The organism is Haemophilus sp. THUN1692 (genome assembly GCF_059704395.1).
In genome coordinates this window covers 1264037-1378502 of sequence record NZ_AP046579.1, presented here as the reverse complement: position 1 = coordinate 1378502, position 114466 = coordinate 1264037, and the positions used below count along the sequence as shown (strand labels likewise).

Genomic DNA, 114466 nt, shown 5'->3' with positions numbered 1-114466 from the left:
CAGTAGGCTTTTTCTACTATATCGTAATCTTTCCAGTCTTCTATGATTTCTTTGAATAAGTCGAACATAAATGCCTCCTGAATTTTTCGTATATTTAACATAGTGAGCAAAAAATGGCAAATAATTTAGTACTCGGTTTAGTTATTGGTGCCTCTTTAAAAGGTAGTTTTTCTGCTGCCTTTGGAAAGGCGAATAAAACCATTGAAAACCTTTCTAATAATTTGGGTAAAGCAACCCAGCAAAACGAAAAATTGGGTGCAAAAATGGCGAAATGGCAAGAACGTCAAGCCGCACTACATCAAAAAATGCAACTTGCCTATCTTTCAGGAGATCAGAATATTGGTAAGCTTACTCGCCGTTATGAACGAATGCAGGCAGTAATTGCTCGTACGGCAGAAAAGCAACAACATTTTACCCGTGCTATTCAATCTTCTGAAAAAGCTCAACGTTCCTTATCTAGTACTTTAGAAAAACAACAGGCACGCAAACAAAACCGTGATGAATTAAAAGGTAAGTTAGCTAAATCTACCGCAATAACAGCTAGCGTAGCGTTACCTACGTGGAATGCTGTGAAAACCTATATGCAACAGGAAGAAGCAGCAAATAATCTGAAAATTTCAATGATGAAGGCTGACGGCACATTCGGCAAATTTAAGGAAATCGGCAAAATAGCCGACCAACTTGGCACGGATTTACCAGGAACGCGTGAAGATTTCTACAAGCTCGCCAAAGCAATGAAAATGCAAGGTGTCTCTGATGACACTTTGATTAACGGTGGCTTAAAAACATCGGCAAAACTCAACGTTTTACTTGAAATGGATCAAGAGCAAGGAGGTGAGTTCTTTGCAAAGATGATGGAATCTCACGGTTTATCAGAAGCTGAACTTGGAGCATCAGCAGACGATTTACAACGAGCAATGTTTGCTGCAGGTATGAAAAAAGACGATATGTATGGGGCAATGACCTACTATGCGTCTAATGTTCGTTCGATGAAATTAACAGGGCGAGAAAACTCACAGAAAATTTTTGCGATTGAGGGGCTTGCTGCTCAACAAGGTTTAGAAGGCACATCATTCGGTACAAACTTTTCAACAATGCTTGACAGAATGAGTAAAGGTCCGCAAATGATTGCTGAAGCCAAAAAAGGGATGAAGGCAGAAGCTCGGGATATTCTCAAAAAAAGCGGTATGAAGTTTGACTTCTGGGATAAAAAAGGCAATTTCAAAGGTATTGACGGAATGGTCAAGGAGCTTGAGAAACTGCAAAAAATCCGAGCAAAATTTGGCGACCAAGCTGCACAAGATGTGGCTGATGCAATGTTTGGCACTGAGGGTAAGCGTGTCGCCTTGTTATTAGGTGAAAAAGGAACGACAGGCTTACAAGATTTCTTACAGAAAATGAAAGACCAAGCCAGTATTGAAGAACGCGTCGCCCAAAAAACGAAAACACTTGGTTCTGCCCTTGAGAGTTTAGGCGGTGCATGGGAAAGTGCGGTCGGGAATATAGGGTCTGTTTTTGCCGATGATATTAAATCGGGAGCGAAAGCACTACAAGGTTTTGTTGAAGATACATTGACACCTTTTGTCAGCGAGCATAAAACAGCGATTAAGTGGATCGCTGCTACTGTAGGCGGTTTTTCCTTACTAAGCACAGGCGTATTAGCAACAAAATTTGCGTTTAGTGGCATAGCATCCATTTTTTCAGCAGCATTTATGCCATTTAAAGTATTTAAGGCAATTAAAGCAGCCAAAGAACTTGAAACCTTAACGGGTACAGTTACCAAAACAGGTAGAGTAATGAAATGGCTTGGCTCAGCCTTTGGTGTTGCGAAAAAAGCTTTTATTGGATTAGGGAAAGCTTTGCTTACCAACCCTATCGGCTTAACCATTACCGCCATCGCTGTTGCCGCCTATCTCATCTATGACAATTGGGAACCTGTTTCAGCTTGGTTTTCCAACCTTTGGACGAAAGTCACAGGTTACTTCCAAAACTTCTGCAACTGGGTGCAAGGCATTTGGACAGGAGCAACTGAATGGGTTTCGAGTGCGTGGACAGGTGTGTCGGATTACTTCGGGCAACTTTGGAATAACATCACCAACTTCTTCAACTCAGGCATCGGCAACATCACAGCCACTATTCTCAACTGGTCGCCATTGGGTTTATTCCAGCAAGTATTTTCCACCGTGTTGTCGTGGTTTGGTATTGATATGCCAGCCAAGTTTACCGAATTTGGTTCGAATATTATCAGTGGATTAGTAAACGGTATCAAAAACACGTGGGAGACGGTAAAACAAAGTGTGCTAGATCTCGGTGGAAATATCACATCGTGGTTTAAAGAAAAACTCGGTATTCACTCGCCAAGTCGTGTGTTTAAGGGGTACGGTGTAAACGTGGTGGAAGGCTTAGCAATCGGGATGGATAACGCTCAACCACTCGCCACGGAAGCCAGCAAAAATCTCTCAAGTGCGGTGAAATTCGGGCCTGTTTTAAATGGCATTGAAACCGCCTTTAAACCGCTGTTAAACGAGAAAAAAGGCTTTTTCGGCACGCTGTGGGACGATATTAAGTTTGGGGCGAATTTTGTGGGGAATCTTTTGGGTATCAATCAGCCTGCGGATTACCGCACGCCTGATTTTAATCCAAACTCAAACAGTCAAAATCCGTCAATCTTTCACGATTATCAGCCTTTAAGCCGAAACGCGGTGACAAATAACGAAACTAACCAACACAACGGCATTGTGGTGAATTTTAATCCGACCATCAACGTGAGCGGCAATCAAACACAAGGCGTAATGGAGCAAGTGCAACAGGGGTTAAATATGAGCCTTGTGGAGTTTGAACGCTTACTCAATCGGGTGTTAGACCAACGACAACGGAGAGCATACTAATGTATTTTATGTTAGGCAATATCGCCTTTGAGCCTGTGAATCTGACTGATTTTTCTGAAACCCATTCTGCAGATTTTGCTGAACACGCGGTGCTCAAAGGCAAGCCAAAACTGCAAGCGATGGGCGAAAAACTGACAGATTTATCCTTTGCCATTCGCCTGCACCACAAAATTGGCGGCGTGGAAAGTCGTTATCAATCGCTACTTTCGGCAAAAGCCAAGCAAGACGCCCTTGCCTTGATGTGGGGTTCAAAATACAAAGGCAATTTTGTGATCACTGATATTTCATCGACCACACTATTTACCGACGGCAAAGGTAATGCCTTAGCGCGCGAGATGAATATCAGCTTGAAAGAGTTTGTCGGCAATGGGCAAGCGAGCTTGCTTGGTGCGGCATTGACTGTAGGCGGAAAATCTTTGCTCGGTTCAATCTTGCCGAAAGGTTTAACCAATACGCTTTCAACTGTGAAAAGTGCGGTTAGCCGTGGCGTGGAACTCTACAACCAAGGCAAACGTGCGGTGGACGAAGTCCGCAACACCGTTGCAGTAGTTCGCCAGTTGGCACACGACCCCGCGTCCGCATTGGCGTATTTGCCGAGTACGCTTGCTAATTTAGAAAACGCCTTGGGCGGTTTTGGTGAGTTGGTCGGGATGCAATCCGCCTTTGACAGCGTTCGCCAATACTTGCCTGCTGTGAGTGAATTTAGTCGTGATGTGGCAGCGGTGTATGACGATTTGCAAATAATGAAACAGAGTTTCAGTCGGGCATCTGCCGATAGCGAATGGAATAACTGGTTCACGCCTGCCGATAATGCTTTAACTGAAATCAATGAGCGGCTGGATAATTCTGCAAATTCAGTGGCCAAAATGACCGCTTGGATCGTGTTGCGTGAAGATGAAAATGTGGAGATTTTGAATGACCCAAACCGTACTTAAACATACCGTCAAACAAGGCGAACGCTGGGATAACCTTGCCTATTATTACTATGGCGATGCACTGGAATATGCTCGCATCATTAGAGCCAATCCACATATCAGTTTTTGTGAAGTGTTGCCTACTGGGGCGACTGTATTTATTCCTGTGCTAAATGTGAAGCCGACCCAAAACGAAAATTTACCGCCGTGGTTAAGAGGAAATAATGAGTAAAGTCCAAACACCAGATTTTTCGCTTTTTTATGAGAAAACCAACATTACCGCTGACATTGAGCCGTCTTTGCTGGAGCTCACTTACACCGACTATTTGGAAGGGCAATCGGACGAGCTGTCAGTTTCCTTTGAAGACATCAGCGGTAAGTGGATTCGCCAATGGTTCCCTACACAGGGCGACAAACTCAAGGCGGCGATTGGCTATCAGGGCGAGCCGTTAGTCGAAATTGGAGCATTTGAGATTGATGAGGTGGAATACAGCTATCACCTGTCTAGCATTACCTTGCGAGCCTTATCCACTGGCATTAGTAAAGCTAACCGCACGCTCAAGCCGAAAGCCTACGAGAACACCACTCTCGCCCAAGTAGTGGCAGCGGTGGCAAATCGCCTGAAGCTAAAAGTGGTGGGCAAAATTCGCCACATTCCCATTCAACGCATTACCCAATATCAAGAGCGTGATGTGGAATTTCTTGCCCGCCTTGCCCGTGAGTATCATCACAGCTTTAAAATTGTCGGCAATCAACTGGTGTTTACCGATAAAGATGAACTAGGGCAATCTAAACCGGTGGTAGTGCTTGATGAAAGCGAATGTATCAGCTTGCGACTGCGAGATCGGATTAAAGACACCGCAAAACAGGTGGAAATCAAAGGCTTTGACACAAGCGGTAAAAAAGTGGTGAAAAAAAGCAAAAAAGCGACCGCACTTCGCCCGAAAATGAAGCAAGCACAGGCAGCAAGTGGCGATACGCTCAAAATTACCACCCGAGGTGAAAGCCAAGAACAGATTGATGCACGAGGCGATGCCGCATTAAGCGAGCAAAACGAAGACCAAAGTGCAGGCGATATTACCCTGATTGGCAATCCGAAACTGGTGGCAGGTTCGACTATTTTGCTCAAAAATTTAGGCGTGTTTTCAGGTAAATACTTAATCAAGCAATCTCGCCACAGTATTTCACGCACGCAAGGTTACATCACCAATATCGAAGTGCGAATGTTGGAATTTATCCCTGATGATTTATTAACGCTAGGTATGGAGATAACGAATGCAAACACATAATTTTGGTGCAACCTATCAAGAGGGCATAGTGTCGGCAATCGACCCGAAAAACCACAAAGTGCGGTGTAAAATTCCTGCCCTTGAAGATTTAGAAACCGCGTGGCTTTCTTTCCTCACTCCCAACGCAGGCGGCAACCAGTTTTACTGCTTGCCTGATGAGGGGGAATTGGTCGCGATACTCCTCGATGCGCGAGGTGAAGGTGGTTGTGTGTTGGGCACGATTTATAACGAGCAAGACAAAACGCCAGTGCAAGATGGCAACATTTGGTTCAAAAAATTTAAAAACGGCACAACTATTGCCCACGACCGTAAATCAGGCGATTTAACCATTCACACCAGCGGTAAAGTTATCGTCAATAATTGCGAAGTAGAAGTGAACAACGGCAATGTCAAGGTGAACGGTGGCGATGTAATCGCAGATGGTATTTCGCTGAAAAATCATAAACACCTTGAACAAGGCGATGGTAAGCTCACTTCTCCGTCAAAATCTTAGAATTTTTGACCGCACTTTTCTTTAAATCAGTTTAAAAGCTCCACCCCAAATAGCCTTGTATCATCAAGGCTATGAATACAAATCCGATACACTCAACCCATTGGCAACTTGCACCGAACCTTAATGAACAGGCGGTGCAAGGCATTGATGATATTCATCAGTGTATTGCCAATATTCTCAACACACTCAAAGGCACGGATATTCTTCGCCCTGAATTTGGCTCGGATCATTTTCAATATATTGACCAGCCCGAAGATGTCGCTCTGCCGAATATAGTACGTGAAATCACGCTTGCCCTACAACGATGGGAAAACCGTATCGAAGTCGAAAGTGTGCAAATCATCGGACAAGCTCCGCATTTTGAGCTGCTGATTTATTGGTCGTTAGTTGATGATGTATATCGGGAACTTTATCAGACACAGGTGGTGCAATGAGAAAAGAAGAAGTCAAAATCGTCTCTGACGACATCAAGCAAATTTTAGCCGATACCATTGCCGACTACGAGCAACGCACAGGTAAAACATTGCAACCTGCCCATATTGAACGGTCGATTATTCAATCTTACGCCTACCGCGAAATGTTAGTGCGACAAGGCATTAACCACGCTTTTTTGCAAACCTTTCCGCAATTTGCCACAGGGCTTGCTTTAGATTTATGCGGTGAGCCGATGGGCTGTTATCGCTTATCTGACCAAGCTGCCGAAGTCACTTTGCGTTTTAGCGTGAGTGGTTCGCATTCTGCCATTGTTATTCCACAAGGTACGCTGGTTGGTGCAACCGACAGCCTATTATTCGCCACCCAAACCGAAGTGCGAATTAACCCCACCGAGCAATATGTGGATATAACGGCGATTTGCCAAACCACAGGCGAAAGTGGCAACGGCTGGCAAATCGGGCAAGTAAAAACGCTCAAAAGTGAACTGCCAGCCGATGTAACCGTCTCCAATATTGATGTGTCGGCAAATGGTATCGACACTGAAAATGATGATGACTACCGCAAGCGGATTTTGCTTGCGCCTGAAGCTTTTACCACTTGCGGTTCAGTTGCCGCTTACGAATATCACACTCGTAGCGTGTCGCAAGTGATTTCTGATGTGGCGATTTCCACCCCTCAAGGCGGCACGGTCAAAGTCACGGTATTGACCAAGCACGGACTGCCGTCTGAGATTTTGCAGGAAAAAATTCGCCATTACATCAGTGGCGAAAAACGCCGACCGCTGTGCGACACCGTGATTGTGGCTGCGCCTGAACGCAAAAGCTATCGTGTGGTTGCTAACTTAGATTTGCTCGCTACCGTCGCCGAAAATGAAGTGAAAGCCAAAGCCGAAACCGCTTTGCGAACCTATCTTTCATCACGCACGCAAAAATTGGGGCTGGACATCGTACCGCTCGATATTCAAAGCGTGCTGAAAGTCGCAGGCGTGTATAACGTGCATTTGGCAAGCCCACAACTTACCGAGCTCACGCCTGAACAATGGGCAGAATGCGAAAGCATCGCGATTAACATCAACGAGGAGCGCAAAGATGGCTAAGTTGCAATATCCGTCAATCATTGAAATATCGCCAAAACTGACCGCACTTGCCGACCTTGGCAAGCGGTTAAACCGACTGGATAAATCGCAAATTATGACCAGCTTTGTGGATTTAGTCCCAACCGAGTTTTTAGAACTGCTTGCCGAAAAATGGAGTGTCACCAGCTATGACGGCTGGTTGCTCGCCGAAAGTATTGACGCCAAACGTAAGCTGATTAAACGAGCCGTCGAGCTGCACCGCTACAAAGGCACACCGTGGGCAATGAGGGAAATTGTCCGCCAGCTTGGGTTTGGGGAAGTGGAGATTATTGAAGGTTTATTCGATAAACGTCACGACGGTTCATTTACCCGAGACGGTACATATTTTCACGGCGACCGTTCCAAATGGGCGCATTACCGCGTGATTCTGCAACAAACCATTACTAACGACCAAGCCGATTTACTGCGAAAAACCTTGCGTGTTTTCGCTCCTGCTCGCTGTGTGTTAGCGAGCTTAGACTACCGCCAAGCAGCACTTCGGCACAACGGTATGGCAATGCGTAACGGCAGATTTAATCGTGGCACAGCTTAACTCAAAAAGGAAACAAAATGGCAAATTTAACCTTAACCCGACAATGGGTGGAAAATATTTATCAACTGGAAACGTCCGACCCTGTAATGGGTGGACCAGACGGTATTGATAATCGCCAAGCCAAAGAACTGGGTGCGAGAACAAATTGGCTGAAAGACCAAGTGGACACCATCAACCAAGACCTCACAGGCTACGCCCCCAAAGCCAGCCCAGCGTTCACTGGCATTCCTACCGCACCAACGGCTGTGGCAGGGACGAATAATGCACAAATTGCGACCACTGCGTTTGTGAAAACGGCGATTGCAGCATTGGTCGGTTCAGCACCGGCAGCTCTTGATACACTGGAAGAACTCGCTCAGGCATTAGCAGGTGAAACTAACATTAAAGCAACTTTGTTAGCAGAAATTGGTAAAAAAGCAAATGCAAGTCATACGCATACAATCGCGCAGATTGACGGCTTATCCGATGCTATTAATGCTAGAGCTCCGTCTGCATCTCCGACATTTAGTGGCACGGTTCGCGCACCAACACCAGCTCAAACAGTCAATGATACTACTGTGGCTACAACCGCCTATGTTCGAGCTGCGATTGCGGCTTTAGTAGGAACAGCACCTGCGACGTTAGATACTTTATCCGAAATTGCGAATGCGCTTGCAGAGGATAAAAATGTTAAAGCGACACTGTTGGCAGAAATTGGTAAGAAAGCAAATTTTAGTCATACCCATACAGTGAGCCAGATTACGGATTTTAATCAAGCTACCTCTCAAATTATTAATACTGCAATTACCTATCAAAAAATCGGTAATGTTGAAATTAGAAAATATCCTGATGGGACTATGATTCAGACCGGTCTAGTTGTATTTACTCGAGAAGGTACTACTGTGCATACAGATCTAGTCCTACCTATTGCATATGTAGATAAAGAATATCGATGTTTTATCACGGAACGATACGAATCAAGAGCAAGCGGTAAGGGACAATATAACTGGGTATTCATGCAAGCCAAAACGAATACAACAGCGACAGTAACAAGCTGGTATTTAGGGACTGCAGACTGGATGACTATTGGGAGATGGAAATAATGACTATGTACTACAAAAATGGCTTTTTTGATGACACAGATGGTAGTTTTGTCCCAGAAGGTGCGGTGGAAATTAGCCAAGATAAATATATTGAGCTAATTAACGGACAATCTCAAGGCAAGCAAATTGTCAGCAACAAACAGGGCGAGCCAGTGTTGATTGAGCAGCAACCGAGCCCCGCACACGAATTAAATCTTGACACGCTCACATGGGATATTTCAGTCGAAAAACAAACTGCACTTTTAGCCGACGCTCAAACTCGACTTATCGCTAATATCGATGAGCACGCGGCAAAAATCTACAGCACTTGGACGAGATTTGAAAGCGAATATCGTGAACGCCAAGCAGCCGCGGAAGCATTTAAATCTGCAAATTATGAAGGCGAGTGCAGTCGATATATATCAGACTTTGCACAACGTGCGAGACTGGATAATAAGACCGCTGCAAACCTGATTTTGACACAGGCAGCAGGGCTCGAAAAACTACAAATGGAGCTTGCTAATCAACGTATGCGCAAGTATGAGCTCACAGTACCGGGTTTAACGCTTGAGCAAATGCAAGTAACTTATGACGACATTATCAAGCAAATGGATAACTTGATGGAGGCATATCAAAATGGCTAAGGTTTATTTGGCGATGTACAAACACAAGCGAGACTGGCGCAAAGAGCCAATCAAAGCGATAGCCGACCGCATTACTCGATTTTGCACAAAGGGCAAATACTCGCACTGCGAGATTGCCATTGAGCGTATTGAGTTTGGCAACGGGCATCATTATGAGCATCAAACGGTGTTCGATTGCTACTCATCCAGCGTGCAAGACGGTGGGGTGCGCTGCAAACAGATTGATGTGTCTGATAACACCAAATGGGATTTAATCCCCCTAACCGATGTCACCGAGGAGCAAATCAAAGCCTATTTTAACCGCACTTCAGGCAAGAAATATGACTGGTGGGGTGCTGTCGGGATTGTTCTTGGGATTAAACAAAAACGCTCAAAATACTTTTGTTCTGAATGGTGCTTTAATGCGATTCAGGGGGGCGAGAACGGCTGGCGGTTTAGCCCGAATCAACTAGTGGCTATATTTGGAGCGCATCATGCAAGATATTATCTTTAACTGGATTCGTGGTGATGATGAAGCGGAAACCTTAGTATTTACCGAAGAAAACGGCGAACCCTTAGATTTTACAGGCAGTCGGTTTGATTGCGATATTGTGCCTTTAGGCAGTGCAAGCGAGAAAATTCACCTATCGACCGACAACCAAGGCATTTTTATCAACGGGAATGAACTCAGCCTTCTCATCACCCATGAACAAACAGAAAATGTAACGTGGAAAGAGGCAAGATTTGACCTGCAACAAACCACGCCAGACGGCAAAATTAAAACGTGGTGTAACGGAAAAGTGCGGTTACAACACGATATTACGCGGAGAGTATGATGCAAACTATCCAAGTAAAACCTAAACAAACCGTGCAAATTAAGGTGAAGCCTTGTGTAAAACTGGCAAGCCTTGCACTGTTTGATACAGCACTTTTAAAGATTTATAACCAAGCTAAAGAGGACTACAAACATGGAAAAATTAGAAATTAACCAACAAGACCAAGGTTTTGCCTATCAAGTTGGCAAAGATATTGCTCAATTACAAGAGACGGTGGCAGCCTTACAAGCCGCGGCTACCACTCAACAGGGGACAAAAAACCAATGGGTGCAGAAACTGACATTAAAACCAGGCTCAACTGAATCTTGGGTTAATGTGAAAGTCAATCCTGAATTAGTGGGGAAAGTGGGTATGGCATTATTTGCCAACGGTACTGTGGAAAAAGCCTATTTCAAAGAAATTTACGAAATGCCTGTGGATGCATCATATTTTCCTACGTATCTCATTGCTTTTGTAGACCCTGAACAGGTAGATTTTGTGAGTGAGGTGGGGTGATATTGAATGTTTGAAAGCGTAAATAAAATGCAGATAATCTCGGTAAGCAAGCAAGCAAGCAAGCAAGCAAGCAAGCAAGCAAGCAAGCAAGCAAGCAAGCAAGCAAGCAAGCAAGCAAGCAAGCAAGCAAGCAAGCAAGCAAGCAAGCAAGCAAAGTATAGTACAATTTAAACAAGCCCCGCTACCTTTTGTGGGGCAAAAACGAATGTTTTTGAAACATTTTGAGACGATTCTCAACGAAAACATCAAAGACGATGGAGAGGGCTGGACGATTATTGATACCTTTGGCGGTAGTGGTTTATTGAGTCACGCTGCTAAACGTTTAAAACCGAAAGCCTGCGTAATCTACAATGATTTTGATGGATATGCGGAAAGGCTCGCTCATATTGACGACATCAACGCCTTGCGTTCACAACTTTTTACTATTGTTGGTAACGCTACGCCAAAAAACAAGCGAATGCCAAAGGAGTTAAAGGCAGAATGTGTCAAAATCATTCAAGCGTTTGATGGCTACAAAGATTTGAATTGCTTGGCGAGTTGGTTGCTGTTTAGCGGCCAGCAAGTAGCGACCATTGATGAGCTATTCCAAAATGATTTCTGGCATTGTATTCGCCAGTCAGATTATCCAAAGGCGGATGGTTATTTGGATGGCGTAGAAATTGTGCGGGAGTCATTCCACACGTTGCTACCGAAATTTGCGGATAATCCCAAAGCGTTGTTTGTATTAGACCCGCCTTATCTCTGCACCAGACAAGAAAGTTACAAGCAAGCTACGTATTTTGACTTGATTGACTTTTTGCGACTGGTCAATATCACCCGACCACCTTATATTTTCTTCAGTTCAACGAAGTCGGAGTTTGTGCGGTTTATTGAGTATATGCAGGAAGATAAGATTGATAATTGGGAAGCCTTTGATAATACGAAACGAATTGTAGTCAATGCGTCAGCAAGTTATTCAGGCAAGTATGAGGATAATATGGTTTACAAATTCTAAGAAACTGTAACATTATTGCACTATATGAAAAAGCGAGATGAATAATTTATCTCGCTTTTTTGTCGCGGTTATGTTGCGCGGGTTTACTAAGGCTTTACCTTTTAATTCAGGGATTAAGAAAATTGTCGCTAACATATCAATTACGTAGATAATCGCAAGTAGGGCGATGGCCGTTTGGAAAGAGTAGGCGAGTACAACAGCGCCCACAACCACAGGTCCAAATCCCCCTACGGCACGACCAATATTGAAAAGTACGTTTTGTGCCGTTGCTCGAGCTTCTGTTGGATAGGCTTCTGCCATTAATGCACCGTAACCACCCATCATTCCGTTCACAAACATACCTAAAAATGCCCCTGCAAGAAGCATAATGTCAGGATCGGTAAGTTGTGAGTAAACCACGATACTTATCACTGCGCCTAATTGGAAAAGTAAGAAACTTGGTTTGCGTCCGATGCGGTCAGCGAGTTGTCCGAAAATCCAAATGCCAGCCATCATGCCGCAGACGGTAACGACCGTCCAAAGTCCAGATTTAGTTAAGCTGAATCCAAGTTGTTTTGATAAGAAATTAGGTAACCAAATCATAATGCCATAATAACCGAAGTTTTGTACGGAGGTGAGTACGACGATACCAAGGCTAATTTTACTCGTTGCTTTGTCTTTAATCAGAAGCTGGAATGAACGTAATTTATCAGTAAAGCTGGATTGCGTTGAAAGTGCGGTTTGTTTTTGAGTGAAAATTTCGGGTTCATGCAGATGAGAACGTAAGAACCAAGTGACAAATGCAGGGAAGATACCCACCAAGAACATTCCACGCCAGCCAATATGCGGGAGTAATAATGGTGTAAGTAATGCTGCACCTAACACACCAGCTTGCCAACCCAATGCAACATAAGATGCTGCTTTAGCTCGGTGGCGTGCGGGCCATGCTTCTGCTGCTAGAGCCATCCCAATTCCAAATTCACCGCCTAAGCCAATGCCAGCAATTGTGTGATAAATCAGTAAATCCCAATAACCTTGCGCAATCGCACATAAACCAGTAAACACCGCAAAAAGAAGAATGGTCCAAGTAAGTACGCGTACACGACCGTATTTATCACTTAATGCGCCAAATAAAATGCCGCCAAAAACTGCGCCAATAAGTGTCCAAGTTACGAGAGAGCCACCTTGTGCGGGTGTTAGATTTAAGTCTGCAGAAATTGCGCTAAGCATGAAACCTAAAATGAGAAGATCGAAACCGTCCATTGCATAGCCGACGGCAGAGCCAATTAAGGCTTTCCAGCCATAACTGTTTACTTTGTTTGTCATGATGTGTCCTTTTGTTACTCGCGGGTAACATTTAAAGTGAAAAGAAAGGTGATTAAAAATCGGTGGCTAGTTTACTGCATTGATGAAAAAATTCAATGAGCGTAATAACAAAAATAATTAGAATAAAAAAACTGAATTTGAAGAAGAAAGAAAAGGGGATTGATTAGGGAATAAAATTAGGATGGCGGTGAGAAAGGGATTCGAACCCTTGATGCAGTTTCCCACATACACGCTTTCCAGGCGTGCTCCTTCAACCACTCGGACATCTCACCGTAAAAGGTGCGCAAACTATAAAGATTTGCTCCAGTTTAGTCAAGTTTTTTGCGCTAGAACATAAAAAACTTTTAAAAGTTTCGCTAGAATAACCACACTTTATTTATCGTTTGTAGTTTTTTTATGCATATTAAAGCGTTATTTTCTAAAAATGTTTTTTTAGCCGTAAAACCTTTTAGCGCGCTGAAAGATTCCTTTCGTTTAGGTTATTCAAAAAAATCGCTGATTCGCGACATTATTTCAGGTTTGACCGTGGGGGTGATTGCGATTCCGCTTTCCATGGCTTTGGCTATTGCGAGTGGTGTGCCTCCACAACATGGTCTTTATACGGCAATTATTGCGGGTATCGTTATCGCGCTGACAGGTGGTTCTCGCTTTAATATATCTGGGCCTACAGCAGCTTTTGTTGTGATTCTGTACCCTGTTACTCAACAATTTGGGCTAAGTGGCCTTTTGATGGCAACGTTGCTTTCTGGGCTCATTTTGGTTTTGATGGCGTTATTTCGTCTAGGGCGTTTAATTGAATATATCCCCTTGCCCGTAACCTTGGGTTTTACTTGCGGGATTGGTATTACTATTGGTACTTTGCAGGTTAAGGATTTTTTGGGGCTTTCCATAGAAAAAATGCCAGCACATTATCTCGAAAAAATCCAAACAATTTTTACCGCACTTCCTACGATAAATTGGGCGAATGCAGCAGTTGGTGTGGTAACACTATTAGTCCTGACCCAATGGCATAAATTGCGTTTGGCAGTGCCAGGGCATTTACCTGCCGTGATTATTGGGACGATTTTAGCTCTAGCATTACAGCATTTGGGTTTTGAGGTGGCGACGATTGGATCTGCATTCCAATATACTTTGCCTGATGGTTCCATTGGCCATGGGATTCCTAATGTATTGCCAGATTTTTCTCTGCCGTGGAATATTCCTGATGCACAAGGTGAATTAATTCATTGGGATTTTAACAGCTTGCAAGCTTTGTTACCTGCTGCTTTTTCAATGGCGGTATTGGGCGCAATCGAATCACTTCTTTGTGCAGTGATTTTAGATAATATGACGGATACTAAACATCACTCTAATAACGAGTTATTAGCGCAAGGCTTGGGAAATATCATTTCTCCGTTTTTTGGTGGGATTACGGCAACAGCTGCGATTGCTCGTTCTGCGGCTAATGTGAAATCAGGGGCGGTATCGCCAATATCGAGTGTCGTGCACGCAATACTTGTTTTATTCGCTTTACTTTTGTTTTCACAAGCCCTTTCTTATTTGCCTTTGTCATCTATGGCTGCTTTGTTGTTGGTGGTGGCGTGGAATATGGCAAGTGTGCACGATATTATTCACCTTGCTCGCCGTTCAGGCAAAAATGAAATGGCAGTGTTGCTGACTTGTCTTATTTTGACTGTATTATTTGATATGGTGATTGCGATTAGTGTTGGGGTGTTGCTTGCGAGTCTATTGTTTATTCGAACCATTGCCGAGATGACAAAAGCCATTGAACACAATGCACCTGAAGATTTAGATGATGTTTTGGTTTACCGAATTAGCGGTCCGCTTTTCTTTGCTGCTGCGGATAAATTATTTGCGGATTTGCATGATAGAACGGTTCATACCGATCATGAAATCCGACATATTGTGCTGCAATGTGATGCAGTGACCGTGCTTGATGCTGGTGGAATACATGCGCTTATTCGATTTGTTCAGCACATGTTGCCACATCAACAACTTTACTTGTGTAATATGCAATTCCAGCCGTTGAGAATGTTAGTTAAATCTAATTCTTCGCCAGATATTCAAAAAATTAATTTTGCGACAGATTTAAACGAAACTTTCCATAAAATTCGTGACTTTGAAAAAACTACCCAATAATGAAAACTAAAGCGTGCTAGAATAGTGCGCTTTTTTATTACATCGTTCGAAACCATATCAAGGAATAACTATGCGTCCAAATAATCGAGAAAATAATCAACCCCGCCCAATTAAAATCACTCGTAACTATACCAAGCATGCTGAAGGTTCTGTACTTGTTGAATTTGGTGATACCAAAGTGCTTTGTACTGCAACCGTGGAAGATGCTGTTCCGCGTTTCTTAAAAGGACAAGGGCAAGGCTGGGTCACGGCTGAATATGGAATGTTGCCACGTTCAACACATAGTCGTATGCAACGCGAAGCGGCTAAAGGTAAACAAGGTGGACGCACAATGGAAATTCAACGTTTAATTGCCCGCTCTTTGCGCGCGATGGTGGATCTCAAAGCACTTGGTGAACGTGCGATTACTTTAGATTGTGATGTTATTCAAGCAGATGGTGGCACGCGTACTGCATCCATTACTGGTGCTGCTGTCGCATTATGTGATGCGATCAATGGTTTAATTGAGAATGGCACGTTAAAAACTAACCCAATTAAAGGTTTAGTTTCAGCGATTTCTGTAGGGATTGTTGATGGTCAAGCTGTTTGTGATTTGGAATATGTGGAGGACTCTGCCGCGGAAACCGATATGAATGTTGTGATGATGGAAGATGGTCGCATGATTGAGGTACAAGGCACCGCAGAAGGCGAGCCATTTAGCCATGAAGAATTATTAACATTATTAGATTTAGCGAAACAAGGCTGTAATCAAATTTTCATCACTCAACGCGAGGCGCTAGGCTTATAGACACAGTTTATAGGGATTAAAAAATGGAACAATATAAACGCGATTTTATCGAATTTGCTTTAAGCAGAAATGTATTGAAATTCGGAGAATTTACTTTGAAATCGGGGCGTAAAAGTCCGTATTTTTTCAATGCGGGTTTATTCAATACGGGGGCAGATTTAGCGCGTTTAGGTGAGTTCTATGCTGCGGCAATTCAGGCAAGTGCGGTAGATTTTGATGTTGTTTTTGGCCCGGCTTACAAAGGTATTCCAATTGGCACTTCAGTTTCGGTGGCGTTATTTAATCGTTATGGTATTGATAAACCCGTGTGTTTTAATCGCAAAGAAGTTAAAGATCACGGAGAGGGCGGCAATTTAATTGGTAGCCCATTGCAAGGAAAAATTTTGCTTGTGGATGACGTGATTACGGCTGGTACTGCGATCCGTGAATCTATGGAATTAATTAGTGCAAATGAGGCAGAGCTTGCGGCAGTATTGATCGCCTTAAACCGTAAAGAACGAGGAAAAGGCGAGCTTTCTGCAATTCAAGAAGTTGAACGTGATTATCAATGCCAAGTGCTATCAATTATTGATTTAGATGATTTGATGCAATTTATCGAACAAGATCCTCGATACAGTAGCCATTTGCCAGAAATGCGTGCTTATCGTGCCGAATTTGGCGTATAAAACTTGAGAAATAAATTTTTGTCATCATTATAAATAACATTATAAAAATAACCGCACTTTGACTTAACAGGGGAAAGAATGGGATTTATTGGAAAAATTATAGGTGTATTTTTAGGTTGGAAAGTTGGTGGATTTTTTGGTGCGATTGCTGGGCTCATTTTAGGTTCTATTGCAGATAAAAAATTGTATGAGCTTGGTTCGGTAAGTTCCAGTTTCTTTAAAAAGAAAACAACGCGTCAAGACTTGTTTATGCAAACCACCTTTGCGGTGCTAGGACATTTAAGTAAATCGAAAGGGCGTGTAACAGAAGAAGATATTCAATTAGCTAATCAATTAATGATTCAGCTTAAATTGGATGATGCGGGGCGTAAATTAGCGCAGGATGCGTTTCGTCGTGGTAAAGAATCTGATTTCCCGATTCGTCAAGTTATCCGTGAATTTCGCATTGGTTGTGGGCAACGTGCTGATTTATTGCGAATGTTTTTACAAGTACAAGTTCAAGCGGCTTTTGCCGATTCAGAACTTCACGAAAATGAGAAAGAAGTACTTTATGTGATCGCTGAAGAGCTTGGTCTTTCTCGTATGCAATTTGAACAAATGATTGCGATGGAAATGGCTGCTCGAGCTTTTACTCAAGGCGGTTTCTATCAGCAATATCAACAAGGTGCCTATCAAGGTGGCTACCAATATCAGCAACAAAATAGTGGTGGTTACCAACATGCTTCTGGTCCAACTTTAAATGATGCCTATAAAGTATTGGGTGTGACTGAGTCCGACGAGCAAAACACGGTTAAGCGTGCTTATCGTCGTTTAATGAATGAACACCATCCAGATAAACTCGTGGCAAAAGGGTTACCTCCAGAAATGATGGAAATGGCAAAAGAAAAAACTCAACAGATTCAAGCCGCTTACGATTTAATTTGTAAAGCAAAAGGCTGGAAATAGTGCGTGTTATTCTTGCGCCTATGCAAGGGGTTCTAGATCCCTTTGTGCGTCAACTTCTCACCGAAGTGAATGACTACGATTTATGTATAACAGAATTTGTTCGCGTAGTTGATCAACTTCTCCCTGAAAAAGTATTTTATCGTTTATGCCCTGAATTAAAAAATCAGGGCTTTACTTCTTCTGGCACGCCTGTGCGAGTGCAGTTGCTAGGGCAGCATCCAGAATGCCTTGCTGAAAATGCGATTCGTGCAATCGAGCTTGGTTCTCATGGCATTGATTTAAATTGTGGTTGCCCTTCTAAAACAGTGAATGGCAGTAATGGCGGTGCGGCATTATTGAAACAGCCTGAATTGATTTATCGTGCCACTCAAGCCTTACGCAGAGCCGTGCCAAGTGAATTCCCTATTAGTGTAAAAGTGCGGTTAGGCTGGGATGATATTTCTCAAGCTTTTGAAATCGCTGATGCGGTAGAGCAGGGGGGAGCAACAGAAATTATAGTCCATGGACGCACAAAAGCTGATGGTTATCGTGCAGATCGAATTAATTGGAAAAAAATTGGTGAAGTCCGAGAGCGTTTATCCATTCCTGTTATTGCTAACGGAGAAATTTGGCATTGGCAAGATGGTCAAGATTGCTTATCTCAAACAGGCTGCCAGGATTTAATGGTGGGACGAGGCGCGTTGAATATTCCGAATTTAAGTCATGTTCTGAAATCAAATGCAGAAAAAATGCCTTGGTGCGAGATTCAAAAAATCTTGCAAAAATATGCTAATGTTGAAAATGAATATGACAGTGGCTTTTATCATGTGGCACGAATTAAACAGTGGTTATGTTATTTGAATAAGGAATATGATGAAGCGAACCAAGTGTTTGATAAGATTAAGGCTTGCCACATATTGAGAGACTTTCAGGAAATCCTTAGTCATATCACGTAAATATAAAGGCGGTAAAATTGAAAAGATTTTACCGCACATTTTTTATCTGTTGTTTTCTAATAATGTTTTCACACCGTTATCATTAATAAATTTTTCATATCCTGATGCAATTAATCTATAGGTTTGGCTTGTGATCATTTCCCGTGGAGAACTTTCAAATTTTGATACAGTCACTATAGTCGGGGAGTAATCTTTGTCCCATACGATTTCCCCATTCTTTAAGAGCTTATAGTTAATAGTATAACTAAAATCAACACTGTATCCTAAATCATCAATTTTTAATTTTTTTACATTTCCCAAAATTGTTAATTTACCTATACCAACCTTGATTCCAGTCATCGATAACTCTTTTGCAGTAAAGTGTTTAACCATTTCTCCAATGCTTTGATCAAAATAGATCGTTCCCATAGCAGTATTTTCTGGTTGGCTTTCTCTAACTTTACCTAATTTAGCTGGTTCATAAGAGAATTCACCCAAAACTATAGATGAGTCTATTTTAGTGTAGTTTTGAGATTTATAAACATCTTCTCGTTGGGTTGTATTAACCGTAGCAGAACACCCTGTAATGAATAATATAATACTTAACGATAAAATTGAGATGAATTTTTTCATATTAATTTCCTTAAATGAAAATTGGTTCTAAATAATTGCTATGTTATATTTAGATAAAATTTAATCCAGTCACTCTAAGAGCTATTTAAAACGCTTAAAGAGTTAAAATATGACTTTAGGTGAATTATGGAATTATCAGAAAAAATAAAAATTATGCGTGACATGAATCATTGGACACAGGAGGATGTAGCTGAAAAATTGGGTATGTCCACAACAGGTTATGCAAAAATTGAATGTGGGCAAACGAAAGTTAGTGTAGAAAAATTGAAGCAAATTGCGCAAATTTTTAATATCAATATTGCACAACTTTTAGATGATGAGCGTTTTGTGATTTGTTCAATAGGAGATAATCATTCTAATTACAATAATTATTTTGGTACAAGTGAGAAACTTGCTGTTGAAAACGAGAAATTAAAGGAATTGCTTGCCGCGAAAGAAAATGAAATCAAAGCGTTAAAGAAGGTGATTTCATTGTTAGAAACTAAGGGCTGAATTGAAATCAATAAAAACCTGCTAATCAGCAGGTTTTCTTTTTCTAAATTATTTAAAAACTCACCGCACTTTTTAATTTTTTCAGTGCATTGGTTTCTAATTGACGAATACGTTCCGCAGAGACATTATATTTTGCTGCCAAATCGTGTAATGTAGCTTTGTTATCATCTAACCAACGAGCTTTGATAATATCCTGACTACGCGCATCCAGACTTTGTAACGCTGCACCTAATTGCTCGGTTGCTTGGCTTTCAAAGTTTTCATTTTCAAGCTCTGCTGCGAAATTGGAACTTTTATCTTCCAAATAAAGGGCGGGAGAATAAGTCTCTGTTTCTGCATCATCAGTAGGTAAATCAAAACCTACATCCGCACCGCTCATACGTGATTCCATTTCGATCACATCTTCTTTGGAAACACCCAATTCATTTGCAACGAGATCAACTTCATTTTCATTGAACCAGCCTAAACGTTGTTTAGTTTTGCGTAGGTTGAAAAATAATTTACGTTGAGCTTTTGTGGTCGCTACTTTTACGATACGCCAGTTACGAAGAACATATTCGTGGATCTCAGCTTTAATCCAATGCACGGCGAATGACACCAAACGTACACCAACTTCAGGGTTAAAACGTTTAACAGCTTTCATTAAGCCGATATTACCTTCTTGGATTAAGTCAGCTTGTGGCAAACCATAGCCAGAATAGCCACGTGCAACATGGATCACGAAGCGAAGATGCGACAAAATGAGTTTTTTCGCAGCATCTAAATCCTCGTGATAATACAAACGTTCTGCCAATTCCTTTTCTTCCTCTGCGGTCAGCATCGGATATTCATTTGCCGCACGAATATAACCTTCGATACTGCCTTGAGGAACTAACATCATTTGTGTTTCTTTATCCATTGTTTCCCTTCTTTATTTTGGCTTTTGCCAATCAATGTGCTTAGTTATAGCACAATAAGTTATCTTATTGAACCAATTTGTTAATAAGACAGGTTTTATCAATCAAAAGTTCAATTATTCTAAATAATTCTGATTAATTAGCAAAGTGGAATCAGGGTTAAATTAAGATTTTCATTAATTACTTTAAATAGTAAATCAATGTTCGGATGCTTGCCTGGATTCGCTTTAGCATCTTCTACGTGTTCTGCAAACCATTCAACACCTTGTTGTGCGGAAGTGCGGTTTAATTTCCCGTTAAATTTTTTAGCCAATGCATTATAAAGGCGAAGAGAACCTAATTTACCGGGTATGGCTGGAATGTTGTGGATAATAGTCTCACCATCCATCACATTTAAACCGGTTAAATGCTCGATTGTGGGTAAGGTTTCTAAAATTTCTTTAAAGCTCATGATTTATTTCCTTAATCTATATAAATTATGCGATAGTTTGCTCACTATTTACTTCGCCAGTTGCACCGATAAATCGTACTTCAGGCTGTAAATATACACCGAATTTTTCTGCAACAGTTTGGCGAACGTGATGGGCGAGTTTGACTACGTCTTGTCCTGTTGCCCCGCTTTTGTTAATTAACACTAATGCTTGTTTTTCATGAACGGCTGCGCCACCAATTTGAAAACCTTTAAGATTGCATTGATCAATCAGCCAGCCTGCTGCTAATTTCACTGAGTCATCTGCCTGCGGAAAGTGCGGCAGATTTTCGTGATGCTTTTTGATTTCATCAAAATGTTCTGAACTGACAACTGGATTTTTAAAGAAACTCCCCGCATTACCAAATTCATTTGGATTAGGTAATTTACTTCGGCGGATATGACAGATTTCATCAAAAATTTGTTTAGCGGTGACAGTTTTGGGAGCGAACTCTACAAGCGAACCATACTTTAGAATAGGCTGCCAATTTTTTGTGAGCTTTAACCCAACCGCTGTAATCACATAACCTTGTTGATAACGATGTTTGAAAATACTTTCACGATAACCAAATTCGCATTGTTCTGTGTCAAGTCGGAAGGTGTCATTCGTGTTTAAATTAAGTACATCCACATAATCGCATACGTCTTTAAATTCAATACCGTATGCACCAATATTTTGAATGGATGCAGAGCCAGCACATCCAGGAATCAGAGCCAGATTTTCTAATCCATAAATACCATTGTTAATAGACCACTCCACTAATTCATGCCAATTTTCACCGCCATTCACATGCAGGTAGTGAAAATCAGAATCCTGTTGGTGAGTAATGCCCATTAAACGATTTAAAATCACCACCCCATTAAAATCATCTAGAAATAGCATATTACTGCCTTGACCTAGAAAAAGTGCGGGTAAATTTTCCGCTTTTGAATGAGCCCATGCTTGTTGCAGTTGTTCAATGCTATGAGCTTCAATAATTTCACGAGCATTAGCATGAATATGGAAAGTGTGAAAAGGTTGTAAATTTTGCATTTAAAATACCATTGTCGGGAGCATAAAAAATTTATCTTTTATACCAGTTGCTATGAATCATTATATCCACCGTAATCAACATAAAGCGTGTGGAAGCGTGATTTTCACCTGTGTACCGCCTTGTTCGCGACGGATGATGTTAAATTCTGCGTTAAGTTGGCGACTACGTTCAGTCATAATATTTAACCCGTAATGACCTTCAGGCTCTTCAAGGTTTTGAATACCAATACCATTATCTTCAACTAAAATTTCGTATTCGCCTTCTGCATTAATTTTGGCGCTAATTTCAATTGCTGTGCCTTGAGAATGTTTGATCGCATTGGTGGTGGCTTCACGTACAATTTGTAGCACATGAACCAGTTGTTGTGGGTTCAAACTTTGTGATGGCAATTGGCAATTAACGTTCATTTGCATCGTTGTTTGTGAACGTAATGAGTCAATCACTTGTTCTAGCGCAAGCTGTAAATTAGCTTCTTGTATAGTTAAACGGAAAGTGGCTAAAAGCTCGCGTAATTGTGCATATCCACTCGAAAGAGCCTGTTCGAAATCACGAATAATGACCAAACTTTGTTCTTTGGATGAATCACCTTCTTTCTTCAAGTTATGTTTAAGTAATGTAAGCTGGATCTGTAAAAATGATAGCACTTGAGCCAACGAGTCATGCAATTCTCGCGCGATAATTGACCGCTCTTCCATCAATAAGAGCTGTTCTTGTTGACGTAAACTTTTTTGGAAATAAAGGGCTCGTGCAAGCATTTGAGCAAGGTTTTGCATCATTCTCGGATCGGGGCAAGGCAATCCTGCTTGCCAAGAGAGCGCACCGAATTCTTCGTTATCGACTGAAAGTATCTCAGTTTGTAAAGAGCAGTCTAAATCTTGAGTACCAAAAGCAATATCCCAATGCTCTGCACCCATAACTTCAACTTTAATATATTTCAAATTCTCGCTGACCAGAATGTGGTCAAGCACTTGGCTTAATACTTTATCGTTGATCGTGTTGGCATTAAGAATTTGAGAACTTTGATAAAGGGTCGTCAAAGAGTGGTTGGTTTGGCGTAACTTTTGTGTTTTTTCGTTTACTGTTTCTTCCAAACGTGAATAAAGCTGCCCAAGCTCCGTGGACATTTGTGTAAAAATACGCGCCAATGTACCGAGTTCATTTTGTTTTGTTGTATCAAGCGGAATGTGATTAAATTGACGCGTTTGCACTTGCATACTGGCTTTCGTCATTAAGTGCAGTGGTTTTACGACTTCTCGCTGTGTGTACCAAATCACATAAGACACCATGACTAAAATTAACAACATCGCGAAAAAGAGCACCGATACGCCCAAAATCCATTTTTGTTCACTGAAACGTTGTAGCTCAAACACAAAATAATCAACATCTGCCACATAGTCAGTGAGTTGATTGCTATAATTTTTTACATCGTGTTGGCGCGCATATTTTTCCATGTTCGTCCAACGTTGCAAAATGTTTTGATAGGAATGTTTTAATACATTAGGTGTGAAAAATTGATTTTGGACTTCCAATAAAGCAGATGAATGAAGGCTTATATGATAACGACGTAAGTTCGTTTCCACACTTTCTGGTTGTTCTTGCATTTCATAGAGCAGGCGATAACTTTGCATCCGCAAAGATCCTGAAATATTAATGGCTTCTGCGTCATATTTATTACTGCTCATAATTGCCAAACTTAGCGAGCTAATCACGCCAGCAACAATGAGAATGATGAATAAATATTTAGCAATACGAGTGGAAACTGAACGTTTAGTATGCACAGGAAACTCCAGTGGAAATTTAGAAAAGTGCGGTGAATTTTTTATTTCTTTTTAAATTTAGCCCAAACTTTATCTTCTTGACCGCGCCATAAACGTTGAACATTATCGTGATGACGATAAATTAATAGACAACAGACCAAGGCAACGGGAAAAGTAAATTCCGGTTTAAACCACCACACATAAAAAGGCACAAGTAAAGCAGAAATAACCGCACTTAATGAAGAATAACCGCTGATAAGAAAAACGAAGACCCAAGTGCCTAATGTAGAGCCTGCTACAGCCCAAGAAATTGGTGCGATTGCACCGAAAGCGGTTGCGACGCCTTTGCCGCCTTTGAATTGGAAGAAAATGGGGAAAATGTGCCCCAAGCAAGCACCTAGTGCTACCATACCTAATTCAAATTGTGTGAGTCCTAAATAGTAACCAACCCATACTGGTGTCATGCCTTTTAAAATATCAATAATCAGTACTGCGAGAGCAGACCAACGGCCTCCGATACGAAGCACATTTGTCGCACCTGGATTGTTTGATCCATTTTGACGAGGATCTGGCAAGCCTGCAACGCGACAAATTAGAATAGCACTGGAAATAGAGCTTAAAAGATAGGCACAAAGCATATAAAAAAGGGCAAAAAGGCTCATTTTGTACTCCAGCAAGAAAAATTATTCGTTATTCTACCCAAAGTTGATAGTATACGCCTACAATAATTTTAGAGGAAATCTTATGGATCGTGTTTTTATTGAAGAATTGACTGTTTTTGCTCAAATTGGCGTATATGATTGGGAACAGAAAATTAAGCAAAAGCTTGTGTTTGATTTGGAAATGGCTTGGGATTGTAAACAAGCGGCGGAAACGGATGATGTTGGATATTGTTTGAATTATGCTGAAGTGAGCCAAGTGATAATTGATTATGTGGAAAGTAAACCTTTCTTGTTGATTGAGCGAGTGGCTTATGAAGTGGCGGATTTGCTTGAGTCGCGTTATAAACTTCAAGGATTAAAAATTAAATTGAGTAAACCGAAAGCCGTAGCGCAAGCTCGAAATGTTGGTGTATTGATTGTACGTGGATGTTTAAAATAATGTGAAATTTTCGTAAAAATTTGTCGGCTTTTTAAACGAAATTGACTAAAATAGTCATGAGTTTTTACTGCAATAAAGGAGATTGCAATGAATATGAAAACCTTATTAGCACTAGCGGTTAGTGCGGTATGTTCAGTTGGTGTTGCCCAAGCACATGAGCATAATCATGATCACAATATGGCACCCAAAGGTGCTTCTATTGAAGTGAAAGTGCAACAACTTGATCCAGTAAACGGTAACAAAGATGTAGGTACAGTGACTATTACTGAATCTAACTATGGCCTTGTGTTTACCCCTAATTTACAAGGATTAAGCGAAGGCTTACATGGTTTCCACATCCATGAAAACCCAAGCTGTGAGCCAAAAGAAAAAGAGGGTAAATTGACAGCAGGTTTAGGCGCTGGTGGTCACTGGGATCCTAAAAGTGCAAAACAACATGGTTATCCATGGCAAGATGATGCACACTTAGGTGATTTACCTGCATTAACTGTATTATATGATGGCACTGCAACTAATCCTGTTTTAGCACCACGTCTTAAACATTTAGATGATGTTCGCGGTCACTCTATTATGATCCATGCTGGTGGTGATAACCACTCTGATCATCCAGCTCCACTTGGCGGTGGCGGCCCACGTATGGCATGTGGCGTGATTAAATAATTCGATTGTTCGAAACGAAAAGTGCGGTGAATTTTCACCGCACTTTTTTATGGTATTCTCCGACTGCCAAGGCTCTCACTGTTTCTTTCAATTTCTTTACTTTCTTGTTCATTTAAAATTTCATAAACGTGATATGAATTAATAATCTCATAATCTTTTCCTGCATGAGCTACAAACTTACTTGAACTTACATGTTCGTAACAAGTTTTAAAAAACCATGCCTCATCACAATATATACTTTTTGTATTTGGTAAGATTACTTCACTCTCAGCTGGTATAATAAATTCCCGATAACTTTTTTCTGCATATTTTTTGTAAAGCTTAGGTTTATTTGGCATGCCAAGAGAAATAATCTCCTTATCTGCTACATATCCATCAAGTAGAAATACTTTAAAGCCATATTCTTTATATTTTCCATTCTCTACTACTTTGAAATTCGTATATGATTGTCGTTGCTCCCCTTTTTCTCGTTCGAGAATGACTCTAATTCTTACATGTTTTTGTGGGTTGTATTGAGTTATAGGTGGTCTAGTTACAATTTGAGTACAGCCAATGATAAGAAAGCTTAAAAATAAAATGAGATAATTTTTCATACTTTTTAGATAAGTGTATAATTTATTTAACCACTTCCGCCGTATATTCCAATTTATGAATTGCATTAATCAATTGCTCATCAGGAACTTTTGGATCTTCTACAACAGTCACAGTCCTATCTTTAATGGAGGCTTTAGTGGAAATCACGCCATCAATATTTCGTAGCTCTTTATTCACTAAATAAGCGCAAAGCTGGCAATTCATTTCTTTTACTTTTAGCACAATTTGTTTGGTTTCATTCGCATGGGCGAAAGAAATAGCAAACAGAGAAAGCAAAAGTACGGTACATAATTTCTTCATTTTTATTCCTAATTAGCTAATTCTAAAATCCAAGGCAAAATTGTCGGATAGGTTAAGAAAAAAATCATCATGATAAATACAATCCAATATAAAACGATGAGTTTTTTACGGGAAATATATTTGCTACAAATGATTTTTTGGAAAACATCAACAGCCAAAATCCATAGGCGAAGGCGCATAATGAAACGATAAGCATAGGAATACGCAAATAATCATATTCGCCTAAGCCGATCAACCAAGTGGACGACACACCAAATACTAAATAAATTAATGGTGCGATGCAGCACAAGGTTGATGCCACCGCAGCGCTAAGTGCGGTGGCTATGGCAACTCAAAAGGATTTATTAGAGTTTTTTAGAGACGTAGTCATATTTAAATTCTTTTGGATCAAAGGAATTTAACGGATCACCACCCACTTCTGCATACGGGTAGCAGAAGTTATTGATTGGAGCCAGTTCTGGTTGTGGATATAAATCGAAATCACGGGCATGATTCAATCCGACCCAGTTTGCTTCCCAGTTACCAAACAAATATTTTGCTACGGCTTGTGTATCTTTATCTTCAATAGATTTTTTCTCTGCTAAACGCATTTTGGCAACGTCTGCGGAATCAACTGGTACCCATCCAAACCCTGCAAGGTAGAATTCAGCACGGCAGTGCTGACCGCCACTTACGTTTGCGATGCCTTGTTCATTTGCACTACCGAAAGCACCTTTGGAATATTTGCCCATTTTCTCTGCCGCACCTAAGCGAATATCAAAAATTTCACGGGCTGGGATGCCTGCCGCACGAGCAAGCGCCACAAATACAGAGTTAATATCGGTACATTTACCTTTTAATACGTCAGTGGTAAGAATTTTTTCTACATCGCCGTCACCACAACCTAAAACAGAATTATCACGTTCCATATTGTTGACGATCCATTGGTGAATCAACTCAGCTTTTTTTAATGGATTGGTTTCTTTACCTACGATTTTGTCAGCAAATTCTTTCACAATGCCATCAGTTTTAATGTGTTGAGTAGCTTTTAAGTACTCCTGTACATCCACGGAATACTGAATATCTTTTGGCGGAGTATAATTCTCTAAAGCACCTTTCACCATCGGTTCACGGTCTTTTGTTTCAATGACCATAGTGACTTTTAAATCACGTTTTTGTGCATCTTTATCCCAAGTGGCAAATAAGGTTTTCGCACCGTATTTATTGTTTTCTGTTACATAGGCGTTCATGTAATTACCTTCAAAGTGAATCGATTTCACTTGTTGGTATTCTCCATTAAATGGCAATGGAACCCATAAATTGGTTTGTCCTTGCGAGCCTTTTGGCGCGACCAAATCGTAGGTTTGAGTGAATTCATACAGATGAGAATCAGTATTGTAGTTTGGGGTGTTGGTATTGGCATAAGCCATTGAACACGCGGAAAGCACCGCTGTGGCGATAAGTTTCCTCATGAAAAGATCCTTCTAGTTAGTTAACAGTTAAAACTTAACACATTAGATAAACTAATTGTGGATGAACCCATAGTAAAAGATTTTTAAAGATGAATTCAATTGATGATTTAGACAAAGTAATAACTAAATGATTAATAATAGTTATCATTATTTCACTTTGATTTTAATCATCTTTTTGCGATTTTTTTATTACCTATTTTTAATTATGTGATCTAACGCAAACTTTCATTTTTTAAAAGATGATTGAATCAACGCTCTTTAGTTATTACTCAATCTGACTGTGGGGGAATGATACTATGGGTAATTTTGATCAAATGAGTCGCCGAAATTTTATTAAAGCATCATCAGCAGGTGCAGCGATTGCGGCGGCAGATATTACCTTGCCTTTTAATGCCATGGCGGCAGAAACGCCTGTTGCAGCGGAAAGCAGTGAAGAAAAAATTGTTTGGAGTGCTTGCACGGTAAACTGCGGTAGCCGTTGTCCATTACGTATGCATGTAAAAGACAATCGCATTACTTATGTAGAAACCGATAATACCGGCACCGAAACCTATAATCTGGATCATCAAGTTCGTGCTTGCTTACGGGGACGTTCTATGCGTCGCCGTGTATATAATCCTAACCGTTTGAAATACCCAATGAAACGCGTAGGGAAACGCGGTGAAGGTAAATTCAAACGTATTAGTTGGGATGAAGCCTTAACTGAAATTGCCGATGCACTCAAACGTAATATCGAAAAATACGGCAATGAATCTGTTTATTTGAACTACGGCACAGGTACGCTTGGTGGCACAATGGCGAAATCTTGGCCGCCTGCCTCCACCATGGTGGCGCGGTTTATGAACTGTATTGGTGGTTATTTAAATCATTATGGTGATTACAGCACCGCTCAAATTGCTGTCGGTTTAGATTATACCTATGGGGGTGGTTGGGCATTGGGAAATGGAATGGCTGACATTGAAAACACCAAATTAATAGTGTTATTCGGTAATAATCCTGCAGAAACTCGTATGAGTGGAGGTGGTTTAACTTATTGTATTGAACAAGCCAAAGCTCGTTCCAATGCCAAAATGATTATTATTGATCCTCGTTATAATGATACGGGGGCAGGGCGTGAAGATGAATGGATTCCGATTCGTCCCGGCACAGATGCAGCTCTCGTTTCTGCGTTAGCTTATGTAATGATTAAAGAAGATCTCGTGGATCAACCTTTCTTAGATAAATATTGCGTAGGTTATGACGAAAAAATTTTACCAGCAGGTGCACCCAAAAATGGCCATTACAAAGCCTATATCTTAGGTGAAGGCGATGATGGTATTGCTAAAACACCAGAATGGGCAGCAAAAATCACTGGTATTCCGGCTGATCGCATTATTAAACTTGCACGTGAAATCGGCGGTACAAAACCGGCATTTATTGCTCAAGGCTGGGGGCCACAACGCCGCAGTAATGGTGAATTAATTTCGCGCGCCATTGCTATGTTGCCAATTTTAACCGGTAACGTGGGTATTCATGGCGGGAATACCGGTGCGCGTGAAAGTGCTTATAGCATTCCTTTTGTACGTATGCCAACATTAAAAAACCCAGTAAAAGCTAGTATTCCAATGTTTTTGTGGACAGATGCAATTATTCGCGGCACGGAAATGACCGCACTTACAGATGGTATTCGTGGCGTTGATAAGTTATCTGCACCAATTAAAGTGATTTGGAACTATGCAAGTAACTGTTTGATTAATCAGCACGCACAAATCAATCGTACTCACGATATTCTACAAGATGATACCCAATGTGAAATGATCATTACCATCGATAATCATATGACATCTACTGCAAAATATAGTGATATTTTATTACCAGATTGTACTGCATCAGAACAAATGGATTTCGCTTTAGATGCCTTTGTATCCAATATGGCATATGTCATTTTTGCAGATCAAGTGATCAAACCATCTTTTGAATGCAGACCTATTTACGATATGTTGAGTGATTTAGCTGAGAAAATGGGCGTAAAGGAAAAATTTACTGAAGGACGAACACAAGAGGAATGGTTACGCCACATTTATGCACAATCTCGAGAAAAATTGCCTGAATTGCCAACTTTTGAAGAGTTTAGACAACAAGGTATTTTTAAAAAGGTTGATCCTAATGGTTTTAAAGTCGCATATAAAGATTTCCGTGATAATCCAGAGGCGCATCCACTTAAAACGCCATCAGGTAAAATTGAAATTTACTCTTCTCGCTTAGCTGAAATAGCAAAAACTTGGAAATTAGCAAAAGATGAAGTAATTCATCCTTTACCAATTCACGCCCAAAGTTTTGAGCATTACGGCGATCCATTAATGGAAAAATATCCGTTACAACTTAGCGGTTTCCACTATAAAGCAAGAACGCACTCCACTTATGGAAACGTGGATGTGCTAAAAGCCACGAACCTACAAGAAGTGTGGATGAACCCAATTGATGCCGCGCCACGCAATATTAAAAATGGCGATATGATTCGTATCTTTAATGATCGCGGTGAAGTGCGCATTAATGTTAAAGTTACTCCACGTATTATTCCAGGTGTCGTCGCCTTGAGTGAAGGGGCATGGTATGCACCTGATAAAGATCGTATCGATCATTCAGGTTGTATTAATGTACTCACCACTCAACGCCCATCGCCACTAGCGAAAGGCAATCCGCAACATTCTAATTTAGTTCAAGTGGAACGCTTGTAGGGAATAGATTATGGAACAATATGGTTTTTATTTTAATTCTGAACGCTGTACAGGCTGCAAAACTTGCGAATTAGCCTGTAAAGATTACAAAGACTTAGGCACGGATGTAAATTTCCGCCGTATTTATGAATATACAGGCGGCAACTGGAACCAACAAGCAGACGGTTGCTGGCATCAAGATGTGTTCGCTTATTATATGTCGATTTCGTGCAACCACTGCGCAGCTCCGGCTTGTACCAAGGTTTGCCCAACAGGTGCAATGCACAAAAACGAAGATGGTTTCGTGATTGTAAATGAAGAAACCTGTATCGGTTGCCGTTATTGCCATATGGCATGCCCTTACGATGCACCGCAATTCGATGCGCAAAAAGGCCATATGACAAAATGTGATGGCTGTTATTCTAGAGTGAAATCCGGTCAAAAACCGATTTGTGTGGATGCTTGCCCATTACGCGCATTAGATTTTGCGCCAATTGATGAACTTCGTGCAAAATATGGCGAACAAGCCGCTATCGCTCCATTGCCACCGGCAGATATCACGCATCCAAATTTAGTGGTGAAACCGAATAAAAATGCCCGCCCAAGTGGCGATACCACTGGGTTCTTAGGCAACCCAAGAGAGGTGTAAGATGAACGCAGGATTACATGAACTTCCATTAGTTTTTTTCACTGTATTGGCGCAAAGTGCGGTCGGTGTGTGGCTTGTTTTTACTTTTGTGCTACTTGGCGAAAAAAATGAGAAAAGCTGCACTTACATCCACAAAGCCATGTTTGTGGTGTTAGCGTGTTTAGGTTTAGGTTTTATCGCCTCAATTATGCACCTTGGTACACCGGCTCGTGCGTTTAATTCATTAAATCGCGTGGGCGAATCCATGATGAGTAACGAAATTGCCGCAGGTGCCATTTTCTTTGCGCTTGCCGGTTTCTATTGGCTAATTGCTATCACAGGTAAAATGCCGTCGGCGCTTGGTAATTTATGGCTAATTTTAACCGCACTTGTGGGCGTGGTATTTATGTATGTGATGAATCAGGTTTATCACATCGCCAGCGTACCAACATGGAACACGCCATTAACATCTTGGGCGTTCTATCTTACTGTTGCATTAGACGGTTTAGCGTTATCTTATGCATTATTAATGCCGAACAAACAACGCGATTATCAAATTAATCTTGTGCCAAGCCTCTTTGCCCTTGCTGTATTATTCGCAGCCGTGGTTGCAGTATATCAAGGCTTTAGCTTGCAAGGCATTCATAGTTCTATCCAAAATGCCGCTGCACTTGTGCCGGGTTACGCTATGATGACAGCTGTTCGTTTATGCTTATTAGCCATTGCTACCTTCCTTTTATTCCGTGCGAAAAATGCAGGATTATTAGCTTGCGCAGTCATTTTAACCTTAGCTGCAGAAGGCATTGGTCGTGTGTTGTTTTATGGATTACATATGACTTATGGAATGGCCATTGCAGGGTAAATTATATGTATGGGCGTATGCGATACGCCCCTACGCTACAACCAATCACTAAATTAATAAATACCAAAGTGCGGTCATTTTTTTCGGAGATTTTATGCAAAACACCTTTCAACAGATTTCCCTTTACGGGCGCTTGCTCGGCGCGGCTTTTTATTATGAACCGAGCGATTCATGTCTTGCCGATATTTTAGATTTTTTTCGGCAATCCACTTGGGCGCAAGAATGGGAAATTGAATGGGATGAAAAAACTCGTGAAAAAACAACCGCACTTATTGCACAAAGCTTAAATCAAGATCTGAACGATCAATACCAACGCCTATTTATCGGCCCAAACGAATTGCTTGCACCGCCTTGGGGTTCTGTTTATTTAGATCCTGAATGTGTGATTTTTGGTAATTCTTTACTGGCATTGCGCGATTTTCTCCGTCATCATCAAATTTCTTTTCAAGCCGAACAAGATGAACCGGAAGATCATATCGGATTAATGCTAATGCTGACCGCTTATCTTGCAGAAAATCGACCGCACTTAGTGGTAGAATTTCTGCGTGAGCACTTCCTGACTTGGGCAAACCATTTTTTAACGCAGCTAGCGAACGCTGAAAATACGCCGTTCTATCAAGGGCTTGCCTTACTCACCGCACAAACCTTGCAGCAGTGGCAAGCTAATTTGCATATTGATGTGCCAAACGTTAGATTCTATCGATAATGAAAAACGAAGCCTATTATCAGGCTTATCTAAGCCACAACCAGATTTCCCGCCGCGGATTATTTCGCAGTTTATTTACCGCGAAAAAAACTGTTGTGTCTGAAAAAAATTTACCACGCCCACCTTTTGCAGCGAAAGAAGATTTATTTTCCGCAGTCTGTAACGGTTGCGGAGAATGTATATTAGCTTGCCCTAACAATTTAATACGCTTAGTACAAAATCAAGCTGTACTTGAAATTGACTATGCCCCCTGTGACTTATGTGGCAAATGCGCAGAAGTCTGTTCTACTCACGCACTTCACTCTCATTTCTCGGCAGATACCCTACTCCGCCCAAACTTTTCTTCCAAGTGCTTAATCAAGCAAAATCAACGTTGCACCGATTGCCAAACCGCTTGCCCACAACAAGCGATTTCCAGCATGTTAGAAATTGATAATGAACGTTGCAACGGATGCGGAGAATGTAAAATTATCTGTTTTGTCGCAGCCATTACATTTAAATAAAAACCTTTATTTTCCACCGTACTTTCCTTCTAACATTTGACACCCCTAGCCCTTACACCTATTATTCCTTCGTTATTTATTAATATTTATGGAATAAAATAATTATGGTGAATAAAACCGCTCAACTTAAACAAGCTCTAGAAAATCGTATTCTCATTTTAGACGGTGCGATGGGGACGATGATCCAAAAATATAAACTCACCGAAGCAGATTTTCGCGGCGAGCGGTTTAAGGAAAGTGCGGTCGATTTACGCGGTAATAATGACTTACTGACATTGACTCAGCCACTGCTAATTTCCGCTATTCATGAGAAATATTTAGCAGCGGGTGCAGATATTATTGAAACCAATACTTTTAGTTCAACTACGATTGCTCAATCGGATTACGACTTGCAATCTATTGCTTATGAACTCAATTTTGTTGGCACAAAATTAGCTCGTTTGGCAGCAGATAAATATAGCACGCCAGAAAAACCTCGCTTTGTCGCGGGCGTTTTAGGTCCAACAAACCGTACAGCCTCCATTTCACCCGATGTAAATGATCCTGGTTTCCGTAATGTGACTTTTATGGAATTAGTGGATGCTTATGCCCAAGCAACAAAAGGCTTAATCGAAGGTGGGGCGGATTTAATTATGATCGAAACCATTTTCGACACGCTTAACGCGAAAGCGGCCGTTTTCGCCATTGAAAGTGTATTCGAAGAATTAGGCGTGGAATTGCCAATCATGATTTCTGGCACCATTACCGATGCTTCAGGGCGTACCCTTTCTGGGCAAACTACTGAGGCTTTCTATAACTCCCTCCGTCATGTAAAACCACTCACTTTCGGTTTGAACTGCGCGTTAGGTCCAAAAGAATTACGCCAATATGTAGAACAGCTTTCAAAAATCAGTGAAACCTATGTTTCTGTGCATCCGAATGCGGGCTTGCCAAATGCTTTTGGTGGTTATGATTTAGGGGCAGAAGAGATGGCCGCTCACTTAAAAGAGTGGGCAGAAAGTGGTTTTGTGAACATTATCGGCGGTTGTTGCGGCACCACACCGGAACACATTAAAGCCTTTGCTGAAGCGGTAGAAAACATCCCACCACGCAAATTACCGCAAATTAAAACCGCAATGCGTTTGTCAGGCTTAGAGCCACTCAATATTGATGATGAAAGCCTATTCGTGAACGTGGGCGAACGAAATAACGTGACGGGTTCCGCGAAATTTAAACGTTTAATCAAAGAAGACAAATTTGCAGAAGCTATTGAAATTGCCATCGACCAAGTAGAAAACGGCGCGCAAGTGATCGATGTGAACATGGACGAAGCCTTGCTCGACGGCAAAAAATGCATGACCCGTTTCCTCAACATTATGGCAACCGAACCCGATGCAGCCAAAGTGCCGGTGATGATCGACTCCTCCAAATGGGAAGTGATTGAGGCAGGTTTGCAATCTGTACAAGGTAAACCAATCGTTAACTCTATTTCTTTAAAAGAGGGCGAGGAAAAATTTATTCATCAGGCTAAATTGGTGCGTAAATACGGTTCGGCCGTTGTGGTAATGGCATTTGATGAAGTGGGGCAGGCTGATACCGAAGAGCGTAAAGTAGAAATTTGTACTCGTGCCTATAACATCTTAGTCAATCAAGTAGGCTTCCCGCCAGAAGACATTATTTTTGACCCGAATATTTTCGCCATTGGCACGGGGATTGAAGAACACAATAACTACGGCGTGGATTTCATCAACGCCACAGGTCGTATTAAACGCTCTTTACCGCATGCGAAAATTTCGGGCGGTGTGTCAAACGTGTCCTTCTCTTTCCGTGGAAATAACGTCATGCGTGAGGCTATTCACGCGGTATTCCTCTATCATGCCATCAAACAAGGCATGGATATGGGGATCGTGAATGCGGGGCAACTTGCCATTTATGACGATCTTGATCCTGAATTGCGTAATATAATCGAAGATGCCGTATTAAACCGTACACCAGATGGCACAGAACGTTTACTGGATATTGCGGAAAAATATCGCAATCAAGGCAACGATGAAAGTGCGGTGGATTCTGTCGCCGAATGGCGTACGTGGCCGGTGGAAGAGCGCTTAAAACACGCCCTCGTGAAAGGCATTACCACGCACATCATCGAAGACACCGAAGAAGCTCGCCAAAAATTACCAACACCGTTAGAGGTCATCGAAGGCCCACTCATGGCAGGCATGGATGTGGTGGGTGATTTGTTTGGCGACAGCAAAATGTTCCTCCCGCAAGTGGTGAAATCCGCACGCGTAATGAAACAATCCGTGGCATATTTAGAGCCGTTTATCAATGCCACCAAACAAAAAGGTTCTAGTAACGGTAAAGTGGTGATTGCCACCGTGAAAGGCGACGTGCATGATATCGGCAAAAATATTGTGAGCGTAGTGTTGCAATGTAATAACTTTGAAGTGATTGACTTGGGCGTAATGGTGCCTGCGGACAAGATCATTCAAACTGCCATTGATGAAAAGGCGGATATTATTGGCTTGAGCGGTTTGATTACCCCGTCCCTTGATGAAATGGAATACTTCCTCGGTGAAATGACGCGTTTAGGTCTGAACTTGCCAGTGTTGATTGGCGGGGCAACTACATCGAAAGAGCATACCGCCATTAAACTGTACCCAAAATATAAACAACATGGCGTGTTCTATACCTCGAACGCCTCCCGTGCGGTAACGGTGTGTGCAACTTTAATGAACCCAGAAGGCCGTGCAGCATTGTGGGAAAAATTCAAGAAAGATTACGAGAAAATTCAGCAATCTTTCTCTAACCGTAAACCACTGCGTAAACAGCTTAGCATTAAAGAAGCACGAGCAAACCGCTTTGATGGCTTTAGCGGCGAATGGGCGGATTATGTGCCACCAACGCCAAAACAAACGGGCATTGTGGAATTTAAAAACGTACCAATTGCCGAACTGCGTAAATTTATCGACTGGTCGCCATTCTTCCATATTTGGGGTTTAATGGGCGGCTATCCAGATGCCTTTGATTATCCAGAAGGCGGTGAAGAAGCACGCAGAGTGTGGAACGATGCACAAGTGGTATTGGATGAATTAGAACAAAACCACAAACTCAACCCAAGCGGTATTTTAGGTATTTTCCCTGCGGAACGTGTGAGCGATGATGTGGTGCTTTTCGCTGATGAAGAACGCACACAACCTATTGGCACTGCTTATGGTTTACGCCAACAAACTGAACGCGGAAAAAACAGTAAAAGCCCATTTAACTTCTGCTTAAGCGACTTTATCGCCGATCGCGAAAGCGGTAAAAAAGACTGGTTCGGCATGTTCGCCGTGTGCGCCGGTATTGAAGAAATGGATTTAGTAGAAGGCTACAAAGCTGCAGGTGACGACTACAACGCCATCTTGCTACAAGCCGTAGGCGACCGCTTAGCGGAAGCCATGGCTGAATACCTGCACTTTGAGCTACGCACCCGCATTTGGGGTTACACGCAAGAAGAATTCGACAACCAAGGGTTAATCAATGAAAACTACGTTGGCATTCGCCCTGCACTGGGCTATCCAAGCTGCCCGGAACACACGGAAAAAGCCTTGATTTGGGATTTATTAGAAGTAGAACAACGCATCGGCATGAAACTCACCGAAAGCTACGCCATGTGGCCGGCAGCTTCCGTCTGCGGCTGGTACTTCACCCACCCAGCAAGTAACTATTTCACTTTAGGTCGCATTAATGAAGACCAGGCTCAAGATTATGCCAACCGTAAAGGTTGGGATGAGAGAGATGATGAAATGGTTGGGTGTGGCGATGAAGTAAAAACTCATCAGAAATTGACCGTACTTGTAGGGTAGGATTTATCCCACCTTTTATTAAATGGACGGCTAATATGAAAAAACTTCCTAATATATACCAGCATCTATTTCCTCTAAGTAACTTTCAAACTATAAAGGAATATTTTGAATATTTTATTTTTAGAAAGAATATTGCTGACTTAGATAAACCCTTGTTTAATTCTAGTAATAGAAAACTCTGGTTAGAGGATTATCCCACACTTGATTGTTTTCCAAAAACTTTAAGCTACATTGATGATCCAAATTCCTTTCCTTTATCAGAAGTAGCTAAGGAATTAGCCAATGTAGAATTGTATTTACCTAAAAATGAAATCCTGTTTCACTCAGGTAACTTACCGAATAAAGTTTCTTTAGCTATAGGACAGGAATTCCAATTAAAGGAAATCTTCTCTGCAACATTAGACCCCTATATTGCAAATGTCCACGATAGTGATGATGATATTTACTGGTATATACAAATCAAAAACGAGAATATTAGATGTTTACCTATTCCAGATGAATATGGAGAGTATGAAGTTATTATCTTAGATTCTCCAATAGCAAAAATAGTTGATATAAAGACTGCTCAAAGAGATAAGATGTGGCTAGGAGATATATATTACAAACCAGAAAACAAAACTATCATTTATGTTAATTTATATTAATAAACATTAGGAGAAATTTATGGGAAATAACATTAAAGCCCAAATTGGCAAAACTAATATTTCTGGTGATGGAAATAATATTAAGCAAATTGGCTACGGAAATCAGAATAATAGTAATAACATTGTATATAATCACTATCATCAAACCAATCAAAATTCATCATCAGATGGAAATGAGCTTATTCTATTTGGAATTTTTATAACTGGATTCATAATATTTATGAATTATATTCTATTTAAGCATGCATATTATATATCAAATATAATTAAGTACATTCATGCAAGCCTAGCATTAATACCTATAGCTTTATATAACATTTATAAAAAAGAAGCATTGTCAAAAAACAATATTTTAAAATCATCACTTATATTAATTATAGGAGCGCTATCATTTATATGTGTAAAAGAATTATTCACGATGAATGAGTTTAAGGCATTAGCTAATCACGCATATAATAAAAACCTTTCAGAATATTGGAATATGCAAAGAGAGTGGAAGATAATATCTATTTATTTCCTTATTGGAACAACATTGGTTACACTATTACTTAGTATAAATATATTTTTCACAATTGTATTCTTTAAATATTCATTAACATTAGAAAGAGTCATAAATCTAACAGGTATAATCATCATTTTTTTACTAGCAATTCTTATTTTCTATTTTATTATTTTTGATAAAGCTATATTGCTTAATCTTATTAATAAAATACCATTAATAAAATAATGTAAAACGACGATGCACATATCCAGCGGTCCTTGATAGCACAAGCGTCCTCGCTTGTGCCTATCAGCTAAAAGTGCAGTCAAAAAATCTAAAAGATTTTGAATATTAATTCTGCCGACGGTTATGTGTGAAATTCGCAATGTTTTATTAAACAGCACCAGCATGGACGCTGGCGCTATCTTTCCTTATTAGCACAATCTGTTGTGCCGAAATTCAATAAAAAAAGACTTGAAAAACTCACCGCACTTTAATCCCCCACGATGGCGCACGCTTCCCAGCGTGTGCCTAGTTTCACTAAAAAACACTTCAAAAACTCACCGCACTTTAATTTCTACGGCACGCGGTAGGAAATGCGCGCCGAAATAAGCGTTAAATACAAAAAGTGCGGTGAAAATTTTCAGCGTTTTGGGATTTATTTCAACAACCAATCCACCACATAAATCACCTCAATCCCATCAATCTCTGTTTGTTCGTAATATTTCCCCGTAATTAAGATCTTTTTGTAGTTATCCTTAATATGTAAGAGATTATCTGTTTCGTGGGTATTTTCAGGGGTTTTAAAGGCGACTTGCACATATAAAATTTCATCGGCTTTTCGGGCGATAAAATCAATTTCTTTGCTGTCGAGTTTACCGACATCTACACTATAACCTCGTCTTAGCAATTCAATAAACACGATATTTTCTAAGCGATTGGCATAATTTGCACCTTTTTTGCCGATAGCGTGCCGTCTTAAACCGTTATCCACAATAAAATATTTCGCATTGGTTTTTAAATAGCCTTTTCCGCGAATATCGTATTGTTTTGCTTTATAGAACAGAAACGCATTTTCTAACAAATCAAGATATTTGCTGATGGTGTGATTTGAAGTGGGGATACGTTCGGACGTGAGAGTGTTGCTAATTTTGCTCGGATTCACCAACTGACTGACATTATCCGCTAAAAAGAGAATCACGCTTTTAAGAATAAGAAAGTAGATTTTCTCTTGAGAGGACGGTATTTTTTCTTGAATAAGCTGTTGGAAGTCTTGAGTGTCAATTGGAAGTTAATTTCCATATTTTATTTTTTTGTGTACATTTGGAATTACATTTCCAGTTTTTATTTCGGTTTTTTAGTCTCATTCCAATCCCTTGCACAATCCCCAATTTCCGCTATCATACGCGCTTTCTTATTTCTCGGAATTTTGTATTTATGAATAAATTAAAGATGGCGTTATTTGTGGGTGTTCTTGTGAGTTTATTTGCTTGTACCACAACACATCAGCCAAAGAAGACGGTTAAATCTCGATTTTTAAAGAATAATATTAGCCAAGCTGAGTTAAATAATTCTGTTAATTACAAGCCATATCATTATCGTTGTAATAATAAAGAAACTGGGGAGATTTCTCATTTGACGACTTATTTCCCTCTGTCGCGTGAAAGCCGTATGAAAGATAACTTCGGGTTTTATTTCCAGTTAGATAATGGCAAGGCGGTGCCTTTTGATCATTCATACACGCTGACACTGAATGCGCGCGGTACAAAATTTGAAGTGGTTTATCGTTCGTATGATCCGATTCAAGGAAGTTATGTGGATTTAATCGCGCGATCTCAAAGTTCAATTTACTACAAGAATCAACAAGGCAAGCAAATTCCTTGGTTGATTTGTAAGGGCGGTTGATTTTTCTCGAAAATAACTTTTACTTTCAGCAAAATGAGAAATTGGAATTAGGTTTCCAATTTCTCTATTCCATAAATCTCTCTTCTTTCTACATCAAATTTCACGCTTATATCAAAGGCTTTTGCAAGATTCTCTGAATTTAGCACCGCTTGTGTTTTGCCAGTTGCAATGATTTTGCCCTTGTCGAGCAAAATCACTTCATCATAGTATTTGTATGCAAGGGATAAATGATGGACCGCTACAACGCAAGTATGCTGTGGCATGAGTGATTTTAATTGTTCCATCATGTCTATTTGGTAATAGGGATCGAGTGGCGCAATTGGCTCATCGGCAAGCAATAGCGGCGCATTTTTGATACAACAACGAGCGAGTTGCACCCGTGCTTTTTCTCCGCCTGATAGTTTCTGAAAGGATTTATTAAGCAAATGTGCAATCGAAAATTTTTGTGAAATCTCCGTGATTTTTGACCGCTCTTTTGCTGATGATAATGGCGAATTTAAGCCGAGAGCAATGACATCATAAACCGATAAATTCCAATGGATATTGGTATCTTGCGCAAGATAAGCGAGTTGCTGGCTTTTTTCCGTTGTACTCATTTTGCTTAACGGGCTGTTTCCAAAATAAATTTCACCTTTTGTAATAGGTAAAATTCCTGCAATCGTTTTGAGCAAAGTTGATTTGCCCGCACCGTTTGCGCCCATAATGCCGATAAGTTTTCCTTTAGGAAGCGTGCAGCTGATGTTATTTAAGCCATAAGGCTGAGAAAGATTTTCGATTCTAATCATTATCTTGCCAACTTGCGTTGCTCCGTAATTAAAATCCAAATTAAGCAAGGTGCGCCAATGATTGCGATGAGCGTGCCAATATAAATATGTGAGAAGATTGGAATATATTGCACGCAAAGATCCGCAATAAGTAGCAATAATGCGCCAAGTAATGCACTGGTGATGTAAAGTTGCGAAGGGCGTTTTTTTAGCAATAGGCGCGCAAAGTGCGGTGCGATTAAGCCAATAAAACCGATAGTACCTGTTTGCGGAATCGTTGCACCAACTAATAATGCCACGCCAAAGGTCGTGACGAAAAAGCTACGTTTAGGATTCACGCCCATTGTGCTAGCGGTTTCTTCACCGAAAGTGAGCAAGTCAATATAGCAGCGTTCACGATATAAACAGAACAATCCCAATAATACGATTGGAAATGAAATGAGTAGCGTATCAAGTTTTGCCCACACAAGAGAACCTTGTAGCCAGCGGTAGAGTTCAGCTAACGCCCACGGGCTTTCAGCGTTCGAAAGTAGCAATGCAACGGCAGCAGAGAGCAACATATTGACGGCTAAACCACTTAAAATCATTGCCGTTGTGCCATGATTTTTAGCGATTAAATAAACCAATAAAAAACTAGATAACGCTCCAGCTACACCGCCAATAAGCAACAGACTTAAGGGTACGGAAAAATAGTAAAGCAAAAAGACACTAGTAGTGGTTGCACCGGCACTACTTCCCAATAATCCGGGACTTGCCAGCGGATTTTGAAATATCCCCTGCATTGCATTACCCGCTAAAGCAAGGCTTGCGCCAGTTAAAATGGCTAATCCGATGCGCGGCAGGCGAATATCAAGCAATACGAGCGAGCGCATATCCGTGAGCACACCATCGGCATTTTTGAGATGAGCAAAATCGCCGAGCTGATGATAAATCGCAAAGCTGCTAATCAACAGCAACGCTAAGAAAAGTGCGGTATTTAATTTTAGTGTTTTGGTCAATGATCAATTTCCTATGTAATCCAAATATCATTTTAACTGTTGGTAAATCTTCTCTGCCCCTTGCCACACACCGTGATCAAAGCAATAAGTATATTTCATTGGAATACGAAAGTGCGGTCGATTTTTAAAAAGATTTTCTAAAAGCGGATGTTTAAGCAATTCCGCTTGCTCGTTATAACTTTGTTGGTCGCTGATTTCAATCAACACGTTGGGTTCAGCTCGTAACACTTTTTCAAGAGAAAAATTTTGTGCCGTAAGTGGTGTTTCTAGCGGGGTTAAGCCTAGCAAGTTAAGTAAAGTGGGATACTGTGGCGTATAAGTTTCTACAATGCCTGTATCTGAAAGGATCAATGTGTCGGTGAGTGATAGATTGAGGCGAGAATCTTGTAATTTAAGTTTTTTAACCAAAGATTCCGCATGCGTTTCGTTACCCGTGAGTTTGCCCAAGTGCAATATTAGCGCAAATAATTCTTCTGCCGTTTGTGGCGTGTCATTAATTGGTTCAATTTTTGCCCCTAGTTTTTTTAAATCTACTACAAGTTGTGGATAAAAGGTTTCATTGATCAGAAACGTTTTATCGAGATAGGGCAATAATGCGGTGAGCTTGGGCTCAAGTGTTGGCTTATCCACATTGAGTTTATCCAACATCATCAAGGGATTTTTAGAAATAAGGAGACTGTGCTGCAATTTGCTCAGGGCGTGCAATTTCCGACAAAAGACGATCGCTACAAAGTGTAAGCGAAACGAATTGCTCCGACGCATACGAAGTCAAGGGCAAGAAAAGTGCGGTTAAAATTAAACGAGTTTTTTGCATATAGATAATGATACGCTACGCCATCAAGAATGTAAAAAGGCGTGCTAAGCACGCCCTTATTAGTGGGTAATAATTAGAACGATCCTTTCAACCCAACGTAAACATTACGTCCGTCTTGACCATATTCGATAGCATTTTCGTATTTTTTATTAAATACGTTGTTCAAGTTCGCATATATGTTTAGATTTGGAATTAATTGATAATTCACACCTAAATTTACCAAAGTGTAAGATGGCATTTTTACGCGTTTTTGTGCGTATGGATGAACGCTTTGGAAATAAGTATCAAAACGTTTGCCAACATAAGAGACATTGATATCTGAACCTAATTTTTCAGTGATTTGATATGCTAATCCTGCATTTGCTGTATTTTTCGGATGTCGAATTAAAGTATCCCCTTCAGCACCTAATCGAGATTCCCCATTTTTGATTTGTGTGTAGGTATAATTTACATAACCAGTCAACGCCTCAGTGATTTTACCTCTATAAGCAACTTCAATGCCTCTTACCTTCGTTTTGCCTTTAACGTTAATCGCACGGGTTACATTTGTTGCTACAGGTTCGCTGCCAATAAAGTTATTCACAATACGAGCAAAATAAGTTACGTCTAAGCTATGATTTTTATTAGTTGTTTCTAATAAGAAACCAACTTCTCCGCCACGGCTTTTTTCAGGTTTTAAATCTGGATTGCCAACCCAAGTAATTGCAGGAAAGTACGAAGACGTTGATGTACCGTAACCGTAAAGTTCTACAAAATTTGGATTATGGACAGCAGTACCAAAACTTGCGTGGGCTTTCACGTTTTCAGATAAACGGTAAGCGCCAGCGATACGGCTAGTAAAAGTGTTTTTGAAATTATCACTATCTGTAAAACGCCCACTTAAAGAAAGACTGTGGTCATCTTCAGTAAATAAACGGTATTCTGTGGCAATGCTTTTTTCAATTAATTTTTGTTCTTTGAATGTTGAAGAAGATTGAGCTTCATAATGTGATTTTTAATATTCACTTAATATACTCACACCTTGTTTTAAATAACCTTCACGATCGAAGTTAATACCAAGTTGGTAATTTGCATTGAGTTTTTTCCAATCACGAGTATACGGGGATGTACTTACATAATCATAATTATTTTTGATATGGCTAACACTAGCTTTATGTTTAAATAGCTCTTGATCATTGCCTACATAACCACTTAATTTAAAAATGGTTTCACGTGTACGGAAAAAGTCTTTATCCGTGGCTTCACTTAATAATAACGTATCATTCTTGGTTGTTTGTGAAGAGTGTGATGCTAAGACTTCCACACCTTTATTATTATCATCATAGCCTAAACGCAATGAACCATTGTCGCGATGGAATCCATCACGCTCAATTGCTCCACCTGTTGGAATTGATGTACCGTCTAAAGCTTTATAATTGAATTTATCTTTACTTAATACAGAAATGCCAGCCGTGCGATGACTATCTCCATGGAGTGCGTAATAGAAGCCCCCTTGGTAGCCTGAAATAGTAGCTGATGCATCACGTGTTCGGTGAGATCCCAATCCTAAATCAAAATCAATGTTAAAAGGTTTTTCTTTATATAGACCGTTTTTGGTTGTGATGTAAACTACACCACCAATCGCATCACTTCCCCATAACGCAGATTGTTCACCACGTAATACTTCAATTCTCTCAATATTACTTAGTGTTAATCCCCCAAAATCAAAACCATCATTTACAGGGTTCATTTTTACACCATCAATCACTACCACCGTATGGTTGGATTCTGCTCCTCGTAAGAATAAACTAGTTACAGCACCACGACCTCCAGTTGCCCCCATTGCCACACCTGGCACAGTCTTCAATACATCACTTACATAAGTCGCATTACGTTCTGCAAAATCTTTTTCTGTTAATACGGTGACTGATGAGGCAGTTTGATCTTGGTTTACTGGCGTTGCGTAAGCCGAATACACATTGATCGGCTCAAGCTCAGTTTTAGTTTCAGCTTGTACAAAAGCCGATGCACTCAATAAAAGTGCGGTAGTAATTAAGTTAGTTTTCATTAAGTTGGTTCCTCTTTTTAAAAAGAGCGCTATTTTGGTACAATAGAAATTTATTCCCTAGTTGAGAATTTTCATTTACTTTACAAATTCTGTTTATTTTGTAAAAAAATTCGTTTTTTGACCGCACTTTTTCGCCTTTATCCGCCTTGCGCTTTCAAGTATAATGCGAACATTTTTAATCACATTAGATCAACGATTATGAGCACAAAATTTAACGTAAAAACATTCCAAGGTATGATTTTAGCCCTGCAAGAATATTGGGCAAACCAAGGCTGCACCATTGTTCAACCTTTTGATATGGAAGTGGGTGCAGGTACTTCTCACCCAATGACCGCATTGCGTGCATTAGGTCCAGAACCAATGGCATTTGCTTATGTGCAACCTTCACGCCGCCCAACGGATGGTCGCTATGGCGAAAATCCAAACCGCTTACAACATTACTACCAATTCCAAGTAGTAATCAAACCTTCTCCAGATAATATTCAAGAACTTTATTTAGGCTCGCTTGAAATGCTCGGCTTCGATCCTACCAAAAACGATATTCGTTTCGTAGAAGATAACTGGGAAAACCCAACCTTAGGTGCTTGGGGCTTGGGCTGGGAAGTATGGTTAAACGGCATGGAAGTGACCCAATTTACCTATTTCCAACAAGTGGGCGGCTTAGAATGTAAACCTGTCACGGGCGAGGTGACTTACGGTTTAGAGCGTTTGGCAATGTACATTCAAGGTGTGGATAGCGTGTACGACTTAGTTTGGTCTGACGGCCCATTAGGCAAAACCACTTATGGCGATGTTTTCCATCAAAATGAAGTTGAGCAATCAACCTATAACTTTGAACACGCAAACACAGATTTCTTATTTTACTGCTTCGATCAATACGAAAAAGAAGCACAAGAGTTATTAGCCTTAGAAAAACCGTTACCATTGCCAGCTTATGAACGTATTTTGAAAGCGGCACACAGCTTTAACTTGTTAGATGCACGTAAAGCAATTTCAGTGACAGAACGCCAACGCTATATTTTACGTATTCGTGCCTTAACTAAAGGCGTGGCGGAAGCCTATTATGCAAGTCGTGAAGCCTTAGGTTTCCCAGGTTGTAAAAAATAACGCTTAAACAAATTCACAAAAGTGCGGTGAAATTTGACCGCACTTTAGGAGAGCAAAATGAGCAAACCCATTCTTTTTTATGCAGAAACATGCCCAGATACCGCACCATTTGTCGCGGAGTTGGATCGCTTAGGCGTGGCTTACGATGAAGTAGAAATTATAACTTCATTACCTAATCTCAAACAATTCATTCGTTTACGCGATAGTAATGCAGAATTTGATAACTCGAAAGCAAATGGCTATTTAGGCATTCCTGTGTTGTTATTACCAAATGGCGATGTTGTTTTAGATGAATCCAAATTAAAAGAGATTTTCTAAAGTGATGAAAAAAACGTTAGCTCTTGCAACTTCTACCATGATTTTGACCGCTTGTAGCAATGCTCAACCGCAAGCTGAAATGCCAACTGTGGGCGGAACCGATGCTCACAGTTGCTTACCAAGTGCGGGGCAGTCTTATTCTTATTTGAGAAAAGCCTGTGTACAAGTGTTTGATGTAGCGGATATTAAGCTAGACGACCCAGCCAATAAAACCCAAGCGGTTTACGGTATTCTTTCGGGAGATAAACAACAGGTTGAAGTGTTTGCGTCTGATTTGCCAGAAAATACGGTTTTAGATGTGGTAAAAGGCGGCTATATCTCAAAAGATGGTAAAGTACGTTTAATGAAAACCAAGAAAAGTTGGAAAATTCGTAAGTAATGAAGAAAGTCAGTTTTTTACAATTTTTATTTAAAATTGGCGATGACTATTTAATGTTTTTGCGAAATTTAACACCCGCTGTGTTGTTTTTATCACTGGCGTTATTTATGTATTCTGAGCTGAATTGGACACATTGGGCGTGGAGTAATGTGCTAGTGCTGTTTTTAAGTTTGGCTTCAGGATTTATTGCACTCAGCGTCATGGCAATAAATACTGTCGCTTTTGTACGCGAGATGCTGAAAACCTTAAGAACACTAAGCGGAGAGAGCGAACTTGATGAAAATATTGGTACGCTCGCATTATTTAAAATGCTCTGGGTGGAGAGCAACAGTAAACAACTAATCTTTTTTGCGGTAGTCAATATTGTTGCAGTATTTATGGTGTTAGCTTACGGCACCAAATATGCCTTGAATTTTTATAGCTCAATTTCAACATTAAATGATTAGGTCTCGAATATGAAAAAAATAACCCTAAAATTCACCGCACTTTTGCTCGGCTCAGCTTTAGCAACTAGCGTGTTGGCAACAGAAAATGGTCAAACTTCCTCAAGTTTTGATTATGAATTAGAGAAAGTATTGATTTTCAGCCGACACGGATTGCGTTCACCAGTGGAAAAAGATCCGCAAGAAATGGCGAAATACTCCCCTTATGAATGGGCAAAATGGAATGTGCCATCTGGCTACCTCACTGCCAAAGGGACGGTGCTAGAAACCTATTTCGGACAGTATTTAGGTCAATGGCTTGCAGATAAAGGGTTATTAACAACAGAACGTTGTGCATCGGGCGAAGGCATTTTTGCTTATGCAAATGGTGTGCAACGCACCATTGCAACAGGGCAAGCGATTGTTTCTGGCGCATTTGCGGGCTGTAATGTTCAATTGCAACATCATGGTAAAATTGGTTCAGAAAAAGATCCGATTTTTAATACACAGGCGAACAACCCAAGTAAAGCCTTGATTGAATCTGCAAAAAATAACGTTGATTTAACCGCTTTATAGCAAAAATTAGCACCGAATTATGCGTTATTAAGTGAAATTATCGATTATAAAAATTCACCAAACTGCTTACAAAAAGGCGAATGTGATTTAGGTGGAAAAGTCGGTGAATACAGTATTAAAGACGCTAAGTCGGTAAAAATTACGGGTTCTATCAGCACCGGAAAGAAAATTGTCAGTGCGTTATTGCTCGCACATTATGTGGGTAAGCCTGATTCAGAAATCGCAAACGGTCGTGTGAATAGCCAAGACAAATGGCGTGCAATTAATGAAATTAAAAACGAATATTACCGCACGTTATTTAAAAACAACGAAACGTTAGCACAAAATGCATCATATCCGTTATTGGCATTTATTCAGCAACAGCTAAATAGTGAAAACAAAATTAACTTATTGGTTGGACACGATTCTAATATCGTCGCTCTGCTTGCGGCACTAGGTGTTGAGCCTTATGAATTGAATGATTCATTAGAAAATATCCCAATCGGAGGCAAGTTACTATTTGAAGTGTGGAAACATAAACCAAGTAGCAAACTCAAATTTAAGTTAGATTATGTATATCAAACCACCGACCAGCTGATTAACATCACGCCATTAAGTTTAGCTACACCACCAAACCAAACAGCATTAACTCTCAAAGGCTGTAAAAAAGATGAAAATGGTTTTTGTGATTACGAGCGTTTTCAACAGGTGTTGAGTGAGAGTATTAAGAACGGTAAGAAGTAAAATTGGATAAAATAGTCTATAAGTGACTGATTTATATCTTCTTCTAAAAGAGGATTTTTATGAAAAAATTAATATTAATATCAAGTATTATATTAGCAGGGGGATGTGCAACACCGTTTCCTTTATCTCAATATGCTAGTGATAAAGAGGATATTCAAGCAAAAGAGTTTCAAGTACCATCCAATAATACTGCTAATCTTTATGTTTACAGAGATAAATCAGTAGGACCTTTCTATGGTGCAAAAATTTTTATTGATAATAAAGAAATCGCAACAACCCATGGCAAAACTTATTTTGTAGTAAATGTTTCTCCTGGTGAGCATTTTATAGAATCGTATACTGAAGAAAAAAGTATAAAGAAAAATTTTAGTGTTTTACCTAATAGTAACAACTACATAAAAATAGATCCTAATGTTGATGGATTTGGCGTTACTATGAATATAATCATATCAGATGAAAAAACAGGTAAAAGCGGCGTTCTCCAGAGTAAATTAATTGAAATAATTAAATAATTGTAAAGAGATAAACAATGACAACCCAAAACTTCCTAGTAGAAATCGGCACAGAAGAGCTACCACCTAAAGCTCTCAAAACATTAGCGACCTCTTTTGCGAATAACGTTGAAGCGGAATTAAACCAAGCGGGTTTAACCTTCGATAAAATCGAATGGTTTGCGGCGCCACGTCGTTTGGCGTTGAAAGTGTTGAACTTAGCCACACAACAGCCAAGCAAAGAAATTGAAAAACGCGGGCCCGCAGTGTCAGCTGCCTTTGATGCAGAAGGTAACCCAACAAAAGCGGCAGAAGGCTGGGCGCGTGGTTGTGGCATTACCGTTGACCAAGCAGAACGCATTGCGACCGATAAAGGTGAATGGCTTGTTCATCGTGCAAAAATTGAAGGTCAGCCGACCAAAAACTTGCTGAACGATATTGTGGTAAATGCGTTGGCGAAATTGCCAATTCCCAAACCAATGCGTTGGGCTGATAAAACCGTGCAGTTTATTCGCCCGGTTCACACGGTAACTATGTTATTGGGTGATGAGTTAATCGAAGGCGAAATTTTAGGAGTGGCAAGTGCGCGCACTATTCGCGGACACCGTTTCTTAGGCGAGAAAGAATTTGAAATTCAACATGCAGACCAATATCCACAATTATTGCGTGAAAAAGGTTCTGTGGTGGCAGATTTCAATGAGCGTAAAGCCGAAATTTTGGCAAAATCTCAAGCAAAAGCGACCGCACTTGGCGGCGTGGCTGATATTGAAGAAAGCCTGCTTGAAGAAGTAACTTCGTTGGTGGAATATCCAAACGTATTAGCGGCAAAATTCGAAGAACGTTTCTTGGCCGTGCCTGCGGAAGCTTTGGTTTATACCATGAAAGGCGACCAAAAATATTTCCCGATTTATAATAAAGACGGCAATTTATTACCGCACTTTATTTTTGTCTCGAACATCAACCCTGAAGATCCAACCGTGATTATCGACGGGAACGAAAAAGTGGTTCGCCCACGTTTAACCGATGCGGAATTCTTCTTTAAAACTGACTTAAAACAAAAACTGGTTGATCGTTTACCACGCTTAGAAACCGTGTTATTCCAACAACAACTGGGTACATTGAAAGACAAAACAGACCGCATTGAACAACTGGCAGGCGAAATTGCAAAACAAATCGGTGCAGACGAAGCAAAAGCAAAACGTGCGGGCTTACTATCAAAATGTGATTTAATGACCAATATGGTGTTTGAATTTACTGATACGCAAGGCGTAATGGGGATGCACTATGCTCGTCATGATGGTGAAGATGAAGAAGTCGCAGTGGCATTAAATGAACAATATATGCCTCGCTTTGCGGGTGATGAATTACCTAAATCTTTGGTGGCAAGTGCGGTCGCTTTAGCGGATAAATTTGACACTTTAACAGGTATCTTCGGCATCGGCCAAGCACCAAAAGGTAGTGCAGATCCATTTGCATTGCGTCGTGCGGCATTAGGTGCGTTACGTATTATCGTAGAGAAAAATTTACCACTAGATTTAGAAGATTTAGTGAAAAAATCAGCCGCACTTTTCGGTGATAAACTCACGAATCAAAACGTGGTTTCTGATGTGGTGGACTTCATGCTCGGTCGTTTCCGTGCGTGGTATCAAGATGAAGGCATTGCGGTAGATGTAATTCAAGCGGTATTGGCTCGTCGTCCAACTCGCCCTGCTGATTTTGATGCGCGCGTGCGTGCGGTATCACACTTCCGTACTTTAGATTCAGCAGAATCGTTAGCAGCTGCAAACAAACGTGTAAGTAATATCTTAGCCAAAGCGGATGCTGCAATTGGCGAGATCAATTTGACCGCTTGCGTAGAGCCAGCAGAAAAAGCCCTTGCTGAAGCTGTACTTGTATTACGCACTGAAGTTCAACCGCTTATCGCTCAAGGTGATTATACGGCGGTATTAGATAAATTAGCGAACTTACGCGCTCCAGTAGATAGCTTCTTTGATAACGTGATGGTAAATTCTGAAGATCCAGCATTACGCCAAAATCGCTTAGCGATTTTAAATACGTTGCAAGGCTTGTTCTTACAAGTGGCGGATATTTCTGTTTTACAATAATGATTTAATGCCCAGAAATGGGCTTTTAAATTTATATTCTAATCATCTAATCAAAAAAGGAAATTATGAACAAACAAACAAACAAACAAACAAAAGGGTACGTCATTAATTTGAATCGTTCTCCTGAACGATTAAGAAAGTTTTTTTCTCAAACTTCAGCAAATTTATTTACGCGTATGCCCGCTGTTGATAAGAAGTTACTTGAACTATTTGATTTAGAAATTTTTTTTAATACTTCACTGTGTGAAAGTTTAATGGGACGGAAGGTAACTTCAGGTGAAATTGCTTGTACCCTTTCCCATATTGCGTGCTGGAAAGCAATTGCAAATGACGATACCTTACTAGATCGAGATTTTGCTATTATTGCCGAAGATGATGTGCTCTTAAAAAATGACTTACAATCGTCACTTCAAGACGTGATTGATACTTTTGAAAACGGATATTTCTTAAATCAAGAAAATGTAGATTTAATTATTTTACAAAGTTTAGCCTTTGATTGGTTTAATTTAGATGAAAATTTCTGTCCTATGTATTATGAATACGATAACTCTGGTTCGAGTTTATATTTAATTCGAAAATCACTTGCCATTGAATTAACGGAAAAATTAAAAAAAGAAAAGCCGTATTGGTTAGCTGATTGGTTTACTGATTTTTGCGATAAAGAAAGAGTAAGAGGCGTTAAGCCTCATTTAGGTTATATCGTAGGAGGCTTTGATGCACCTTCTGATCTAGAGTCTGATCGTCAAAGAGCAAGGTGTAATACGTAATAATTTGAATACTTTCCATAATTAAATATTGAGTGACATTTAGAGCGCTTCTTTTAATAGTGATAAAAATGGATGATTGATTTTTCATCAATCATCCCTTCTTTTATAGACTTCAAGTGATTATTTCTCTATAATCACCGCACTTTCCCCCCTTAGCTCAGTCGGTTAGAGCAGGCGACTCATAATCGCTTGGTCGCTGGTTCAAGTCCGGCAGGGGGGACCATTCGACTTGTCAAATAACTCTTTTCTGTCAAAAAACATCATAAAAACAGCATTTTAAAATCAACCTTATTGTTGTTTTCGTCTTTTATTGTTTGTCATTGTTCGTTTTTATTGTTTCCTTAAATGTTCCCTCTTTATGAAGGAACAAACACGAGGGAACAGAAGAACGGTAAATTTTTATTGGACTGTACTAGATAGCTAGACCAAATTCCCCTTAACGAATTGTTTTAAAATTGAAATTTGAGATTTTATTTCACTGCTGTTAAAACGCCATTCACATTCCTTTAAATATAGCTCAAAATGCTCTTTAGGAATGCAATTAAATTTGCGTAAATGGCGTTTTGCTTGATTCCAAAAATTCTCAATTCCGTTTATGTAGTTATGATTTTTAGCAAAAAGCGTGCTGTGATTGATGCGAAAATGGCTAAATTCACTGACATCAAGTGCATCATAACGACGAAAGGTATCCGTGTACACAATGCTATCAGGCTTAACTTTCTCTCGGATAATTGGCAATAATGTCGTTGATTATGTATTAGGGACAACGACGGTATAAACCTTGCCATTTCGTTTGATAAGCCCGAATACCGCGACTTTTCCGACAGCGCCACGACTACGTTTACTTTTCTGGGTACCGCCGAAATAGCTTTCATCGGCTTCAATCTCACCTTCAGACATTTCCAAATGTGGGCTTGTTTGATAGATGAGTAAGCGTAATTGATGAAAGTAATAAGCGACTTTTTCTCATTGCTTTATTCTAACTTAAATGGGATTTTTAGTCGTAGCCCCTTATTTATTTTACAATAAGTTATCTTCATTTTTATAGACTAGTACACTTGCTAATCTACGTCAGTCCCTTATTTAGCAATGAAAATTATCATTACACCAGAAGTTCAGAAAAACTATAAATATAAGCGAAATGATGAAATATTCAGAATGCTTGATAAAAATAAAGATATAAACAAAAAATTTATGGATACAGTTCAACAAATCTATGACAAATTATTTTAAACTGGAGTATTGAGGATGTTAGCATTTATCACGTTACTGATTGGATATTTTATCGATCCTAGTTATTCTACATTCCTATGGTCATTAATGATTGGTATGGTTTTAACAAGTGTCTTTCAAGACTATTTTGGTCAAATCATTAAGGATATAGCAGGTGTTTATATTCTTACACCTGTGATTTATTCTCTTGTTTTACCAAATGGATTTTTCTTTTTTATCGGAGCTGGGACTGTCACTATTATTGCTATCTTCTTAGTTAAACTGTTAATTGATTGTATTTTTGGAATAATAGTGATTACCTTTTTAATAAGGGATAATTAAACATCATTCGAATGGTAGGTTTTCCTACCATTTTTATTATATCTAAAGCATCTATAGAAACAACCGCACTGTTATCATCTCTGCAAACCTATTTGTTTAGATTACCAATATAGAAAAACTATAATTTTCAATGTGATAGATCCCCCCTATTAATTCAGTAATTTAATACAAAATAACGAGGATATTCTGATAGAATAGCCACTCAAAACGGAGCGATAGGATGTTCGCTTTTCACTTCATCAACAAGGGGGCGTTATGGTTGCTGTTCGTGGTTCTCATTTGTTAAATCCGCAGGATTTTGTGATTGAACAATGGTGCGCTGGCTTAAAACTGGCAGAACAAACAGAAAAAAGTTTGATCGAGGCGTGGTATTATGCACGTGACTTAATGAGCACTCATCCCGATGAAATGAAGAATGCTACCTTGATGCTCCAGTCTGGCGTGGAAATGGTAGAAATTTTGCACGAACTTAATATGGATGCGGAAACATTGCTTACTGCAATGTTGTTTCCTATCGTTGCAAATAAATTAACAGACTGGGAAAGTTTAAAAGAAAAGTTTGGTGCGAAAATCACTAAATTGCTCAAAGGCGTGTTGGAAATGGATAACATCCGCCAACTCAATGCCAGCCATTCCGCTAACGCATTACAAGTGGATAATGTTCGCCGTATGTTGTTAGCGATGGTGGACGATTTCCGCTGCGTAATCATTAAACTTGCCGAACGTATTACTTTCTTGCGTGATGCGGAGCATCGTTGCGCAGAGGAAGACAAGGTCCTTGCCGCCAAAGAATGTTCTTATATTTATGCCCCTCTTGCCAACCGTCTTGGGATTGGTCAGTTGAAATGGGAGTTAGAAGATTACTGCTTCCGTTATCTCCACCCTAAACAATATCGCGCTATTGCTAAATTATTGCAGGAACGTCGTCTTGATCGTGAACATTACATTGCTGATTTCGTCAGTGAGTTGAGCGGTTATTTACGTGAAAATATTGAGCACGTGGAAGTTTATGGTCGTCCGAAACATATTTACAGCATTTGGCGAAAAATGCAGAAAAAGCATCTTGAGTTTAGCGGTTTATATGATGTAAGAGCGGTCAGAATTATCGTGCAAAAATTGCAAGATTGCTATACCGCACTTGGGATTGTTCATACTCAATTTAAACACTTACCCAAAGAATTTGACGATTATGTTGCGAACCCGAAACCGAACGGTTATCAATCTATTCATACTGTTGTTTTAGGTAAAGGAGGAAAGCCAATTGAAGTGCAAATTCGAACCCAACAAATGCATGATGATGCAGAGTTAGGTGTAGCGGCTCACTGGAAATACAAGGAAGGCAATACGGGCAGCATGTCTGCTTACGAAGAAAAAATTGCATGGTTGCGTAAATTGCTAGCTTGGCAAGATGATATTACGGATTCTGGCGAAGTGATGGCAGAATTGCGTAGCCAAGTGTTTGATGACCGCGTGTATGTGTTTACGCCAAAAGGCGAAGTAGTGGATTTGCCAACGGGATCTACACCATTAGATTTTGCTTATGCAATTCATAGTGAAATTGGTCATCGCTGCATCGGGGCAAAAGTAGCGGGACGTATTGTGCCATTTACCTATCAGCTACAAATGGGTGATCAAATCGATATTATTACCCAGAAAAATTCGAACCCTAGCCGTGATTGGCTAAATCCAAATTTGGGATTTACTCAAACTGCAAAATCTCGAGCCAAAATTCAAGCGTGGTTTAAAAAACAAGATCGCGATAAAAATATTCCAGCGGGTAAAGAATTACTCGATAATGAACTCGCGCGTTTAAATTTAAGTATTAAGCAAGTGGAACCTTATGCGTTACCACGCTATAACTTGAAAAATTTGGACGATCTTTATGCGGGTATTGGCAGTGGCGATATTCGTTTAAATAACCTAATTAACTTCTTGCAAAGTAAATTGATTAAAGTGACCGCTGAAGAGGCGGATCAGGAAATTCTGCGTCACGTTGCTAACAAAAGTGCGGTCAATTCTCAGCAGAAATCTGAAAAGAACAATGGCTATGTGATTGTGGAAGGTGTGGGCAATCTTATGCATCATATTGCACGTTGCTGCCAACCTATTCCTGGCGATGCGATTGTTGGTTATATCACAATGGGGCGTGGTATTTCTATTCACCGAGCGGATTGTGAACAGTTCTTAGATTTGCAAGCTGCTCACCCAGAGCGAGTGGTGGAGTCTATTTGGGGAGAAAATTACGCAAGTGGTTTTCATATTAATATCCGTATTGTGGCAGGCGATCGCAATGGCTTACTACGTGATATTACGACCGTTCTGGCAAATGAAAAAATTAGCGTATTAGGGGTGTCAAGCCGTGCTGATACCAAAAAACAGCTTGCTACGATTGATATGGAAATTGAACTCCATAATGTTGAAAGTTTGAGTAAAATATTGGCTCGATTAGCAAAATTAGATGATGTTATCGAGGCGAAGCGTTTATAAAAATAGGAAAATTTATGTATAAAACGACGGGGCTAACCCATTTAATCAATTCTACTAAATATTCATTACAAGGCTTAAAAAGTGCGTTTAAAAATGAAACAGCTTTTCGCCACGAATGTTTTCTTGCCTGCATTTTAATTCCTCTTGCCTTTTTTCTAGGCGAGACAAAAATAGAAATTATCTTAATGATTTCTTCTGTTTTGCTTGTGATGGCGTTGGAACTTTTAAACAGTGCGGTAGAGGCAGTTGTTGATCGCATTGGTACAGAACGCCACGAGCTTTCAGGGCGTGCGAAAGATCAAGGTTCTGCATCGGTATTTATTGCCCTTTGTATTGTCGGTATCGTTTGGGGCGGGATTTTATTCTTCTAGTCCTTCAAAAGTGCGGTAAGTTTTTACCGCATTTTTGATTTATCCAATCACATCAAAATTATTTATAAAAATAAGGAAAAATATGACCGCACTTTTAAAAATTGGTCTGGTGTCTGTTTCAGATCGCGCATCAGCAGGCGTATATCAAGATCAAGGTATTCCAGAATTACAGGCTTGGTTAGAACAAGCGCTTGTCGATCCTTTCCATTTGGAAACAAGATTAATCCCCGATGAACAGCCAGTTATTGAACAAACATTAAAAGAGCTGGTGGATGAACAAGGTTGCCATTTAGTGCTGACAACCGGCGGAACTGGGCCAGCAAAACGCGATGTAACGCCTGACGCTACCCTTGCGGTAGCGGATCGAGAAATGCCGGGTTTTGGCGAACAAATGCGTCAAGTTAGTTTACATTTTGTGCCCACCGCAATTTTATCCCGCCAAGTGGGTGTGATTCGTAAGGAAAGCCTGATTTTAAATCTTCCGGGTCAGCCTAAAGCGATTAAAGAAACCTTAGAAGGCGTGAAAGATAAAGAAGGAAATGTGCTTGTAAAAGGCATTTTTAGCGCAGTGCCTTATTGTTTGCAACTGATTAACGGCTTATATATTGATACCAAGCCTGAAATCATCGAAAGTTTCCGTCCTAAATCAGCAAAACGTGAAAATCTGGAGAAATAGCATGAAAAAAATCGAAGCAATGATTAAACCGTTTAAATTAGATGATGTGCGAGAAAGTCTTTCAGATATTGGTATTTCAGGTATGACAATCACGGAAGTACGTGGATTCGGTCGCCAAAAAGGTCATACAGAACTTTATCGTGGTGCAGAATATATGGTGGACTTTCTGCCGAAAGTGAAATTGGAAGTGGTGGTTCCTGATGAGCTTGTGGATCAATGTATTGAAGCGATTATTGAAGCGGCACAAACAGGCAAAATCGGTGACGGCAAAATTTTTGTTTATAACGTTGAGCGAGCGATCCGAATTCGCACAGGCGAAGAAAACGAGGATGCGATTTAGTGCAAAATAATTTAAGTTTACACCGCACTTTGCTTGGCATTGCTTCGGTGATTATTATCTTGGCTGGTGTAAAATTGGCGGCAGAAATTGTGGTGCCATTCTTACTATCGCTATTTATCGCGATAATTTGCTCACCGATGATTAAGGCGATGACACAACGCCGAATTCCTCATTGGTTAGCCATTACTTTGCTTTTCGTCTTGATTTCTCTGGTGTTTTTCTTCTTAGTCGGGCTGATTAACAGCACTGCAAGAGAATTTACCCAATCTATTCCACAATATAAAGTTTTGCTTTCACAACGCGTGAGTGATTTAACTGGATTGTTGCAACGTTTCAATCTGCCTTTCACGCTTTCGCGTGAAACCATCCAAGAAAATTTTGACCCAAGCATCATTATGAATTTTGTGAGCCGAGTATTGCTGAATTTTTCTGGCGTGGTGAGTAATGTGTTTGTTTTGGTATTAGTCGTGATTTTTATGCTTGCTGAAGCGCCAACGATGAAACATAAATTTGCTATGGTGATTAGTTCAACTCCTCATGATGCAGCCAAAGAAGAACGCCATATTGATCGCGTTTTGCAAGGCGTAATTGGTTATCTCGGTATTAAAAGTATCACGAGCTTGCTTACTGGTATTGGTATTTTTATTTTGTTGGAAGCCAGTGGGGTTCAATATGCCATTTTATGGGCAACCTTGAGTTTCTTGCTGAATTATATTCCGAATATTGGTTCTATCATTGCGGCTATTCCGATTATTGTGCAAGCCTTATTACTGAACGGTTTTGGCATTGGCTTTGGCGTGGCAATCGGTGTTATTGCGATTAATATGGTTGTCGGTAACATTATTGAACCTAAAATGATGGGACAACGGTTAGGACTTTCAACTTTAGTGGTGTTCCTCTCATTATTGTTTTGGGGATGGTTACTTGGAACAGTGGGAATGCTACTTTCTGTTCCTCTGACGATGGCGTTAAAAATTGCTTTGGAGTCCAGTCCTAATACGGCGAAATATGCCTGTCTATTGGGTGATGTCGAAGATTTCAAATAGATTTTATAGAGAAAGTGTGGTGAATTCTCACCGCATTTTTTATGATAAGTCTTGCGGATCGACGTCCAAAATTAACCGCACTTGGCTATTTTTTTCAAGTTCGGCTTGTTGATATTCTCGCAATGCTTTTTGCAACGTCATTCTTGACGGATGTTGCAATAATAACTGCCAGCGATATTGCCCTGCTTTTTTGCTGAACGGTGCAGGCATTGGGCCAAGCATTTGTAATCCCGTGATTCGCTTTAATTTAAAAAAATCTGCAATTTGGCTTAAGCAATTTTCTGCAAGCTCAGAATGTCGAGCCTGTGCTTTGAATAACGCCTGAAAAGTGAAAGGCGGCAATCCCATTGAATGGCGTAATTGTAAGGTTTCTTTTGCAAAAGCTTGGTAGCCATTCGCTAATAACGTGGTAAGCAAAGGATGATCAGGATAATGTGTTTGTAGCACGACTTCGCCTTGTTTATCGGCACGTCCAGCACGTCCAGCAACTTGAACATAAAGTTGAGCTAAACGTTCTTCTGCACGAAAATCTAGTGAAAATAATGCACTATCTACATTCACTAAGGCAACGAGAGTAACATTCGGAAAATGATGTCCTTTCGCAAGCATTTGTGTGCCAATCAAAATTTGACTTTTTCCTTGTTGAATATCTTCTAAATAACCTTCCAATTTTCCTTTACGCGCAGTGCTATCGCGGTCGATTCGCGCTACAGAATAATTAGGAAATAGCATTTTCAAGGTTTCTTCTAATTGTTCCGTGCCGAGACCTGTGGTGACTAAATGAGTCGAGCCGCAATCACCACATTGTCGAGGAATAGTTTTCTGTGCACCACAATGATGACAACGCAATACATTTTGATGCTGATGATAGGTATAAGGTTTTTCACAATGAGGGCATTGTGCAATCCAACCACATTCGTGGCAAAGCAATACGGGCGCAAAGCCACGGCGATTCAAGAAAAGCAACACTTGATTGCCTTTTTCGAGGTGGGCTTTCATTCGTTCCAATAAGGGTCTTGATAAGCCGTTTTGTATGTTTTGATTTTTCAAATCAATAACGAAATGACGAAGTGCGGTAGAATTCCCCGCTCTTTTTGATAAAACTAAATGTTGGTATTTGCCGTTTTGTACATTATTAATACTTTCTAAACTTGGCGTGGCGGAACCCATTAATACGGCAATATTTAGTTTTTGAGCTAGCACAATAGCTAAGTCTCGAGCATGGTAACGCCAGCTGTCTTGCTGTTTGTAAGATGCGTCGTGTTCTTCGTCCAAAATAATTGTACCAAGATTAGAAAATTGCGTGAACAATGCCGATCTCGTGCCAATCACAATGGCACTTTGTCCCGAACGCGCACGCTCCCATACGTGAAGTCGTTGTGTATCGGTTAAATTAGAATGAAGAACATCAATTTCTACGTTGAAACGCGCCTTGAAACGGTGCACCGTTTGTGGTGTTAGGCCGATTTCGGGTACAAGCACTAATACTTGTTTACCCAATTTTAAAATTTCTTCAATATACTGCAGATAAATTTCCGTTTTTCCAGAACCTGTCACCCCATCGAGCAGCCATACATTGAAGCCAGAATGAAAGAGCAGTTGGCTGAAGGCTAAGGCCTGCTGCTTATTTAAGGTTAAGCGATTTTCAGCATTGACAATTAGGTTATCGCCTAAGCTTTGTTGCCAGCTTAAGGGCTTTGTTTGGATAGTAATTTCTTCAATAAACCCTTTGGCTTTTAAGGTTGAGCAAATCGTAGAGGAAAACTCATTATTGCCTTTTTCAAGATCTATTTCAGATAAGCATTGTAGAGCTTCAGCTTGCTTTTTCGAGCGTTTTAATAGACCTTGTTCAAGGGCGTTTTTCCCCTCATCTGTAATTCGCCAAAAAGTGTAGTCATTTTTCACCGCACTTTCGCCGTTACGCAATTTCACAGGCAAGGCTTGAAATAAGACATCGCCTAATCCCGCTTGATAATAATTTGCAGCCCAATGAAGCCAATCCCAATAAATTGGGGTAAAGAGCGGTGCTAAATCTAATGGTTGAAGAATGGCTTTGAGCTTATCCTCTGGCACGTCCGATTTTGTCGGAAAATCAGCCACAATCGCTACGCGTTTTTGTGTACCAAAAGGCACAAGAACACGCATACCGATTTGTAATGAAACATCATCGGGGACGAGATAATCAAATAAACGGGGAAGCGGTACAGCCAGTGCCACTCGGACAATTTTCATAATCAACCTTGGGAAAAAATTTGCCCTATTATACGAGAAAAACGTGTATAATCGCCGCCAATTTTTTTCACGAACAAGATTTTTATGACACAAACTTTTGCTGATCAAAAACGTAAAACCGTTGAAACCGCAGAATTTACCGAAGATGGCCGCTATAAACGAAAAGTTCGTAGTTTTGTTCTCCGCACAGGTCGTTTAAGCGAATTTCAGAAAAACATGATGAATGATAACTGGGGAACACTTGGTTTAGACTATCAAACGGAACCTTTTGATTTTGCGAAGATTTATGGTAACGATAATCCAGTTGTATTAGAAATTGGCTTTGGAATGGGAAAATCGCTTGTGGATATGGCTTTTGCTAATCCCGACAAAAATTACCTGGGCATTGAAGTTCATACTCCAGGCGTTGGTGCCTGTATTGCTTATGCAGTGGAAAAAGGCGTAACGAATTTACGCGTGATTTGTCATGATGCCACGGAAATTTTACGAGACAGTATTGCAGATGGTGCGCTTGGCGGTTTGCAATTATTTTTCCCTGATCCTTGGCATAAAGCAAAGCATCATAAACGTCGTATTGTTCAACCGCACTTTGTGGCACAAGTTGTGCAAAAATTAGGTGAAAATGGTTTTATCCATATGGTAACAGACTGGGAAAATTATGCTGAGCAAATGCTAGAAGTATTAAGTGCAAACACCGATTTAGTGAACACCTCGAAAAATGGTGATTATATTCCAAGACCAGATTTTAGACCTTTAACTAAATTTGAAGCCAGAGGCCACAGACTTGGTCATGGAGTTTGGGATTTATACTTTGTGAAGAAATAAGCCTATTTTGGGCAAATTAACTTTTGGGTGAAGATTGAAGTCGGGGAAATCCGATGCCAAATTCACAAATTTAATATACTGATTTGAATACGACCTTAATAGGAGAAATACCATGTCTAAATCTTACAATCAACGTCAACGCAAAAAACTTCACCTCGCTGAATTCCAAGAACTTGGTTTTCTTATAAATTTCCAATTTGCAGAAGGTACTGCGATTGAAACAGTAGATGAAATTGTTGATCGTTTTATTAACGAAGTGATTCAATCAAATGGTCTAGCTTATGAAGGTAGCGGGTATTTATATTGGGAAGGTTTAATTTGCCTAGAAAAAATTGGTAAATGCGATGAAAGCCACCGTGAAACTGTGAAAAAATGGTTAGAAACAAATGGTTTGCAACAAATTGAAGTAAGCGAATTATTTGATATTTGGTGGGAATATCCAACAAAAGCAGAGTAATTTGATTTAAAAACAGCATGGCATAAATCGCTGTGCTGTTTTATTAAAAATATTAGCAAAATTCACCGCACTTTAGATTTTTTGATCTATCACAAATAAAGCTCAATAATTTAACAATCTACCCATTTGGGGTGGTTCATATTGTAACTGTTGCGTCGCATAATTCTACGCCTTAAAAAAGCATTTGTTTATTTATTCACAAAAGGCACGTTCGATGACCGTTGAAAACTTACCCCGCAGACAGTTTTTACGAGGTAAATTCTTAACGTCTTTACATTCAGAAAATGAGCAAAAACAAGGCTTTGATGGAATTCGCCCTCCTTGGGCTGTGGAAAATTCTATTTTTGTGGAGCAATGTACGCGCTGTGGCGATTGTCTTTCTGTCTGTGAAACCAATATTTTGGTGAAAGGCGATGGAGGCTTTCCTGAAGTTCGTTTTGATAATGGTGAATGTACTTTTTGTGGAAAATGCGTAGATGTGTGTAAACAACCTATTTTCCATCCTTGCGATGAAAAGCCTTGGTTACACAAAATCGAAATTGGCATGGCTTGTTTAAGCCAACATCTCATTGAGTGCCGTTCTTGTCAAGACAGTTGCCCGATGAGAGCAATTAGTTTTCGTCTGCAAATGGGTGGAGTGGCGCAGCCTTTAGTGAATACGGATGTTTGTAACGGCTGTGGGGCTTGTTTACAGGGGTGTCCGGTGAATGCGATTAAAATTAGTTATCTAAAACAAAATGAGTAATACAAATTTATCTCCGGAAAGCGCAAAAGATTGGCATGTTGTTGGGCTAATTATTCAAGGTAATCCAGAAAAATTTGCGGCAATTCGAACCGCACTTTTAGCGATTGAACATACTGAAATTCCAACTTTTGATGAAAAATTTGGAAAGATGGTCGTAGTGATGCAATCGCATGATCAACATATTCTGCTAGACAATATGGAAAGCGTGAAAGACATTGATGGTGTTATTAATGTGTCATTGGTGTATCACGAGCAAGACGAGCAGAAGAAATAAATTACTATAACAATACCTTTATTCTCTTGTAAGCAAGGGAAATGCTTAAAAGATAAAAGAAACGTTTTTGTCTTTTATCGTAAGGCTAGTGCCTTAGGTGTGTAAAAAAGTTTACATTTAATAATAAATCAGTGTTTAACGTGGGGGAAACGCGATGAGTTTAAGTCGTCGAGACTTTATGAAAGCCAACGCAGCTGTAGCTGCGGCAACGGCTGCGGGGCTAACTATCCCAGTCAAAAATGTGGTTGCGGCTGAATCCGAAATTAAATGGGACAAAGCAGTATGTCGTTTCTGTGGTACCGGTTGTGCAGTATTAGTTGGTACTAAAGATGGACGTGTTGTGGCATCTCAAGGCGATCCAGATGCAGAAGTAAACCGTGGTTTAAACTGTATTAAAGGTTACTTCTTACCGAAAATTATGTACGGTAAAGACCGTGTAACTCAGCCACTTTTACGTATGACAAACGGAAAATTTGATAAGAACGGCGATTTTGCGCCTATTTCTTGGGATTTTGCGTTCAAAACAATGGCTGAAAAATTCAAAGAAGCTTTCAAAAAGAACGGTCAAAATGCAGTAGGTATGTTCAGTTCTGGTCAGTCTACTATTTGGGAAGGCTACGCGAAGAACAAACTTTGGAAAGCTGGTTTCCGTTCTAACAACGTAGACCCGAATGCACGTCACTGTATGGCATCGGCGGCAGTTGCGTTTATGCGTACCTTCGGTATGGATGAACCTATGGGTTGTTATAACGACATTGAACATGCAGATGCTTTCGTTCTTTGGGGCTCAAATATGGCGGAAATGCACCCAATTTTGTGGTCTCGTATTACTGATCGCCGTATTTCTAATCCTGATGTTCGTGTAACTGTACTTTCTACTTACGAGCATCGTAGTTTCGAACTTGCCGATCACGGTTTGGTATTTACACCACAAACCGACTTGGCGATCATGAACTACATCATCAATTATTTAATTCAGAACAATGCTGTAAACCACGATTTTGTGAACAAACACACTAAATTTAAACGTGGTGAAACCAATATCGGCTACGGTTTACGTCCTGAAAATCCATTAGAAAAAGATACTAACCGTAAAACTGCGGGCAAAATGTATGATTCTTCTTTCGAAGAATTAAAACAAATTGTGTCTGAATACACACTTGAAAAAGTATCTGAAATGTCTGGTGTGGATAAGACTCAGCTTGAAACTTTAGCAAAACTTTATGCTGATCCAAGCAAAAAAGTGGTGTCTTTCTGGACAATGGGCTTCAACCAACACACTCGTGGTGTGTGGGCAAACCAATTAATTTATAACATTCACTTATTAACTGGAAAAATCTCACTTCCAGGTTGTGGACCATTCTCATTAACAGGTCAACCTTCTGCTTGTGGTACAGCGCGTGAAGTTGGTTCATTCCCTCATCGTTTACCGGCAGACTTAGTGGTAACTAATCCTAAACACCGTGAAACAGCAGAACGCATTTGGAAATTACCAAAAGGTACGGTTTCTGAAAAAGTTGGTTTGGACACAATTGCACAAGACCGTGCAATGAACGATGGCAAAATGAATGTGCTATGGCAAATGTGTAATAACAATATGCAGGCTGGCCCAAACATTAATCAAGATCGTTTACCAGGCTGGCGTAAAGAAGGCAACTTCGTTGTTGTATCCGATCCTTACCCAACGGTATCCGCACTTTCTGCTGACTTAATTCTTCCAACTGCAATGTGGGTAGAAAAAGAAGGTGCTTACGGTAATGCAGAACGCCGTACTCAATTCTGGCGTCAACAAGTAAAAGCACCAGGCGAAGCAAAATCAGACTTATGGCAATTAATGGAGTTTGCAAAATACTTCACGACTGATGAAATGTGGACAGAAGAATTACTTGCTCAAATGCCTGAATATAGAGGTAAAACTCTATATGATGTGCTCTTCAGAAATGGTCAAGTAGATAAATTCCCATTAAGCGAACTTGCTGAAGGCCAATTAAACGACGAATCAGAACACTTTGGTTACTATGTACACAAAGGTTTATTTGAAGAATATGCTGAATTTGGTCGCGGTCATGGTCATGACTTGGCTCCATTTGATATGTATCACAAAGCGCGTGGTTTACGTTGGCCAGTTGTAGAAGGTAAAGAAACCTTATGGCGTTACCGTGAAGGCTACGATCCATTCGTTAAAGAAGGTGAGGGTGTAGCATTCTATGGTTACCCAGACAAGAAAGCGATTATTCTTGCGGTACCTTATGAGCCAGCTGCTGAGTCTCCAGATAAAGAATATGATTTATGGTTATCTACCGGTCGTGTTTTAGAGCATTGGCATACAGGTACTATGACTCGTCGTGTGCCTGAATTACACCGTGCAATGCCGAATAACCTTGTTTGGATGCACCCATTAGATGCTGAAGCTCGTGGTTTACGCCATGGCGATAAAATTAAGATTTCATCTCGTCGAGGCGAAATGATTTCTTACTTAGATACTCGCGGACGTAATAAACCACCTCGTGGCTTAGTATTTACCACTTTCTTTGATGCTGGTCAGCTTGCAAATAGCTTAACGCTAGATGCGACAGACCCAATTTCAAAAGAAACCGACTTCAAAAAATGTGCGGTAAAAGTGGAAAAGGCTGCGTAAAAACCATGTAAAAATCAACCGCACTTTATTTTCCCCTATCAATAAAAGAGGAAGATGAAAGTGCGGTTAAAATCTAAAAAGAAAATGAAGAAACCAGCACTCAATCCTGAACGTAGAAAATTTCTTAAAGAAGCAACCCGTACTGCGGGTGGTTTAGCTGGCGTTGGGATTTTGTTGGGATTGCAGCAAAATCAAAGTCTTGCTCGCGAAGGTGTGCCATTACGCCCGCCATTTGCTTTGCAAGATGCGAAAGCATTTTCTGCCGCTTGTATTCGTTGTGGACAATGTGTTCAAGCCTGTCCTTATGACATGCTGCATTTAGCATCTTTATTATCGCCAGTAGAAGCGGGAACGCCGTATTTTATTGCGCGTGATAAACCTTGCGAAATGTGCCCTGACATTCCTTGTGCTCATGCTTGCCCAACAGGTGCGCTTGACCGCAATGCGACAAATATTAATGAGTCGCGAATGGGACTGTCAGTACTGTTAGACCATGAAACTTGCTTGAACTGGCAAGGGTTACGTTGCGATGTTTGTTATCGAGTTTGTCCATTAATCGATAAAGCGATTACATTGGAAAAACAACATAATCCACGTTCTGATAAGCATGCGTTATTTATTCCAACAGTACATTCTGATGCGTGTACTGGATGTGGAAAATGTGAGCAAGCTTGTGTGTTAGAAGAAGCAGCGATTAAAATTTTACCAATGGATCTGGCAAAAGGTATGTTAGGTAAACATTATCGTTTAGGCTGGGAAGAAAAAGCGAAAGCTGACCATTCTCTTGCGCCTAAAGATATGATTTCGTTGCCAACTCGTACTCCAGACGGATCAACTGTAATGCCTGATCCAGCAGAACCCGTGCTTGCACCTATTTTAGGGAGTGGCAAATAATGGCAAATACACCAAAATTTGCAGGGAAAGAGTCACGAGAAAAATGGGGCTGGTGGTATGCAAACCGCTTTTTGTTTTGGCGTCGATTAAGCCAACTTAGCATTCTTGCGATGTTTTTAAGTGGTCCTTATTTTGGCGTGTGGATTCTAAAAGGCAATTATAGTGGAAGCTTATTGCTCGATACTATTCCATTAAGCGACCCTTTAATTACAGCAGAAAGCTTGGCTGCAAGACATTTACCTGATGCCCTTACCTTGATTGGTGCAGCAATTATTGTGTTATTTTACGCAGTATTTGGTAGTAAAGTATTTTGTGGTTGGGTATGTCCGCTAAATGTTGTGACGGACTGTGCTGCGTGGCTACGCCGTAAGTTAGGCATTCGCCAAACGGCAAAAATTTCGCGCGGTTTACGTTATGGTATCCTTGCGCTTATTTTATTAGGCAGTTGCGTAAGCGGAATGTTGCTTTGGGAGTGGGTTAATCCAGTGGCTGCACTTGGCCGTGCCTTTATATTTGGTTTTGGTGCAACAGGCTGGCTATTGCTTGTTATTTTTCTTTTTGATTTATTGATTGTAGAACATGGCTGGTGTGGACACCTTTGCCCAATTGGTGCTGCTTATGGTGTGATTGGTGCAAAAAGTTTAATCCGTATCAAAGTGATTGATCGTGCAAAATGCGATAATTGTATGGATTGCTACAATGTTTGTCCCGAAGCCCAAGTGTTACGTTCGCCTTTACACGGAAAAAAAGACGAAAGCCTACTTGTGCTTTCCAAAGATTGCATCAGCTGCGGACGTTGTATTGACGTTTGCGCTGAAAAAGTTTTTAAATTTTCGACCAGATTCGATCATTCAGGGGAGTGATTAATATGACTAAACAGGTATCTAAAATTTTAGCGGGATTATTTACCGCACTTTTTGCTGGCTCACTGATGGCATCTGATGCACCAGCAATAGGAAAAGATTTAACTCAAGCGGCTGAAAATATTGCACCCGCATTTCATAATCCACCACGTCAAAGTGAATTACCTGCGCTAAACTATGTAAATCAACCACCAATGGTGCCACATAGTGTTTCAAACTATCAAGTGACAAAAAATGTGAATCAATGTTTAAATTGCCACAGCCCAGAAAATTCTCGTTTGAGTGGTGCAACTCGAATCAGCCCAACTCACTTTATGGATCGTGATGGAAAAGTAGGTTCAAGCTCCTCTCCGCGTCGTTATTTCTGTTTACAATGTCACGTTTCTCAATCAAACGTAGATCCAATTGTTCCAAATGATTTTAAACCGATGAAAGGTTACGGAAACTAGTTTAAGAGGTCTATATGTCTGAGAAAAAACCAAATATCTTAAAACGTTTCTGGCAATGGTTTAGAAAACCAAGCCGTATGGCAATTGGTACGATTATTATCTTATCGGCTATTGGTGGTATTCTTTCTTGGGTTGGTTTTAACTATGGTTTAGAGAAAACCAACACTGAACAGTTCTGTGCAAGCTGCCATATGCAAGATGCTTATCCAGAATATTTACATAGCGTGCATTATCAAACTCGTACTGGCGTGGGGGCAAGTTGTCCAGATTGTCACGTACCACACGAATTTGGTGCAAAAATGAAACGTAAAATTATAGCGGCTAAGGAAGTATATGCTCACTATACTGGAAAAGTAGATACATTAGAAAAATTCAATGCACATCGTTTAGAAATGGCTGAAAACGAATGGGCTCGTATGAAAGCTAACGATTCTAAAGAATGTCGTAACTGTCATAAAGTAGATCGTATGAACTTCAACGATCAACGTTCTGTGGCTGCACGTATGCATGAAAAAATGAAGACTGAAGGTAAAACTTGTATCGATTGTCACAAAGGTATTGCACACCAATTACCTGATATGAGTGGCGTTGAGTCAGGATTTAAAGACGAGAAATAATTTTCTCTATATATTGTGAAAAAATACCGCACTTATCTAATAAGTGCGGTATTTTTATTATAGCCAGCCAAAAGTCTGGCTATAAAAACCATACGCTATGCGTATGGAGCCAAATAGCTTAAGCGATGAACAGAAAAAATCCTCGCTATATAATGAACAAGGCTGACAACCAAAATTCAACATATAGGAGGATTATCATGGTAAGTAAAACCAGTGACGATTCAAGTCTATCACACACAAAATGGAACTGTAAGTATCACATTGTATTTATCCCGAAGTATAGAAGAAAAGCAATTTATGGAAAGTTAAGAGCAGATATAGGTCAAATATTGAGGCAGTTATGTGACTATAAAAATGTGGAGATAATAGAAGCGCATGCAATGCCAGACCATATCCATATGCTCTTAAAAATCCCAGCTAAAATATCAGTATCAGGTTTTATGGGCTATCTGAAGGGGAAGTCAGCGCTGATGATTTTTGAAAGACACGCGAACTTAAAATATAGATATGGAAATAGGCATTTCTGGGCGAAAGGATTTTTTGTAAGCACAGTAGGGTTAAATACAAAAGTGGTAGAGGATTATATAAGAAACCAAGAAAAAGAAGATATGGTTCAAGATAATTTATCAACGAAAGAACATGTTGACCCCTTTAAGGGGTAATCAAGGAAATAATTAGACGCGGTTGTCAGTTCTCACAAGCCCCTTGAGGGGCTTGTGAAGTATAGGCTCTTATAGGGGAGCCTAAAAACCGCACGTTTTACGTGCGGATTGTTATTTTGTGTTTATACACGATAATCTATTGATGTTAGTCTTTATTTAAAGCCTATTTTTCAGTAAACTTAGCAAGTTTTATTGAATTATTAAAATATTACTTAAAATTTAGGAATTTATTGTGGCTCACCGAGATTTTGCCGCACGTCGCGGTTCAAATAATAAGAAAAAAACAAAAAAGAATAAGAATATTCTGATCATCCTAGCTTTAGTCATTGTGTTGGCTTTTGGTGTTGGGCTTTATTTGTTGAAAAATAAAAATAGCGAAACTGTAGTGCAACAGGTTGCGACACAACAAGAAAAAACTCAACCTAAAAGTGTCTTACCTAATCGCCCAGAGGAGGTTTGGAGTTATATCAAGGCGTTAGAAACTCGAACTGTTCCTGTTGATAATAAACCTACAAGCGTAGAGCAAAATATGCGCTTAACCGAAGAACAACGCCAAGTTTTAGTGCAAATGGAAAAAGAACAACAAGCAGCAGAAGAGGCGCGTAAATTAGCGGAGCAACAACGCGCGGTAGAAACAGCGAAAGCTCAACAAGTGCAAGTAGCGCAAAAAGTAGAGCAAGCGAAAAAGTCTGAAGCAGTAAAAACAGAAACCGTGCAACCTGAATCTACACAAAAACAAGAACAGCCAAGAATTGAGACAGCTAAAAAGGTTGAACAACCTAAAACAACAGATAATTTGAACGGCGGTAAAAAATTCGGTTTACAATGTGGCGCTTTCAAAAATAGAGCGCAAGCTGAAAATTTGCAAGGGCGTTTATCAATGAGTGGGTTAAATGCACAAGTTCAAGTTAATGGTGAATGGAACCGTGTTCGTGTAGGGGGCTTCGCTAGCCGAGATGCAGCAGTGCAAGCGCAAAGTAAAGCCAAAAGTGTGGTAGATTGCGTTGTGATTGGTATGTAATGCTAATCTAACATTGTTGAGTTATCTTGATACGTAAAATCTCAATCATTGAAATAAAAAAATCCCAACTAAAAGTGCGGTGCAATTAGTTGGGATTTTTTCATTAAGGATTATTACAAAATAATCATATCATCACGATGCATTGCCACCGCACCGTATTCATAGCCTAAAACATTTTCAATGTATGTTGATTTTCGGCCCTTAATTAATTGTAAGGCATCGCTGTTATAGCGTGGCATACCTAGAGCAATGTCTTTACCCGATTGAGTGCGTATTTTGACTACTTCACCACGCGAAAAACGTCCTTCCACGTTAACAATGCCAGCGGGTAATAAGGATTTATTTTGTTCAAGAATGGCGTTTTGGGCCCCTTCATCAACAGTGATGACGCCTGCAGATGGCGCAGCGAAAAGCCATTGTTTGCGACTTTCTAATCGATCAGATTGATGGGCAATAAATTTTGTACCAATATTTTGTTCATAAGCAAGATCAGCGATCACATTTGGGCGATCACCTGGTGCAATAATTGTTTCAATTCCAGAGCGAGTTGCAACATCGGCAGCAATGATTTTTGTCATCATTCCTCCAGAGCCAAGATTACTCCCACTGCCACCTGCGATTGAGCGAATGTGATCCGTGATTTGTTCTACAACTGGAATTAATTTTGCTCCAGGATTTTTACGCGGATCACTATCAAATAAACCTTGTTGATCAGTCAATAAATAAAGTTGTTCCGCTTGAACAAGAATAGCGACTAATGCAGATAAATTGTCATTATCGCCAACTTTAATTTCTGCGGTCGCCACTGCATCATTTTCATTGATCACAGGAATAATGTGGTTATCTAAAAGTGCGTGTAAAGTATCTCGCGCATTTAAAAAACGTTCGCGATCTTCAATATCGGCACGCGTTAATAAAAGTTGTCCGATATGAATATCATAAATAGCAAATAATTTTTCCCAAGCCTGAATTAATTGACTCTGACCAACCGCTGCAAGTAGTTGCTTTGAGGCAATTGTGGGTGGTAATTGAGGATGATTTAGATAATGGCGACCTGCGGCAATAGCACCAGAAGTAACGATTACTATACGAAATCCATCATTATGCAGTTTTGCAATTTGACGAACGATTTCCATCATGTGCGGTGAATTCAGTTTTGGCGAACCCTGTGTTAGGGTACTTGTACCAAATTTCACTACGATTGTTTTTTTGTTCATAGTCGTTTCCAAAATTCTTAAAATTGACATTAACGTTATCACTAAATCAATGAAAAATCACCTAATATCAGGTATAGTAACGGCAAATTTTAGGGGGATTTATGACATTTAGTTTAATTGTGGCGACGGCATTAAATAGCGTGATTGGTAAAGATAACCAAATGCCTTGGCACTTGCCTGCAGATTTAGCATGGTTTCGTCAGAACACCACTGGCAAACCGGTCATCATGGGGCGTAAAACGTTTGAAAGTATTGGTCGTCCGCTACCTAAACGGACGAATATCGTACTTTCTCGTCAGCCTTTTGAACACGAAGGTGTGGTATGGAAAGATAGCCTTGAAAGTGCGGTAGATTTTGTCAGAGATTTTGATGAAATTATGTTGATTGGTGGGGGAGAGTTATTCAAACAATATTTGCCGCAAACAGATAAGTTATACCTTACTCAAATTCAGTCAGAACTAGATGGTGATACTTTTTTCCCTCAATTGAATTGGGATGAGTGGGAAATTGAATTTGACGAATATCGTAAGGCGGATGAACAAAATCACTATGATTGTCGATTTTTGATTCTTACACGAAAATAAATCAAATTAATGAGACTATATTTTTAGAGCATTCATTAATCTAGAAAATAAAGAGATGATGATTTCCCTTGAGTTCCCCTTTTTAAAGTTTCATAATGACCCTTCATTTTTTATTTTTGATAGTTTTAAAGGTTATCTCAAATATCTCATTTTTAAACATTATCCCAACTTAGGGAAGGCATTATGACGCAAATTGCAACTGAAAACCCATCAAATAAATCTGTATCAAATAAAACGAACCGTAAAAAAGGCTTAAGCATTTTTATTCTTCTCCTACTTATTATTGGTATTGCTTGTGCTTTGTATTGGCTTTTCTTCTTGAAGGATTTTGAAGAAACAGAAGATGCTTATGTGGGTGGAAATCAAGTGATGGTGTCATCACAGGTAGCGGGCAATGTAGCGAAGATTAATGCTGATAATATGGATAAAGTCCATGCAGGTGACATTCTAGTTGAATTGGATGATACGAATGCAAAACTTAGTTTCGAACAGGCAAAAAGCAATCTCGCCAATGCTGTGCGTCAGGTAGAACAACTCGGTTTTACTGTGCAGCAATTACAATCAGCTGTGCACGCCAATGAAATTTCTTTAGCTCAAGCACAAGGCAATTTGGCACGCCGAGTTCAACTTGAAAAAATGGGTGCAATTGATAAAGAATCTTTCCAACATGCAAAAGAAGCCGTTGAGCTTTCCAAAGCAAATTTAAATTCCTCTAGAAACCAATTAGCTGCTAATCAGGCTTTATTGAGTAACGTTCCATTACGTCAACAACCGCAAATACAGAACGCAATGAGTTCACTCAAGCAGGCTTGGTTGAATTTACAACGTACAAAAATTAGAAGTCCAATTGATGGCTATGTGGCGCGTCGTAATGCTCAAGTTGGGCAAGCTGTTTCAGTGGGTGGCGCGTTAATGGCGGTGGTATCTAATGAGCAAATCTGGTTAGAAGCTAACTTCAAAGAAACCCAATTAACGAATATGCGCATCGGTCAGCCAGTGAAAATTCATTTTGATTTATACGGTAAAAATAAAGAATTTGATGGCGTGATAAATGGCATTGAAATGGGGACTGGCAATGCATTTTCTCTTTTACCTTCACAAAATGCTACGGGTAACTGGATTAAGGTGGTACAACGTGTACCTGTGCGAATTAAATTAGATCCACAACAATTTGTTGAAACGCCATTACGAATTGGTCTTTCTGCAACGGCAAAAGTAAGAATTGCAGATTCATCTGGCCCAATGCTACGAGAAAAATCAGAACCGAAAACTTTATTTGCTACTGATACACTTAAATATGATGAAAGTGCGGTAGAAGATTTGATTGAATCTATCATTCAGCAAAACAGCCATTAAGGCGGCGTTATGGACAATTCCGCAAAAAAATTTCCACCTATTCAAGGTGGTGCGCTGATTTTATTAACTCTGGCTTTATCTCTCGCCACCTTTATGCAAGTATTAGATTCTACCATTGCAAATGTGGCGATTCCTACTATTGCAGGCGATCTTGGCGCATCTTTTAGTCAAGGTACATGGGTAATTACTTCTTTTGGGGTTGCAAATGCGATTTCTATTCCAATAACAGGTTGGTTAGCAAAACGTTTTGGCGAAGTGCGGTTATTTTTAGTCTCAACTTTTTTATTTGTTGTCTCTTCTTGGCTCTGTGGGATTGCAGACAGTCTTGAAGCATTAATTATTTTTCGTGTTATACAGGGGGCCGTAGCAGGTCCTATTATTCCACTTTCTCAAAGCTTATTATTGAATAATTATCCCCCTCAAAAACGGAGTATGGCATTGGCTTTTTGGTCGATGACTGTTGTTGTTGCACCTATTTTCGGCCCAATTTTAGGCGGATGGATTAGCGATAATATCCATTGGGGATGGATATTCTTTATTAATGTCCCGATTGGTTTATTAGTTGTGCTAATCAGCTGGAAGATTTTGGGTAGCCGAGAAAGTGAAATTGTTCATCAACCCATTGATAAAGTCGGTCTAGTTTTACTTGTCTTAGGCGTGGGATGTTTGCAATTAATGCTTGATCAGGGCCGTGAGCAAGATTGGTTTAATTCTAATGAAATCATTATATTAGCTGTGATTGCTGTCGTTTGTCTGATTGCCTTGGTTATTTGGGAATTGACGGATGACAATCCTGTGGTGGATATTTCCCTTTTCCATTCTCGTAATTTTAGCGTAGGGTGTTTATGTACTAGTTTAGCCTTTTTGATTTATCTAGGTTCTGTGGTATTAATTCCGCTCTTGCTACAACAAGTCTTCCATTATACTGCGACGTGGGCAGGGCTTGCGACTTCCCCAGTTGGATTATTCCCAATTTTACTTTCACCGATTATTGGGCGTTTCGGTTATAAGATCGATATGCGAATTTTAGTGACGATAAGTTTTATTGTATATGCAATAACATTTTACTGGCGAGCGGTGACTTTCGAGCCATCAATGACTTTTGCTGATGTGGCTTTACCACAATTAGTGCAAGGTTTGGCTGTGGCCTGTTTCTTTATGCCACTTACTACAATAACGCTGTCTGGCTTGCCTGCGCATAGAATGGCTTCTGCGTCTAGCTTATTTAACTTCTTGAGAACTCTAGCTGGTTCTGTTGGGACATCTTTAACCACATTTATGTGGTATAACCGTGAGGCTGTTCACCATACTCAATTAACAGAACACATTAATCCTTATAACCCAATTTCCCAAAGTTTTTACCATCAAATGAATCAATTTGGTTTAAGTGATACCCAAACTTCAGCTTACATTGCTCAACAAATAACATCGCAAGGATTTATTATTGGCGCAAATGAAATATTTTGGTTATCAGCTATGGGATTCTTAGGATTGTTTATTGTGATTTGGTTTGCAAAACCACCTTTTGGTGGGCGGCATTAGTAGCGTATTATTTAAAATATGAATGATTTAATCTCAAAGTTTATCAATGTAAATATGGTTGAATTAAAAGAGGATTAGGAGTAGATTAGACCAAATAATAATCATAAATATAAGGGATTATTTTTATGTTCACTAAGCCTCTTTACTACGCCCATTCCGCGCAAGATAAACTCGGTAATCTCTTACCTTACGAACGTTGGCAAACCTTACAAAGCCATTCTGTAAATGTTGGGGAAATGGCAGCGGAGTTTGCTCGTGTATTCGGTGCTCAGGAAATTGCCTGCCAGACGGGACGGCTTCATGACTTAGGGAAATATTCGGAAGCCTTTAATCACCGATTGCATGGGTGGCCCATCAGTCGATCATGCCACCGCCAGAGCAAAGATTGCGGTGGAACGCTGGGGAAATGTGATCGGCAAGCTGATGGCGTTTTGCATTGCAGGGCATCATGCCGGTTTGGCGAACGGTGCGGGCGAGGGTGATAACCGCAACACCTTGAAACAGCGTTTGGCGTTGCAATTCGGCAAAGATATTCCGGAACTCGATAGCATATGGCTGCAAGAAATCAAGCTCCCTCAAACCCTGTCTGCACCGCCACTCAAAGCCGACGCACATCATCCTTTTTTCTCCTACGCCTTCTTCACCCGAATGCTTTATTCCTGCTTGGTAGATGCCGATTATCTTGATATCGAAGCCTTTTATGCAAACCTAGAAAACAAAGCCGCCGAGCGCGGCGGTTATCCCGATTTAAACGCCTTACAACACAATTTCAATCAATTTATCAACGATTTCAGACGACGTATCGCCCAAGCTTCAGAGCAAACTGAAGCCGAAAAACGCAATGCCGCCTTAAACCGCCTGCGCAGTGAAATTCTCAATCATGCCGTAGAACAAGCGGCACAAGCGCAAGGGCTGTTCACGCTCACCGTGCCGACCGGCGGCGGAAAAACTTTCACTTCCATGGCATTTGTGCTGGAACACGCCAAACGGCACGGTATGCAGCGCGTGATTTAGTCATCCCGTTCACCAGCATCATCGAACAAAACACCGCCGAGTTCCGCAAAGCCTTTGGCGAATTGGGCGAGCAAGCCGTGTTGGAACACCACAGCACCTTCGACGACGGCAAACTGCAAGGCGAAGCCACCAAAGACAAACTGCGCCTCGCTTCGGAAAACTGGGACGCGCCCGTTGTCGTTATCACCGCCGTGCAATTCTTCGAATCCCTCTTTGCCGACCGCTCCTCGCGCTGCCGCAAGCTGCACAACATCGCTGGTTCCGTCATCATCCTCGACGAAGCGCAAATGCTTCCGCCCAATCTTTTACTGCCCATCATGCAAGCCATCAAAGAATTGGCGCAGAACTATCGTTGCTCTGTCGTCATGTGCACCGCCACCCAACCGGCCGTGCAAGCCGAAAACGGCTTCTATCGCGGCTTTGAAAACATGCGCGAAATCGCCCCAAAACCGACCGCACTTTTTGACAAACTGCGCCGCACCACCGTGCAGCACATCGGCACACAAACCGATGCCGACCTGCTTGCCAAACTTGGCGAACACCCGCAAATGCTCGTCATCGTCAATAACCGCCACCACGCCCGCAGCCTGTACGACCAAGCCAAAAACCTTGACGGCACGTTCCACCTGACCACCTTAATGTGTGCCAAACACCGCACTCAAAAGCTCAATGAGGTTCGATGCCGTCTGAAAAACGGCGAACCCTGCCGCGTCATCGCCACCTCCTTAATTGAAGCCGGCGTTGATGTGGATTTTCCGCTGGTGATGCGCGCCGAAGCAGGCCTAGACAGCGTTGCCCAAGCCGCCGGACGCTGCAACTGCGAAGGCAAAAGGTCGTCTGAAAACAGCTTTGTATGGATATTCGCGCCCGAAGAACAATGGAAAGCCCCGCCCGAACTTGCTACCCAAGCCGCCGCCGCTTATTTCGCCGAGCTTTATCAATTAAAAGGCAGTGAACTGGACAATAAAAAAAATCCTGAAAAAGCACAATGATACAGGGCAAAGCCTCGATTTCCCATTCCAAACCATCGCCGACAAATTCCGCATAATCGAAAGCCACATGCAGCCGCTGATTATTCCGTTCGATGTTGATGCCGAAAACCTCATTAGCAGCCTGCACCACGCCGACCAAAACTTCGGCAAACAGTTTTATACGCTGATCGGGCTGGATTTGTATGATGAGGTGGCGGGGTTGAGTTGGGAGGATACTAATTTTATAAAAGAGGAGAGCTTGATATTTTAAAATTTCAATCTGATTAAGTTATTTAACGTATGATTACGCAATGAAATTAACCTGCAACCATTTTATTAGAAGGAGAGTTCCTATGGGACGTAAAATTTTTATTTCATACAAATATAGTGATTCATCTGTAGAACGCTTATCACCTTATCAGGAAGCAACAGCTCGAGATTATGTTGATATTCTACAATCAAAATTAGAAGAAGATGGCATCCATATAAACAAAGGAGAGAAAGACAATGAAAGTCTAGCTCAATTTAAAGATGAGACTATTCAAACAAAATTATCAGATAAGATTTTTGATAGTTCAGTAACAATAGTCTTGCTTTCACCGAACATGAAGGAATGGTGGAACTCTGAAAGTGAACAATGGATTCCTTGGGAAATTGCATACTCTATTAAAAATAAGAAAAGATCATTGTCTTCAAGTAAGAGAAATGCAATTTTGCTGGTTGTATTACCTGATCTATCAGGCTGTTATTCTTATGTTAATAAAGAAGGTTTTTATTTTAATATTATTAAAAATAACAGAAATAACCTTCAACACTCTTATCCAGCCAAAAAGCTAAAGAATGGTTGTTCAAATTCCTATATGCTCAAGTGTAATTGGGATAATTTTATTTCAAATGTCAATGGTTGGATTAATGCCGCCGTTGAAATTAAAGAAAATGCTGATAAGTATGCTATCAACACTAAAGTTTAGGAGTATATAAATGGCTTATTTTACCAAACAGGAAGCTCGCGACTATGCAAGAAGTGTTACAGCATCATTTGAGAGTTATTCAAGTAAACTGGAAAGTATCGTTGAAAGTCAAAAATATCAATATCGCTTTGATGTTTTTCTATCACATTCTGTTAAGGATGCTGAGCTAGTTCTTGGTGTTGTACGTATTTTAGAAGATATGGGGCAAAAAGTTTACGTAGATTGGGTAGTTGATCCACAACTTTCCAGGGATTCTGTAACAAAAGAAACTGCTGAAACATTGCGGGATAGGATGAAGCAATCTTCTAAATTGCTGTATTTAGCTACGGATAATGCTTCATCTTCTAAATGGATGCCTTGGGAATTAGGATACTTTGATGGATTGAAGTCTGGAAACGTAGCTATTTTACCTTTGGTTGATTCTGCATACAGTTCATTCCAAGGACAAGAGTATTTAGGGCTTTATCCTGCCTTAGGTAAAGATGATTTGAGAAGATTTTTAGGTTAATCATTTTGGGCTTTAGAGGGTTTCTAAAGCCCAATATAAATATTTATTGGAGTTGCTATGGAATTCACCAAGGAACAGAAAAAATTTATCACTGATTTTGTTGTAGAGATTAAAAATGGCGATGCTGCAATTTTTGCTGGGGCAGGCTTATCAGCTCTAGCAGGTTTTGTTAATTGGAAAGGTTTGCTGAAAGATCTTGCAGAAGAACTAGGTCTTGATATTGAAAAAGAACATGATCTAATTGGAGTAGCTCAATATCATTTCAATCGGCATAAAAGAGGAAAAATAAATAACAAAATAATCAATGAGTTTACTACATTAAGACAAGGCGGAGATAACCATAAGTTACTTTCTAAAATTGGTATTAGTACATTTTGGACAACTAACTATGATCAATTAATTGAAAAAACTTTAGAGGCTGATGGAAAAACAGTAGAGAAAAAAATCAGAAATGAAGATTTTTCAAGAAATATCAAAAAGAAAGATGCTATTGTTTATAAAATGCATGGTGATAAAGATTCACCTGATGAAGCAGTATTAATTAAAGATGATTATGAAACCTATCAGGATAAGAAAGAATTATTTGCTACTGCATTAAGAGGAGATTTGCTTTCAAAAACATTTTTGTTCATAGGCTTTAGTTTTGATGATCCAAATTTGGAATATATTTTGGGCAGAATTAAAGTCTTATTAAAAGATAATACGCCAACTCATTATTGTTTTTTCAAAGAAGTATCGAGAGATGATTTTCATGATGATGAAAGTTATATGTATGCTAAAGTTAAGCAAGAACTAAAAATAGAAGATCTCAAGAGGTATGGCATTCATTCAATAATGATTAAAGAATATTCTGATATTACTGCCATTTTAAAAGAAATTCAAAGACGCTTAAAACGTAGCAATATCTTCATTTCTGGTGCTGCTCATAGTTACTCTCCTTTTTCTGAAGAGAAAGCTAAAGAACTTATACATAATCTTAGTTATAAGCTGGCAGAGAAAGAATATAAGATTATTTCCAGTTATGGTTTAGGTATTGGAAGTATCGTTATTAATGGAGCGTTAGAATATAAATATCAGTCAAATTATCGCAATTTAGACGATTTATTAATTTTAAGACCATTTCCGCAAATACAATCAGGAGATAAATCTATTTCTGAAAGATGGACTGACTACAGAAATGAAATCATTTCTCAAGCTGGTATTGCTATTTTTATGTTTGGAAACAAATTGGATAAAAATGGAGAAATCGTTCTTTCTAATGGCATGAAAGAAGAATTTGAGATTTGCTTACAGCATAATGTGATTCCAATCCCAATTGGCTGTACTGGCTCAATATCTAAAGAGATTTGGAATGATATTATGGAAAATCGTACCGAACTATATTCTAATGATCAGTCATTAATAGATGAAATAAAAAAGCTAGGTCAATCTGATATTTCTAATGATGGAATTATTTCTACGGTGCTTTCTATCATTGATAAGTTACAAAAGATGTAAAAAAGTGCGGTCAATTCTCCCAACGTTTTCAAAATGTCGTCTGAAACCGCACTTTCCAACCAAAAGGAGAACCAAATGAACCAAATCCGCCTACACGTTTGGGGCGATTATGCCTGTTTTACCCGTCCTGAGATGAAGGTAGAGCGGGTGTCTTATGATGTCATCACGCCGTCTGCGGCGCGCGGGATTTTGGCGGCGGTGCATTGGAAGCCGGCGATTCGGTGGGTGATAGATCGGATTTATGTGTTGAAGCCGATTCGGTTTGAGTCGGTGCGGCGCAATGAGTTGGGCGGCAAGATTTCGGCGGGCAAGGTCAGCGGCGCGATGAAGCGCAAGAGCGTTGCTGATTTATATACGCTGATTGAAGACGACCGCCAGCAGCGTGCGGCGACGGTGCTTAAAGACGTGGCTTATGTGATTGAAGCCCATGCGGTGCTGACGGCAAAAGCGGGGGCGGATGAGACCGTTACCAAGCATATTGAGATGTTCAAACGCCGTGCGAAAAAGGGGCAATGCTTTCAGCAGCCTTGTTTGGGCGTGCGTGAGTTTCCTGCCGATTTTGCTTTGATTGATGAAGGTGAGCCGTTGCCGCCATCAGCATTATCGGAAAACGAGGCAAACCGTGATTTGGGCTGGATACTGCACGACATTGATTTTGACCACGGCAACACGCCACATTTTTTCCGCGCTGAAATGAAAGATGGCGTGATTGATGTGCCGCCGTTTTACGCCGAGGAGGTGAAAGCATGATTCTTGCGTCCCTTGCCCGCTATTACCGCCGTTTGGCAGCGGAAAACGATGAAATGGGCAATCCGAAAGTACCACCTTATGGCTTTAGCGAGGAGAAAATCGGCTGGATTTTGGTATTGGATAAAGAAGGTCGTCTGAAAACCGTTGTGCCGAATCTGACTGTCGATAAAAAGCCGCAGCCAAAGCTGATGAGCGTGCCGCGCCCTGAAAAACGCACGTCGGGCATCAAGCCGAATTTTTTGTGGGATAAAACCGTCTACGCGCTTGGCGTGGAAGCCAATAAAAACAAAGCCGAGGCGAAAGAAAAACCGTTTACGCCGTCTGAAAAAACCTTTGAAGCCTTTAAGCAATACCATCTTGATTTACTGCAAGAAAACGACGATGAAGGCTTGCAAGCCTTATGCCGTTTTCTGCAAAACTGGCAGCCTGCACATTTTACTGTCGAAAACCTGCCTGCCGAAATGCTCGATACCAACATCGCATTTTCTCTTGAAAAACCGACCGCACTTATCCATAAACGCGAAGCCGCGCAAACCTTGTGGGCAGGCTGTCTGAAAAGCGATGAAGCATTCGAAGGCTTATGCCTGATTAGCGGCGACACCGCCCCGATTGCTCGGTTGCACCCGGCGATTAAAGGCGTGTTTGGCGGGCAAAGTTCCGGCAGTTCGATTATTTCGTTCAACAAAGAAGCCTTTGCCTCTTTTGGCAAGGAGCAAGGCGCAAATGCGCCCGTTTCCGAACAATCCGCCTTTGCCTACACCACCGCGCTGAACTATCTCTTGCGCCGCGAAAATAATCACTGCCTGACCATAGGCGATGCCAGCACGGTCTTTTGGGCGGAAGCGGACGATAACGCCACGGCGCAGGCTGCCGAAGGCTTCTTCGCGCAAGTGTTTACGCCGCCAGATGACGAACAAGAAAGTTCCAAAGTTTTCAATGTATTGGAACAAGTGGGCAAAGGTCGCCCGCTGCAAGAAATTGCGCCCGAACTCTCTCCCAATACCCGTTTTTATATCTTAGGGCTTGCCCCCAATGCCGCGCGGATTTCTATTCGGTTTTGGCTGGACACCGCGTTTGGGCAGTTGGCGGAAAATTTGGAGCAGCATTGGCAAGATTTAACCCTTGAGCCTTGCGCATGGAAAACGACGCCGTCTATTTGGCGGCTCTTGTTGCAAACTGCCGTATTGGGCAAAAGCGAAAACATCTCGCCCGTGTTGGCTGGTGAAATGACCCGCGCCGTGATTTGCGGCACGCCGTATCCCTTAAGTTTGCTGTCGCAACTGATTACCCGAATCCGCGCCGACGGCGACGTGAACGGTCTGCGCGTGGCAATGATGAAAGCCGTATTACAGCGGCGTTTTAGAAAAGGTTTTATCGAAGAAGGAGTTCCTATGAGTTTGAACAATGAAAGCCCGAATCGCGCCTATCTTTTAGGGCGGCTGTTTGCCGTGTTGGAGCGCATTCAATATCAGGCGTTGGGCGAATTAAATACCGGCATTGCCGACCGCTATTACGGCTCCGCATCCGCCGTGCCGTTTTCGGTTTTTCCGCGCCTTTTGTCGGGTGCAAAACACCATTTGTCGCGCTTGCGTAAAGACAAAGTTGGTATGGCGGTGAATTTGGATAAAGATTTGGGCGAAATCATTGCCAAACTGCCCGAGACCTTTCCGCGCCATTTGAGCATTGTCGAGCAAGGCCGCTTCGCCATCGGCTATTACCACCAAAAACAAAGCTATTTTGCTAAAAAAGAAACCGCTGAAACTATTGAAAACTAAGGAGCCAGAAAATGTCTGCCATTCAAAACCGCTATGAATTTGTTTACTTTTTTGATGTTACCAACGGCAATCCTAACGGCGACCCTGATGCGGGCAATATGCCGCGCCTTGATCCCGAATCCAGCAAAGGCTTGGTAACCGATGTCTGCCTGAAACGCAAAATCCGTAATTTTGTGGAAATCAGCAGCGAAAATGAAGCCAGTTACGAAATCTACGTCAAAGAAAAAAGCGTGTTAAACCTGCAAAACAAACGCGCTTATGAGGCGCTTGGCATTGAGTCGGAAGCCAAAAAACTACCAAAAGACGAAGCCAAAGCCCGCGATATTACCGCTTGGATGTGTAAAAACTTCTTTGACATCCGCACCTTTGGCGCCGTGATGACCACCGAAGTCAACAGCGGACAAGTGCGCGGCCCGGTACAACTGGCGTTTGCCCAATCCATCGACCCGATTGTGCCGCTGGAAGTTTCCATCACCCGCATGGCGGTAACCAACGAAAAAGACTTGGAAAAAGAACGCACTATGGGGCGCAAATACATCGTCCCTTACGCGCTCTACCGCGTGCATGGCTTTATCTCCGCCAACCTTGCCGCCAAAACTGGTTTTTCAGACGACGACTTAGCCAAACTCTTTCAAGCCCTGACGCTGATGTTTGAGCACGACCGCTCCGCCGCCCGTGGCGAAATGGCGGCGCGCAAATTGATTGTTTTCAAACACGACAGTGCGCTCGGCAGCCAGCCTGCACATAAATTGTTTGATGCCGTAAAAGTTGAACGCGTAAACGGCGAATCAGGTACGCCGGCAAGCGGTTTTGGCGATTACAAAATCAGCGTGGTTTCAGACGGCTTAAATGGCGTGAGTGTGGAAGAGTTGCTTTAAAAAACGTTTGAAAAAATGACCGCACTTTCAACCGAAAGCCAAGGGGAAAATCAGGACACGCGCCAGATTCCCCTTTCTGCCTTGCAACACTACGCCTTCTGCCCGCGCCAATGCGCCTTAATTCACAACGAGCAGGCGTGGGCGGAGAACTATTTGACGGCGCAAGGCAAAGCGTTACATGAGCGGGTGGATTCGGGCGAGCCGGAAACGCGTAAGGGCGTGCGCTTTGAGCGGACGGTGCATGTGTCGGCAGAAAAACTGGGCATCAGCGGCGTGTTGGATTTTGTGGAAGTGGAAACAAAGACAGGTCGTCTGAAACCCGTGGAATACAAACGCGGCAAGCCAAAACCCGATCCGATGGACGAAATCCAGCTTTGCGCCCAAGGCTTGTGTTTGGAAGAAATGACGGGGCAAACCGTCTCTGAGGGCGCGCTGTGGTATATGCAAACCCGCCACCGCGTCTCCATCGTGTTTTCAGACGACCTGCGCACCCAAACACTCGCTACCATCGCCGCCGTGCGCGAACTCTTGGGTAGTGGACTAACCCCACCGCCCGACTACGGCAAACGCTGCAAAGCCTGCTCGCTGGTGGAGATTTGCCAGCCGGTGTTGTTGGGGAAACGGGATAGGAGTGTGGGGTATGTGGAGGGGTTGTTTGGGGGTATTGATGAAATATATTACAAACAGGATGAGTTATGATGAATGAAGGATTGTTTAGAGAGCAATGGTTTAAGATATTTAAAAGAAAAATCATTGATCTAAATTTGAATGATGAAAGTATTGATGATGAAGAATTAGATGTAATGCCAATAATTTATTGTTGTTTAATCAATAGAATGATCTTGCCTCTCCCAGAGGAATATGTCTTAGCAAGGAGTTCAATGAAGAAATCAAAGGGTGGGAAAATATTAAAAAGATAATTTCAACTGGAGAAAATATAAACCCTTATATGAGCAAAAGGATAAAAGATTGGAGGGAGCATGATTTATTACTATATTCAGCAGGAATTAGTCATTTTCATTTATCCAAAAATAAATTCGGAGGCGTTAAAGATGAATTAGTCTTTGGAATATTTACAAAAAATGATTTTTATGGAATATTGATTGGAAATCATGATGATACATATAATTTGAAACATTTGGTTTCAATAGTCGATAAGAATTGGCCAGGATTATTAGATTCTTCAATAAATAACAATAGTAGTTTTAGCAAAGATTTCTTTAAACAAAATGCATTAGATAAAAGATTGCAAATGAATATGTTTAAACCAGGCGGACTAGATGGTCATATGCATTCTAATTTAATTTACTATAATATCAATGGAAAAATTTTAAAAATTCCAGCCCCCGTAGTTTTCGCTTATGAGAATGAAATCAATTATATTGATAAAATTGAGAATACTATCATTTCTCGCATAAAAAACAAATTTCAAGGTTATGAAAACGTAGATTATTTTCTTGAAGTGGATGAATTTAATCAATGTTATAAAATTTTCAAGGAGAATAATTCACCAATAATTAAAAAACCTATTACCGAATTCCCTTTTCCTGTAAGAAAAATAATATGCTCAGATTATGTAAATAGGGAGTTAAGATATTCCTAAATATTTAGCAAGCCCGTAGCCCATATCCAGCCACCGAGTGCGTGGCTCCGCCACACACCCTACCTGTGGAATGGCACGAAACTTCAAAATCAACGCGTAGGGTGTGTGCGGAACGCACGCATGCGGGTTTGTGGTGTTTGAATCGAAGTCCTAAATTTCAGGTTGCCTTAAATATGGCAAGCAAAGGAGTAATATGATGAGTTTGCTGCAAGCATATTCTTTAGATTTGGGTAAAATAATTAATGAGAAAGAAGCTGATATTGCTTATGAGAAAGGCTTGGTTAGCGGTCAAAAAAACTTTCAATGCCCTCATCAAGCGTGTGGTATTGCGGTTACTTGTGCAAATTTGGAGCGACCTAAATACAAAAGAAAGGTAGATCCTTATTTTAAATCGGTTGAAAATCATAAATTCGGCTGTCCTTTTGCAGAGGAAGAAAGACGCATTAAGTTGCGAGAGATTGATAAAAATGGGTTTTATGAAAATGTCGCTTCAGGCGAGATTTTGGTAAATCTGGCAGAACCTACACCTAAAAAACAAAATAGTGATAGTGCTTCTGAGGCTAAAGAAAGCAGTGTTTCACGAACTCATCAGCTCTCAGATTCTAAAAAAGAAAAATTATCAATTAATCGAACTAAAACGTTATCTGTATTAGTTTCGTCTTTCTTAAATAATGAAAACTTTCAAATAACATTGCCAAAACCATATCAAGAAAGAATTTTCTTGAAAGATGCATTTATCAGAATTGATGGGCAGGATTTATCAGATCTGGAACAAAATTGTTGGAGAATTTATTACGGAAAAGCGTGGATAAATAAATTTTCCAATGGAGATTATCGTATTGTATTTGATAATAAAATGAGTAGTTGTTGATCTTAATAAAAATGCTGTCCGCCCCTCATTTTTTATTTCTAGAGATTGGATTGAGCATTCGCCGTATGAAAAGTTTTCTAAATCTCAAATGGATAAATTGGCTAATAATAAATGGTGCAGAGAGGTTTTTATTCTTGCAGATACTCCTTCATTAAATTCTTCAAAAGAATATATTAATTTTATGCTTGATGGATTGCCATTTTTGGAAATTATTAGTTTGAGAAAATAAAAGTATTCATCAATTTTATCTAGCAATATTTTGATTAATGCTATATGAGAAAATTACAAAACACGCTCTACATCACCACTCAAGATAGCTATCTGCATAAGGAGCGGGAGACGCTGGTGGTGGAGCAGGAGCGTAAGAAGGTAGCGCAGTTACCGGTGCATTCCATCGGGCATATTTTCTGTTTTGGGAATGTGCTGGTGTCGCCGTTTTTGTTGGGGTTTTGTGGTGAAAATAATGTGAATTTGGCGTTTTTTACGGAAAATGGGCGTTATTTGGGGCGGCTTCAGGGGCGGCAGAGCGGCAATGTGCTGTTGCGTCGGGCGCAGTATCGGGTGTCGGAGCAAAATCCCGTGCCGATTGCGCGCAATATCATTGCGGCGAAGATTCAGGCGAGTAAGCGGGTGCTTCAGCGGCAGATTCGCAATTACGGTGAGAATTCGGCGATTCAAAGTGCGGTCGATGCTTTGAATATTTCGCTACGGCAGTTGAAGGGGGCGGCGGAGCTGGACGTGGTACGTGGTATTGAGGGCGATGCGGCGGCGCGTTATTTCGGCGTATTCGGGCAGCTTTTGAGCGAAAAAAGCGGTTTTTCTTTTGACGGGCGCAACCGCCGTCCGCCCAGAGACGGGGTGAATGCGCTGTTGTCGTTTGTGTACAGCATTTTGGGCAAGGACATTAGCGGCGCGCTGCAAGGCGTGGGGCTGGATCCGCAGGTGGGTTTTCTGCACGCTGACCGACCGGGGCGCGACAGTTTGGCGCAGGATATTTTGGAAGAATTCCGCGCGTGGTGGGCAGACAGGTTGGTGTTGTCGCTGATTAACCGAGGGCAAATCAAATCGCAGGATTTTGTCGCCGAGGCAAGCGGCGCGGTAAGCTTAAAAGCCGATGCGCGTAAGCTCTTGTTCCAAGCCTTGCAGGCGAAAAAGCAGGAGAAAATCGTGCATCCGTTTTTGGATGAAGAAGTGGAAATCGGTTTGCTGCCGTATATTCAGGCCATGCTGTTGGCGCGTCATCTGCGTGGGGATTTGGCGGAATATCCGCCGTTTTTGATGAGATAAACTATGTTAATGCTGATTACTTACGACATTTCTTTTGATGATCCAAACGGGCATGTGCGATTGCGCCGCATCGCAAAACATTGCTTAGATTACGGTGTGCGGGCGCAATATTCAGTATTTGAATGTGATGTCACGCCTGACCAATGGGTCATTTTGAAAAACAAACTGTTGGAAACCTACGACCCCACATGTGACAGCCTGCGTTTTTACCATTTGGGCAGTAAGTGGCGTAATAAAGTGGAACATCATGGGGCAAAACCAGCAATAGATGTATTTAAAGACGTGCTTGTCATTTAGTTCGCTAATCTGTTGTTCTCATTAAAACCCTGATGGGATAGCGATCCTTATTTTCTTTAACAATTTGAATAAGTTAATCTATTTGTATAACGGCGGTATGACCGTTATACTTATTAAACTCCTTATCATAAAATCAGTTAGCGAAATACAGTGTTTAATACGCTGATTTTTCTTGCTTTTTTATGTAGGGAGCAGCCGCCTCCGAGCGGCTGTGTGTTGAAACACCTGTGGCAGTTACACCTGCTTCTAAACCGCCTGCAGCCGCCTCCGAGCGGCTGTGTGTTGAAACTGTAAATTCCAGGCTATCTTCGGCTTGAATGTTTGGGCAGCCGCCTCCGAGCGGCTGTGTGTTGAAACAGCTCTAAAAACTCAACCTCTTCAACGCAACCAGGCAGCCGCCTCCGAGCGGCTGTGTGTTGAAACTTCAATATCAATAAAGGTTCCATCTGCAAAGCCAGGCAGCCGCCTCCGTGCGGCTGTGTGTTGAAACCGTAATTATCGTTTTAAAGCCGATTATGATTATCTGCAGCCGTCTCTGCGCGGCTGCGTGTTGAAACTGTAATCACAATCAAATTACCGTCATTAATACGGGTAGCTGCGGATTTAAGTAAGGATGAAATAAGACAAACGACTATGTCAGTAAATTGATAACTTAACATTTAAATACAAAAGAGCGGTCAAAAATACGATAATTTTGGGCCGCTTTTGTTTATACGATTTTAATTTAACTAATTTAAAATATTAAGCTGCTCTAAAAATTCTTCTTCTGTTAATACTGGAATATTTAGTTCCTGCGCTTTGGCTAGTTTAGAGCCAGCTGCGTCACCTGCGATGACAAAGTCTGTTTTGCTGGAAACTGAGCCACTTACTTTGGCGCCTAGTTGTTGTAGTAATGCTTTTGCTTCGTTGCGACCCATTTGAGTGAGGGTGCCAGTGAGGACGACGGTTTTATCTTTGAATAAGTTTTCACTGACTTCTTTTACTTCCACGGTTTCCCAATGCACGCCTTGTGCGATTAAATCCTCAACGACAGCAACATTATGGGCTTCACGCCAGAATACAAAAATTCTGTTTGCTACAACTTCACCCACATCAGGCACTTGTTGAAGCTCTTCAAGATCAGCGGCTTTAAGCGCATCTAAAGTTTTGAAATGATTAGCAAGATTCAATGCAGTGGCTTCACCTACTTCACGTATGCCTAAAGCAAAAATAAAGCGAGCAAGGGTCGTTCTTTTGGCTTTCTCAAGACTATTGAGAGCGTTTTCTGCAGATTTTGCGCCCATTCTTTCTAAGCGTGTGAGCGTAGTTAAATCAAGTTTAAATAAGTCCGTAGGTGTATGAATCAGTTCTCTATCGACTAATTGTTCTATTAATTTTCCGCCTACACCATCAATATCCATGGCTTTACGAGAGACAAAATGTTTTAAAGCCTCTTTGCGTTGTGCAGCACAGAATAATCCTCCCGTACAGCGAGCTACTGCCTCACCTTCAATACGAATAATTTGAGAATCGCACACTGGACAGTTTGTTGGGAAAATGATTGGTTTAGCATTATTAGGGCGACGTTCATGTAGTACACCGATGATTTGTGGGATTACATCCCCTGCTCGGCGAATTACAACAGTATCGCCAATAGCAATATTTAAGCGTTCAATTTCATCGCCATTGTGTAAGGTGGCATTACTTACTGTAACACCTGCAATAAATACTGGTTCTAATTTAGCGACTGGTGTGATTGCACCTGTTCGGCCAACTTGGAATTCAACATCATTCAACACCGTTAATTCTTCTTGGGCTGGGAACTTATAAGCAATCGCCCAGCGAGGTGCCTTAGAAATAAATCCTAGTTCATTTTGTAAGGCTATGTCATTGATTTTTAATACAGTTCCGTCAATGTCATAACCCAGCGAGCTTCGTTTATTCTGAATATCTCGGTAAAAATCTAAAACTTCATTCGTGCCATTACATAAACGAATTTCTGGATTCACTGGAATACCGATAGATTTTAGCCATTGCAAACGAGCATAATGAGTGCTTGGCAGTTCAATGCCTTCAGCAATTCCAATACCATAAGCATTTAATACTAATGGGCGTTTACTTGTAATATTAGGATCAAGTTGACGCAAAGAGCCTGCCGCAGCATTACGAGGGTTAGCAAAGGTCTTTTCACCATGTTCTAGCGCATATTTATTTAAACGCTCAAATCCAGCATGTGGCATAAAAACTTCGCCCCGCACTTCTAAACGTGCAGGAGGATTATCTGTTAGAAGTTGTAATGGAATATTACGAATAGTGCGGATATTGGCTGTAATATCTTCGCCTGTGGTGCCATCACCACGAGTGGCTGCTTGGGTGAGCACGCCATTTACATACAAAATACTCACTGCCAAACCATCAAGTTTTGGTTCACAACAGAAGGTAAGTGGTTTAGGTAATATGATTAAACGATCTTCAATGCGTTTTACAAAGGCATTGAATTCTTCATCGGAAAAAGCATTATCCAAAGAGAGCATGGGAATTTCATGACGAATTTGGCTAAACCCAGAAAGTGGTTTTGCACCAACACGTTGAGTTGGGGAATCTGAAGTAATAAATTCAGGATGTTCTAACTCTAACGCTTTTAGCTGATGAAAGAGGCGATCATATTCGCTATCAGGCACTGTAGGATTATCTAGAACGTGATATTCGTATTCATATTGGCGCAAGGTTTTGCGTAGATTGTCTATTTGAGTTTGAATATTTGTCATAAACATAAAATTCTCGGGGAAAAATGACCGCACTTTTTGTGTGTTTAGAGTGAAAATAGACAGGCATAAAGCCTGTCTCAATAAAGATAAAAGTGCGGTAAATTTAAGGTATGAATTTACACGCGAGCAAGATATGTTTGCTCTGTATTTTCATCAAAGATTTCTTGTTCTTCAGTAAGCACGATGCCTTGTAAATCTTCGGCTAATGTATGCGCAGCGCGGATCATCATTCGTAAATTAGCGAGATTATTACCTGGTGATGGCAGTTGCATAAATAATACGATTCCCATAGTGCTAAAATCCACTAAGTTATAGGCATCGAATGTTCCTGGTTGCTCTAAATTTGCCACGCTAAAGAGAACTGGACTTGCCAAACTTAAATCTAAGTGGCGGTGATACATTTCATTCTTACCCAATATAAACCCTAAGTTTTCAAGGGCTTGTACTAATTTCGCACCGTTGAATTGCTCGCTAGATTTTGGAATAAGATAAAGTTGAATATAGCCAGTTTTTTGTTTCGGTTTAGCTGTTGTTTTTGCTTTTGGTTCATTAAAAGATACGTTGTAGTCCACTTGACGTTCTTCGTGAGCTAATTCCTCAAGTTGCACTCTTAATTCTGGTGATGATGAATTAATTCCATCGAAACTAGCATTTTGGCCTTGTTCTTCAATTTGTTCCAATGTCATATTCGCAACGCTATTTGATGTCGGCATATCATATTGTGGTTGAGTCGGATTTAACGGCTCAGAACGATGATTTCCCATATCATAAACAGGTTGAACATTTGGAATCGAAATCTTAATGTCATCGACACTTTTTTCACTTTGTCTATAATCAACAGGTTCTTGAGTCACAGCTGCATTAGGCATGACTTGATGACGAATTGGTGCGTTTGCTTGCGCTGTAGTTGCATGAGACAAATTAGCATTTGTTGGTTGCGTTTCTTCTTGCGTATGGGATCTTTGCACATGAGAAGTGCGGTTAAATTTATTGGCTTTATCAAAATATTTTGATTTCTCACGACGATTTGACCATAATCCGTGCACGATTAAGGCAACAAGTGCCAAAATGCCCACAATAATCAAAATTGTATTTAAATCCATCTTTATTCCTTACGCGTGCTAGTCCTGCGAGAATGCTATTAATGGCGCTAATCCTACCATATTTCAGTAGGTGAAAAAATACTTCAATGCGTGGAATTTTAAGGGAAAAGAGCGGTCTGTTTTAGGCGTATTTTTATTGAAAGGAAAGAAAAATGTTGAACCCCAATGAATTAAAATCTGGTTTCCATTATTTTGTAATGGGCTGGCATTACATCACACAAAAAGGTTTGCGTAGGTTTGTTATTATTCCAATTTTGCTCAATACCGTTTTGCTTTGTGGTTTATTTTGGCTTTTTATTAGCCAAATCACCAGTGCGATTGATTGGGTAATGAATTTTATTCCAGACTGGCTGAGTTTTCTCAGTGTAATTTTGTTAACCCTGTCAATTTTAACGATTTTATTGTTCTTTTATTTTACTTTCACCACACTGTCCGGCTTTATCGCCGCACCTTTTAATGGATTGTTAGCGGAAAAAGTAGAAAAAATGCTGACAGGTGAAAATATTAATGATGATAGTCTCGTGGATGTAATGAGGGATGTGCCTCGTATGCTTGCTCGAGAGTGGCAAAAATTACGTTATAGCCTACCAAAAATTATCGCCTTGTTTTTACTGAGTTTTATTCCTTTGGTTGGACAAACCATCGTGCCTGTACTTACTTTCTTGTTCACTTGTTGGATGATGGCAATTCAATACTGTGATTATCCTTTTGATAATCACAAAGTTTCTTTTGATATCATGAAAAATGCGCTTGGCAATCAAAGAACCCAAAGTTTAACTTTTGGTGGATTGGTTACTTGTTGTACTTTTGTACCAGTGATTAATTTATTAATCATGCCTGTTGCAGTATGTGGTGCGACGGTGATGTGGGTGGAAAATTATCGTAATGGCTTACGTTTTAATATGAATAGTCATCCCTCATCTCAAACAGGGCTTGAGGTTCATTCACAAAATACAGGGATTGTTAAATAGCTTGCGGTTATAAAATAGATCAAATAACTATTTTTTTAATCAAAAGTGCGGTGCTATAAATAAACCAACATTAATGAAGTCCAACGAAAGGGAAATATTATGACAATTTATGCAGACAATTCTTATTCTATCGGAAATACGCCACTTGTGCGTTTAAAACACTTTGGGCATAACGGCAATGTGGTGGTGAAAATTGAAGGTCGTAATCCTAGCTACAGCGTAAAATGCCGCATTGGGGCGAATATGGTGTGGCAAGCAGAAAAAGATGGTACGCTCATGAAAGGAAAAGAAATTGTAGATGCAACGAGCGGTAATACTGGTATCGCTTTGGCTTATGTTGCAGCCGCTAGAGGTTATAAAATCACACTCACCATGCCGGAAACAATGAGTCTTGAAAGAAAACGCTTATTGCACGGATTGGGTGTGAATTTAGTGCTTACCGAAGGCGTAAAAGGAATGAAAGGAGCGATTGCGAAAGCGGAAGAAATTGTTGCTTCTGATCCAAACCGCTATGTCATGCTTAAACAGTTTGAAAATCCAGCCAACCCACAAATTCATCGAGAAACAACAGGCCCTGAAATTTGGAAAGATACGGATGGCAAAGTCGATGTTGTTGTTTCTGGCGTAGGAACAGGCGGTACGATTACGGGTATTTCTCGCGCGATTAAATTAGATTTTGGTAAACAAATCACTTCTGTTGCGGTTGAGCCAGTGGAATCTCCAGTCATTACTCAAACTTTAGCGGGCGAAGAAGCAAAACCAGGCCCACATAAAATTCAAGGCATCGGTGCAGGTTTTATTCCAAAAAATTTAGATTTATCTATTATTGATCGCGTAGAAACTGTTGATAGCGATACCGCACTTGCCACAGCTCGTCGCTTAATGGCGGAAGAAGGCATTCTTGCAGGTATTTCATCTGGTGCAGCTGTCGCGGCTGCAGATCGCCTAGCTAAATTACCAGAATTTGCCGATAAACTCATTGTCGTTATTTTGCCTTCAGCTTCTGAACGCTATTTAAGCACAGCACTATTTGAAGGGATTGAGGGATAAACAAAAAAGAACAAAGTGCGGTGAATTTTCACCGCATTTTTGTATTTGGCATATCTGAAAACAAAAAAGCCTAGCGTTTGCTAGGCTTCTTCAATATTGATTATTTTGCGCAGTTGCAGTGTGTTGTTTTTTGTTCAAAACGTTCTGCAATGAAATCCCAGTTTACCACGTTCCAGAATTCTTTAATGTAGTCTGGACGGCGGTTTTGGAATTTTAAGTAGTAAGCGTGTTCCCAAACATCTAAACCTAAAAGTGGGAAACCTTCACAACCCGCCACTTCTTTACCCATTAATGGGTTATCTTGGTTTGCTGTTGATACAACGGCTAATTTACCTTCAGCAGTTAATACTAACCACGCCCAACCTGAACCGAAACGAGTTGCTGCTGCTTTTTCAAATTCAGCTTTAAATGCATCTACAGAACCGAAATCACGTTCGATAGCATCTTTTAATGCGCCCTGTAAGGTTGTACCTTTTTTCAAACCTTTCCAGAATAAGCTGTGGTTTGCATGACCGCCTGCGTTATTGCGTAATACGCCACGTTTTTCTGCAGGGATTTTGTCAAGGTTAGAAACTAATTGACCTGGGCACATTTCCACTAATTCAGCCGGTAAACCTTCTAATGCAGCGTTTGCATTGTTTACATAAGCTTGGTGGTGTTTGCTGTGGTGGATTTCCATTGTTTGCGCATCGAAATGTGGTTCTAATGCATCGTAGGCGTAGCCTAATTCAGGTAGAGTGTAAGCCATAATTTATTCCTTCTATGTAATAAAGACAAATTTCGTTGAGGGTTTTGGTCTATAACCAAAATTGGGCAAATAATAGCAAAAATTTTGATTTAGATCATTAAATGTTTTTCCTTTTACATTAATAGACGAATTTATTAAACCTTGTTTTAAATCAATAAACCTATCGATCTACACCTAAAGAGTTATCTGTTTCGGGGGCTAAAATCTCGTCAAATATTTCTCTTGTGATAGAATACCGCCACTTTTTATTTTCCCTTTGCAATTATGTTTGAACCACACAAGTTATCTCTGCAAAATTTATCCTGCCAACGTGGTGAGCGCGTACTTTTTCGTGCTTTGACTTGCGATTTTAATAGCGGTGATTTTGTGCAAATTGAAGGGCATAACGGCATAGGTAAAACCAGTTTATTACGTATTCTTGCGGGTTTAGCCCAACCTTTAGAAGGCGAAGTGCGGTGGGATTCTGAAGCAATTTCTAAACAACGTGAACAGTATCATCAGAATTTGCTTTATTTAGGTCATCTTTCGGGCGTAAAACCAGAATTAACTGCATGGGAAAATTTGCAGTTTTATCAACGAATTAGTCAAGCTGAACAAAATACTGATATTTTGTGGGATTTGCTTGAGAAAGTAGGGTTGTTAGGTCGTGAAGATTTGCCCGCCGCACAACTTTCTGCAGGGCAACAAAAACGTATTGCATTAGGTCGTTTATGGTTGTCTCAAGCGCCCTTATGGATTTTAGATGAGCCCTTTACTGCGATTGATAAAAAAGGCGTGGAAATTCTAACCGCACTTTTTGATGAGCATGCTCAAAGAGGTGGTATCGTATTGTTAACCAGCCACCAAGAAGTGCCAAGTTCTCATCTGCAAAAATTAAATTTAGCGGCTTATAAAGCGGAATAACTTAATGATTTTTTTAGAGATAATTAAACGAGAACTTCAAATTGCGATGCGCAAAAATGCGGAAATTTTAAATCCGCTATGGTTCTTTTTACTTGTGATTACTTTGTTTCCGCTTGTTATTGGACTGGATCCTAAATTACTTTCCCGTATCGCACCGGGTATCGCATGGGTAGCCGCATTACTTTCAGCATTGCTTTCTTTTGAACGTTTATTCCGTGATGATTTTATTGATGGCTCTCTTGAACAATTAATGTTAACCACACAGCCTTTGCCGATGACTGCTTTAGCTAAGGTGGTTGCACATTGGTTGCTAACTGGTTTGCCACTTATTTTGCTGTCACCTATTGCCGCTTTATTGCTTTCTCTTGAGGTCAATATTTGGTGGGCATTGGTTTTGACATTGTTACTGGGCACCCCTGTATTTAGTTGTATCGGTGCAATTGGCGTCGCTTTAACGGTGGGATTGCGAAAAGGTGGCGTGTTGTTGAGTTTGCTTGTTGTTCCGTTGTTTATTCCTGTTTTAATTTTTGCGTCATCAGTATTAGAGGCTGCAGGATTAAATGTGCCTTATGGGGGGCAACTGGCGATTTTAGGCGCCATGATGGTTGGCGCTGTAACGCTTTCGCCTTTTGCCATCGCAGCAGCACTGCGAATTAGTTTAGATAATTAATTTCATTCCACCGTATAAAAGTGCGGTGGTTTTTCTCTTTCATTTTTAAGGATCTTTTTTATGTGGAAGTGGCTACATCCTTATGCAAAACCCGAAACTCAATATCGTATCTGCGGTAAATTGAGTTCGTTATTTGCATTTTTAACGCTTATTTTACTCGGTGTCGGCATTGTATGGGGCTTAGCATTCGCACCAGCAGATTACCAACAGGGCAATAGTTTCCGAATTATGTACGTGCATGTACCGACAGCGATTTGGTCAATGGGTGTGTACGGTTCAATGGCGATTGCAGCTGTGGTTGCTCTTGTGTGGCAAATTAAGCAAGCTCACCTCGCAATGATTGCAATGGCGCCAATTGGTGCATTGTTTACTTTCTTATCGCTTGTTACGGGCGCGATTTGGGGTAAACCAATGTGGGGCACTTGGTGGGTGTGGGATGCTCGCTTAACTGCAGAATTGATCTTATTCTTTCTTTATCTTGGTATCTTAGCACTTTATTCTGCTTTTTCAGATCGTAATGTAGGGGCAAAAGCGGCTGGGATTTTATGCATTACAACGGTCGTGATTTTACCGATTATTCATTTTTCTGTGGAATGGTGGAACACGTTACATCAAGGTGCGAGTATCACTAAACTGGAAAAACCATCCATTGCAATTCCAATGTTGGTTCCATTAATTTTGTGTATCTTTGGTTTTTTAACCTTGTATATTTGGCTTACTTTAGTGCGTTATCGCGTGGAATTATTGAAAGAAGATGCGAAACGTCTTTGGGTTAAAGCATTAGCTCAAACACTGAAATAAAGTGCGGTTAGTTTTTTAGCGATTTTTTATAAGGAATATTTTATGTTTTTCCAGACTTGGAGTGATTTTTTTAATATGGGTGGCTACGGTTTTTACGTATGGTTATCCTATGCAGTAAGTTTAGTGGCAGTTATTGCCTTAATTGTTCAAAGTGTAAAACAACGCAAGACAGCGTTACAAAATGTATTGCGTGAGCAACAACGCGAAGAACGTTTACAACAAGCAAATAAAGGGAACACACTATGAATCCAAGACGTAAATCCAGATTTAAATTAGTCATTTTTGTTGTGCTCGGCATTGCTATTGCAAGTGGATTGATGCTGTATGCGTTACGTCAAAATATCGACTTGTTTTATACGCCATCTGAAGTGATTCAAGGTAAGGATAATAACCCGAATCAAAAACCAGAAGTAGGACAGCGTATTCGTGTTGGCGGTATGGTGGTTGAAGGCACGGTAGTACGTGATCCAAAAAGCTTAAAAGTGCGCTTCGATTTAAATGATATTGGCCCAGCGATCACTGTTGAATATGAAGGCATTTTGCCAGATCTTTTCCGTGAAGGACAAGGTATTGTGGCTCAAGGTGTATTAACTCAGCCAACTGTTTTAACTGCGACAGAAGTATTGGCTAAACACGATGAAAATTATGTGCCACCAGAATTAGGTGAAAAAATGCAAAAAGTGCATAAACCGATGGGGATTGGCGATGCAGATTTAAAAGGCGAAAGCACACGTGATCGTCAAGAAAAAGAAGGCGCAAAATGATTGCTGAATTAGGAAATTATGCGCTGGCTTTAAGTTTAGCCGTATCGCTTATGTTGGCGATTTTCCCTTTGTGGGGGGCAGAAAAGGGTAATGCACAATTAATGGCATTAGCTCGCCCAATGACTTATGGTTTATTTGCAAGTTTAAGCATCGCTTTTGCTGCATTATTTTATTTATTCGCAGTAAATGATTTTAGTGTGCAGTATGTGGTGAATAACTCTAATACGGCTTTACCGATTTATTATCGTTTGTCTGCCGTATGGGGTTCTCACGAAGGTTCTTTATTGCTGTGGATTTGGCTACTGGCCGTTTGGTCATCAGCTGTTGCTTTATTGAGTAAACATTTGCCTCAGGAAGCGGTTGCTCGCGTACTTGGTATTATGGGGATTATTAGCGTAGGTTTTGTGTTGTTCGTCTTGTTCACCTCAAATCCTTTTACTCGTACTTTCCCTGATTTCCCAGTGGACGGAAAAGAGCTCAATCCAATGTTGCAAGATGTAGGTTTGATTTTCCATCCGCCATTACTTTATATGGGCTATGTTGGTTTTTCGGTGGCATTTGCGTTTGCAATTGCATCCTTAATGACTGGAAAATTAGATTCAGCTTGGGCGCGTTGGTCACGTCCTTGGACGCTTGCAGCTTGGGTGTTTTTAACTTTAGGTATCGTACTCGGTTCTTGGTGGGCTTATTATGAGCTTGGCTGGGGGGGCTGGTGGTTCTGGGATCCTGTGGAAAACTCCTCGTTTATGCCTTGGCTTGCTGGTACAGCATTGATTCACTCTCTTTCTGTGACAGAAAAACGAGGTTCTTTCAAAGCTTGGACAGTATTACTTGCGATTTTAGCCTTTTCACTTTGTCTGCTCGGCACGTTCTTAGTTCGTTCTGGCATCTTGGTTTCAGTTCATGCATTTGCATCGGATCCAACTCGTGGTTTGTATATTTTGGCTTACCTCGTTGTGGTGATCGGTGGTTCGCTAGCACTCTATGCGTATAAAGGAAGTCAAATTCGCTCTCGTGATAATGCAGAACGCTATTCACGCGAAAGTATGTTGTTATTAAATAATATCTTATTAATGACCGCACTTTGCGTTGTCTTCTTAGGAACGTTGTTACCACTCGTTCATAAACAAGTTGGTTTAGGTTCTATTTCTATTGGTGCGCCATTCTTTGATCAAATGTTCTTAATTATTATGACACCATTTGCATTATTGCTTGGTATTGGACCTTTGGTGAAATGGCGTAGAGACCAATTTTCTGCAATTCGTACGCCTGTTGTTATTAGCGTATTTGTTATGGTGATTGCAGGTTTTGCGTTACCTTACTTCTTGCAAGATAAAATTACCGTGAGTTCGGTGCTTGGTTCAATGATGACTGTGATTATCGCGTTACTTGCGCTTTATGAATTGCAACAACGTGCGACGCATCGTGAACTATTCTTTGTGGGCGTACGAAAACTATCTCGTTCTCATTGGGGAATGATGTTAGCTCACTTAGGTGTAGCTATGACCGTATGGGGAATTGCATTTAGCCAAAACTTTAGCGTAGAACGTGATGTTCGAATGAAAGTCGGCGAGAGCGCTCAAATTGGTCGTTACGATTTTAAATTCACCGGTGTGACGGATGAGAATGGTCCAAACTATATTGGTGGAAAAGCTCAAATTGATATTTCGAAAGATGGGCAACCAGAGGCAAGTTTATTCGCAGAAAAACGTTTTTACACAGTAAGTCGGATGTCTATGACGGAAGCCGCGATTGCTGGTGGTTTAACTCGTGACCTTTATGTGGCTCTCGGTGAAAAACTTGAGGATAATTCTTGGGCGTTACGCTTATATTATAAGCCATTTATTCGCTGGATTTGGATTGGCGGCTTGTTTATGGCGTTAGGTGGATTGTTGTGTATGTTCGATCGACGCTATCGATTTAACGCTTTATTGAAAAAATAATATGACGGCGCACCTTGATTAAGGTGTGCTTTAACTTTTAATTAGCTTGCGTGAATAATGTGAGCTTTCAGGAAAGCCAACTTTGGTTTTTATATTTAAAGTGCGGTAAAAAATGAAAAAAAAATTACTCGTTCCTCTTATTCTCTTTTTATCGATAACAATTGCATTTTTAGTGCAATTAAAACGTAATGCGCAAGGTGAAGATATTAAAGCATTAGAGTCTGCTTTAGTTGGCAAGCCTGTGCCAGCAAAAAATTTAACGGAGCTTTTTGAAAATAAAGCTTACACTAATGAATTGTTTCAACAAGGTAAGCCGGTTTTGCTTAATGTGTGGGCGACGTGGTGTCCGACTTGTTATGCCGAACATCAATATTTAAATAAACTTGCTAAAGACGGTGTGCGAATTATCGGTTTAGATTATAAAGATGAATCCCCTAAAGCAATGAAGTGGTTAAAAGATCTTGGCAATCCTTATCAAGTTGTTTTAAAAGATGAAAAAGGTTCTTTCGGTTTGGATTTAGGGGTATATGGAGCACCAGAAACTTTCATTGTAGATGGAAAAGGTGTGATTCATTATCGTTATGCCGGTGATGTAAATGAGAAAGTTTGGACTCAGACTTTAAAAACAATTTATGACAAACTTTCGGAGCAACAATAATGAAAAAAACATGGCTATTTTTGACCGCTCTTTTGTTTAGCTCAGTGGCGTTTTCAGCGATTGACGCATTAAATTTTAGTTCTCCACAGCAAGAGAGTGATTACCACCAATTAACACAATCTTTGCGTTGTCCTCAATGTCAAAATAACAATATTGCGGATTCCAATGCAACTATCGCTGTGGATATGCGTGGCAAAGTATTTGAGCTTTTACAAGAAGGCAAATCGAAAAATGACGTAGTGGATTATATGGTCGTACGTTACGGCAATTTTGTAACCTATGATCCACCTATGACAGCGAGTACATTAGTGCTATGGATTGCGCCATTATTGCTTGTATTGTTAGGCGTGGTATTTTTATTAAAACGTAAACCAAAAGCTCAAAGTGCGGTGAAATCCCAAGATGTTTTAACGGATGAAGATAATGCGCGTTTGGCAGAATTATTAAACAAGGATAAATAGATGAATTTTGCATTAATTTTTATATTAACCACTTTAGTTGTAGCGTTAATTTGTTTTTATCCTTTATTGCGTCAATTCAAAGCTAAACATGGGCAAAAACGTGATGATTTAAATAAGGCGTTATATTTCTCGCGCTTAGAAGAAATTGAGCAAGATAATTCTCAAGGTTTAGTTGAAAATGTTGAGCAACTCAAACAAGAATTACAGAAAACCTTGCTTGATGATGTGCCGAGCAAGGTTCAAGAGAATGTGGATTATTCTGGCAAATCTTATGGGAAAGTGTGGTTTGCGTCTGGCGTGTTGGCGTTAGGGATTATCGCGGGTTCTTCTTATTTTATGGTGGGATCTTGGCAAGCTGAATCGATGTTAGAGCAAACTTATGCGAAATTGCCCTATTTCTTTGATCGAATGAAAGATGAAGATAAAAATCCATTTTCTGATGCAGAAATGCAGCAATTTTCTACCGCACTTCGAATCGATTTGCAGAAAAATCCAACTGATGCAAAAAAATGGTGGATGCTCGGTCAGATTGGGATGAATTTAGGTGATGCACGTTTGGCATTTGATAGCTATCAAAAAGCTAACAAACTTGAACCAGATAATGTGCAATATAAATTAGGTTATGCTCGTATATTGATGTTCTCTGAAGACGCGACTGATAAACTTAAAGGTGGCAATTTATTGAGAGAAGTGATTCGTCAAGATCACACTAACATTGAAGCGTTAAGTCTGCTCGCATTCCGTTATTTTGAAACAGAAGATTATAAAATGGCGGCAGTGACTTGGGCGATGATGCTGCGCTTAATGCCGAAAGATGATGAGCGAGTTCCTCTAATTGAAAAAAGTATTCGTGCTGCGCGTGATGCTTTAGAAGCTCAAAACGAAGAAAAATCAAAAAGTATTACACCTGAAAAATAACCTAGTATCATATAAGTCTTTTTGGTATAGTGCTTTGGTATTGTTGGCATGTGGTTAATTGTTCGTATTTCATGTGAGAAATACAGTCCAGTATATTAAGGAAAACGAGAAATGGATCATAAAAATCACACATTTTTTTCTTTATTTTGTTGCATGCTGATTAGCTTGCTTATACCACGCTTATCTCTTGCAGAAGGAATGTCTAGCTCAGTAACTTATGTTGATGAAAAAGATAAAAAGGCTTTTAACTCACATGTTTCTGATAATGATGTGCAGAAACTTGCACAAAGTATTGAGTTAAAAGTTTATAAAATTGACGAGATGAGTTCATCGGAGAGTGTTTTTGAGTCTCCAGCGGGCATTTGTCAAGGATTTAAAGTGAAAAGAGGTGTGGATTATACAAATTCAACTCACAATTATCTTTCGCCAAATGATAAAAGTGAATATTACGGTAGCGTAACGGGAGCGACGATTTATAATCAAAAAGATCCTCAAAATTTAAGTTATGTGCCAGTTTATTCAATTACAGATAAAGATTTATCTAAGCGTATTCAGTTAAAAGAAAATAAAACATTAAAGGAAAAAGCAACGAGTTATGTATCAGAAGGTAGGGCTGTATTGACTGACGTAATTTGTAAATAGGATGTATTTAATGAGAAAGATAGTTTTTGTTAGTTGTGCAATTTTAGGTTTAGCTGCATGTTCATCTCAACCAGAACAAACTGGTGGCGGTGTTTATGATATGAAGACTGTGCAAGAGTATAATGCTCGTGTAACAAGTGGTAATACGGTTACTCAGGCTCAGAAAGATAAAGTGGCAAGCCAAGTTGATACTAACTTAAAATTGAATGCGAGTGATAATAAGGTTAAAACTCGAGTGAGAAGTTCGCTACCAGTTATCCCTGTAGTCCCAAGTGTTGGGTATCATTATAATTACCATCATTTTAGATAGAAAAACTAAAGCCTTAATAATTCAGCAACCTCCAAAAGGTTGGGCTGTTAAATCAAGGCTAAGTTATGGGAACTATAGAGCTAGTTCTCTTAGTTTAAACTGAATACGCTCATGATTGTAATAATGAATGTATTCATGGATCATTTTTCGAGTTGCTCAAAAGCATCAAATTATTTTCTATCGTAAACCCCGTTTTTACCATCCAAAGAAGCTATTTATCATCTTATTATCTAGACAATTTCTTTTTCTTGACATACTTTTCAAATACTATTTTTCAACAGGATTTCTTGATAACTTCTTATTTGATATTGCAACCCTTGGGTAAAATGTAAAATAGGGTTTGCTCCTCAAGCCTTGCTACCATTTTCTACATATTTAAATTCACTTAGGCCTATAACCCACCTTTCATTAGTTCAACTCAGTCAGAATTTGTACGATTTATTGATTATATGGTCGATGATTTAGTTAAATTCTCACTATCAAAACTCTATGAATTATTCAGTTTAGAGCAGTTTTAAACTCACTTTAAAACAATTAGTTAAGAGGAATTTAAGTTAGTTATCTAGGATAGCCCCAAATTGTTTAATCCGGTCTCTCAAGATTGTGTCAGTAAAATGAAAATATTTCTTTGTGAGAAAAGGGTTTTTACTGTGTCGAAGATAAAAATCGATCACTTGTTGTTTGACGGATTGGGTATATTTAATGATAAAAAATCTGCACCTTAATCAGTTAGTTGTCTCGTCTAACTTTTGGGTGCAGATTACAAGGCTTTATTCTTTCAATTAAAAGAGATTAACTTAACAACGCCTGCGCAGCTGCGATCACAACAGACACAGCTTTTTCTTCCGTTTGTTTCATTGTTGCTTCATTTGGAATTTCTTGTTGAGTGCGGTTTACAATCACGCCCGCAACCATCCCAGCACGCAAACCTAATGCGCTACACATGGTAAACAATGTTGACGATTCCATTTCGTAGTTCATCACATTCAAATCTTGCCATTGTTTAAGTAGCCCTTGGTAATCACGATATACTTTTCCGCTATAGGTATCATAACGTTCTTGACCTGGATAGAATGTATCAGATGATGCTGTTACGCCTACATAAGGCTCGATACCTTTTGCTTTCGCTGCATTATAAAGTGCGGTTGTACATTCAAAGTTTGCCACAGCTGGATATTCTAATGGTGCGAAATGACGGCTTGCACCATCTAAGCGAACAGAAGCGGTTGTGATAAGAACATCACCTACATTAATATGTGGTTGAATGGCACCCGTTGTACCAATACGCAAGAAAGTGCGAACACCAAGTTGAGCAAGTTCTTCCACACAAATTGATGTTGATGGCCCACCAATACCCGTAGAACATACAACAACAGGTTGTCCATTAAGATAACCTAACCATGAAGTAAATTCGCGCGTGCTAGCAAGGAACTCTGGATTATCAAGTTGTTTAGCAATACGCTCACTACGCGCAGGATCGCCAGGAACAATAGCGAGTGTAGCCCCTTTTAACTGGGATTTTGTGAGGTTTAAGTGGAATACGTCTGACATAATAAATCTCCTTATTGCCATTTAACGTGATGATTTCACCCTGAGGCGAAATCAGATTATTTGAATAAATAAAAGCACGCCAAGTATTTTTCTAAAATACAACTTTATCTCTTAAGCGCGCCCATTATGCCTCTCATAATTTGCTTGGTAATTTGATTTCGAATATTTCGCCCTACAGATTGCGCAACACTATTTACTATTTGCTCAGTTGGCGATAATTTTTCACCGCGCTTTTGCGTACCAAAAATCATTCGGCTCAAACTGCCTAAGAAGCCGTTTTCTTCTTCCGTTTGGGCTTGCTCTGCTTGTTTTTGTTGTACCGCAGATAAATCCGCTTGAGCAGTTAATACTTCAAAGGCAGATTCATTATCTACATATTCTTTATAATACGCATAAAGATCATCATCTTTCACCCAAGCATTACGTTCGTCTGTCGTTAATGGTAAAAGCTGACTTTTTGGCGGATAGATATAGGCAATTTCAACTGGCGTTGGCATGTCTTTTTCATCTAAAAAGGATACCAATGCTTGGCCCACTCCAAGGGTTGAAATGGTCTCAACGACATTCACTGAAGGGTTTGCTCGGAAAGTTTCTGCAGCTGATTTCACAGCTTTTTGATCACGCGGAGTAAATGCACGAAGAGCGTGTTGAACACGGTTACCTAACTGGCCTAATACGGTATCTGGCAAATCAAGCGGGTTCTGCGTGACAAAATAGATCCCCACGCCTTTAGAACGAATCAAGCGCACAACTTGTTCTACTTTTTCCACGAGTACGCTTGGTGCACCGTCAAACAATAAGTGTGCTTCATCAAAAAACATAACAAATTTAGGTTTCTCAGGATCACCCACTTCTGGCAGTTGTTCAAAGAGTTCTGCCATCAACCATAATAGAAATGCGCTATACATTCTTGGGGAATTAATCAATTTTTCAGAATTGAGTACATTAATCACCCCTCGCCCATCGCGAGTTTGCATCCAATCATCTAGATTCAATGCGGGCTCACCAAATAAATTTGTGGCACCTTCATTTTCAAGTGTCAGTAATGCTCGTTGGATTGCACCAATACTTGCGGTCGAAACATTGCCATATTCAACTTGGAAGGTTTTCGCATTCTCTGCAACATACTTCAGCATTGCACGTAGATCTTTTAAATCAATGAGCAATAAACCTTTATCATCTGCCACACGAAATACGAGGTTTAACAATCCTTCTTGCGTAGCGTTTAGATTCAATAAACGAGAAAGCAACAACGGGCCCATTTCAGAAATAGTTGTTCGGAGAGGAATGCCCGTTTGGCCAAAAACATCCCAAAAAGAAACAGGATATCCATTGAGATAATTTTCATTGCCTAACCCGAACTGCTCAATTCGTTCCGCAATTTTGCCCTGAAATTGACCGCTCTTTACTAAGCCAGAAAGATCGCCCTTTACGTCTACTAAAAATACCGGAACCCCATCATCACTGAAAGCTTCTGCCATTTTACGTAATGTGACAGTTTTACCCGTACCTGTTGCGCCAGCAATAAGGCCATGGCGGTTAGCCATTTTGGCAGTGATGCCTAGGATTTTACCTTGTTCTGTGCGAGAGAGAGCGTATTGCATAAATGAATATCCTTTTGTTTTTTGTTGTAACGAATAATAAGTAAAAAAAGAAGTGCAGTCAAAAAGTTAAACGTTTTCGGTTATAATTCTACGAAAATTTTTCTGGAACAATAAAAAAGCAAAATGAATGCAAAAATTTTAGTTATAAAAGTGGGACAAGTTCAAACCCTAACCTTTTCAGATGGAAGTGTATACGAAAGCGCAATTCGTAAGAAAACAGTACCATCGGTAAAAATTCATTCTCTTGGTGCAGAAGGAAACGATGTGGGTTTGAAAAAACATCATGGTGGTCTAGATAAATCTCTCTTTTTTATGTCGGCAGATTCTTTTAATAAATTAAATGCTTTATTAAATAAAAATTTTTCTTACATGGAAACCGCCACTTACGGAGAAAATTTTGTCGTGTCAGTCTTGAATGAAGACAATGTCTGCATTGGCGATCGTTATCAAATCGGCTCAACTATTTTAGAAGTGTCTCAGCCACGTAAACCTTGTGAGCGTTTATCAAAAAATACGGAAAACGAAGAGACTCGCGATATTGTTTATCAAACTGGGCTCAGTGGATGGTATGTTCGCGTCATTGAAACGGGAGAAATTAGACAAGGTGATGAACTAAAATTGCTCTCGCGCCCTTATCCGCAAGTAACAATTCGCCATTTAAATCGCTTGTTATCCGCACCCGAGAATGAAGCTGAACTAGAGGCGGCATTAGATATTGAAGTATTAGCTGAAGCCTTTAAACGCTCAATTCGATCGCAAGTATCGAAATTCAAACAACAGGGATAAATATGTCAGAAATTTCAACCGCACTTTCAGAAGACTGTCCATGTCAATCTGGCCATCATTACGCAGATTGTTGTGGAAAATTTCATTTGAGACAATCGTTTCCCGAAACGGCAGAACAACTCATGCGTTCACGTTATACGGCTTATGTTTTAAAAAATATACCTTATATTGTTGCAACAACTGTGCCAAACCAACAAAGTTTATTAGAGACTCATCTATTGCAAGAATGGGCTGACAACACGACATGGCTAGGATTAGAAATCCTAAAAACAGAAAACCTCACAAAAACTCAAAGTGCGGTGGAATTTAAAGCTATTTTTCAAGGTGAAGAGGGAGAACTAACCCATCAAGAGCGGTCAATTTTTGTAAAAATTGAAAACCGTTGGTATTTTGTGGATCCGACCGTATCCTTGCCTACAATGAAACAACCTTGTGTATGTGATTCTGGTAAAAAATTTAAACATTGCTGTGGGGAATTTTTATGATTTCATTGAAACAATTTAGCCAGCTCTTTTGGAAACGTTTTTCAGAAAATAAACTCAACCAAGCTGCTGGCGCACTAACTTACAGCACGATGCTTGCTATCGTACCAATGGTGATGGTGATTTTTTCTATATTCTCTGCCTTTCCTGTATTCAATGAAGTCACTGAAGAATTGAAAGAAATGATTTTCACCAATTTTGCGCCATCGACGAGTGATATGGTAGGCGAATATATCGATCAATTCGTATCAAACTCCAAAAAAATGAGTGCGGTGGGGATTGTGAGTTTAATTGCCGTTGCCTTGATGCTAATTAATAACATTGACCGAACCCTCAACAGCATTTGGCATGATACAAGTATCCGCCCTATTTTTACTTCTTTCGCGATTTACTGGATGATTCTGACTTTTTGGCCTCTCATTATAGGTACAAGTATAGGGATTAGTTCTTATATAAAAGTGATGTTTGAACAATCAGAAACACTTTCACTCGGTGTGAAATTGCTCAGTTTACTCCCGTTCTTTTTCACATGGTTTATTTTCATATTAATTTATACCATCGTACCAAATAAGAAAGTGGATATAAGATATTCTGCTTGTGGTGCGCTTATTGCCGCTATTTTCTTTACACTTGGTAAACAAGCCTTTACTTGGTACATCACCACATTCCCTTCTTATCAACTAATCTATGGCGCAATGGCAACATTACCGATCATGCTATTGTGGATTCAGATTAGCTGGCTAGTTGTGTTGGTCGGGGCACAATTATCTGAAGTATTAGGTGAGTTAAAAGAATAAAAATGGAAAGACCGATTTATCAACATCGGTCTTTTTTATTTAGCTATTTTGCAATCTTTAAGGTTTGATAGAGATAATGACGATAGTCATTCACAAATGTAGGATTAGAAGAATCTTCCAATTTTCCGTTACTTAGTTTACACATTGCCATATTCGCTTTCATAAATTCATCTTCTGCTGATAATCCAGCTACATTCATCAAGACACCTCCGGCAAAAGCGAGATCTAAAAAAACTTGTTCTTGCTTAAATTGACTCGCACAATTACTTCTTACAACAAATTGAGTCACATAATCGGGCTGTGCATAATCTCCTTTCTTCGGAGGGATAACATTATCAAATGCCACCTGGTGATCACCGAAATAACCTAGAACAAAAGGCTTTTTACGTTCATGTAAATAGTTATTAATTCCTTCAATCGCATCATTCAATGCGACAATACGTTGAGTATAGTCATTCAATGCAGAAATATTTTTAGCCCCTAAATTAGGCATTTGAAGATTAAATTTATTTTCCATGCCCAATTCATATGGACCATGTTCACGCATAGTCAATACATAAACAAACATCGGCTGATCCACATTTTCTAATGCAGGATGCTGCTTTTCCAAAATCATTCGGGTGTACTTCATCATTTCTTCACTACTAATATCCCAAAGATTTTTACTGATAGGCGCAGGATAACCAAGATCTTGTGGCTGCAACATTAAATCAAAACCAAAATGATCATAAGCGGATTTCGCATTGTAGTTACCTTTTGTAAAAGGCGACAAAGCAACACAAAAATATCCTTGAGCTTTTAGATTTTTCACTAAGCCTGATTGCAAGTGCGGTACAACAGAATAAAAAACACCACTTGCTAACGCGCCAAAATCTGTCGAAGGCACACCGGCTAAAAAAGCAAATTCTGATTTCCACGTTGCGCCAGCAAAAGTATGTACACGCAACGGCGAAGCAAATACCGTATCATTTTGGGATTCAAACATGGAAAGTGGTGGAATAGATTGCTGACTAAAAGCAAATTGATGAGGGTTCAGCGTAGATTCCATTAATGTTACAACAATATCGGGTTTTGTTTCAGATAGGTTGTTTGTATCAGATGAAAGTGCGGTCATTTTTTCAATAAAATTTTGGCTATTGCCATCAAAATTTGGCACCTTGAAAAAAATACCGCGGCAAGACATTGGTAAATTTAAAAACACATCGCGACCATCATCGGGCAAAGAATCTAGCCAAACTTGCACCGCACTTGGCTTTTTAGAATAATGCCACATCAAGCTAAAGCTAACGATAAACAATAACGCCCCAATGCTGTAACCTAATAGTCCTAAAGACTCGACATCATTAAAACCAAAAATCGCATAACCTAATAACGCAAGTAGCCCAATAACGCCAAACAACGCACCTTTATAATGAATTAAGGTTTCCCAATTTCGCCAATCTACCACAAGAAAGAAATCTGAAATTAACAAAGGCTGTTTGTAATAATGAATTTTTAAACGGTGAAATAACATCAGTACCACAAAAAGCACTGATGAAAAATTTAAAGCACGTTGCCATTGGCCGGAAACCATAAGCATGCCACCAAATAAAAAAGTAAAAAGCGTAATAGCAAAGAAATAAGTCCAACGATAATGGGAGTTTACGATAAAAATCACTGCCGCAATCGTGAATAAAGCTAAGAAAGTATAAGCGATCATGAATTTTCCCTATGATGCATAACAGACTAAAATGAGACATGACAATGTCTACGCACTTTATCACGTAAACGTAATGGATTGAACGGGAAAAGAAAATTATTTGGATAATTTGAAAATAAAGTGGTGGGCGATACCGGTCTCGAACCAGTGACCCCCTCCTTGTAAGGGAGGTGCTCTCCCAACTGAGCTAATCGCCCGATAATATTAAGGTAAAACCCTAAATTTTCGGTTTATTTAAACACTTTTAAGTGGTGGGCGATACCGGTCTCGAACCAGTGACCCCCTCCTTGTAAGGGAGGTGCTCTCCCAACTGAGCTAATCGCCCACTAGAAAGCGTCTAAATATAAAGGGAAAGTTTGAGCGGAAAGGACACTTTAGAAAAGTGGTGGGCGATACTGGTCTCGAACCAGTGACCCCCTCCTTGTAAGGGAGGTGCTCTCCCAACTGAGCTAATCGCCCGCTAGGTCAAACTTAGTAACATTAAGAACACTTTTTAGAGAAGTGGTGGGCGATACCGGTCTCGAACCAGTGACCCCCTCCTTGTAAGGGAGGTGCTCTCCCAACTGAGCTAATCGCCCTTAATGTTGTGGGTTGGCATTATAGGGAGAATGCATTTTCAGTCAATACCTTTTTATTAAATTTTGTTTAATTGTCGTAAAAATAAGCATAAAATCCGCTTTTTTATTTAGAAGTCAAACAAGTCGTAGTAGAATAACGACTAATATTTTATTGAAGATAGGTTATAAAAATGAAACTAGATGCTCCTTTTAATTTAGATCCAAATGTAAAAGTGCGTACTCGTTTTGCGCCTAGTCCTACAGGTTATTTACATGTAGGTGGCGCACGTACCGCACTTTATTCTTGGTTATACGCAAAACATAATAACGGCGAATTTGTATTACGAATTGAAGACACGGATTTAGAGCGTTCAACACCAGAAGCAACTGCTGCCATTATTGAAGGAATGGAATGGTTAAATCTTCCTTGGGAACATGGCCCTTATTACCAGACTAAACGCTTTGATCGTTATAACCAAGTGATCGATGAAATGATTGAACAAGGCTTAGCATATCGTTGTTATTGTACTAAAGATCGCTTAGAAGAACTTCGTCATACTCAAGAACAAAATAAAGAAAAACCACGTTATGACCGTCACTGCTTACACGATCACAACCATTCACCTGATGAACCTCATGTCGTACGTTTTAAGAATCCAACTGAAGGCTTAGTCGTATTTGATGATGCCGTGCGTGGCCGTATTGAAATCAGTAACAGTGAGCTTGATGATCTTATTATTCGTCGTACAGACGGTTCACCAACTTATAACTTCTGCGTAGTTGTGGATGACTGGGACATGGGCATCACTCATGTGGTACGTGGCGAAGATCATATCAACAACACGCCACGTCAAATCAATATTTTAAAAGCGATTGGTGCTCCAATTCCAACCTATGCGCACGTTTCCATGATTAATGGAGATGATGGCCAAAAACTCTCTAAACGACATGGCGCAGTGAGCGTAATGCAATATCGTGATGATGGTTACCTACCGGAAGCTTTAATCAACTATCTTGTGCGTTTAGGCTGGGGACATGGTGACCAGGAAATTTTCAGTCGCGAAGAAATGATCAACTATTTCGAATTAGATCACGTCAGCAAATCAGCTAGTGCATTCAACACTGAAAAATTACAGTGGTTAAATCAACATTATATCCGTGAATTACCACCAGAATACGTGGCTAAACACCTTGAATGGCATTACAAGGATCAAGGTATTGATACAAGCAATGGTCCAGCATTAACTGAAATAGTCACCATGCTTGCGGAACGTTGCAAAACCTTAAAAGAGATGGCTAGTTCAAGCCGCTACTTCTTTGAAGAATTTGAAACCTTTGATGAAGCAGCAGCAAAAAAACATTTCAAAGGCAACGCTGCCGAAGCACTAGCAAAAGTGAAAGAAAAATTAACCGCACTTTCTAGCTGGGATTTACATTCTACTCACGAAGCAATTGAGCAAACGGTTGCTGAACTAGAAGTGGGCATGGGTAAAGTTGGCATGCCATTACGTGTCGCGGTGACAGGTTCTGGTCAATCGCCATCAATGGATGTTACCCTAGTCGGTATCGGCAGAGATCGCGTACTTGCGCGCATTCAGCGTGCTATTGATTTTATTAATGCACAAAACGCTTAATATTTAATCGGATAACAAACGTATAATAAAATCGTATTGACAGCCACATAGTCAAATTTTATCATGTCGCTGTCTTTTATGGGGATATAGCTCAGTTGGGAGAGCGCTTGAATGGCATTCAAGAGGTCGTCGGTTCGATCCCGATTATCTCCACCAAATTAATAAAGCAAGGTAAAGCACCTTGCTTTTTTTGTGCTCAAAAATCAGTATTTTAGAGCATTTTAGCGTTCAATTTAACGCATAGTAACGCATAATGACCGCAGATTTTGGTAACACACGAGGGAACAAGATGGTAAACTAATTCAAAATCTTGTTACCAAATGGCAATTTTTCATGGCGATTATTACTAAACCTTTAACAAACACCGAAGTAGAAAGAGCCAAGCCCCAAAACAAGGAATATAACCTAATGGACGGGCAGGGGCTTTTTTTACGTGTAAAACCCACTGGCGCGAAAGCGTGGCTTTTTAACTATTACCACCCTACAACCAAAAAGCGCACAAATATAACCATAGGAAACTATCCCGAAATATCCATAGCACAGGCGCGACAATGGCGGGAAGAATACCGCGCTTTAATTGCACAGGGGATAGACCCGAAAACCCACAAAGAGAAAGTTCAGCGTGAACAGGAACTAGCCGAAGCTAACACCTTTTTAGCGGTGGCGGAAAAATGGCGGGATAAAAAGCGGGGCGAAATTGCCGAAAAGACGCTAGCCAAATATTGGGGATCCTTAAATTTGCATATATTCCCTTTTATTGGGCGTTATCCAGTGGCGGAAATAGTGCCTACTCTTGCGCTGGCACCATTGCAACGGGTAGAGCAGCGTAATAACGTTGATATGGCTAACCGTTTAGCAGGCTACATCAACGAGATTTTAAACTTTGCCGTGAATGGTGGGCTTATTCCTTTCAACCCTTGCGCCAAGATGGGGCAGGCTCTCAAGAAACACAAGAAACAAAATAACCCGCATATCGAGATTGAAGAATTACCGCAATTTATGCAGGATTTAGCCAACGCGAACATAGAAACACAAACACGCTGGCTAGTGCAATTTCAGCTTTTAACTATGACCCGAGCAGGGGAAGCGAGCGGGGCGCGGTGGGATGAGATAGATTTTAAAAAGAAAATCTGGGTTATTCCCGCAGAGCGCATGAAAGCACGTGAAGCGCATTCTATCCCGCTTTCAATTCAAGCCGTGATTTTACTTAAGCGGTTACACGCCATTAATGGACGTTTTGAATATGTATTCTTGAAACGGGGCGATAATCACGCGCCAATGAATCCGTCTAGCATAAATATGGCTATTAAACGTTTTGGATACCATGGCAGACAAACCGCGCACGGATTCCGCGGGCTGGCGCGAACGTGGTTAGGAGAAAACGGCATCCCGCGCGAGATTGGGGAAATGTGATTATCGCCTTGGAATTTTAAATTTCAAGGCTTTTTTGTTGCATTATAAAACCAATAAAAATACATCTAATCTCAAAACCTTGTTACCTTACATAGTTTTTTTTGATTGATTTGATAGATTTCAATCGTTAAAACCTTTTTGTATGATGTTTATGAAATTTATTTCAACCCTACTTATTTCATACATACAAGGAGTTAATAATGAGTTCTCAATGCCCTTTTTCACATTTATCGTCTACTAACTTAACTATGGGAAATGGCGCCCCTGTGGCGGACAATCAAAACAGTTTAACTGCAGGTCCGCGTGGTCCATTACTTTCACAAGATTTATGGCTTAACGAAAAATTAGCTGATTTCGTACGAGAAGTTATTCCAGAGCGTCGTATGCACGCAAAAGGTTCTGGTGCATTTGGTACCTTTACTGTCACACACGATATTACTAAATATACTCGCGCAAAAATTTTCAGTGAAGTGGGTAAAAAAACAGAAATGTTTGCACGCTTTACCACTGTTGCCGGTGAACGTGGTGCAGCTGATGCTGAACGTGATATTCGCGGTTTTGCATTAAAATTCTATACTGAAGAAGGTAACTGGGACTTAGTGGGTAACAATACCCCAGTGTTCTTCTTACGTGATCCACGTAAATTCCCAGACTTAAACAAAGCTGTAAAACGTGATCCTCGCACTAATATGCGTTCAGCAACAAACAACTGGGATTTCTGGACATTATTACCAGAAGCATTACACCAAGTAACCGTTGTAATGAGTGATCGTGGTATTCCTGCAAGCTATCGCCATATGCATGGTTATGGTTCACATACTTACAGTTTCTGGAATGAAGCTGGCGAGCGTTTCTGGGTAAAATTCCATTTTCATACTCAACAAGGTATTAAAAACTTAACTGATGCAGAAGCAGCTGCAGTCATCGCAAATGATCGTGAAAGCCATCAACGCGATTTATATGAAGCAATCGAGCGTGGTGATTTCCCTAAATGGACATTATATGTACAAATTATGCCTGAAGCTGATGCGGAAAAAGTACCTTATCATCCATTCGACTTAACCAAAGTATGGCCGAAAAAAGATTATCCGTTAATTGAAGTGGGTGAATTTGAACTTAACCGTAACCCAGAAAATTTCTTTGCTGATGTAGAACAATCTGCATTTGCACCAAGTAATTTAGTTCCAGGTATCGGCGCAAGCCCAGATAAAATGTTACAAGCTCGTTTATTCAACTACGCGGATGCACAACGTTACCGTTTAGGTGTGAATTACCGTCAAATTCCAGTAAACCGTCCACGTTGCCCTGTTCATAGCAACCAACGTGATGGCCAAGGTCGTGTAGATGGCAACTACGGTAGCTTACCGCACTACGAGCCAAACAGCTTTAGCCAATGGCAACAACAACCAGACTTTGCTGAACCACCACTTCGTATCAACGGAGATGCAGCACACTGGGATTTTCGTAATGATGATAATGATTACTTCAGCCAACCGCGTGCATTATTTAACTTAATGAATCCAGAGAAAAAACAAGCATTGTTCAACAATACTGCGGCTGCAATGGGCGATGCACCTGAGTTCATCAAATACCGTCATATCCGTAACTGTCACTGGTGTGATCCTGTATATGGTGAAGGCGTTGCAAAAGCATTGGGCTTAACCGTTGAAGATGCATTAAAAGCACGTGAAACTGACCCAGCATTAGGTCAAGGCGGATTGTTATAATCTCTAGGCTGTAGCCAAACAAAAACGGTAGGAATTTTCCTACCGTTTTACTTTTCAACATTCACTAACAAATAGTGGTGCCTTCCTCGGTGCCTGTCACTACTTGACGTAATGCACCAGGTTTACCCATATTGAATACTCGGATCGGCATGCCATGATCGCGAGCTAAAGTAAACGCCGCTAAGTCCATCACTTGTAATTCTTTATCGATCACTTCTGCATAACTTAAATTTTTATAAAGTTTTGCATCAGGATTTTTTGCAGGATCACAATCATATACACCATCAACTTTAGTCGCTTTCAATACAACATCAGCTTCAATTTCAATACCACGCAAACAAGCGGCAGAATCTGTGGTAAAGAATGGACTTCCTGTTCCCGCAGAGAAAATGACTACGCGTTTTTCGCGTAACATTTTGATTGCTTCAGACCAGTTATAAGTATCGCAAATACCATTTAATTGGAAAGCGGACATTAATTTAGCATTCACATCAGCACGGAATAAAGAATCACGCATTGCCAAACCATTCATCACAGTAGCAAGCATTCCCATATGGTCGCCCACCACGCGATTCATTCCCGCTTTTGCTAGTTTTGCGCCACGGAATAAATTGCCACCACCAAGAACAACACCGACTTCCACGCCCATTTCAAC

112 protein-coding genes, 7 tRNA genes, 9 pseudogenes and 1 CRISPR repeat array (2 of these 129 cut by a window edge) are annotated in these 114466 nt (G+C 40.3%); of the genes and pseudogenes, 95 read left to right on the top strand and 33 right to left on the bottom strand.

All coding sequences use genetic code 11. The annotated features are described in order from the left end of the window. Positions 1 to 68: the start of a hypothetical protein gene (locus AC6H0A_RS06865; protein ID WP_497512599.1), read on the bottom strand. The gene continues 247 nt to the left of window position 1, outside the view; only the first 68 of its 315 coding nucleotides appear in the window; the start codon lies at positions 66 to 68; its stop codon lies off the left edge, out of view. Positions 69 to 113: 45 nt separating this feature from the next. On the opposite strand from AC6H0A_RS06865, the gene AC6H0A_RS06860 reads away from it, so the two are divergent. From AC6H0A_RS06860 to AC6H0A_RS06785, 16 genes are all read left to right on the top strand, one after another. Further along, complete coding sequence (locus AC6H0A_RS06860; protein WP_005640670.1) at positions 114 to 2888, top strand: phage tail tape measure protein; 2775 nt, start codon at positions 114 to 116, stop codon at positions 2886 to 2888. Continuing rightward, a complete protein-coding gene (locus tag AC6H0A_RS06855; RefSeq protein WP_005640672.1) occupies positions 2888 to 3823 on the top strand; it encodes a phage tail protein in 936 nt (311 codons plus the stop codon). The genes AC6H0A_RS06860 and AC6H0A_RS06855 overlap by 1 nt, the downstream gene beginning before the upstream one ends. Then, positions 3804 to 4034, top strand: coding sequence for a tail protein X (locus AC6H0A_RS06850; RefSeq protein ID WP_005640674.1), 231 nt, complete (start codon positions 3804 to 3806; stop codon positions 4032 to 4034). Before AC6H0A_RS06855 ends, AC6H0A_RS06850 begins: the two co-directional genes overlap by 20 nt. Continuing rightward, a complete protein-coding gene (locus tag AC6H0A_RS06845) occupies positions 4027 to 5091 on the top strand; it encodes a phage late control D family protein (RefSeq protein ID WP_005640676.1) in 1065 nt (354 codons plus the stop codon). Before AC6H0A_RS06850 ends, AC6H0A_RS06845 begins: the two co-directional genes overlap by 8 nt. Beyond that, a complete protein-coding gene (locus AC6H0A_RS06840) occupies positions 5078 to 5584 on the top strand; it encodes a phage baseplate assembly protein V (protein ID WP_005640678.1) in 507 nt (168 codons plus the stop codon). Before AC6H0A_RS06845 ends, AC6H0A_RS06840 begins: the two co-directional genes overlap by 14 nt. A 71-nt stretch (positions 5585 to 5655) precedes the next feature. Next, entirely contained in the window at positions 5656 to 6018 is a 363-nt protein-coding gene (locus AC6H0A_RS06835; RefSeq protein WP_005640680.1) for a GPW/gp25 family protein, read from the top strand. Then, positions 6015 to 7115 (top strand): baseplate assembly protein, encoded by a 1101-nt coding sequence (locus AC6H0A_RS06830; protein ID WP_005640682.1) that lies wholly within the window; start codon positions 6015 to 6017, stop codon positions 7113 to 7115. The genes AC6H0A_RS06835 and AC6H0A_RS06830 overlap by 4 nt, the downstream gene beginning before the upstream one ends. Then, positions 7108 to 7686 carry a phage tail protein gene (locus AC6H0A_RS06825; RefSeq protein ID WP_005640684.1) on the top strand — a complete coding sequence of 193 codons (579 nt, stop codon included), beginning with the start codon at positions 7108 to 7110 and terminating at the stop codon, positions 7684 to 7686. The genes AC6H0A_RS06830 and AC6H0A_RS06825 overlap by 8 nt, the downstream gene beginning before the upstream one ends. Before the next feature lie 17 nt (positions 7687 to 7703). Continuing rightward, positions 7704 to 8768, top strand: coding sequence for a hypothetical protein (locus tag AC6H0A_RS06820; protein ID WP_100199124.1), 1065 nt, complete (start codon positions 7704 to 7706; stop codon positions 8766 to 8768). Further along, positions 8768 to 9391 (top strand): hypothetical protein, encoded by a 624-nt coding sequence (locus AC6H0A_RS06815; RefSeq protein ID WP_005641446.1) that lies wholly within the window; start codon positions 8768 to 8770, stop codon positions 9389 to 9391. Before AC6H0A_RS06820 ends, AC6H0A_RS06815 begins: the two co-directional genes overlap by 1 nt. Continuing rightward, positions 9384 to 9884, top strand: coding sequence for a hypothetical protein (locus tag AC6H0A_RS06810; protein ID WP_005641444.1), 501 nt, complete (start codon positions 9384 to 9386; stop codon positions 9882 to 9884). The genes AC6H0A_RS06815 and AC6H0A_RS06810 overlap by 8 nt, the downstream gene beginning before the upstream one ends. Continuing rightward, entirely contained in the window at positions 9865 to 10206 is a 342-nt protein-coding gene (locus tag AC6H0A_RS06805; RefSeq protein ID WP_005641443.1) for a hypothetical protein, read from the top strand. Before AC6H0A_RS06810 ends, AC6H0A_RS06805 begins: the two co-directional genes overlap by 20 nt. Next, positions 10203 to 10358, top strand: a complete 156-nt coding sequence (locus AC6H0A_RS06800) for a hypothetical protein (RefSeq protein ID WP_497512598.1) — start codon at positions 10203 to 10205, stop codon at positions 10356 to 10358. Before AC6H0A_RS06805 ends, AC6H0A_RS06800 begins: the two co-directional genes overlap by 4 nt. Further along, positions 10339 to 10701 carry a hypothetical protein gene (locus AC6H0A_RS06795; protein WP_497512597.1) on the top strand — a complete coding sequence of 121 codons (363 nt, stop codon included), beginning with the start codon at positions 10339 to 10341 and terminating at the stop codon, positions 10699 to 10701. Before AC6H0A_RS06800 ends, AC6H0A_RS06795 begins: the two co-directional genes overlap by 20 nt. Before the next feature lie 6 nt (positions 10702 to 10707). Continuing rightward, on the top strand, positions 10708 to 10872 hold the full coding sequence (locus AC6H0A_RS06790; RefSeq protein ID WP_497512596.1) for a hypothetical protein: 165 nt from the start codon (positions 10708 to 10710) through the stop codon (positions 10870 to 10872). A 34-nt stretch (positions 10873 to 10906) separates the two neighbouring features. After that, the gene (locus tag AC6H0A_RS06785) at positions 10907 to 11695 is read left to right on the top strand and encodes a DNA adenine methylase (RefSeq protein WP_005641441.1); all 789 of its coding nucleotides are present in this window, start codon (positions 10907 to 10909) and stop codon (positions 11693 to 11695) included. Positions 11696 to 11782: 87 nt separating this feature from the next. Here AC6H0A_RS06785 and AC6H0A_RS06780 read toward each other — a convergent pair. Both AC6H0A_RS06780 and AC6H0A_RS06775 read right to left on the bottom strand, forming a co-directional pair. Continuing rightward, positions 11783 to 13000 (bottom strand): annotated as a pseudogene (locus AC6H0A_RS06780) (MFS transporter); the annotation flags it as partial. Between the two features lie 182 nt (positions 13001 to 13182). Beyond that, positions 13183 to 13272, bottom strand: a tRNA-Ser gene (locus tag AC6H0A_RS06775). 124 nt (positions 13273 to 13396) lie between these two features. Between AC6H0A_RS06775 and dauA the strand changes: the two genes are divergently transcribed. The 5 genes from dauA to dusC all read left to right on the top strand — a co-directional run bounded on the left by dauA (position 13397) and on the right by dusC (position 18471). Continuing rightward, positions 13397 to 15139 carry a C4-dicarboxylic acid transporter DauA gene (gene dauA / locus AC6H0A_RS06770; RefSeq protein WP_005643135.1) on the top strand — a complete coding sequence of 581 codons (1743 nt, stop codon included), beginning with the start codon at positions 13397 to 13399 and terminating at the stop codon, positions 15137 to 15139. A 70-nt stretch (positions 15140 to 15209) separates the two neighbouring features. Further along, on the top strand, positions 15210 to 15926 hold the full coding sequence (gene rph, locus AC6H0A_RS06765; RefSeq protein ID WP_179230831.1) for a ribonuclease PH: 717 nt from the start codon (positions 15210 to 15212) through the stop codon (positions 15924 to 15926). A gap of 23 nt (positions 15927 to 15949) precedes the next feature. Then, positions 15950 to 16591 carry an orotate phosphoribosyltransferase gene (gene pyrE, locus AC6H0A_RS06760; protein WP_070047073.1) on the top strand — a complete coding sequence of 214 codons (642 nt, stop codon included), beginning with the start codon at positions 15950 to 15952 and terminating at the stop codon, positions 16589 to 16591. Positions 16592 to 16669: 78 nt separating this feature from the next. After that, on the top strand, positions 16670 to 17536 hold the full coding sequence (gene djlA, locus AC6H0A_RS06755; RefSeq protein ID WP_005636320.1) for a co-chaperone DjlA: 867 nt from the start codon (positions 16670 to 16672) through the stop codon (positions 17534 to 17536). Beyond that, complete coding sequence (gene dusC, locus AC6H0A_RS06750) at positions 17536 to 18471, top strand: tRNA dihydrouridine(16) synthase DusC (protein ID WP_005643129.1); 936 nt, start codon at positions 17536 to 17538, stop codon at positions 18469 to 18471. The genes djlA and dusC overlap by 1 nt, the downstream gene beginning before the upstream one ends. Before the next feature lie 42 nt (positions 18472 to 18513). Here the strand turns inward: dusC and AC6H0A_RS06745 are convergent, their stop codons facing one another. Further along, positions 18514 to 19083, bottom strand: coding sequence for a hypothetical protein (locus AC6H0A_RS06745; protein ID WP_005643128.1), 570 nt, complete (start codon positions 19081 to 19083; stop codon positions 18514 to 18516). A gap of 126 nt (positions 19084 to 19209) precedes the next feature. Here AC6H0A_RS06745 and AC6H0A_RS06740 point away from each other — a divergent pair, with 126 nt between their 5' ends. Beyond that, positions 19210 to 19575 carry a helix-turn-helix domain-containing protein gene (locus AC6H0A_RS06740; RefSeq protein WP_005643125.1) on the top strand — a complete coding sequence of 122 codons (366 nt, stop codon included), beginning with the start codon at positions 19210 to 19212 and terminating at the stop codon, positions 19573 to 19575. A 52-nt stretch (positions 19576 to 19627) separates the two neighbouring features. On the opposite strand, the gene rpoH is transcribed toward AC6H0A_RS06740, so the two are convergent. The 5 genes from rpoH to plsY form a co-directional block, all read right to left on the bottom strand. After that, the gene (gene rpoH, locus AC6H0A_RS06735) at positions 19628 to 20473 is read right to left on the bottom strand and encodes an RNA polymerase sigma factor RpoH (protein WP_005632815.1); all 846 of its coding nucleotides are present in this window, start codon (positions 20471 to 20473) and stop codon (positions 19628 to 19630) included. 137 nt (positions 20474 to 20610) lie between these two features. After that, positions 20611 to 20922: a DUF2322 family protein gene (locus tag AC6H0A_RS06730; protein ID WP_005643124.1), complete on the bottom strand. Its 312-nt coding sequence runs from the start codon at positions 20920 to 20922 to the stop codon at positions 20611 to 20613. 25 nt (positions 20923 to 20947) lie between these two features. Then, on the bottom strand, positions 20948 to 21973 hold the full coding sequence (murB, locus tag AC6H0A_RS06725) for a UDP-N-acetylmuramate dehydrogenase (protein ID WP_005643123.1): 1026 nt from the start codon (positions 21971 to 21973) through the stop codon (positions 20948 to 20950). A 75-nt stretch (positions 21974 to 22048) separates the two neighbouring features. Then, positions 22049 to 23752, bottom strand: coding sequence for a nitrate/nitrite two-component system sensor histidine kinase NarQ (gene narQ / locus AC6H0A_RS06720; RefSeq protein ID WP_005643120.1), 1704 nt, complete (start codon positions 23750 to 23752; stop codon positions 22049 to 22051). Positions 23753 to 23793: 41 nt separating this feature from the next. Then, positions 23794 to 24393, bottom strand: a complete 600-nt coding sequence (plsY, locus tag AC6H0A_RS06715) for a glycerol-3-phosphate 1-O-acyltransferase PlsY (protein WP_497512595.1) — start codon at positions 24391 to 24393, stop codon at positions 23794 to 23796. 82 nt (positions 24394 to 24475) lie between these two features. Here plsY and folB point away from each other — a divergent pair, with 82 nt between their 5' ends. Then, positions 24476 to 24832 carry a dihydroneopterin aldolase gene (gene folB / locus AC6H0A_RS06710; RefSeq protein ID WP_005643117.1) on the top strand — a complete coding sequence of 119 codons (357 nt, stop codon included), beginning with the start codon at positions 24476 to 24478 and terminating at the stop codon, positions 24830 to 24832. Between the two features lie 87 nt (positions 24833 to 24919). Continuing rightward, positions 24920 to 25492 carry a superoxide dismutase family protein gene (gene sodC / locus AC6H0A_RS06705; RefSeq protein ID WP_005643116.1) on the top strand — a complete coding sequence of 191 codons (573 nt, stop codon included), beginning with the start codon at positions 24920 to 24922 and terminating at the stop codon, positions 25490 to 25492. 47 nt (positions 25493 to 25539) lie between these two features. On the opposite strand, the gene AC6H0A_RS06700 is transcribed toward sodC, so the two are convergent. The 4 genes and pseudogenes from AC6H0A_RS06700 to AC6H0A_RS06685 form a co-directional block, all read right to left on the bottom strand. After that, the gene (locus AC6H0A_RS06700) at positions 25540 to 26085 is read right to left on the bottom strand and encodes a hypothetical protein (RefSeq protein WP_044233266.1); all 546 of its coding nucleotides are present in this window, start codon (positions 26083 to 26085) and stop codon (positions 25540 to 25542) included. Between the two features lie 22 nt (positions 26086 to 26107). Further along, on the bottom strand, positions 26108 to 26386 hold the full coding sequence (locus AC6H0A_RS06695; protein WP_005643113.1) for a heavy-metal-associated domain-containing protein: 279 nt from the start codon (positions 26384 to 26386) through the stop codon (positions 26108 to 26110). 8 nt (positions 26387 to 26394) lie between these two features. Then, positions 26395 to 26711 (bottom strand): annotated as a pseudogene (locus AC6H0A_RS06690) (hypothetical protein). A 19-nt stretch (positions 26712 to 26730) separates the two neighbouring features. Further along, the gene (locus AC6H0A_RS06685; RefSeq protein WP_497512594.1) at positions 26731 to 27837 is read right to left on the bottom strand and encodes a transglutaminase-like domain-containing protein; all 1107 of its coding nucleotides are present in this window, start codon (positions 27835 to 27837) and stop codon (positions 26731 to 26733) included. A gap of 296 nt (positions 27838 to 28133) precedes the next feature. Between AC6H0A_RS06685 and AC6H0A_RS06680 the strand changes: the two genes are divergently transcribed. The 8 genes and pseudogenes from AC6H0A_RS06680 to AC6H0A_RS06645 all read left to right on the top strand — a co-directional run bounded on the left by AC6H0A_RS06680 (position 28134) and on the right by AC6H0A_RS06645 (position 38430). Then, positions 28134 to 30554, top strand: a complete 2421-nt coding sequence (locus AC6H0A_RS06680; protein WP_179230828.1) for a DMSO/selenate family reductase complex A subunit — start codon at positions 28134 to 28136, stop codon at positions 30552 to 30554. 10 nt (positions 30555 to 30564) lie between these two features. Further along, positions 30565 to 31182 (top strand): DMSO/selenate family reductase complex B subunit, encoded by a 618-nt coding sequence (locus tag AC6H0A_RS06675; RefSeq protein WP_218832288.1) that lies wholly within the window; start codon positions 30565 to 30567, stop codon positions 31180 to 31182. A 1-nt stretch (position 31183) separates the two neighbouring features. Next, the gene (locus tag AC6H0A_RS06670) at positions 31184 to 32023 is read left to right on the top strand and encodes a dimethyl sulfoxide reductase anchor subunit family protein (protein WP_179230827.1); all 840 of its coding nucleotides are present in this window, start codon (positions 31184 to 31186) and stop codon (positions 32021 to 32023) included. Positions 32024 to 32117: 94 nt separating this feature from the next. Beyond that, a complete protein-coding gene (gene dmsD, locus AC6H0A_RS06665) occupies positions 32118 to 32729 on the top strand; it encodes a Tat proofreading chaperone DmsD (protein WP_179230826.1) in 612 nt (203 codons plus the stop codon). Then, the gene (gene napF / locus AC6H0A_RS06660) at positions 32729 to 33232 is read left to right on the top strand and encodes a ferredoxin-type protein NapF (RefSeq protein WP_005643099.1); all 504 of its coding nucleotides are present in this window, start codon (positions 32729 to 32731) and stop codon (positions 33230 to 33232) included. Before dmsD ends, napF (AC6H0A_RS06660) begins: the two co-directional genes overlap by 1 nt. A gap of 104 nt (positions 33233 to 33336) precedes the next feature. Continuing rightward, positions 33337 to 37024: pseudogene (gene metH, locus AC6H0A_RS06655) on the top strand (methionine synthase). Positions 37025 to 37094: 70 nt separating this feature from the next. Continuing rightward, positions 37095 to 37703, top strand: a complete 609-nt coding sequence (locus AC6H0A_RS06650; RefSeq protein ID WP_044233264.1) for a hypothetical protein — start codon at positions 37095 to 37097, stop codon at positions 37701 to 37703. Between the two features lie 19 nt (positions 37704 to 37722). Next, complete coding sequence (locus AC6H0A_RS06645; protein ID WP_070047074.1) at positions 37723 to 38430, top strand: hypothetical protein; 708 nt, start codon at positions 37723 to 37725, stop codon at positions 38428 to 38430. A gap of 412 nt (positions 38431 to 38842) precedes the next feature. Here AC6H0A_RS06645 and AC6H0A_RS06640 read toward each other — a convergent pair whose 3' ends face one another. Next, positions 38843 to 39469 carry an ATP-binding protein gene (locus AC6H0A_RS06640; RefSeq protein ID WP_497512657.1) on the bottom strand — a complete coding sequence of 209 codons (627 nt, stop codon included), beginning with the start codon at positions 39467 to 39469 and terminating at the stop codon, positions 38843 to 38845. 152 nt (positions 39470 to 39621) lie between these two features. Here AC6H0A_RS06640 and AC6H0A_RS06635 point away from each other — a divergent pair, with 152 nt between their 5' ends. Continuing rightward, a complete protein-coding gene (locus AC6H0A_RS06635; protein ID WP_044233260.1) occupies positions 39622 to 40089 on the top strand; it encodes a hypothetical protein in 468 nt (155 codons plus the stop codon). Between the two features lie 47 nt (positions 40090 to 40136). On the opposite strand, the gene AC6H0A_RS06630 is transcribed toward AC6H0A_RS06635, so the two are convergent. The 4 genes and pseudogenes from AC6H0A_RS06630 to AC6H0A_RS06615 form a co-directional block, all read right to left on the bottom strand. Continuing rightward, the gene (locus AC6H0A_RS06630) at positions 40137 to 40874 is read right to left on the bottom strand and encodes an ABC transporter ATP-binding protein (protein ID WP_179230824.1); all 738 of its coding nucleotides are present in this window, start codon (positions 40872 to 40874) and stop codon (positions 40137 to 40139) included. Beyond that, positions 40874 to 41851 carry a FecCD family ABC transporter permease gene (locus AC6H0A_RS06625; RefSeq protein WP_005643087.1) on the bottom strand — a complete coding sequence of 326 codons (978 nt, stop codon included), beginning with the start codon at positions 41849 to 41851 and terminating at the stop codon, positions 40874 to 40876. The genes AC6H0A_RS06630 and AC6H0A_RS06625 overlap by 1 nt, the downstream gene beginning before the upstream one ends. A 27-nt stretch (positions 41852 to 41878) precedes the next feature. Continuing rightward, positions 41879 to 42665: pseudogene (locus AC6H0A_RS06620) on the bottom strand (substrate-binding domain-containing protein). A gap of 73 nt (positions 42666 to 42738) precedes the next feature. Then, positions 42739 to 44712: pseudogene (locus AC6H0A_RS06615) on the bottom strand (TonB-dependent receptor plug domain-containing protein). A 198-nt stretch (positions 44713 to 44910) separates the two neighbouring features. Here AC6H0A_RS06615 and glyQ point away from each other — a divergent pair. The 9 genes and pseudogenes from glyQ to AC6H0A_RS06570 all read left to right on the top strand — a co-directional run bounded on the left by glyQ (position 44911) and on the right by AC6H0A_RS06570 (position 51823). After that, positions 44911 to 45819, top strand: a complete 909-nt coding sequence (gene glyQ / locus AC6H0A_RS06610) for a glycine--tRNA ligase subunit alpha (protein ID WP_005628151.1) — start codon at positions 44911 to 44913, stop codon at positions 45817 to 45819. A gap of 57 nt (positions 45820 to 45876) precedes the next feature. Then, positions 45877 to 46137, top strand: a complete 261-nt coding sequence (locus AC6H0A_RS06605) for a hypothetical protein (protein WP_005643074.1) — start codon at positions 45877 to 45879, stop codon at positions 46135 to 46137. Position 46138: 1 nt separating this feature from the next. After that, positions 46139 to 46516: a hypothetical protein gene (locus tag AC6H0A_RS06600; protein WP_080567436.1), complete on the top strand. Its 378-nt coding sequence runs from the start codon at positions 46139 to 46141 to the stop codon at positions 46514 to 46516. Next, positions 46516 to 46962 (top strand): hypothetical protein, encoded by a 447-nt coding sequence (locus AC6H0A_RS06595; protein WP_005643070.1) that lies wholly within the window; start codon positions 46516 to 46518, stop codon positions 46960 to 46962. Before AC6H0A_RS06600 ends, AC6H0A_RS06595 begins: the two co-directional genes overlap by 1 nt. Before the next feature lie 9 nt (positions 46963 to 46971). Further along, positions 46972 to 48237, top strand: a pseudogene (locus AC6H0A_RS06590) (histidine-type phosphatase). A gap of 59 nt (positions 48238 to 48296) precedes the next feature. Further along, positions 48297 to 48749, top strand: coding sequence for a DUF2846 domain-containing protein (locus AC6H0A_RS06585; RefSeq protein ID WP_005643064.1), 453 nt, complete (start codon positions 48297 to 48299; stop codon positions 48747 to 48749). A gap of 17 nt (positions 48750 to 48766) precedes the next feature. Continuing rightward, entirely contained in the window at positions 48767 to 50833 is a 2067-nt protein-coding gene (glyS, locus tag AC6H0A_RS06580; RefSeq protein ID WP_005643062.1) for a glycine--tRNA ligase subunit beta, read from the top strand. Positions 50834 to 50898: 65 nt separating this feature from the next. Beyond that, entirely contained in the window at positions 50899 to 51600 is a 702-nt protein-coding gene (locus tag AC6H0A_RS06575) for a glycosyltransferase family 25 protein (protein WP_005643060.1), read from the top strand. A 146-nt stretch (positions 51601 to 51746) separates the two neighbouring features. Next, positions 51747 to 51823 (top strand) — tRNA-Ile (locus tag AC6H0A_RS06570). A 197-nt stretch (positions 51824 to 52020) separates the two neighbouring features. Here AC6H0A_RS06570 and AC6H0A_RS06565 read toward each other — a convergent pair. Next, positions 52021 to 52557, bottom strand: a pseudogene (locus AC6H0A_RS06565) (IS1595 family transposase); the annotation flags it as partial. Positions 52558 to 52848: 291 nt separating this feature from the next. Between AC6H0A_RS06565 and AC6H0A_RS06560 the strand changes: the two are divergent. From AC6H0A_RS06560 to AC6H0A_RS06535, 6 genes are all read left to right on the top strand, one after another. Further along, complete coding sequence (locus AC6H0A_RS06560) at positions 52849 to 53154, top strand: hypothetical protein (RefSeq protein ID WP_044233257.1); 306 nt, start codon at positions 52849 to 52851, stop codon at positions 53152 to 53154. 255 nt (positions 53155 to 53409) lie between these two features. Further along, positions 53410 to 55641, top strand: coding sequence for a GTP diphosphokinase (relA, locus tag AC6H0A_RS06555; protein WP_005643056.1), 2232 nt, complete (start codon positions 53410 to 53412; stop codon positions 55639 to 55641). A gap of 14 nt (positions 55642 to 55655) precedes the next feature. Beyond that, the gene (locus AC6H0A_RS06550) at positions 55656 to 56012 is read left to right on the top strand and encodes a diacylglycerol kinase (protein ID WP_005627042.1); all 357 of its coding nucleotides are present in this window, start codon (positions 55656 to 55658) and stop codon (positions 56010 to 56012) included. An 82-nt stretch (positions 56013 to 56094) separates the two neighbouring features. Then, positions 56095 to 56688 (top strand): molybdopterin adenylyltransferase, encoded by a 594-nt coding sequence (mog, locus tag AC6H0A_RS06545; protein ID WP_044233253.1) that lies wholly within the window; start codon positions 56095 to 56097, stop codon positions 56686 to 56688. Between the two features lies 1 nt (position 56689). Next, positions 56690 to 57028 (top strand): nitrogen regulatory protein P-II, encoded by a 339-nt coding sequence (glnB, locus tag AC6H0A_RS06540; RefSeq protein WP_005643051.1) that lies wholly within the window; start codon positions 56690 to 56692, stop codon positions 57026 to 57028. After that, positions 57028 to 58074 carry an AI-2E family transporter gene (locus AC6H0A_RS06535; protein ID WP_005643049.1) on the top strand — a complete coding sequence of 349 codons (1047 nt, stop codon included), beginning with the start codon at positions 57028 to 57030 and terminating at the stop codon, positions 58072 to 58074. The genes glnB and AC6H0A_RS06535 overlap by 1 nt, the downstream gene beginning before the upstream one ends. 39 nt (positions 58075 to 58113) lie before the next feature. Here the strand turns inward: AC6H0A_RS06535 and priA are convergent, their stop codons facing one another. After that, positions 58114 to 60306, bottom strand: coding sequence for a primosomal protein N' (gene priA, locus AC6H0A_RS06530; RefSeq protein WP_044233251.1), 2193 nt, complete (start codon positions 60304 to 60306; stop codon positions 58114 to 58116). A gap of 84 nt (positions 60307 to 60390) precedes the next feature. Between priA and trmB the strand changes: the two genes are divergently transcribed. The 11 genes from trmB (at position 60391) to ftsN (ending at position 69751) form a co-directional block, all read left to right on the top strand. After that, positions 60391 to 61131 (top strand): tRNA (guanosine(46)-N7)-methyltransferase TrmB, encoded by a 741-nt coding sequence (trmB, locus tag AC6H0A_RS06525; RefSeq protein ID WP_005643045.1) that lies wholly within the window; start codon positions 60391 to 60393, stop codon positions 61129 to 61131. Between the two features lie 112 nt (positions 61132 to 61243). Next, a complete protein-coding gene (locus AC6H0A_RS06520; RefSeq protein WP_005643044.1) occupies positions 61244 to 61588 on the top strand; it encodes a YggL family protein in 345 nt (114 codons plus the stop codon). 214 nt (positions 61589 to 61802) lie between these two features. Further along, positions 61803 to 62333 (top strand): ferredoxin-type protein NapF, encoded by a 531-nt coding sequence (napF, locus tag AC6H0A_RS06515; RefSeq protein WP_005643042.1) that lies wholly within the window; start codon positions 61803 to 61805, stop codon positions 62331 to 62333. Continuing rightward, the gene (locus AC6H0A_RS06510) at positions 62326 to 62607 is read left to right on the top strand and encodes a chaperone NapD (RefSeq protein ID WP_005643041.1); all 282 of its coding nucleotides are present in this window, start codon (positions 62326 to 62328) and stop codon (positions 62605 to 62607) included. Before napF (AC6H0A_RS06515) ends, AC6H0A_RS06510 begins: the two co-directional genes overlap by 8 nt. Before the next feature lie 154 nt (positions 62608 to 62761). Beyond that, complete coding sequence (napA, locus tag AC6H0A_RS06505; protein ID WP_005643039.1) at positions 62762 to 65245, top strand: nitrate reductase catalytic subunit NapA; 2484 nt, start codon at positions 62762 to 62764, stop codon at positions 65243 to 65245. Between the two features lie 54 nt (positions 65246 to 65299). Then, entirely contained in the window at positions 65300 to 66139 is an 840-nt protein-coding gene (gene napG / locus AC6H0A_RS06500) for a ferredoxin-type protein NapG (protein WP_179231007.1), read from the top strand. Beyond that, entirely contained in the window at positions 66139 to 67002 is an 864-nt protein-coding gene (napH, locus tag AC6H0A_RS06495; protein ID WP_005643034.1) for a quinol dehydrogenase ferredoxin subunit NapH, read from the top strand. The genes napG and napH overlap by 1 nt, the downstream gene beginning before the upstream one ends. Before the next feature lie 5 nt (positions 67003 to 67007). Continuing rightward, positions 67008 to 67451 (top strand): nitrate reductase cytochrome c-type subunit, encoded by a 444-nt coding sequence (locus tag AC6H0A_RS06490; RefSeq protein ID WP_005643032.1) that lies wholly within the window; start codon positions 67008 to 67010, stop codon positions 67449 to 67451. 14 nt (positions 67452 to 67465) lie between these two features. Continuing rightward, positions 67466 to 68068 (top strand): cytochrome c3 family protein, encoded by a 603-nt coding sequence (locus AC6H0A_RS06485; RefSeq protein WP_005643030.1) that lies wholly within the window; start codon positions 67466 to 67468, stop codon positions 68066 to 68068. Between the two features lie 197 nt (positions 68069 to 68265). Next, positions 68266 to 68730, top strand: a complete 465-nt coding sequence (gene tnpA, locus AC6H0A_RS06480) for an IS200/IS605 family transposase (RefSeq protein WP_005639541.1) — start codon at positions 68266 to 68268, stop codon at positions 68728 to 68730. 232 nt (positions 68731 to 68962) lie between these two features. Continuing rightward, positions 68963 to 69751 (top strand): cell division protein FtsN, encoded by a 789-nt coding sequence (gene ftsN, locus AC6H0A_RS06475; protein ID WP_179230952.1) that lies wholly within the window; start codon positions 68963 to 68965, stop codon positions 69749 to 69751. Positions 69752 to 69864: 113 nt separating this feature from the next. Here the strand turns inward: ftsN and proB are convergent, their stop codons facing one another. Continuing rightward, a complete protein-coding gene (gene proB, locus AC6H0A_RS06470; RefSeq protein WP_005642848.1) occupies positions 69865 to 70968 on the bottom strand; it encodes a glutamate 5-kinase in 1104 nt (367 codons plus the stop codon). 101 nt (positions 70969 to 71069) lie between these two features. Between proB and folA the strand changes: the two genes are divergently transcribed. The 16 genes and pseudogenes from folA (at position 71070) to cas2 (ending at position 86872) form a co-directional block, all read left to right on the top strand. Beyond that, positions 71070 to 71552 (top strand): type 3 dihydrofolate reductase, encoded by a 483-nt coding sequence (gene folA, locus AC6H0A_RS06465; protein WP_005642846.1) that lies wholly within the window; start codon positions 71070 to 71072, stop codon positions 71550 to 71552. 183 nt (positions 71553 to 71735) lie between these two features. Continuing rightward, on the top strand, positions 71736 to 72908 hold the full coding sequence (locus tag AC6H0A_RS06460) for an EmrA/EmrK family multidrug efflux transporter periplasmic adaptor subunit (RefSeq protein ID WP_005642840.1): 1173 nt from the start codon (positions 71736 to 71738) through the stop codon (positions 72906 to 72908). A 9-nt stretch (positions 72909 to 72917) separates the two neighbouring features. Next, positions 72918 to 74450, top strand: a complete 1533-nt coding sequence (locus tag AC6H0A_RS06455; protein WP_179230953.1) for a DHA2 family efflux MFS transporter permease subunit — start codon at positions 72918 to 72920, stop codon at positions 74448 to 74450. 125 nt (positions 74451 to 74575) lie between these two features. Beyond that, positions 74576 to 76706, top strand: a pseudogene (gene cas3 / locus AC6H0A_RS06450) (CRISPR-associated helicase Cas3'). Between the two features lie 82 nt (positions 76707 to 76788). Continuing rightward, complete coding sequence (locus AC6H0A_RS06445) at positions 76789 to 77406, top strand: TIR domain-containing protein (RefSeq protein ID WP_005642831.1); 618 nt, start codon at positions 76789 to 76791, stop codon at positions 77404 to 77406. 10 nt (positions 77407 to 77416) lie between these two features. Continuing rightward, positions 77417 to 77914, top strand: a complete 498-nt coding sequence (locus AC6H0A_RS06440) for a toll/interleukin-1 receptor domain-containing protein (RefSeq protein ID WP_005642829.1) — start codon at positions 77417 to 77419, stop codon at positions 77912 to 77914. Between the two features lie 57 nt (positions 77915 to 77971). Beyond that, a complete protein-coding gene (locus tag AC6H0A_RS06435) occupies positions 77972 to 79411 on the top strand; it encodes an SIR2 family protein (protein WP_070047025.1) in 1440 nt (479 codons plus the stop codon). A 75-nt stretch (positions 79412 to 79486) separates the two neighbouring features. Next, the gene (gene cas5c / locus AC6H0A_RS06430) at positions 79487 to 80161 is read left to right on the top strand and encodes a type I-C CRISPR-associated protein Cas5c (RefSeq protein ID WP_044233187.1); all 675 of its coding nucleotides are present in this window, start codon (positions 79487 to 79489) and stop codon (positions 80159 to 80161) included. Beyond that, positions 80158 to 81936 (top strand): type I-C CRISPR-associated protein Cas8c/Csd1, encoded by a 1779-nt coding sequence (gene cas8c / locus AC6H0A_RS06425; RefSeq protein ID WP_005642817.1) that lies wholly within the window; start codon positions 80158 to 80160, stop codon positions 81934 to 81936. Before cas5c ends, cas8c begins: the two co-directional genes overlap by 4 nt. 11 nt (positions 81937 to 81947) lie before the next feature. Then, positions 81948 to 82814 (top strand): type I-C CRISPR-associated protein Cas7/Csd2, encoded by an 867-nt coding sequence (cas7c, locus tag AC6H0A_RS06420; RefSeq protein WP_179230955.1) that lies wholly within the window; start codon positions 81948 to 81950, stop codon positions 82812 to 82814. A 15-nt stretch (positions 82815 to 82829) separates the two neighbouring features. Beyond that, the gene (cas4, locus tag AC6H0A_RS06415) at positions 82830 to 83513 is read left to right on the top strand and encodes a CRISPR-associated protein Cas4 (protein ID WP_005642807.1); all 684 of its coding nucleotides are present in this window, start codon (positions 82830 to 82832) and stop codon (positions 83511 to 83513) included. Then, positions 83510 to 83734 carry a hypothetical protein gene (locus AC6H0A_RS06410; RefSeq protein ID WP_044233184.1) on the top strand — a complete coding sequence of 75 codons (225 nt, stop codon included), beginning with the start codon at positions 83510 to 83512 and terminating at the stop codon, positions 83732 to 83734. Before cas4 ends, AC6H0A_RS06410 begins: the two co-directional genes overlap by 4 nt. A gap of 29 nt (positions 83735 to 83763) precedes the next feature. Further along, a complete protein-coding gene (locus tag AC6H0A_RS06405) occupies positions 83764 to 84417 on the top strand; it encodes a hypothetical protein (RefSeq protein WP_044233182.1) in 654 nt (217 codons plus the stop codon). A gap of 196 nt (positions 84418 to 84613) precedes the next feature. Then, on the top strand, positions 84614 to 85288 hold the full coding sequence (locus AC6H0A_RS06400; RefSeq protein ID WP_044233180.1) for a hypothetical protein: 675 nt from the start codon (positions 84614 to 84616) through the stop codon (positions 85286 to 85288). 273 nt (positions 85289 to 85561) lie between these two features. Beyond that, on the top strand, positions 85562 to 86575 hold the full coding sequence (cas1c, locus tag AC6H0A_RS06395) for a type I-C CRISPR-associated endonuclease Cas1c (RefSeq protein ID WP_005642805.1): 1014 nt from the start codon (positions 85562 to 85564) through the stop codon (positions 86573 to 86575). A gap of 3 nt (positions 86576 to 86578) precedes the next feature. Further along, positions 86579 to 86872 (top strand): CRISPR-associated endonuclease Cas2, encoded by a 294-nt coding sequence (cas2, locus tag AC6H0A_RS06390; protein WP_005642804.1) that lies wholly within the window; start codon positions 86579 to 86581, stop codon positions 86870 to 86872. Positions 86873 to 87063: 191 nt separating this feature from the next. After that, positions 87064 to 87429: direct repeats of the CRISPR family, unit length 32 nt; unit sequence GCAGCCGCCTCCGAGCGGCTGTGTGTTGAAAC. 171 nt (positions 87430 to 87600) lie between these two features. Here cas2 and ligA read toward each other — a convergent pair. Both ligA and zipA read right to left on the bottom strand, forming a co-directional pair. Beyond that, entirely contained in the window at positions 87601 to 89619 is a 2019-nt protein-coding gene (ligA, locus tag AC6H0A_RS06385; protein WP_044233198.1) for an NAD-dependent DNA ligase LigA, read from the bottom strand. A 116-nt stretch (positions 89620 to 89735) separates the two neighbouring features. Beyond that, positions 89736 to 90722 (bottom strand): cell division protein ZipA, encoded by a 987-nt coding sequence (gene zipA / locus AC6H0A_RS06380; RefSeq protein WP_179230956.1) that lies wholly within the window; start codon positions 90720 to 90722, stop codon positions 89736 to 89738. A gap of 152 nt (positions 90723 to 90874) precedes the next feature. Between zipA and cysZ the strand changes: the two genes are divergently transcribed. Together cysZ and cysK are read left to right on the top strand one after the other, a co-directional pair. Continuing rightward, positions 90875 to 91693 (top strand): sulfate transporter CysZ, encoded by an 819-nt coding sequence (gene cysZ, locus AC6H0A_RS06375; protein ID WP_005642797.1) that lies wholly within the window; start codon positions 90875 to 90877, stop codon positions 91691 to 91693. A 99-nt stretch (positions 91694 to 91792) separates the two neighbouring features. Next, positions 91793 to 92743 (top strand): cysteine synthase A, encoded by a 951-nt coding sequence (cysK, locus tag AC6H0A_RS06370; RefSeq protein ID WP_005642794.1) that lies wholly within the window; start codon positions 91793 to 91795, stop codon positions 92741 to 92743. Positions 92744 to 92843: 100 nt separating this feature from the next. Here the strand turns inward: cysK and sodA are convergent, their stop codons facing one another. Further along, positions 92844 to 93491: a superoxide dismutase [Mn] gene (gene sodA / locus AC6H0A_RS06365; protein WP_005642792.1), complete on the bottom strand. Its 648-nt coding sequence runs from the start codon at positions 93489 to 93491 to the stop codon at positions 92844 to 92846. Between the two features lie 264 nt (positions 93492 to 93755). On the opposite strand from sodA, the gene ccmA reads away from it, so the two are divergent. From ccmA to AC6H0A_RS06310, 11 genes are all read left to right on the top strand, one after another. Continuing rightward, positions 93756 to 94394 (top strand): cytochrome c biogenesis heme-transporting ATPase CcmA, encoded by a 639-nt coding sequence (gene ccmA / locus AC6H0A_RS06360; protein WP_005642790.1) that lies wholly within the window; start codon positions 93756 to 93758, stop codon positions 94392 to 94394. 4 nt (positions 94395 to 94398) lie between these two features. Beyond that, positions 94399 to 95064, top strand: a complete 666-nt coding sequence (ccmB, locus tag AC6H0A_RS06355; RefSeq protein WP_005642788.1) for a heme exporter protein CcmB — start codon at positions 94399 to 94401, stop codon at positions 95062 to 95064. A 60-nt stretch (positions 95065 to 95124) separates the two neighbouring features. Then, on the top strand, positions 95125 to 95865 hold the full coding sequence (locus AC6H0A_RS06350; RefSeq protein ID WP_179230958.1) for a heme ABC transporter permease: 741 nt from the start codon (positions 95125 to 95127) through the stop codon (positions 95863 to 95865). Positions 95866 to 95907: 42 nt separating this feature from the next. After that, positions 95908 to 96111: a heme exporter protein CcmD gene (ccmD, locus tag AC6H0A_RS06345; RefSeq protein WP_005642784.1), complete on the top strand. Its 204-nt coding sequence runs from the start codon at positions 95908 to 95910 to the stop codon at positions 96109 to 96111. Further along, positions 96108 to 96629, top strand: a complete 522-nt coding sequence (ccmE, locus tag AC6H0A_RS06340) for a cytochrome c maturation protein CcmE (RefSeq protein WP_005631161.1) — start codon at positions 96108 to 96110, stop codon at positions 96627 to 96629. The genes ccmD and ccmE overlap by 4 nt, the downstream gene beginning before the upstream one ends. Continuing rightward, positions 96626 to 98572 carry a heme lyase CcmF/NrfE family subunit gene (locus AC6H0A_RS06335; protein ID WP_005642782.1) on the top strand — a complete coding sequence of 649 codons (1947 nt, stop codon included), beginning with the start codon at positions 96626 to 96628 and terminating at the stop codon, positions 98570 to 98572. Before ccmE ends, AC6H0A_RS06335 begins: the two co-directional genes overlap by 4 nt. Before the next feature lie 112 nt (positions 98573 to 98684). Beyond that, positions 98685 to 99230: a DsbE family thiol:disulfide interchange protein gene (locus AC6H0A_RS06330; RefSeq protein WP_005642780.1), complete on the top strand. Its 546-nt coding sequence runs from the start codon at positions 98685 to 98687 to the stop codon at positions 99228 to 99230. Beyond that, entirely contained in the window at positions 99230 to 99691 is a 462-nt protein-coding gene (locus AC6H0A_RS06325) for a cytochrome c-type biogenesis protein (protein WP_005642779.1), read from the top strand. Before AC6H0A_RS06330 ends, AC6H0A_RS06325 begins: the two co-directional genes overlap by 1 nt. After that, positions 99692 to 100609, top strand: a complete 918-nt coding sequence (gene ccmI / locus AC6H0A_RS06320; RefSeq protein WP_005642778.1) for a c-type cytochrome biogenesis protein CcmI — start codon at positions 99692 to 99694, stop codon at positions 100607 to 100609. A 111-nt stretch (positions 100610 to 100720) separates the two neighbouring features. Then, positions 100721 to 101251 carry a DUF8095 domain-containing protein gene (locus AC6H0A_RS06315; RefSeq protein WP_005642777.1) on the top strand — a complete coding sequence of 177 codons (531 nt, stop codon included), beginning with the start codon at positions 100721 to 100723 and terminating at the stop codon, positions 101249 to 101251. Positions 101252 to 101261: 10 nt separating this feature from the next. After that, positions 101262 to 101561 (top strand): hypothetical protein, encoded by a 300-nt coding sequence (locus tag AC6H0A_RS06310; RefSeq protein ID WP_005642775.1) that lies wholly within the window; start codon positions 101262 to 101264, stop codon positions 101559 to 101561. 72 nt (positions 101562 to 101633) lie between these two features. Here the strand turns inward: AC6H0A_RS06310 and AC6H0A_RS06305 are convergent. From AC6H0A_RS06305 to AC6H0A_RS06295, 3 genes and pseudogenes are all read right to left on the bottom strand, one after another. Then, positions 101634 to 101905 (bottom strand): annotated as a pseudogene (locus AC6H0A_RS06305) (IS3 family transposase); the annotation flags it as partial. Between the two features lie 448 nt (positions 101906 to 102353). Beyond that, complete coding sequence (gene udp, locus AC6H0A_RS06300; protein WP_005635080.1) at positions 102354 to 103112, bottom strand: uridine phosphorylase; 759 nt, start codon at positions 103110 to 103112, stop codon at positions 102354 to 102356. A 104-nt stretch (positions 103113 to 103216) separates the two neighbouring features. Beyond that, positions 103217 to 104716, bottom strand: a complete 1500-nt coding sequence (locus AC6H0A_RS06295) for a helicase HerA-like C-terminal domain-containing protein (protein WP_005642769.1) — start codon at positions 104714 to 104716, stop codon at positions 103217 to 103219. A 123-nt stretch (positions 104717 to 104839) separates the two neighbouring features. Here AC6H0A_RS06295 and AC6H0A_RS06290 point away from each other — a divergent pair, with 123 nt between their 5' ends. The 3 genes from AC6H0A_RS06290 to AC6H0A_RS06280 are packed head-to-tail and all read left to right on the top strand — an operon-like array spanning position 104840 to position 106781. Then, on the top strand, positions 104840 to 105502 hold the full coding sequence (locus tag AC6H0A_RS06290; protein ID WP_005642765.1) for an MOSC domain-containing protein: 663 nt from the start codon (positions 104840 to 104842) through the stop codon (positions 105500 to 105502). A gap of 2 nt (positions 105503 to 105504) precedes the next feature. Then, positions 105505 to 105987, top strand: coding sequence for a YchJ family protein (locus tag AC6H0A_RS06285; protein WP_005642759.1), 483 nt, complete (start codon positions 105505 to 105507; stop codon positions 105985 to 105987). Then, entirely contained in the window at positions 105984 to 106781 is a 798-nt protein-coding gene (locus tag AC6H0A_RS06280; RefSeq protein WP_005642758.1) for a virulence factor BrkB family protein, read from the top strand. The genes AC6H0A_RS06285 and AC6H0A_RS06280 overlap by 4 nt, the downstream gene beginning before the upstream one ends. Positions 106782 to 106824: 43 nt before the next feature. Here AC6H0A_RS06280 and lpt6 read toward each other — a convergent pair whose 3' ends face one another. The 5 genes from lpt6 to AC6H0A_RS06255 form a co-directional block, all read right to left on the bottom strand. Beyond that, complete coding sequence (lpt6, locus tag AC6H0A_RS06275) at positions 106825 to 108480, bottom strand: phosphoethanolamine transferase Lpt6 (protein ID WP_005642757.1); 1656 nt, start codon at positions 108478 to 108480, stop codon at positions 106825 to 106827. 121 nt (positions 108481 to 108601) lie between these two features. Further along, a tRNA-Val gene (locus AC6H0A_RS06270) sits at positions 108602 to 108677 on the bottom strand. A 52-nt stretch (positions 108678 to 108729) separates the two neighbouring features. Next, positions 108730 to 108805, bottom strand: a tRNA-Val gene (locus AC6H0A_RS06265). A gap of 58 nt (positions 108806 to 108863) precedes the next feature. After that, positions 108864 to 108939: transfer RNA gene (locus AC6H0A_RS06260), tRNA-Val, on the bottom strand. 43 nt (positions 108940 to 108982) lie between these two features. After that, positions 108983 to 109058, bottom strand: a tRNA-Val gene (locus AC6H0A_RS06255). A 170-nt stretch (positions 109059 to 109228) separates the two neighbouring features. Between AC6H0A_RS06255 and gltX the strand changes: the two genes are divergently transcribed. The 4 genes from gltX (at position 109229) to AC6H0A_RS06235 (ending at position 113811) form a co-directional block, all read left to right on the top strand. Beyond that, a complete protein-coding gene (gltX, locus tag AC6H0A_RS06250; protein ID WP_179230959.1) occupies positions 109229 to 110671 on the top strand; it encodes a glutamate--tRNA ligase in 1443 nt (480 codons plus the stop codon). A gap of 80 nt (positions 110672 to 110751) precedes the next feature. After that, positions 110752 to 110827, top strand: a tRNA-Ala gene (locus tag AC6H0A_RS06245). A gap of 177 nt (positions 110828 to 111004) precedes the next feature. Then, the gene (locus tag AC6H0A_RS06240; protein WP_497512582.1) at positions 111005 to 112084 is read left to right on the top strand and encodes a tyrosine-type recombinase/integrase; all 1080 of its coding nucleotides are present in this window, start codon (positions 111005 to 111007) and stop codon (positions 112082 to 112084) included. Positions 112085 to 112284: 200 nt separating this feature from the next. Then, the gene (locus AC6H0A_RS06235; RefSeq protein WP_005642751.1) at positions 112285 to 113811 is read left to right on the top strand and encodes a catalase; all 1527 of its coding nucleotides are present in this window, start codon (positions 112285 to 112287) and stop codon (positions 113809 to 113811) included. Positions 113812 to 113875: 64 nt separating this feature from the next. Here the strand turns inward: AC6H0A_RS06235 and pyrH are convergent, their stop codons facing one another. After that, positions 113876 to 114466: the 3' portion of a UMP kinase gene (gene pyrH / locus AC6H0A_RS06230; protein ID WP_005628053.1), read on the bottom strand. It continues 123 nt past the right edge of the window; 591 of the gene's 714 nt are visible here — the last part of the coding sequence; the start codon falls outside the window, past its right edge; its stop codon occupies positions 113876 to 113878.

What these genes read in the sequence shown, in the direction of transcription:
- AC6H0A_RS06860 (WP_005640670.1), top strand. Translation starts at nt 114, where the DNA reads ATGGCAAATAATTTAGTACTCGGTTTAGTTATTGGTGCCTCTTTAAAA.
- AC6H0A_RS06855 (WP_005640672.1), top strand. Translation starts at nt 2,888, where the DNA reads ATGTATTTTATGTTAGGCAATATCGCCTTTGAGCCTGTGAATCTGACT.
- AC6H0A_RS06850 (WP_005640674.1), top strand. Translation starts at nt 3,804, where the DNA reads ATGACCCAAACCGTACTTAAACATACCGTCAAACAAGGCGAACGCTGG.
- AC6H0A_RS06845 (WP_005640676.1), top strand. Translation starts at nt 4,027, where the DNA reads ATGAGTAAAGTCCAAACACCAGATTTTTCGCTTTTTTATGAGAAAACC.
- AC6H0A_RS06840 (WP_005640678.1), top strand. Translation starts at nt 5,078, where the DNA reads ATGCAAACACATAATTTTGGTGCAACCTATCAAGAGGGCATAGTGTCG.
- AC6H0A_RS06835 (WP_005640680.1), top strand. Translation starts at nt 5,656, where the DNA reads ATGAATACAAATCCGATACACTCAACCCATTGGCAACTTGCACCGAAC.
- AC6H0A_RS06830 (WP_005640682.1), top strand. Translation starts at nt 6,015, where the DNA reads ATGAGAAAAGAAGAAGTCAAAATCGTCTCTGACGACATCAAGCAAATT.
- AC6H0A_RS06825 (WP_005640684.1), top strand. Translation starts at nt 7,108, where the DNA reads ATGGCTAAGTTGCAATATCCGTCAATCATTGAAATATCGCCAAAACTG.
- AC6H0A_RS06820 (WP_100199124.1), top strand. Translation starts at nt 7,704, where the DNA reads ATGGCAAATTTAACCTTAACCCGACAATGGGTGGAAAATATTTATCAA.
- AC6H0A_RS06815 (WP_005641446.1), top strand. Translation starts at nt 8,768, where the DNA reads ATGACTATGTACTACAAAAATGGCTTTTTTGATGACACAGATGGTAGT.
- AC6H0A_RS06810 (WP_005641444.1), top strand. Translation starts at nt 9,384, where the DNA reads ATGGCTAAGGTTTATTTGGCGATGTACAAACACAAGCGAGACTGGCGC.
- AC6H0A_RS06805 (WP_005641443.1), top strand. Translation starts at nt 9,865, where the DNA reads ATGCAAGATATTATCTTTAACTGGATTCGTGGTGATGATGAAGCGGAA.
- AC6H0A_RS06800 (WP_497512598.1), top strand. Translation starts at nt 10,203, where the DNA reads ATGATGCAAACTATCCAAGTAAAACCTAAACAAACCGTGCAAATTAAG.
- AC6H0A_RS06795 (WP_497512597.1), top strand. Translation starts at nt 10,339, where the DNA reads ATGGAAAAATTAGAAATTAACCAACAAGACCAAGGTTTTGCCTATCAA.
- AC6H0A_RS06790 (WP_497512596.1), top strand. Translation starts at nt 10,708, where the DNA reads ATGTTTGAAAGCGTAAATAAAATGCAGATAATCTCGGTAAGCAAGCAA.
- AC6H0A_RS06785 (WP_005641441.1), top strand. Translation starts at nt 10,907, where the DNA reads ATGTTTTTGAAACATTTTGAGACGATTCTCAACGAAAACATCAAAGAC.
- dauA (WP_005643135.1), top strand. Translation starts at nt 13,397, where the DNA reads ATGCATATTAAAGCGTTATTTTCTAAAAATGTTTTTTTAGCCGTAAAA.
- rph (WP_179230831.1), top strand. Translation starts at nt 15,210, where the DNA reads ATGCGTCCAAATAATCGAGAAAATAATCAACCCCGCCCAATTAAAATC.
- pyrE (WP_070047073.1), top strand. Translation starts at nt 15,950, where the DNA reads ATGGAACAATATAAACGCGATTTTATCGAATTTGCTTTAAGCAGAAAT.
- djlA (WP_005636320.1), top strand. Translation starts at nt 16,670, where the DNA reads ATGGGATTTATTGGAAAAATTATAGGTGTATTTTTAGGTTGGAAAGTT.
- AC6H0A_RS06745 (WP_005643128.1), bottom strand. Translation starts at nt 19,083, where the DNA reads ATGAAAAAATTCATCTCAATTTTATCGTTAAGTATTATATTATTCATT.
- AC6H0A_RS06740 (WP_005643125.1), top strand. Translation starts at nt 19,210, where the DNA reads ATGGAATTATCAGAAAAAATAAAAATTATGCGTGACATGAATCATTGG.
- rpoH (WP_005632815.1), bottom strand. Translation starts at nt 20,473, where the DNA reads ATGGATAAAGAAACACAAATGATGTTAGTTCCTCAAGGCAGTATCGAA.
- AC6H0A_RS06730 (WP_005643124.1), bottom strand. Translation starts at nt 20,922, where the DNA reads ATGAGCTTTAAAGAAATTTTAGAAACCTTACCCACAATCGAGCATTTA.
- murB (WP_005643123.1), bottom strand. Translation starts at nt 21,973, where the DNA reads ATGCAAAATTTACAACCTTTTCACACTTTCCATATTCATGCTAATGCT.
- plsY (WP_497512595.1), bottom strand. Translation starts at nt 24,393, where the DNA reads ATGAGCCTTTTTGCCCTTTTTTATATGCTTTGTGCCTATCTTTTAAGC.
- folB (WP_005643117.1), top strand. Translation starts at nt 24,476, where the DNA reads ATGGATCGTGTTTTTATTGAAGAATTGACTGTTTTTGCTCAAATTGGC.
- sodC (WP_005643116.1), top strand. Translation starts at nt 24,920, where the DNA reads ATGAATATGAAAACCTTATTAGCACTAGCGGTTAGTGCGGTATGTTCA.
- AC6H0A_RS06700 (WP_044233266.1), bottom strand. Translation starts at nt 26,085, where the DNA reads ATGAAAAATTATCTCATTTTATTTTTAAGCTTTCTTATCATTGGCTGT.
- AC6H0A_RS06695 (WP_005643113.1), bottom strand. Translation starts at nt 26,386, where the DNA reads ATGAAGAAATTATGTACCGTACTTTTGCTTTCTCTGTTTGCTATTTCT.
- AC6H0A_RS06685 (WP_497512594.1), bottom strand. Translation starts at nt 27,837, where the DNA reads ATGAGGAAACTTATCGCCACAGCGGTGCTTTCCGCGTGTTCAATGGCT.
- AC6H0A_RS06680 (WP_179230828.1), top strand. Translation starts at nt 28,134, where the DNA reads ATGGGTAATTTTGATCAAATGAGTCGCCGAAATTTTATTAAAGCATCA.
- AC6H0A_RS06675 (WP_218832288.1), top strand. Translation starts at nt 30,565, where the DNA reads ATGGAACAATATGGTTTTTATTTTAATTCTGAACGCTGTACAGGCTGC.
- AC6H0A_RS06670 (WP_179230827.1), top strand. Translation starts at nt 31,184, where the DNA reads ATGAACGCAGGATTACATGAACTTCCATTAGTTTTTTTCACTGTATTG.
- dmsD (WP_179230826.1), top strand. Translation starts at nt 32,118, where the DNA reads ATGCAAAACACCTTTCAACAGATTTCCCTTTACGGGCGCTTGCTCGGC.
- napF (WP_005643099.1), top strand. Translation starts at nt 32,729, where the DNA reads ATGAAAAACGAAGCCTATTATCAGGCTTATCTAAGCCACAACCAGATT.
- AC6H0A_RS06650 (WP_044233264.1), top strand. Translation starts at nt 37,095, where the DNA reads ATGAAAAAACTTCCTAATATATACCAGCATCTATTTCCTCTAAGTAAC.
- AC6H0A_RS06645 (WP_070047074.1), top strand. Translation starts at nt 37,723, where the DNA reads ATGGGAAATAACATTAAAGCCCAAATTGGCAAAACTAATATTTCTGGT.
- AC6H0A_RS06635 (WP_044233260.1), top strand. Translation starts at nt 39,622, where the DNA reads ATGAATAAATTAAAGATGGCGTTATTTGTGGGTGTTCTTGTGAGTTTA.
- AC6H0A_RS06630 (WP_179230824.1), bottom strand. Translation starts at nt 40,874, where the DNA reads ATGATTAGAATCGAAAATCTTTCTCAGCCTTATGGCTTAAATAACATC.
- glyQ (WP_005628151.1), top strand. Translation starts at nt 44,911, where the DNA reads ATGAGCACAAAATTTAACGTAAAAACATTCCAAGGTATGATTTTAGCC.
- AC6H0A_RS06605 (WP_005643074.1), top strand. Translation starts at nt 45,877, where the DNA reads ATGAGCAAACCCATTCTTTTTTATGCAGAAACATGCCCAGATACCGCA.
- AC6H0A_RS06595 (WP_005643070.1), top strand. Translation starts at nt 46,516, where the DNA reads ATGAAGAAAGTCAGTTTTTTACAATTTTTATTTAAAATTGGCGATGAC.
- AC6H0A_RS06585 (WP_005643064.1), top strand. Translation starts at nt 48,297, where the DNA reads ATGAAAAAATTAATATTAATATCAAGTATTATATTAGCAGGGGGATGT.
- glyS (WP_005643062.1), top strand. Translation starts at nt 48,767, where the DNA reads ATGACAACCCAAAACTTCCTAGTAGAAATCGGCACAGAAGAGCTACCA.
- AC6H0A_RS06575 (WP_005643060.1), top strand. Translation starts at nt 50,899, where the DNA reads ATGAACAAACAAACAAACAAACAAACAAAAGGGTACGTCATTAATTTG.
- AC6H0A_RS06560 (WP_044233257.1), top strand. Translation starts at nt 52,849, where the DNA reads ATGTTAGCATTTATCACGTTACTGATTGGATATTTTATCGATCCTAGT.
- relA (WP_005643056.1), top strand. Translation starts at nt 53,410, where the DNA reads ATGGTTGCTGTTCGTGGTTCTCATTTGTTAAATCCGCAGGATTTTGTG.
- AC6H0A_RS06550 (WP_005627042.1), top strand. Translation starts at nt 55,656, where the DNA reads ATGTATAAAACGACGGGGCTAACCCATTTAATCAATTCTACTAAATAT.
- mog (WP_044233253.1), top strand. Translation starts at nt 56,095, where the DNA reads ATGACCGCACTTTTAAAAATTGGTCTGGTGTCTGTTTCAGATCGCGCA.
- glnB (WP_005643051.1), top strand. Translation starts at nt 56,690, where the DNA reads ATGAAAAAAATCGAAGCAATGATTAAACCGTTTAAATTAGATGATGTG.
- priA (WP_044233251.1), bottom strand. Translation starts at nt 60,306, where the DNA reads ATGAAAATTGTCCGAGTGGCACTGGCTGTACCGCTTCCCCGTTTATTT.
- trmB (WP_005643045.1), top strand. Translation starts at nt 60,391, where the DNA reads ATGACACAAACTTTTGCTGATCAAAAACGTAAAACCGTTGAAACCGCA.
- AC6H0A_RS06520 (WP_005643044.1), top strand. Translation starts at nt 61,244, where the DNA reads ATGTCTAAATCTTACAATCAACGTCAACGCAAAAAACTTCACCTCGCT.
- napF (WP_005643042.1), top strand. Translation starts at nt 61,803, where the DNA reads ATGACCGTTGAAAACTTACCCCGCAGACAGTTTTTACGAGGTAAATTC.
- AC6H0A_RS06510 (WP_005643041.1), top strand. Translation starts at nt 62,326, where the DNA reads ATGAGTAATACAAATTTATCTCCGGAAAGCGCAAAAGATTGGCATGTT.
- napA (WP_005643039.1), top strand. Translation starts at nt 62,762, where the DNA reads ATGAGTTTAAGTCGTCGAGACTTTATGAAAGCCAACGCAGCTGTAGCT.
- napG (WP_179231007.1), top strand. Translation starts at nt 65,300, where the DNA reads ATGAAAGTGCGGTTAAAATCTAAAAAGAAAATGAAGAAACCAGCACTC.
- napH (WP_005643034.1), top strand. Translation starts at nt 66,139, where the DNA reads ATGGCAAATACACCAAAATTTGCAGGGAAAGAGTCACGAGAAAAATGG.
- AC6H0A_RS06490 (WP_005643032.1), top strand. Translation starts at nt 67,008, where the DNA reads ATGACTAAACAGGTATCTAAAATTTTAGCGGGATTATTTACCGCACTT.
- AC6H0A_RS06485 (WP_005643030.1), top strand. Translation starts at nt 67,466, where the DNA reads ATGTCTGAGAAAAAACCAAATATCTTAAAACGTTTCTGGCAATGGTTT.
- tnpA (WP_005639541.1), top strand. Translation starts at nt 68,266, where the DNA reads ATGGTAAGTAAAACCAGTGACGATTCAAGTCTATCACACACAAAATGG.
- proB (WP_005642848.1), bottom strand. Translation starts at nt 70,968, where the DNA reads ATGAACAAAAAAACAATCGTAGTGAAATTTGGTACAAGTACCCTAACA.
- folA (WP_005642846.1), top strand. Translation starts at nt 71,070, where the DNA reads ATGACATTTAGTTTAATTGTGGCGACGGCATTAAATAGCGTGATTGGT.
- AC6H0A_RS06460 (WP_005642840.1), top strand. Translation starts at nt 71,736, where the DNA reads ATGACGCAAATTGCAACTGAAAACCCATCAAATAAATCTGTATCAAAT.
- AC6H0A_RS06455 (WP_179230953.1), top strand. Translation starts at nt 72,918, where the DNA reads ATGGACAATTCCGCAAAAAAATTTCCACCTATTCAAGGTGGTGCGCTG.
- AC6H0A_RS06445 (WP_005642831.1), top strand. Translation starts at nt 76,789, where the DNA reads ATGGGACGTAAAATTTTTATTTCATACAAATATAGTGATTCATCTGTA.
- AC6H0A_RS06440 (WP_005642829.1), top strand. Translation starts at nt 77,417, where the DNA reads ATGGCTTATTTTACCAAACAGGAAGCTCGCGACTATGCAAGAAGTGTT.
- AC6H0A_RS06435 (WP_070047025.1), top strand. Translation starts at nt 77,972, where the DNA reads ATGGAATTCACCAAGGAACAGAAAAAATTTATCACTGATTTTGTTGTA.
- cas5c (WP_044233187.1), top strand. Translation starts at nt 79,487, where the DNA reads ATGAACCAAATCCGCCTACACGTTTGGGGCGATTATGCCTGTTTTACC.
- cas8c (WP_005642817.1), top strand. Translation starts at nt 80,158, where the DNA reads ATGATTCTTGCGTCCCTTGCCCGCTATTACCGCCGTTTGGCAGCGGAA.
- cas7c (WP_179230955.1), top strand. Translation starts at nt 81,948, where the DNA reads ATGTCTGCCATTCAAAACCGCTATGAATTTGTTTACTTTTTTGATGTT.
- cas4 (WP_005642807.1), top strand. Translation starts at nt 82,830, where the DNA reads ATGACCGCACTTTCAACCGAAAGCCAAGGGGAAAATCAGGACACGCGC.
- AC6H0A_RS06410 (WP_044233184.1), top strand. Translation starts at nt 83,510, where the DNA reads ATGATGAATGAAGGATTGTTTAGAGAGCAATGGTTTAAGATATTTAAA.
- AC6H0A_RS06405 (WP_044233182.1), top strand. Translation starts at nt 83,764, where the DNA reads ATGAGCAAAAGGATAAAAGATTGGAGGGAGCATGATTTATTACTATAT.
- AC6H0A_RS06400 (WP_044233180.1), top strand. Translation starts at nt 84,614, where the DNA reads ATGAGTTTGCTGCAAGCATATTCTTTAGATTTGGGTAAAATAATTAAT.
- cas1c (WP_005642805.1), top strand. Translation starts at nt 85,562, where the DNA reads ATGAGAAAATTACAAAACACGCTCTACATCACCACTCAAGATAGCTAT.
- cas2 (WP_005642804.1), top strand. Translation starts at nt 86,579, where the DNA reads ATGTTAATGCTGATTACTTACGACATTTCTTTTGATGATCCAAACGGG.
- ligA (WP_044233198.1), bottom strand. Translation starts at nt 89,619, where the DNA reads ATGACAAATATTCAAACTCAAATAGACAATCTACGCAAAACCTTGCGC.
- zipA (WP_179230956.1), bottom strand. Translation starts at nt 90,722, where the DNA reads ATGGATTTAAATACAATTTTGATTATTGTGGGCATTTTGGCACTTGTT.
- cysZ (WP_005642797.1), top strand. Translation starts at nt 90,875, where the DNA reads ATGTTGAACCCCAATGAATTAAAATCTGGTTTCCATTATTTTGTAATG.
- cysK (WP_005642794.1), top strand. Translation starts at nt 91,793, where the DNA reads ATGACAATTTATGCAGACAATTCTTATTCTATCGGAAATACGCCACTT.
- sodA (WP_005642792.1), bottom strand. Translation starts at nt 93,491, where the DNA reads ATGGCTTACACTCTACCTGAATTAGGCTACGCCTACGATGCATTAGAA.
- ccmA (WP_005642790.1), top strand. Translation starts at nt 93,756, where the DNA reads ATGTTTGAACCACACAAGTTATCTCTGCAAAATTTATCCTGCCAACGT.
- ccmB (WP_005642788.1), top strand. Translation starts at nt 94,399, where the DNA reads ATGATTTTTTTAGAGATAATTAAACGAGAACTTCAAATTGCGATGCGC.
- AC6H0A_RS06350 (WP_179230958.1), top strand. Translation starts at nt 95,125, where the DNA reads ATGTGGAAGTGGCTACATCCTTATGCAAAACCCGAAACTCAATATCGT.
- ccmD (WP_005642784.1), top strand. Translation starts at nt 95,908, where the DNA reads ATGTTTTTCCAGACTTGGAGTGATTTTTTTAATATGGGTGGCTACGGT.
- ccmE (WP_005631161.1), top strand. Translation starts at nt 96,108, where the DNA reads ATGAATCCAAGACGTAAATCCAGATTTAAATTAGTCATTTTTGTTGTG.
- AC6H0A_RS06335 (WP_005642782.1), top strand. Translation starts at nt 96,626, where the DNA reads ATGATTGCTGAATTAGGAAATTATGCGCTGGCTTTAAGTTTAGCCGTA.
- AC6H0A_RS06330 (WP_005642780.1), top strand. Translation starts at nt 98,685, where the DNA reads ATGAAAAAAAAATTACTCGTTCCTCTTATTCTCTTTTTATCGATAACA.
- AC6H0A_RS06325 (WP_005642779.1), top strand. Translation starts at nt 99,230, where the DNA reads ATGAAAAAAACATGGCTATTTTTGACCGCTCTTTTGTTTAGCTCAGTG.
- ccmI (WP_005642778.1), top strand. Translation starts at nt 99,692, where the DNA reads ATGAATTTTGCATTAATTTTTATATTAACCACTTTAGTTGTAGCGTTA.
- AC6H0A_RS06315 (WP_005642777.1), top strand. Translation starts at nt 100,721, where the DNA reads ATGGATCATAAAAATCACACATTTTTTTCTTTATTTTGTTGCATGCTG.
- AC6H0A_RS06310 (WP_005642775.1), top strand. Translation starts at nt 101,262, where the DNA reads ATGAGAAAGATAGTTTTTGTTAGTTGTGCAATTTTAGGTTTAGCTGCA.
- udp (WP_005635080.1), bottom strand. Translation starts at nt 103,112, where the DNA reads ATGTCAGACGTATTCCACTTAAACCTCACAAAATCCCAGTTAAAAGGG.
- AC6H0A_RS06295 (WP_005642769.1), bottom strand. Translation starts at nt 104,716, where the DNA reads ATGCAATACGCTCTCTCTCGCACAGAACAAGGTAAAATCCTAGGCATC.
- AC6H0A_RS06290 (WP_005642765.1), top strand. Translation starts at nt 104,840, where the DNA reads ATGAATGCAAAAATTTTAGTTATAAAAGTGGGACAAGTTCAAACCCTA.
- AC6H0A_RS06285 (WP_005642759.1), top strand. Translation starts at nt 105,505, where the DNA reads ATGTCAGAAATTTCAACCGCACTTTCAGAAGACTGTCCATGTCAATCT.
- AC6H0A_RS06280 (WP_005642758.1), top strand. Translation starts at nt 105,984, where the DNA reads ATGATTTCATTGAAACAATTTAGCCAGCTCTTTTGGAAACGTTTTTCA.
- lpt6 (WP_005642757.1), bottom strand. Translation starts at nt 108,480, where the DNA reads ATGATCGCTTATACTTTCTTAGCTTTATTCACGATTGCGGCAGTGATT.
- gltX (WP_179230959.1), top strand. Translation starts at nt 109,229, where the DNA reads ATGAAACTAGATGCTCCTTTTAATTTAGATCCAAATGTAAAAGTGCGT.
- AC6H0A_RS06240 (WP_497512582.1), top strand. Translation starts at nt 111,005, where the DNA reads ATGGCGATTATTACTAAACCTTTAACAAACACCGAAGTAGAAAGAGCC.
- AC6H0A_RS06235 (WP_005642751.1), top strand. Translation starts at nt 112,285, where the DNA reads ATGAGTTCTCAATGCCCTTTTTCACATTTATCGTCTACTAACTTAACT.